This window comes from Vreelandella sp. DA03-1M (genome assembly GCF_055725665.1).
On the sequence record NZ_CM146798.1, the window covers coordinates 1,659,628 to 1,772,946 of the forward strand.

At 54.7% G+C, this 113,319-nt stretch carries 107 protein-coding genes, 4 tRNA genes and 2 pseudogenes (2 of these 113 cut by a window edge); 60 read left to right on the top strand and 53 right to left on the bottom strand.

Going from position 1 to position 113,319, the window contains the following annotated elements; translation table 11 throughout:
* From ACXUPB_RS07590 to prpD, 6 genes are all read left to right on the top strand, one after another.
* A protein-coding gene (locus tag ACXUPB_RS07590) for a GntR family transcriptional regulator (RefSeq protein WP_472956085.1) crosses the window boundary here: on the top strand, positions 1–83 show its end. The gene continues 658 nt to the left of window position 1, outside the view; only the last 83 of its 741 coding nucleotides appear in the window; the start codon falls outside the window, past its left edge; the stop codon is at positions 81–83.
* Positions 84–124: 41 nt separating this feature from the next.
* Complete coding sequence (prpB, locus tag ACXUPB_RS07595) at positions 125–1,015, top strand: methylisocitrate lyase (RefSeq protein WP_472956088.1); 891 nt, start codon at positions 125–127, stop codon at positions 1,013–1,015.
* Between the two features lie 75 nt (positions 1,016–1,090).
* Entirely contained in the window at positions 1,091–2,218 is a 1,128-nt protein-coding gene (gene prpC, locus ACXUPB_RS07600) for a bifunctional 2-methylcitrate synthase/citrate synthase (protein ID WP_472956091.1), read from the top strand.
* 66 nt (positions 2,219–2,284) lie between these two features.
* On the top strand, positions 2,285–4,894 hold the full coding sequence (gene acnD, locus ACXUPB_RS07605) for a Fe/S-dependent 2-methylisocitrate dehydratase AcnD (protein WP_472956094.1): 2,610 nt from the start codon (positions 2,285–2,287) through the stop codon (positions 4,892–4,894).
* A gap of 98 nt (positions 4,895–4,992) precedes the next feature.
* Entirely contained in the window at positions 4,993–6,192 is a 1,200-nt protein-coding gene (gene prpF, locus ACXUPB_RS07610; protein WP_472956096.1) for a 2-methylaconitate cis-trans isomerase PrpF, read from the top strand.
* Positions 6,193–6,249: 57 nt separating this feature from the next.
* Positions 6,250–7,746 carry a 2-methylcitrate dehydratase gene (gene prpD, locus ACXUPB_RS07615; protein WP_472956098.1) on the top strand — a complete coding sequence of 499 codons (1,497 nt, stop codon included), beginning with the start codon at positions 6,250–6,252 and terminating at the stop codon, positions 7,744–7,746.
* A gap of 81 nt (positions 7,747–7,827) precedes the next feature.
* On the opposite strand, the gene ACXUPB_RS07620 is transcribed toward prpD, so the two are convergent.
* The gene (locus tag ACXUPB_RS07620; protein WP_472956100.1) at positions 7,828–8,112 is read right to left on the bottom strand and encodes a ComEA family DNA-binding protein; all 285 of its coding nucleotides are present in this window, start codon (positions 8,110–8,112) and stop codon (positions 7,828–7,830) included.
* A 270-nt stretch (positions 8,113–8,382) separates the two neighbouring features.
* Between ACXUPB_RS07620 and pyrF the strand changes: the two genes are divergently transcribed.
* On the top strand, positions 8,383–9,084 hold the full coding sequence (gene pyrF / locus ACXUPB_RS07625) for an orotidine-5'-phosphate decarboxylase (RefSeq protein WP_472956102.1): 702 nt from the start codon (positions 8,383–8,385) through the stop codon (positions 9,082–9,084).
* 21 nt (positions 9,085–9,105) lie between these two features.
* On the opposite strand, the gene lapB is transcribed toward pyrF, so the two are convergent.
* The 3 genes from lapB to ACXUPB_RS07640 all read right to left on the bottom strand — a co-directional run bounded on the left by lapB (position 9,106) and on the right by ACXUPB_RS07640 (position 11,012).
* Entirely contained in the window at positions 9,106–10,311 is a 1,206-nt protein-coding gene (gene lapB / locus ACXUPB_RS07630; RefSeq protein WP_472956104.1) for a lipopolysaccharide assembly protein LapB, read from the bottom strand.
* Positions 10,312–10,617 (bottom strand): LapA family protein, encoded by a 306-nt coding sequence (locus tag ACXUPB_RS07635; RefSeq protein WP_339883030.1) that lies wholly within the window; start codon positions 10,615–10,617, stop codon positions 10,312–10,314.
* Positions 10,618–10,715: 98 nt separating this feature from the next.
* Entirely contained in the window at positions 10,716–11,012 is a 297-nt protein-coding gene (locus tag ACXUPB_RS07640; protein WP_008959540.1) for an integration host factor subunit beta, read from the bottom strand.
* 206 nt (positions 11,013–11,218) lie between these two features.
* Between ACXUPB_RS07640 and ACXUPB_RS07645 the strand changes: the two genes are divergently transcribed.
* Both ACXUPB_RS07645 and ACXUPB_RS07650 read left to right on the top strand, forming a co-directional pair.
* Positions 11,219–11,512, top strand: a complete 294-nt coding sequence (locus ACXUPB_RS07645) for an FAD assembly factor SdhE (RefSeq protein ID WP_472956106.1) — start codon at positions 11,219–11,221, stop codon at positions 11,510–11,512.
* The gene (locus tag ACXUPB_RS07650) at positions 11,472–11,900 is read left to right on the top strand and encodes a hypothetical protein (protein WP_235272394.1); all 429 of its coding nucleotides are present in this window, start codon (positions 11,472–11,474) and stop codon (positions 11,898–11,900) included. Before ACXUPB_RS07645 ends, ACXUPB_RS07650 begins: the two co-directional genes overlap by 41 nt.
* Here the strand turns inward: ACXUPB_RS07650 and nadB are convergent.
* The 7 genes from nadB to uvrY form a co-directional block, all read right to left on the bottom strand.
* The gene (gene nadB / locus ACXUPB_RS07655; protein ID WP_035566623.1) at positions 11,897–13,504 is read right to left on the bottom strand and encodes an L-aspartate oxidase; all 1,608 of its coding nucleotides are present in this window, start codon (positions 13,502–13,504) and stop codon (positions 11,897–11,899) included. The genes ACXUPB_RS07650 and nadB overlap by 4 nt on opposite strands.
* Positions 13,505–13,777: 273 nt before the next feature.
* A tRNA-Leu gene (locus ACXUPB_RS07660) sits at positions 13,778–13,864 on the bottom strand.
* Between the two features lie 58 nt (positions 13,865–13,922).
* Positions 13,923–13,996 (bottom strand) — tRNA-Cys (locus ACXUPB_RS07665).
* Between the two features lie 87 nt (positions 13,997–14,083).
* Positions 14,084–14,158 (bottom strand) — tRNA-Gly (locus ACXUPB_RS07670).
* A gap of 84 nt (positions 14,159–14,242) precedes the next feature.
* Positions 14,243–14,791: a CDP-diacylglycerol--glycerol-3-phosphate 3-phosphatidyltransferase gene (gene pgsA / locus ACXUPB_RS07675; protein ID WP_035566621.1), complete on the bottom strand. Its 549-nt coding sequence runs from the start codon at positions 14,789–14,791 to the stop codon at positions 14,243–14,245.
* 96 nt (positions 14,792–14,887) lie between these two features.
* Positions 14,888–16,702 carry an excinuclease ABC subunit UvrC gene (gene uvrC, locus ACXUPB_RS07680; RefSeq protein WP_035566619.1) on the bottom strand — a complete coding sequence of 605 codons (1,815 nt, stop codon included), beginning with the start codon at positions 16,700–16,702 and terminating at the stop codon, positions 14,888–14,890.
* Positions 16,703–16,742: 40 nt separating this feature from the next.
* Entirely contained in the window at positions 16,743–17,393 is a 651-nt protein-coding gene (gene uvrY / locus ACXUPB_RS07685) for a UvrY/SirA/GacA family response regulator transcription factor (RefSeq protein ID WP_035566617.1), read from the bottom strand.
* Positions 17,394–17,598: 205 nt separating this feature from the next.
* Between uvrY and ACXUPB_RS07690 the strand changes: the two genes are divergently transcribed.
* Positions 17,599–17,674, top strand: a tRNA-Ala gene (locus tag ACXUPB_RS07690).
* A 56-nt stretch (positions 17,675–17,730) separates the two neighbouring features.
* On the opposite strand, the gene argF is transcribed toward ACXUPB_RS07690, so the two are convergent.
* Positions 17,731–18,651: an ornithine carbamoyltransferase gene (gene argF / locus ACXUPB_RS07695; RefSeq protein ID WP_472956111.1), complete on the bottom strand. Its 921-nt coding sequence runs from the start codon at positions 18,649–18,651 to the stop codon at positions 17,731–17,733.
* Between the two features lie 260 nt (positions 18,652–18,911).
* Between argF and grxD the strand changes: the two genes are divergently transcribed.
* The 8 genes from grxD (at position 18,912) to ACXUPB_RS07735 (ending at position 24,925) form a co-directional block, all read left to right on the top strand.
* On the top strand, positions 18,912–19,262 hold the full coding sequence (grxD, locus tag ACXUPB_RS07700; protein WP_035566613.1) for a Grx4 family monothiol glutaredoxin: 351 nt from the start codon (positions 18,912–18,914) through the stop codon (positions 19,260–19,262).
* A gap of 140 nt (positions 19,263–19,402) precedes the next feature.
* A complete protein-coding gene (gene dnaX / locus ACXUPB_RS07705) occupies positions 19,403–21,358 on the top strand; it encodes a DNA polymerase III subunit gamma/tau (RefSeq protein ID WP_472956113.1) in 1,956 nt (651 codons plus the stop codon).
* 59 nt (positions 21,359–21,417) lie between these two features.
* A complete protein-coding gene (locus ACXUPB_RS07710) occupies positions 21,418–21,744 on the top strand; it encodes a YbaB/EbfC family nucleoid-associated protein (protein ID WP_035566609.1) in 327 nt (108 codons plus the stop codon).
* 3 nt (positions 21,745–21,747) lie between these two features.
* Complete coding sequence (gene recR, locus ACXUPB_RS07715; protein ID WP_008959529.1) at positions 21,748–22,353, top strand: recombination mediator RecR; 606 nt, start codon at positions 21,748–21,750, stop codon at positions 22,351–22,353.
* Positions 22,354–22,399: 46 nt separating this feature from the next.
* Positions 22,400–23,533 (top strand): ribonuclease D, encoded by a 1,134-nt coding sequence (rnd, locus tag ACXUPB_RS07720; protein ID WP_472956116.1) that lies wholly within the window; start codon positions 22,400–22,402, stop codon positions 23,531–23,533.
* Positions 23,533–23,847 carry a YcgL domain-containing protein gene (locus ACXUPB_RS07725; protein WP_035566605.1) on the top strand — a complete coding sequence of 105 codons (315 nt, stop codon included), beginning with the start codon at positions 23,533–23,535 and terminating at the stop codon, positions 23,845–23,847. The genes rnd and ACXUPB_RS07725 overlap by 1 nt, the downstream gene beginning before the upstream one ends.
* 12 nt (positions 23,848–23,859) lie before the next feature.
* Positions 23,860–24,435, top strand: coding sequence for an acyl carrier protein phosphodiesterase (locus tag ACXUPB_RS07730; RefSeq protein WP_035566602.1), 576 nt, complete (start codon positions 23,860–23,862; stop codon positions 24,433–24,435).
* A gap of 34 nt (positions 24,436–24,469) precedes the next feature.
* The gene (locus ACXUPB_RS07735) at positions 24,470–24,925 is read left to right on the top strand and encodes a YcgN family cysteine cluster protein (protein WP_035566600.1); all 456 of its coding nucleotides are present in this window, start codon (positions 24,470–24,472) and stop codon (positions 24,923–24,925) included.
* An 11-nt stretch (positions 24,926–24,936) separates the two neighbouring features.
* On the opposite strand, the gene ACXUPB_RS07740 is transcribed toward ACXUPB_RS07735, so the two are convergent.
* The 3 genes from ACXUPB_RS07740 to ACXUPB_RS07750 form a co-directional block, all read right to left on the bottom strand.
* Complete coding sequence (locus tag ACXUPB_RS07740; RefSeq protein ID WP_179915420.1) at positions 24,937–25,092, bottom strand: hypothetical protein; 156 nt, start codon at positions 25,090–25,092, stop codon at positions 24,937–24,939.
* 916 nt (positions 25,093–26,008) lie between these two features.
* Positions 26,009–26,236: a DUF1264 domain-containing protein gene (locus ACXUPB_RS07745; protein WP_472956120.1), complete on the bottom strand. Its 228-nt coding sequence runs from the start codon at positions 26,234–26,236 to the stop codon at positions 26,009–26,011.
* A complete protein-coding gene (locus ACXUPB_RS07750) occupies positions 26,233–27,225 on the bottom strand; it encodes an IS30 family transposase (RefSeq protein ID WP_350359360.1) in 993 nt (330 codons plus the stop codon). Before ACXUPB_RS07750 ends, ACXUPB_RS07745 begins: the two co-directional genes overlap by 4 nt.
* A gap of 636 nt (positions 27,226–27,861) precedes the next feature.
* Between ACXUPB_RS07750 and ACXUPB_RS07755 the strand changes: the two genes are divergently transcribed.
* From ACXUPB_RS07755 to ACXUPB_RS07770, 4 genes are all read left to right on the top strand, one after another.
* Positions 27,862–28,617 (top strand): GntR family transcriptional regulator, encoded by a 756-nt coding sequence (locus ACXUPB_RS07755; RefSeq protein WP_472956122.1) that lies wholly within the window; start codon positions 27,862–27,864, stop codon positions 28,615–28,617.
* Positions 28,614–29,825: a D-mannonate dehydratase ManD gene (manD, locus tag ACXUPB_RS07760; protein WP_472956123.1), complete on the top strand. Its 1,212-nt coding sequence runs from the start codon at positions 28,614–28,616 to the stop codon at positions 29,823–29,825. Before ACXUPB_RS07755 ends, manD begins: the two co-directional genes overlap by 4 nt.
* Positions 29,826–29,838: 13 nt before the next feature.
* Positions 29,839–30,861, top strand: a complete 1,023-nt coding sequence (locus tag ACXUPB_RS07765) for a Zn-dependent oxidoreductase (protein WP_339933836.1) — start codon at positions 29,839–29,841, stop codon at positions 30,859–30,861.
* A 100-nt stretch (positions 30,862–30,961) separates the two neighbouring features.
* Positions 30,962–31,126, top strand: coding sequence for a hypothetical protein (locus ACXUPB_RS07770; protein WP_472956125.1), 165 nt, complete (start codon positions 30,962–30,964; stop codon positions 31,124–31,126).
* A gap of 35 nt (positions 31,127–31,161) precedes the next feature.
* Here the strand turns inward: ACXUPB_RS07770 and ACXUPB_RS07775 are convergent, their stop codons facing one another.
* The 3 genes from ACXUPB_RS07775 to ACXUPB_RS07785 are packed head-to-tail and all read right to left on the bottom strand — an operon-like array spanning position 31,162 to position 33,885.
* Positions 31,162–32,451 carry an ISL3-like element ISPpu12 family transposase gene (locus ACXUPB_RS07775; RefSeq protein ID WP_004574636.1) on the bottom strand — a complete coding sequence of 430 codons (1,290 nt, stop codon included), beginning with the start codon at positions 32,449–32,451 and terminating at the stop codon, positions 31,162–31,164.
* A 21-nt stretch (positions 32,452–32,472) separates the two neighbouring features.
* Positions 32,473–32,985: a signal peptidase II gene (gene lspA, locus ACXUPB_RS07780; protein WP_004863699.1), complete on the bottom strand. Its 513-nt coding sequence runs from the start codon at positions 32,983–32,985 to the stop codon at positions 32,473–32,475.
* Between the two features lie 3 nt (positions 32,986–32,988).
* Complete coding sequence (locus ACXUPB_RS07785; RefSeq protein WP_044630762.1) at positions 32,989–33,885, bottom strand: cation efflux transmembrane domain-containing protein; 897 nt, start codon at positions 33,883–33,885, stop codon at positions 32,989–32,991.
* A 95-nt stretch (positions 33,886–33,980) separates the two neighbouring features.
* On the opposite strand from ACXUPB_RS07785, the gene cadR reads away from it, so the two are divergent.
* From cadR to ACXUPB_RS07820, 7 genes and pseudogenes are all read left to right on the top strand, one after another.
* Complete coding sequence (cadR, locus tag ACXUPB_RS07790; protein ID WP_004364961.1) at positions 33,981–34,388, top strand: Cd(II)/Pb(II)-responsive transcriptional regulator; 408 nt, start codon at positions 33,981–33,983, stop codon at positions 34,386–34,388.
* A 79-nt stretch (positions 34,389–34,467) separates the two neighbouring features.
* Positions 34,468–35,310 (top strand): annotated as a pseudogene (locus ACXUPB_RS07795) (TRAP transporter substrate-binding protein); the annotation flags it as partial.
* Positions 35,311–35,412: 102 nt separating this feature from the next.
* Entirely contained in the window at positions 35,413–35,991 is a 579-nt protein-coding gene (locus ACXUPB_RS07800; RefSeq protein ID WP_472956129.1) for a TRAP transporter small permease, read from the top strand.
* Between the two features lie 2 nt (positions 35,992–35,993).
* On the top strand, positions 35,994–37,274 hold the full coding sequence (locus ACXUPB_RS07805) for a TRAP transporter large permease (RefSeq protein ID WP_035566589.1): 1,281 nt from the start codon (positions 35,994–35,996) through the stop codon (positions 37,272–37,274).
* Between the two features lie 3 nt (positions 37,275–37,277).
* Positions 37,278–38,750: a mannitol dehydrogenase family protein gene (locus ACXUPB_RS07810; protein ID WP_472956131.1), complete on the top strand. Its 1,473-nt coding sequence runs from the start codon at positions 37,278–37,280 to the stop codon at positions 38,748–38,750.
* A gap of 15 nt (positions 38,751–38,765) precedes the next feature.
* A complete protein-coding gene (uxuA, locus tag ACXUPB_RS07815; protein ID WP_035566585.1) occupies positions 38,766–39,944 on the top strand; it encodes a mannonate dehydratase in 1,179 nt (392 codons plus the stop codon).
* A 24-nt stretch (positions 39,945–39,968) separates the two neighbouring features.
* Positions 39,969–40,769, top strand: a pseudogene (locus tag ACXUPB_RS07820) (alanine racemase).
* A 20-nt stretch (positions 40,770–40,789) separates the two neighbouring features.
* Here the strand turns inward: ACXUPB_RS07820 and ACXUPB_RS07825 are convergent.
* The 4 genes from ACXUPB_RS07825 to ACXUPB_RS07840 form a co-directional block, all read right to left on the bottom strand.
* Positions 40,790–41,479, bottom strand: a complete 690-nt coding sequence (locus tag ACXUPB_RS07825; protein ID WP_472956134.1) for an HAD family hydrolase — start codon at positions 41,477–41,479, stop codon at positions 40,790–40,792.
* Positions 41,476–42,450 carry a 2-hydroxyacid dehydrogenase gene (locus tag ACXUPB_RS07830; RefSeq protein ID WP_472956137.1) on the bottom strand — a complete coding sequence of 325 codons (975 nt, stop codon included), beginning with the start codon at positions 42,448–42,450 and terminating at the stop codon, positions 41,476–41,478. Before ACXUPB_RS07830 ends, ACXUPB_RS07825 begins: the two co-directional genes overlap by 4 nt.
* Positions 42,451–42,497: 47 nt before the next feature.
* The gene (locus tag ACXUPB_RS07835; RefSeq protein ID WP_035566577.1) at positions 42,498–43,481 is read right to left on the bottom strand and encodes a sugar kinase; all 984 of its coding nucleotides are present in this window, start codon (positions 43,479–43,481) and stop codon (positions 42,498–42,500) included.
* Positions 43,482–43,571: 90 nt separating this feature from the next.
* The gene (locus ACXUPB_RS07840; RefSeq protein WP_472956140.1) at positions 43,572–44,582 is read right to left on the bottom strand and encodes a LacI family DNA-binding transcriptional regulator; all 1,011 of its coding nucleotides are present in this window, start codon (positions 44,580–44,582) and stop codon (positions 43,572–43,574) included.
* Positions 44,583–44,855: 273 nt separating this feature from the next.
* Between ACXUPB_RS07840 and ACXUPB_RS07845 the strand changes: the two genes are divergently transcribed.
* Together ACXUPB_RS07845 and ACXUPB_RS07850 are read left to right on the top strand one after the other, a co-directional pair.
* Positions 44,856–45,680: a methyltransferase domain-containing protein gene (locus tag ACXUPB_RS07845; protein WP_335596850.1), complete on the top strand. Its 825-nt coding sequence runs from the start codon at positions 44,856–44,858 to the stop codon at positions 45,678–45,680.
* Positions 45,677–46,681 (top strand): methyltransferase, encoded by a 1,005-nt coding sequence (locus tag ACXUPB_RS07850; RefSeq protein WP_472956142.1) that lies wholly within the window; start codon positions 45,677–45,679, stop codon positions 46,679–46,681. The genes ACXUPB_RS07845 and ACXUPB_RS07850 overlap by 4 nt, the downstream gene beginning before the upstream one ends.
* Before the next feature lie 21 nt (positions 46,682–46,702).
* Here the strand turns inward: ACXUPB_RS07850 and ACXUPB_RS07855 are convergent, their stop codons facing one another.
* A complete protein-coding gene (locus ACXUPB_RS07855) occupies positions 46,703–47,458 on the bottom strand; it encodes a FadR/GntR family transcriptional regulator (RefSeq protein WP_179915418.1) in 756 nt (251 codons plus the stop codon).
* 261 nt (positions 47,459–47,719) lie between these two features.
* Between ACXUPB_RS07855 and ACXUPB_RS07860 the strand changes: the two genes are divergently transcribed.
* From ACXUPB_RS07860 to ACXUPB_RS07905, 10 genes are all read left to right on the top strand, one after another.
* Positions 47,720–48,460 carry an SDR family oxidoreductase gene (locus ACXUPB_RS07860; RefSeq protein WP_179915417.1) on the top strand — a complete coding sequence of 247 codons (741 nt, stop codon included), beginning with the start codon at positions 47,720–47,722 and terminating at the stop codon, positions 48,458–48,460.
* Between the two features lie 22 nt (positions 48,461–48,482).
* Entirely contained in the window at positions 48,483–49,325 is an 843-nt protein-coding gene (locus tag ACXUPB_RS07865; RefSeq protein ID WP_035566564.1) for a fumarylacetoacetate hydrolase family protein, read from the top strand.
* A 202-nt stretch (positions 49,326–49,527) separates the two neighbouring features.
* A complete protein-coding gene (locus ACXUPB_RS07870; protein ID WP_035566562.1) occupies positions 49,528–50,565 on the top strand; it encodes a zinc-binding alcohol dehydrogenase family protein in 1,038 nt (345 codons plus the stop codon).
* Positions 50,562–52,199 carry a UxaA family hydrolase gene (locus ACXUPB_RS07875; RefSeq protein WP_179915415.1) on the top strand — a complete coding sequence of 546 codons (1,638 nt, stop codon included), beginning with the start codon at positions 50,562–50,564 and terminating at the stop codon, positions 52,197–52,199. The genes ACXUPB_RS07870 and ACXUPB_RS07875 overlap by 4 nt, the downstream gene beginning before the upstream one ends.
* Positions 52,196–53,311: a mannitol dehydrogenase family protein gene (locus ACXUPB_RS07880; RefSeq protein WP_035566557.1), complete on the top strand. Its 1,116-nt coding sequence runs from the start codon at positions 52,196–52,198 to the stop codon at positions 53,309–53,311. The genes ACXUPB_RS07875 and ACXUPB_RS07880 overlap by 4 nt, the downstream gene beginning before the upstream one ends.
* A 167-nt stretch (positions 53,312–53,478) precedes the next feature.
* Complete coding sequence (locus ACXUPB_RS07885) at positions 53,479–54,465, top strand: C4-dicarboxylate TRAP transporter substrate-binding protein (RefSeq protein ID WP_179915414.1); 987 nt, start codon at positions 53,479–53,481, stop codon at positions 54,463–54,465.
* 60 nt (positions 54,466–54,525) lie between these two features.
* A complete protein-coding gene (locus tag ACXUPB_RS07890) occupies positions 54,526–54,717 on the top strand; it encodes a TRAP transporter small permease (protein ID WP_246361744.1) in 192 nt (63 codons plus the stop codon).
* Between the two features lie 7 nt (positions 54,718–54,724).
* On the top strand, positions 54,725–55,000 hold the full coding sequence (locus ACXUPB_RS07895; RefSeq protein WP_281662198.1) for a TRAP transporter small permease: 276 nt from the start codon (positions 54,725–54,727) through the stop codon (positions 54,998–55,000).
* 11 nt (positions 55,001–55,011) lie between these two features.
* Entirely contained in the window at positions 55,012–56,295 is a 1,284-nt protein-coding gene (locus tag ACXUPB_RS07900; protein ID WP_035566551.1) for a TRAP transporter large permease, read from the top strand.
* A 149-nt stretch (positions 56,296–56,444) separates the two neighbouring features.
* On the top strand, positions 56,445–57,173 hold the full coding sequence (locus ACXUPB_RS07905) for an SIMPL domain-containing protein (RefSeq protein ID WP_179915413.1): 729 nt from the start codon (positions 56,445–56,447) through the stop codon (positions 57,171–57,173).
* A gap of 31 nt (positions 57,174–57,204) precedes the next feature.
* Here ACXUPB_RS07905 and greB read toward each other — a convergent pair whose 3' ends face one another.
* Positions 57,205–57,735 (bottom strand): transcription elongation factor GreB, encoded by a 531-nt coding sequence (gene greB, locus ACXUPB_RS07910; protein WP_008957606.1) that lies wholly within the window; start codon positions 57,733–57,735, stop codon positions 57,205–57,207.
* A gap of 160 nt (positions 57,736–57,895) precedes the next feature.
* Between greB and ACXUPB_RS07915 the strand changes: the two genes are divergently transcribed.
* From ACXUPB_RS07915 to cysN, 6 genes are all read left to right on the top strand, one after another.
* Positions 57,896–58,555, top strand: a complete 660-nt coding sequence (locus tag ACXUPB_RS07915) for a tetratricopeptide-like helical (RefSeq protein ID WP_035566547.1) — start codon at positions 57,896–57,898, stop codon at positions 58,553–58,555.
* 72 nt (positions 58,556–58,627) lie between these two features.
* The gene (locus tag ACXUPB_RS07920) at positions 58,628–59,347 is read left to right on the top strand and encodes an NUDIX domain-containing protein (RefSeq protein WP_035566545.1); all 720 of its coding nucleotides are present in this window, start codon (positions 58,628–58,630) and stop codon (positions 59,345–59,347) included.
* A gap of 2 nt (positions 59,348–59,349) precedes the next feature.
* Positions 59,350–59,796 carry a DUF1249 domain-containing protein gene (locus ACXUPB_RS07925; RefSeq protein ID WP_035566543.1) on the top strand — a complete coding sequence of 149 codons (447 nt, stop codon included), beginning with the start codon at positions 59,350–59,352 and terminating at the stop codon, positions 59,794–59,796.
* The gene (locus ACXUPB_RS07930) at positions 59,796–60,542 is read left to right on the top strand and encodes a phosphodiesterase (RefSeq protein ID WP_472956150.1); all 747 of its coding nucleotides are present in this window, start codon (positions 59,796–59,798) and stop codon (positions 60,540–60,542) included. Before ACXUPB_RS07925 ends, ACXUPB_RS07930 begins: the two co-directional genes overlap by 1 nt.
* A gap of 177 nt (positions 60,543–60,719) precedes the next feature.
* Entirely contained in the window at positions 60,720–61,718 is a 999-nt protein-coding gene (cysD, locus tag ACXUPB_RS07935; protein ID WP_472956151.1) for a sulfate adenylyltransferase subunit CysD, read from the top strand.
* The gene (cysN, locus tag ACXUPB_RS07940) at positions 61,718–63,160 is read left to right on the top strand and encodes a sulfate adenylyltransferase subunit CysN (protein WP_472956153.1); all 1,443 of its coding nucleotides are present in this window, start codon (positions 61,718–61,720) and stop codon (positions 63,158–63,160) included. The genes cysD and cysN overlap by 1 nt, the downstream gene beginning before the upstream one ends.
* 81 nt (positions 63,161–63,241) lie before the next feature.
* Here cysN and ACXUPB_RS07945 read toward each other — a convergent pair whose 3' ends face one another.
* The 3 genes from ACXUPB_RS07945 to ACXUPB_RS07955 are packed head-to-tail and all read right to left on the bottom strand — an operon-like array spanning position 63,242 to position 65,538.
* Positions 63,242–64,051, bottom strand: coding sequence for an ABC transporter substrate-binding protein (locus ACXUPB_RS07945; protein WP_472956155.1), 810 nt, complete (start codon positions 64,049–64,051; stop codon positions 63,242–63,244).
* A gap of 54 nt (positions 64,052–64,105) precedes the next feature.
* Positions 64,106–64,837, bottom strand: coding sequence for an ATP-binding cassette domain-containing protein (locus tag ACXUPB_RS07950; RefSeq protein WP_035566532.1), 732 nt, complete (start codon positions 64,835–64,837; stop codon positions 64,106–64,108).
* Positions 64,834–65,538, bottom strand: coding sequence for an ABC transporter permease (locus ACXUPB_RS07955; RefSeq protein ID WP_035566530.1), 705 nt, complete (start codon positions 65,536–65,538; stop codon positions 64,834–64,836). The genes ACXUPB_RS07950 and ACXUPB_RS07955 overlap by 4 nt, the downstream gene beginning before the upstream one ends.
* Before the next feature lie 171 nt (positions 65,539–65,709).
* On the opposite strand from ACXUPB_RS07955, the gene ACXUPB_RS07960 reads away from it, so the two are divergent.
* The 4 genes from ACXUPB_RS07960 (at position 65,710) to ACXUPB_RS07975 (ending at position 69,229) form a co-directional block, all read left to right on the top strand.
* On the top strand, positions 65,710–66,597 hold the full coding sequence (locus tag ACXUPB_RS07960; protein ID WP_035566528.1) for a helix-turn-helix transcriptional regulator: 888 nt from the start codon (positions 65,710–65,712) through the stop codon (positions 66,595–66,597).
* A gap of 107 nt (positions 66,598–66,704) precedes the next feature.
* The gene (locus ACXUPB_RS07965; RefSeq protein WP_339933851.1) at positions 66,705–67,268 is read left to right on the top strand and encodes a type 1 glutamine amidotransferase domain-containing protein; all 564 of its coding nucleotides are present in this window, start codon (positions 66,705–66,707) and stop codon (positions 67,266–67,268) included.
* Positions 67,268–68,386 (top strand): App1 family protein, encoded by a 1,119-nt coding sequence (locus ACXUPB_RS07970; RefSeq protein WP_472956158.1) that lies wholly within the window; start codon positions 67,268–67,270, stop codon positions 68,384–68,386. Before ACXUPB_RS07965 ends, ACXUPB_RS07970 begins: the two co-directional genes overlap by 1 nt.
* 168 nt (positions 68,387–68,554) lie before the next feature.
* The gene (locus ACXUPB_RS07975) at positions 68,555–69,229 is read left to right on the top strand and encodes a zinc metallopeptidase (RefSeq protein ID WP_335596802.1); all 675 of its coding nucleotides are present in this window, start codon (positions 68,555–68,557) and stop codon (positions 69,227–69,229) included.
* 35 nt (positions 69,230–69,264) lie between these two features.
* On the opposite strand, the gene ACXUPB_RS07980 is transcribed toward ACXUPB_RS07975, so the two are convergent.
* The 3 genes from ACXUPB_RS07980 to cmoA all read right to left on the bottom strand — a co-directional run bounded on the left by ACXUPB_RS07980 (position 69,265) and on the right by cmoA (position 71,812).
* Positions 69,265–69,894, bottom strand: a complete 630-nt coding sequence (locus tag ACXUPB_RS07980) for a cyclodeaminase/cyclohydrolase family protein (protein WP_472956159.1) — start codon at positions 69,892–69,894, stop codon at positions 69,265–69,267.
* Between the two features lie 165 nt (positions 69,895–70,059).
* Positions 70,060–71,067 carry a tRNA 5-methoxyuridine(34)/uridine 5-oxyacetic acid(34) synthase CmoB gene (gene cmoB / locus ACXUPB_RS07985; RefSeq protein WP_472956162.1) on the bottom strand — a complete coding sequence of 336 codons (1,008 nt, stop codon included), beginning with the start codon at positions 71,065–71,067 and terminating at the stop codon, positions 70,060–70,062.
* Position 71,068: 1 nt separating this feature from the next.
* Complete coding sequence (gene cmoA, locus ACXUPB_RS07990; RefSeq protein ID WP_339933854.1) at positions 71,069–71,812, bottom strand: carboxy-S-adenosyl-L-methionine synthase CmoA; 744 nt, start codon at positions 71,810–71,812, stop codon at positions 71,069–71,071.
* A gap of 144 nt (positions 71,813–71,956) precedes the next feature.
* Between cmoA and pgi the strand changes: the two genes are divergently transcribed.
* From pgi to serB, 4 genes are all read left to right on the top strand, one after another.
* Positions 71,957–73,639 carry a glucose-6-phosphate isomerase gene (pgi, locus tag ACXUPB_RS07995; RefSeq protein WP_008958589.1) on the top strand — a complete coding sequence of 561 codons (1,683 nt, stop codon included), beginning with the start codon at positions 71,957–71,959 and terminating at the stop codon, positions 73,637–73,639.
* A 193-nt stretch (positions 73,640–73,832) separates the two neighbouring features.
* Positions 73,833–75,728, top strand: a complete 1,896-nt coding sequence (gene parE / locus ACXUPB_RS08000; protein ID WP_035566500.1) for a DNA topoisomerase IV subunit B — start codon at positions 73,833–73,835, stop codon at positions 75,726–75,728.
* Between the two features lie 6 nt (positions 75,729–75,734).
* A complete protein-coding gene (parC, locus tag ACXUPB_RS08005; RefSeq protein WP_179914771.1) occupies positions 75,735–77,987 on the top strand; it encodes a DNA topoisomerase IV subunit A in 2,253 nt (750 codons plus the stop codon).
* A gap of 3 nt (positions 77,988–77,990) precedes the next feature.
* Complete coding sequence (gene serB / locus ACXUPB_RS08010) at positions 77,991–78,917, top strand: phosphoserine phosphatase SerB (RefSeq protein WP_179914772.1); 927 nt, start codon at positions 77,991–77,993, stop codon at positions 78,915–78,917.
* Between the two features lie 88 nt (positions 78,918–79,005).
* Here serB and ACXUPB_RS08015 read toward each other — a convergent pair whose 3' ends face one another.
* The 6 genes from ACXUPB_RS08015 to ACXUPB_RS08040 are packed head-to-tail and all read right to left on the bottom strand — an operon-like array spanning position 79,006 to position 84,876.
* Positions 79,006–79,392: a Na+/H+ antiporter subunit G gene (locus tag ACXUPB_RS08015; RefSeq protein ID WP_035566491.1), complete on the bottom strand. Its 387-nt coding sequence runs from the start codon at positions 79,390–79,392 to the stop codon at positions 79,006–79,008.
* A 43-nt stretch (positions 79,393–79,435) separates the two neighbouring features.
* Positions 79,436–79,705 carry a K+/H+ antiporter subunit F gene (locus ACXUPB_RS08020; protein ID WP_008958594.1) on the bottom strand — a complete coding sequence of 90 codons (270 nt, stop codon included), beginning with the start codon at positions 79,703–79,705 and terminating at the stop codon, positions 79,436–79,438.
* Complete coding sequence (locus tag ACXUPB_RS08025; RefSeq protein ID WP_179914773.1) at positions 79,699–80,196, bottom strand: Na+/H+ antiporter subunit E; 498 nt, start codon at positions 80,194–80,196, stop codon at positions 79,699–79,701. Before ACXUPB_RS08025 ends, ACXUPB_RS08020 begins: the two co-directional genes overlap by 7 nt.
* Entirely contained in the window at positions 80,193–81,707 is a 1,515-nt protein-coding gene (locus tag ACXUPB_RS08030; RefSeq protein WP_035566488.1) for a monovalent cation/H+ antiporter subunit D, read from the bottom strand. Before ACXUPB_RS08030 ends, ACXUPB_RS08025 begins: the two co-directional genes overlap by 4 nt.
* A complete protein-coding gene (locus ACXUPB_RS08035) occupies positions 81,704–82,036 on the bottom strand; it encodes a Na+/H+ antiporter subunit C (RefSeq protein WP_008958597.1) in 333 nt (110 codons plus the stop codon). The genes ACXUPB_RS08030 and ACXUPB_RS08035 overlap by 4 nt, the downstream gene beginning before the upstream one ends.
* Positions 82,036–84,876, bottom strand: coding sequence for a monovalent cation/H+ antiporter subunit A (locus ACXUPB_RS08040; RefSeq protein ID WP_472956168.1), 2,841 nt, complete (start codon positions 84,874–84,876; stop codon positions 82,036–82,038). Before ACXUPB_RS08040 ends, ACXUPB_RS08035 begins: the two co-directional genes overlap by 1 nt.
* Before the next feature lie 175 nt (positions 84,877–85,051).
* Here ACXUPB_RS08040 and ACXUPB_RS08045 point away from each other — a divergent pair, with 175 nt between their 5' ends.
* The 3 genes from ACXUPB_RS08045 to ACXUPB_RS08055 are packed head-to-tail and all read left to right on the top strand — an operon-like array spanning position 85,052 to position 88,821.
* Positions 85,052–85,942, top strand: coding sequence for an ion transporter (locus ACXUPB_RS08045; RefSeq protein ID WP_035566484.1), 891 nt, complete (start codon positions 85,052–85,054; stop codon positions 85,940–85,942).
* A gap of 16 nt (positions 85,943–85,958) precedes the next feature.
* Positions 85,959–87,665: a 2-isopropylmalate synthase gene (gene leuA / locus ACXUPB_RS08050; RefSeq protein WP_035566482.1), complete on the top strand. Its 1,707-nt coding sequence runs from the start codon at positions 85,959–85,961 to the stop codon at positions 87,663–87,665.
* A 34-nt stretch (positions 87,666–87,699) separates the two neighbouring features.
* A complete protein-coding gene (locus tag ACXUPB_RS08055; protein WP_179914776.1) occupies positions 87,700–88,821 on the top strand; it encodes a hypothetical protein in 1,122 nt (373 codons plus the stop codon).
* 91 nt (positions 88,822–88,912) lie between these two features.
* Here the strand turns inward: ACXUPB_RS08055 and ACXUPB_RS08060 are convergent, their stop codons facing one another.
* The 3 genes from ACXUPB_RS08060 to ACXUPB_RS08070 all read right to left on the bottom strand — a co-directional run bounded on the left by ACXUPB_RS08060 (position 88,913) and on the right by ACXUPB_RS08070 (position 92,514).
* Positions 88,913–90,949, bottom strand: coding sequence for a pyrroloquinoline quinone-dependent dehydrogenase (locus tag ACXUPB_RS08060; RefSeq protein ID WP_339933858.1), 2,037 nt, complete (start codon positions 90,947–90,949; stop codon positions 88,913–88,915).
* Positions 90,950–90,959: 10 nt separating this feature from the next.
* Complete coding sequence (locus ACXUPB_RS08065) at positions 90,960–91,325, bottom strand: hypothetical protein (protein ID WP_035566476.1); 366 nt, start codon at positions 91,323–91,325, stop codon at positions 90,960–90,962.
* A gap of 142 nt (positions 91,326–91,467) precedes the next feature.
* Positions 91,468–92,514, bottom strand: a complete 1,047-nt coding sequence (locus ACXUPB_RS08070; RefSeq protein ID WP_035566474.1) for a helix-turn-helix domain-containing protein — start codon at positions 92,512–92,514, stop codon at positions 91,468–91,470.
* Between the two features lie 202 nt (positions 92,515–92,716).
* Between ACXUPB_RS08070 and ACXUPB_RS08075 the strand changes: the two genes are divergently transcribed.
* Both ACXUPB_RS08075 and ACXUPB_RS08080 read left to right on the top strand, forming a co-directional pair.
* A complete protein-coding gene (locus ACXUPB_RS08075; RefSeq protein WP_179914778.1) occupies positions 92,717–94,876 on the top strand; it encodes a TonB-dependent siderophore receptor in 2,160 nt (719 codons plus the stop codon).
* A complete protein-coding gene (locus ACXUPB_RS08080; protein WP_052703769.1) occupies positions 94,866–95,837 on the top strand; it encodes an alpha/beta hydrolase in 972 nt (323 codons plus the stop codon). Before ACXUPB_RS08075 ends, ACXUPB_RS08080 begins: the two co-directional genes overlap by 11 nt.
* A gap of 3 nt (positions 95,838–95,840) precedes the next feature.
* Here the strand turns inward: ACXUPB_RS08080 and atzF are convergent, their stop codons facing one another.
* The 14 genes from atzF to ACXUPB_RS08150 form a co-directional block, all read right to left on the bottom strand.
* Positions 95,841–97,661, bottom strand: a complete 1,821-nt coding sequence (gene atzF, locus ACXUPB_RS08085; protein ID WP_179914779.1) for an allophanate hydrolase — start codon at positions 97,659–97,661, stop codon at positions 95,841–95,843.
* Positions 97,662–97,704: 43 nt separating this feature from the next.
* Entirely contained in the window at positions 97,705–98,388 is a 684-nt protein-coding gene (locus tag ACXUPB_RS08090; RefSeq protein ID WP_179914780.1) for a GntR family transcriptional regulator, read from the bottom strand.
* Entirely contained in the window at positions 98,385–100,067 is a 1,683-nt protein-coding gene (locus ACXUPB_RS08095; RefSeq protein WP_179914781.1) for a dipeptide ABC transporter ATP-binding protein, read from the bottom strand. The genes ACXUPB_RS08090 and ACXUPB_RS08095 overlap by 4 nt, the downstream gene beginning before the upstream one ends.
* A gap of 10 nt (positions 100,068–100,077) precedes the next feature.
* A complete protein-coding gene (locus tag ACXUPB_RS08100; protein WP_179914782.1) occupies positions 100,078–100,965 on the bottom strand; it encodes an ABC transporter permease in 888 nt (295 codons plus the stop codon).
* A 4-nt stretch (positions 100,966–100,969) separates the two neighbouring features.
* Positions 100,970–101,998 carry an ABC transporter permease gene (locus ACXUPB_RS08105; protein ID WP_179914783.1) on the bottom strand — a complete coding sequence of 343 codons (1,029 nt, stop codon included), beginning with the start codon at positions 101,996–101,998 and terminating at the stop codon, positions 100,970–100,972.
* A 9-nt stretch (positions 101,999–102,007) separates the two neighbouring features.
* On the bottom strand, positions 102,008–103,621 hold the full coding sequence (locus ACXUPB_RS08110) for an ABC transporter substrate-binding protein (protein WP_179914784.1): 1,614 nt from the start codon (positions 103,619–103,621) through the stop codon (positions 102,008–102,010).
* 195 nt (positions 103,622–103,816) lie between these two features.
* Complete coding sequence (locus tag ACXUPB_RS08115) at positions 103,817–104,494, bottom strand: hypothetical protein (RefSeq protein ID WP_179914785.1); 678 nt, start codon at positions 104,492–104,494, stop codon at positions 103,817–103,819.
* Positions 104,491–105,555, bottom strand: coding sequence for an isopenicillin N synthase family dioxygenase (locus ACXUPB_RS08120; RefSeq protein ID WP_179914786.1), 1,065 nt, complete (start codon positions 105,553–105,555; stop codon positions 104,491–104,493). Before ACXUPB_RS08120 ends, ACXUPB_RS08115 begins: the two co-directional genes overlap by 4 nt.
* Positions 105,552–109,181, bottom strand: a complete 3,630-nt coding sequence (gene uca / locus ACXUPB_RS08125; RefSeq protein ID WP_179914787.1) for an urea carboxylase — start codon at positions 109,179–109,181, stop codon at positions 105,552–105,554. The genes ACXUPB_RS08120 and uca overlap by 4 nt, the downstream gene beginning before the upstream one ends.
* Before the next feature lie 75 nt (positions 109,182–109,256).
* Entirely contained in the window at positions 109,257–109,895 is a 639-nt protein-coding gene (locus ACXUPB_RS08130) for an urea amidolyase associated protein UAAP2 (protein WP_179914788.1), read from the bottom strand.
* Between the two features lie 12 nt (positions 109,896–109,907).
* Positions 109,908–110,630: an urea amidolyase associated protein UAAP1 gene (locus ACXUPB_RS08135; protein WP_179914789.1), complete on the bottom strand. Its 723-nt coding sequence runs from the start codon at positions 110,628–110,630 to the stop codon at positions 109,908–109,910.
* Positions 110,627–111,421, bottom strand: a complete 795-nt coding sequence (locus ACXUPB_RS08140; protein ID WP_179914790.1) for an ABC transporter ATP-binding protein — start codon at positions 111,419–111,421, stop codon at positions 110,627–110,629. The genes ACXUPB_RS08135 and ACXUPB_RS08140 overlap by 4 nt, the downstream gene beginning before the upstream one ends.
* Positions 111,418–112,245 carry an ABC transporter permease gene (locus ACXUPB_RS08145; protein ID WP_179914791.1) on the bottom strand — a complete coding sequence of 276 codons (828 nt, stop codon included), beginning with the start codon at positions 112,243–112,245 and terminating at the stop codon, positions 111,418–111,420. Before ACXUPB_RS08145 ends, ACXUPB_RS08140 begins: the two co-directional genes overlap by 4 nt.
* Positions 112,246–112,320: 75 nt before the next feature.
* A protein-coding gene (locus ACXUPB_RS08150; protein ID WP_179914792.1) for a putative urea ABC transporter substrate-binding protein crosses the window boundary here: on the bottom strand, positions 112,321–113,319 show its 3' portion. Its footprint extends 93 nt past the window's final position; only the last 999 of its 1,092 coding nucleotides appear in the window; its start codon lies beyond the right edge, outside the window; it ends in the stop codon at positions 112,321–112,323.

Below are 113,319 nucleotides of genomic sequence, written 5' to 3' on the forward strand. Positions count from 1 at the left end.
GCCACGTCAGCGCCTCCCGCGCCAATGTGGCGGATCGCTATGCAGCGACCCTAGAACAGTCAGCGTCCCAATCACAAAGCTAAACCATAACAACATATCAACATTACAGCAGGAGAAACGTCCCATGTCCCAGATGACTCCCGGCGCCCGGTTTCGGGCCGCGCTAGAAGCGAATCGTCCGCTGCCGATACTCGGCACCATCAATGCCTATACAGCGCTGATGGCAGAAAAAGTCAGCCATCAGGCTATTTACCTTTCCGGTGGCGGTGTTGCCAACGCCTCCTTCGGCTTGCCGGATCTGGGCATGACGACCATGAATGATGTGGTGGAAGATGCCCACCGTATCTGCGGCGCTACCGAGCTGCCGCTGCTGGTGGATATCGATACCGGTTGGGGTGGTGCCTTCAATATCGCACGTACCGTGAAAGAGATGCAGCGCGCTGGCGTCGCCGCGGTGCATATGGAAGATCAGGTCGCGCAAAAGCGCTGTGGTCACCGCCCCAATAAAGCGATTGTTTCTCAGCAGGAGATGGTCGACCGTATCAAAGCTGCCGCCGATGCCAAGATCGATCCCGACTTCTATTTAATTGCCCGCACCGATGCGTTTCAAAAAGAGGGCCTCGATGCGGCCATTGAGCGCGCCAACGCCTGCGTGGAAGCCGGGGCAGATGCCATCTTCGCCGAAGCGGTTCACACCCTGGATGATTACAAGGCCTTCTGCGAAAGGGTCAACGCGCCCATTTTGGCTAACATCACCGAGTTCGGCGCTACTCCGCTGTTTACCCAATCCGAGTTGGGCGATGTCGGCTGCCGCATGGTGCTTTACCCGCTTTCCGCGTTCCGCGCTATGAACGCCGCGGCACTGCAGGTCTATCAAAGCATTCTCGATAACGGCCACCAAAAAGACGTGGTGCCTATCATGCAGACCCGCGACGAACTCTACGATTTTCTGAACTACCACGACTTCGAGCAAAAGCTGGACGCGCTGTTTGCCGAGAAAGGCGATGACCAGTAAACCAAGCGCCAGCTTAACGAACGACCATATTTGAAAAACACAACTTAAAATAAAAGCAGAGTTAGGAGACACACCATGGCTGATAAACCCGTAACAGGTGCAGGACTACGTGGCCAGAGCGCCGGTTCCACCGCGCTGTGTACGGTAGGCAAAACAGGTTCAGGCCTGACCTACCGTGGCTTCGATATCAAAGAGCTTGCTGAAAAAGCCAAATTTGAAGAGGTCGCTTACCTGCTGTTAAAAGGCAAGTTGCCTAATCAGGGTGAGTTAGATCACTACACCAGCAAGCTCAAAAGCCTGCGCGGCTTGCCCGATGCATTGAAAACGGTGCTTGAGCAGATCCCCAAAGACGCCCATCCGATGGATGTCATGCGCACCGGCACCTCAATGCTGGGCAATCTGGAAACCGAGGAAAATTTTGATCAACAACAAGACGTTGCTGATCGGCTGCTGGCGGTGCTGCCGTCGATTATTTGCTACTGGTACCGCTTCTCCCACGACGGCGTACGCATCGACACCGAAACGGATGATGACTCAGTAGGCGGGCATTTCCTTAATATGCTGCGCGGCGAGCCCGCCTCTGAACTGCATGCGCGGGTGATGAACGTATCGCTGATTCTTTACGCCGAGCATGAGTTCAACGCCTCTACCTTTACCGCAAGGGTGTGTGCCTCCACGCTTTCCGATATGCACTCCTGCGTGACCGGTGCGATTGGGTCGCTGCGCGGCCCCCTGCATGGCGGTGCCAACGAAGCGGCCATGGCGATGATCGAGGATTGGCAGTCGCCGGAAGAAGCAGAAAGCAAAATCCTGGGCATGCTGGCGCGTAAGGATAAAATCATGGGCTTTGGGCATGCGATTTATCGCGAGTCCGACCCGCGCAACGCGATTATCAAGCATTGGTCCAAGAAGCTCTCTGACGATGTGGGCGATAAGGTGCTTTACCCGGTTTCTGAACGGGTCGAAGCGGTTATGTGGCGTGAGAAGAAGCTGTTTTGTAACGCAGACTTTTTCCACGCCAGCGCTTATCACTTTATGGATATACCCACCAAGCTGTTTACGCCGATTTTTGTGATGTCACGGCTGACCGGCTGGGCGGCGCACGTATTTGAGCAGCGCGCCAATAACCGCATTATTCGCCCTAGCGCCGATTACACTGGCCCTGAGAAGAGCGAGTGGGTGCCGATAGAAGCGCGAGACTGAACCGCTTGCTGCCCGGTGACTTGGACACCGGGCTTTTTTCAGCCCCTTCTTGTGAGTCTGTCTGCTATGAATACCCAATACCGTAAACCCCTGCCTGGCACAGCGCTTGAGTTTTTTGATGCTCGCGAGGCGGTGGAAGATATCCAGCCCGGTGCCTACGCACAGCTGCCTTACACCTCTCGCGTGCTGGCGGAACAGCTGGTGCGCCGCTGTGATCCTGAACTGCTCACTGATGCGCTAAAACAGCTGATCGAGCGCAAGAGCGATCTGGATTTTCCTTGGTACCCGGCGCGCGTCGTTTGCCACGATATCCTTGGCCAGACCGCGCTGGTCGACTTGGCGGGGCTGCGTGACGCTATTGCCGAGAAGGGCGGCGACCCCGCCAAGGTTAATCCTGTAGTGCCCACCCAACTGATCGTTGACCACTCGCTGGCGGTGGAGCACGCAGGGTCGGAAGAGGGCGCCTTCGAGAAAAACCGCGCCATTGAAGATCGCCGCAATGATGACCGTTTCCACTTTATCAACTGGACCAAGACGGCGTTTGAGAACGTCGATGTGATTCCTCCCGGCAACGGCATCATGCACCAGATCAATCTGGAGAAGATGTCGCCGGTGGTGCAGAATCGCGACGGCATTGCCTACCCGGATACCTGTGTGGGCACCGATAGCCATACCCCCATGGTCGATGCCCTGGGCGTTATCTCCGTAGGCGTGGGTGGTCTGGAGGCCGAAAGCGTCATGCTGGGCCGTGCCTCCATGATGCGCCTGCCGGATATCGTCGGCGTGGAGCTGACCGGCAAGCTGCAGCCTGGGATTACCGGCACCGACATGGTGCTGGCGATTACCGAGTTCCTGCGTAAAGAGCGGGTAGTGGGCGCTTACCTGGAGTTTTATGGCGAAGGTGCCGATGCCCTAACGGTCGGCGATCGCGCCACTATTTCCAATATGACCCCCGAGTACGGCGCGACCGCGGCGATGTTCTACATCGATGGCCAAACTATCGATTACCTGAAAATTACCGGCCGTGAAGATGAGCAGGTGGCGCTGGTGGAAACCTACGCCAAGCACACCGGCCTCTGGGCGGATAGCTTGACCGAGGTTAAGTACGAGCGGGTGCTGACCTTTAACCTCTCATCGGTAACCCGCACCCTGGCGGGGCCCTCCAATCCTCACGCCCATTTGCCCACATCAGAGCTTGCCCAACGCGGCATTGCCGTCGGGCTTGAGGCGGCACAAGCGGAAGAGAAAGCGGGTAAAATGCCCGATGGCGCGGTTATCATCGCCGCCATTACCAGCTGCACCAATACCTCCAACCCGCGCAATATGGTCGCGGCAGGGCTAATCGCCCGTAACGCCAACCGGCTGGGTCTGCTGCGTAAGCCATGGGTGAAGTCGTCGCTGGCGCCGGGCTCGAAAACCGTCAAGATGTACCTGGAAGAAGCTGGATTAATGAGCGAGCTTGAAAATCTCGGCTTCGGTGTGGTCGCCTACGCCTGTACCACCTGTAACGGTATGTCCGGGGCGCTGGATCCAAAAATCCAGCAGGAGATTATTGAGCGTGATCTCTATGCGACCGCCGTGCTTTCCGGTAACCGTAACTTCGATGGCCGTATCCATCCCCATGCCCAGCAGGCTTTTCTGGCGTCACCGCCCCTGGTGGTCGCCTACGCCATTGCGGGTACGATTCGCTTTGATATCGAAAAAGACGCCCTGGGTGTGGATCAGGCAGGCAACCCCGTCACGTTGAAGGATATCTGGCCAGCGGATGAAGAGATCGACGCGATTGTTAAATCGTCGGTGAAGCCGGAGCAGTTCCGTCAGACCTATATCCCCATGTTCGATCTGGACAAGAGCGCCCGCGCCCAGGTCAGCCCGCTGTATGACTGGCGGCCCCAGAGTACCTATATCCGCCGTCCGCCTTACTGGGAGGGCAATATGGCCAAGGTGCGCACGCTTAAAGGCATGCGGCCGCTGGCAATTTTGCCGGACAATATCACCACTGATCATCTGTCGCCCTCTAACGCTATTCAGTTGAACAGTGCGGCGGGGGAGTACCTGGCCAAAATGGGCCTGCCGGAGGAGGACTTCAACTCCTACGCCACCCACCGCGGTGACCACCTAACTGCTCAGCGGGCCACCTTCGCCAACCCGAAGTTGTTTAACGAAATGGTGCGCGACGCCGACGGCAAGGTAAAACAGGGCTCGCTGGCGCGGGTAGAGCCGGAAGGCGAAGTGACACGCATGTGGGAAGCCATTGAAACCTATATGGCGCGTAAGCAGCCGCTGATCATTATTGCCGGTGCGGATTACGGCCAGGGCTCCTCACGGGACTGGGCAGCCAAAGGGGTGGCACTGGCAGGCGTTGAAGCGATTGCCGCCGAAGGCTTTGAGCGTATTCACCGCACCAACCTGATCGGGATGGGGGTGATGCCGCTGGAGTTTGAATCCGGCACCACGCGAATGACACTGGGTCTGGATGGCACCGAAACCTTCGATGTGGAAGGCGCCGTTTCGCCGGGGGCGATGCTCACCCTGGTAATCCACCGCCACAACGGTGACAGCGAGCAGGTTGCGGTGAAGTGCCGTTTGGATACCGCCGAGGAAGTATCAATTTACACCGCTGGTGGCGTACTGCAGCGCTTCGCCCAGGACTTCCTCGAATCGTCGGCGGCTTAAACAGTTAGCTGGCCAAAAGAACCCGGTGTCTTTAGCTTTTCGAATCAGGCTTTTCGAATCAGGCTTAGAGCACCGGGTTATTTTTAGGAGTGGTAATAATGAGCGAGTCAGTACAAAAAAAACATGAGCCGCAGATAAAGATCCCGGCCACCTATATGCGCGGCGGCACCAGTAAGGGCGTATTTTTTAAGCTCAACGATCTACCCGAAGCGGCCCAGCGGCCGGGCGTGGCGCGGGATCAGTTGCTGCTGCGGGTAATCGGCAGCCCCGATCCCTACGAAAAGCAGATTGATGGTATGGGAGGAGCCACTTCAAGCACTAGCAAGACGGTGATCCTGTCGAAAAGTGAGTCAGCCGATCACGATGTGGATTACCTGTTTGGCCAGGTCTCTATCGACAAGCCCTATGTGGATTGGAGCGGTAATTGCGGCAACCTTTCTGCAGCGGTCGGCCCCTTTGCGATTGCCAATGGTCTGGTTGATGCATCACGTATTCCGGAAAATGGTGTCGTCGAGGTAAGAATCTGGCAGGTCAATATTCAGAAAACTATCGTCTCCCAGGTGCCTGTCGTGAATGGTCAAGTGCAGGAGACTGGCGGTTTTGAGCTGGATGGAGTGACATTTCCCGCGGCTGAGATTCCAGTAGCCTTTAAGGATCCGGCGGACGGCGAGGGAGCAATCTTCCCCACTGGCAACCTAATCGATGAACTGGACGTCCCGGGTGTAGGAGTGTTGAAAGCCACCCTGATCAATGCCGGGATACCCACGATCTTCATTAATGCCGACGATATTGGCTACGTGGGTACCGAGCTTCAGGATGTCATCAATGGCGACGGTAAAGCGCTTGCGATGTTTGAAGCCATTCGTGCCCATGGCGCATTACGAATGGGGCTGATAAGCGACATCAGTGAGGCCGCTAACCGTCAGCACACACCCAAAGTGGCGTTTGTGGGCCCGCCAGTGGATTACCTCTCTTCGAGCGGTAAGAGTGTGAATGCTAGTGATATCGATCTGGTGGTGCGAGCGCTCTCGATGGGCAAGTTGCATCACGCCATGATGGGCACGGCCGCCGTCGCCATTGCCGCCGCAGCTGCCATTGAAGGCACGCTGGTGAATCTGGCAGCAGGAGGTGGCGGTCAACGTAACGCGGTCACTTTTGGACACCCTTCTGGCAGCCTGCGGGTTGGCGCAGAAGCAAGCTTGAACGAGGGGCGGTGGCATATCGAGCAGGCGGTGATGAGCCGTAGTGCCCGGGTATTGATGGAAGGAGTGGTGAGAATTCCTGGGGACAGCTTTTAGGGCGCGTTCCTTGAGCCATACTGAGGAGTAGGTGATTCAACAGTAGGAGAGAGCGCTATGTCTACCAGACCATCTGCCACATCCGAAGCCAATGAGCGGCCCGATTACGATCCCGAGCTGCAGGCCATTGCCGATTATGTCCTGAACTATCAGGTGTGTTCCCAAGAGGCGCTGGAGACTGCGCGTTACTGCCTGATGGATACGCTTGGCTGTGGGCTCTTGGCACTACGCTTTCCGGAGTGTACCAAGCACCTTGGGCCGATAGTTGAAGGCACGGTGGTGCCGTTTGGAGCGCGAGTCCCAGGCACAACGCTGCGTCTTGATCCAGTCAAAGCGGCATGGGATATCGGCTGTATCATCCGCTGGCTGGACTATAACGATACCTGGCTTGCCGCCGAGTGGGGCCACCCCTCCGATAATCTTGGGGCCATTCTGGCGGTAGCCGATCACCTCTCTCAGCGGCGAGTTGCTCAAGGTGAAGCACCGCTTGTGATGCGTGATGTGCTTGAAGCAATGGTTATGGCCCATGAAATACAGGGTGTACTGGCGCTGGAAAACAGCTTTAATCGGGTTGGACTCGATCACGTGGTACTAGTAAAGGTGGCGTCTACTGCGGTGGCTGCCAAGTTGCTGGGCGCCAATCGTGAGCAGGTGCTGTCGGCGCTTTCCCATGCATGGGTCGATGGTCAGAGCCTGCGAACTTATCGTCATGCGCCCAACGCAGGTTCGCGGAAAAGCTGGGCCGCGGGGGACGCCACTTCACGGGGTGTGCGCTTGGCGGATATCGCCCTGCGCGGTGAAATGGGTATTCCCAGCGCGCTGTCGGCGCCCCAATGGGGCTTCTACGATGTGCTGTTTAGCCACGCCAATAAAGATTTGAGCCTGAAGCCAGAAGCGGAGCGTCGGCTGCGTTTCCAGCGCGAGTTTGGCAGTTATGTGATGGAGAATATCCTTTTCAAGATCGCTTTCCCTGCTGAGTTTCATGCTCAAACGGCTTGTGAAGCTGCGGTAGTCCTTCATCCGCAGGTGAAAGATCGCTTGGCTGATATCGATAAGGTCGTGTTGACCACTCATGATTCGGCTATCCGTATCATTTCCAAAACCGGGGCGCTCGCTAACCCAGCGGACCGCGACCACTGCTTGCAGTACATGACCGCGGTGCCGCTTATCTTTGGCGAGCTGACCGCTGATCATTATGAAGATAGCTTTCACGCGGCTCATCCGCTGATTGATGAGCTGCGGGGCAAGATGGTGGTAGAGGAAAACGCCGAGTATTCGGCGGATTATCACGACCCTGAGAAGCGCTCTATCGCTAACGCAGTGCAGGTTTTTTTTAAGGATAGTAGTGCGACAGATAAAGCCGTGGTGGAGTATCCGTTAGGCCACCGGCGCCGGCGTGAAGAAGGTATGCCATTGTTAGTTGATAAGTTTAAGCGACATTTGGCGATGCGATTTCCAGCAAGTCGTTGCCAAAAAATTGTTGATCTATGCAGCCATCAGCCAACGCTTGAAGCGTTACCTGTACACAAATTTATGGATGAGTGGATGATTTAGCCCTTGGTGCTCAATACATTTCACTAAAAATACCCGGCAGCGCTTAAGCGCTACCGGGTTATGGTAGTTTGCACCGTTAAACTACTCTTCAAACGTTACTTGATCGCGCATGCGGTCGACGGTGGCAGGCCCAATGCCACTGATACGTTCAAGGTCTTCAGCGCTTTCAAAGGCCCCGTTGGTTTCGCGCTCTTCAATGATTGCTTCTGCTCGGCTTGGGCCAATGCCCGGTAATTCGGCCAGCAGCTCAGCATCGGCGGTATTGACGTTGATGGGCGCCACCTCTTGTGCCAGCGCGCCACTGGAAAGCCCCAAGCTAATGCTAAGTAAAAGTGCGGCTAAAGTTCCTTTAAGAGTCATGTTCATCCTCGATAATCCTTTTAATAACGTTTGATGTCATTGATGTAGTGCGCGAAGTTCAGAGAAGATGATGTTATACGCTTGAATTGTCTTTTAGCGTTATGAACGCCGCTGCACTATCAACTTAGCTTTTTTTAATAAGTGAATATGTCAGCGATGTACGACAGCGATTGTAAGTTTTTAGCTATAGCCCTATGGCAAATAGCTTACATCGTGAGGGGGCGAGGAGGGGGGAGAGACTGATATAATGGCAAAAACTACATTCGGAGCAACGATATGGCTACTGATTCCCCGATCATTATTGCGCTTGACTACCCTTCGCTAGATGCGGCGCTGTGCATGGCTGATCAGCTTGACCCTGCCCGCTGCCGCGTTAAAGTGGGTAAAGAGTTATTTACTCGCAGTGGCCCCGCCGTGCTTGAAGCGTTACATGGACGTGGTTTTGAGGTGTTTTTAGACCTTAAATTTCATGATATACCCAACACGGTTGCCAGCGCCGTACAGGCAGCGGCGGAGCAGGGTGTTTGGATGGTCAATGTCCATGCCAGCGGGGGGCAACGGATGATGGAGGCGGCCACGCAGCGCCTGGAGCAACACGGATTGGCCACCCATTTAATTGCGGTTACCGTATTGACCAGCATGCAGGCCGAGGACTTAGCTGATATTGGTATTAATGCACCGCTGGCTGAGCATGTAGAGCGCTTAGCGCTGCTGGCGAAGCAGAGCGGCTTACGCGGTGTCGTCTGTTCGGCTCAAGAGTCTGCTCGAATTAAAACACTTTGTGGTGATTCGTTCTTAAAAGTAACTCCTGGAATTCGCCCTAGTTTTGCAGCGACTAATGACCAGCAGCGGATTATGACACCTAGCCAAGCCATACAGGCGGGAAGCACGCATTTAGTCATAGGCCGACCCGTTACTCAGGCCGAAGACCCTATGGCAGCCCTTGAGGCGATTGAGGCCGAACTAGCAGTTGCATAAACCGCGCTGTTTATACTGTCGCTATTCACCTTCTACGCCGATAACTGGCTTGATAGTCCCCCAGTAGCGGCAACTGGGGCATTGCCACTGGAGCGCATCACTGGCAAATCCACAGTGTCGGCAGCGGTGGCGGGTACGATTAAGCAAAAGCGCATCGGTGTGGTGCTTTAGCAGCAATAAGCGCGTGTCAGGAGAGGATTTTCCGTTTAGCCGCTGGCTCTCAATATACAGGTCAATCAAATAATCCAGCCCGCCCAAGCTTGGCACTGCGCGCAACCGTTCGCCGACCAGCTCAATGGCTTTGTCTACGCCGTCTCGCTGGTGCACGAGCTGTCCTAGCGAAATAATAATGCTGGTATAGGGCGCTTGTTCAAGCAGGCGGTAAAGGTGCGCCTCAAACCCCGCTTCATCGTTACGACGCAAATAGGCATTTTTGAGGGCAGGCAGCATAGTAGGGATATGGGCTATTTCCTGGCGCGGGATATTATCTAATCGCTCAATAGCGCGCCCATAGTGGCCGTTATCCATCTCCAATTCAGCCAAGAGCAGGGTGGCGCGAACGCAACTTTCATCTAGCTGTAGGGCTTTTTTCAGGTGCTTTTTAGCAAGCGCTCGACTGGCTTCGCTGATCTCCTCAATGGCCAGCTCGCACAGCCAATGCGCGGCAGGGCGCCGCAGCTTTGGGTGCTGTTTAAACAGCGGTTGAATTACTTCTAATGCTTGGTGCCAAGCCTTTTCACGCTCTAATAAATCGACCAGTAGCTGTTTGGCAGCATAGCGGAGTTCATCGTTGCTGCTGTTTTCCAGCAGTGTGTTAAGAAGACGCTGCGCGCGATCGTGTACCCCCAGCGCCATGAAATCCCGGGCAAGCTCCAGCTGGATCTGTTCATTGGTATGCTGCGACAGCGCAGGACGCGCTAAGAGGTTTTGGTGAATACTGACCGCTTTATCCGCCTCGCCACGGGCGCGAAAAAGTTTGCCAAGAGCAATGTGAGTATACACCGTATCGCTGTTAACGGCTAGCACGTTGATGAACGTGTTGATCGCTTCGTCGGGCTGCTCGTTAAGGAGATAGTTTAGCCCGACAAAGTAATCTCTCGACAGTGCCTGTGAGGGCGCTGAGGGCGGTTGAGAGCGATGTCGACGGCGTCCAGCTTGGTGGTAGCCCAAGCCATAACCGATGGCGATAGCGACCAACAATACGCTTAGCAGCGCGACATCCAGCATTTATGCTAGTTCCTTGAACTCCTGGGTTCGCAAGCTATCAAGCTCTTTGCGTTGCTGCTTGTTATGGCGCTGGCTACGGGCCAATGTTGCTTTTAGACGGACATATACACCTAGCATGGCCAGCATGCCCAGTACGACGCCAAACACCAGTGTCGCCAATAACCAAACAGAGAGCGATACGGCTGGCAGTTCCAGCCAAATAAGGTTCAAAGCAATCGTTTGCTGATTGTTAACGGCAAACAAAATACCTACGAGCACTACTATCAGCAAAATAATGGCCAGAATAAGCCCTTTGATCCAACGCATGTGAGTTTCCTAGTCTGTGACGTTCACGGTAGCGCTATTGTGTACGACTCAAGCGACGGCGTCATCCCGCAGAAGGTCGGATAACGCAATAGCCGCCCTTAATAGCCGAGTGCGCGACTAGCGTCTACCTGTTCACGTAGCTCTTTCCCAGGCTTGAAGTGCGGCACATATTTGCCTTCAAGATCAACCGCATCGCCTGTTTTTGGGTTACGCCCTACGCGCGGTTCCCGGTAGTGCAAAGAAAAGCTACCGAAGCCACGGATCTCAACGCGACCACCACTGGCGAGAGAATCCGTCATGTCGTCCAGGATAATACGCACCGCTGTTTCAACATCTTTGGCGGACAATTCCGGCTGACGCATCGCAATTTGTTCGATTAATTCAGATTTAGTCATCGGTTAGCTCCCTGCGAACATTGAAGGCCTTGATGCGCTCTCGGCCTCACTCACATCAAATTCAGCATACTGCTCAATTCAGTATAAAACAATTCAGATAAAACAAGGTTCTAGACTGATTAATAGCATAGGCGAAGGAGGGCGCTGGCGCGACCCCACAGCTTAGGTATACTGGTGCTTCATTTATTTGATCGGAGCGGCTGACGTTGAACGACGACAATTCCCCTACAGCCATTTTGCGCAAACGGCTTTATTGGCACTCGCGTCGCGGTATGTGGGAGCTAGACCTTCTGCTAATTCCGTTTCTTGAACAGCGTTTTGATCATATTAGCGAAGCGGATCAACTGGCTTATCAGCAGCTAATTGAAGGTGAAGACCAGGATCTGTTTGTTTGGCTAATGCATCGAGAGTGGCCTGAAGAACCCAGCCAGCGGCGTATCGTACAAATGATAGTGGAACATGCTGAAACCACCGATAATTCTGCCTATCGTACCCTCTAGATTTTGGCTGCTAGCCCAATGTGGGTTGTTTGTCGGGGTAGTGGCGCTAAGCTATTGGGTCGTGGGGACACCCGCAACTGTTGCGATAGTTGTGTTAGGCGGTGGCGTTGTTTGGCGCGGCTATCTTCATCAACCCAAAGGCGTGCTCTCGCTGACCTCGACGGCGTCACAAGTTCAAGGCCGTTGGTTGCGCGAACCACAGTCAACAGAGGCCGCACTCATGCAAGGCGAAGTGCTTGGCGAAGCACATCAGGTGCGCTGTGATTATTTAGGGCCCTGGTTAGTAGGGCTTTATGTGGGTAAGCAGCGGGTTTGGCTCTGCCCTGATAGTGCGCCCCAAGAAAGTCTGCGTGAAGTAAGGCAGTTGTTCCATCGTCCGGGCCACTAACGGTTTTTTTCTAACGCGTCTGTTAAATCGTTTATCGATAGCGCAGAGGCAATGGCTTGAGGTCGTTGGTGGGGCCAGTCGGTGGAGTAATGTAGCCCGCGTGACTCATGGCGCTGCTGAGCGGCGATAACGGTCAATAGTGCTAACTGTAAGGTCTGGTGTAAGCGCTTCCCTTCCGGGGCTTTTAGAGCGCCCTGAATCTCTTCCACGCTATTTAGCAGTGTCTTCAAGTGCTCCAGAGCAGTGCTTAGCCCGGTGGTGCTGCGCACAATGGAGACATGCTGACTCATAGTGGTGCGCATCTGTTGGCGTATATCGCTAAGTACTGCTTTAGGGAAGGTGGCGGCTGCAGCTGGGGTCGGAGGCTGAAATTCGCTACTGCTGGTCGTTAGGCCGTTTTGTTCCGCATCGGCTAACAGCGCCTGTGCACAGCTGCGGGCAAATACCAAACACTCTAATAGCGAGTTGCTGGCCATACGGTTGGCGCCATGCAGGCCCGTGCAGGCCGTTTCGCCAATGGCATATAGGTTGGCAACGTTGGTGGCGCCTTGCAGGTTGGTGGCGACACCGCCGCAGCTATAGTGGGCGGCAGGCACTACGGGAATAGCCTGCTGAGTGATATCAATACCCCGGGAGGCGCAGTGCGCCTGAATAGTGGGGAAGTGATGGTGAATTGCCTTTTCACCTAAATGACGAATATCCAACCATACGTGGCCCAGAGAGCTGCGCTGTATTTCAGCATCAATGGCGCGGGCGACGACATCTCTCGGGGCTAGCTCGGCGCGCTTATCTAGCGCCAGCATAAAACGCTCTCCCGCCTCATTGAGCAAATGTCCGCCTTCACCACGAACCGCCTCACTGATCAAAAACGCCGGGCCTTCAGGGTCAAATAGGCAGGTGGGGTGAAACTGTTGAAACTCTAGATTCATTAACCGAGCACCCAGCTCTGCGGCCATCATCATGCCTTCGCCGCTGCTAGGGGCAGGCGTGGTGGTGTGACGGTAAAGGCCGCTTGCGCCGCCAGTGGCCAATACGGTATGGCGCGCAGTAAGGGAGTGCCACTGTTGGTTAGTATCGTTGCCATAGGCGCCGTGGCAGGTACCGTGGACATCCTGTAGCAAGCCAACCACGGTTAGATCGTTGCGCTGGGTGATGTTGGGGTGCTGGGCAACGCTGTCTAATAGTGTGTCCACTACAGCACGACCGGTGGCGTCATCCGCGTGGATAATTCGCCGTGCGTTATGGCCGCCTTCACGGGTGAGGTGATACGGATAGCGTGCGGCAGGGTCGGTTTCTGGCGTAAAGGGGACGCCCTGATCAATTAACCACTGAATAGCCGCTGGACCGTGGGTGACAGTAAAGCGTACTGCCTCGACATCACAGAGTCCGTCGCCAGCTATCAGGGTATCGTTAATATGGGCTTCTAGGTCGTCGTCGGGCGAAAGAACGGCGGCAATGCCCCCTTGCGCCCATCGGCTGGCGCCTTGGTCGTCTTGCGCAGGACGAACCAGCGTCACTGACCGCTGATCAGCCACTTCCAAGGCAAGGGTTAGCCCAGCGACGCCGCCGCCAATGATAAGTACATCGGATGTTGGCGTGCTCATAGCGCCCGCTCCCCCTTGATACTGACCGAAATATTACCAACCCTAAACGTCGCTAGCTTCGCCGAGCGCAAAAAAGTTAGAAGGCAGGCATCATAGCGTGGCACTTGGCGTTTAGCGATGTTTTGAGGTAAGAAATGAGTGGTGTGCGGGCTGTCAATGCGCAATGTTCGGGCACGCAAAAGAGCACAGCAAAGGGCAGCGTAAAGATAACTAATCTAGGAAGTTAAGCGTTTAAAGGGGATGAGGCTGGAGAGGTAGAGAAGCAATAGGTAATGGTGCCCGGAGCCGGACTTGAACCGGCACGGGGTTGCCCCCGAGAGATTTTAAGTCTCTTGCGTCTACCGATTTCGCCATCCGGGCAAAACATCGTAATGCTGTTTTAAGAAGAGATCTTTAAAACATCACTACTACACAAAGATGGAGGCTGGAGTCGGAATCGAACCGGCGTACACGGAGTTGCAGTCCGCTGCATAACCACTCTGCCATCCAGCCTCAAGAGTCGTTGGAGCGGGAAAGGAGATCCGACCGGGCTGGCGTTCCAGCTCACGACCTTTTCATGCTTTACCACGCTATCCAAGTTGGAGCGGGAAAGGAGATTCGAACTCCCGACCCTCGCCTTGGCAAGGCGATGCTCTACCACTGAGCTATTCCCGCTCGACTCGAGGGCGAATTATACGGATCACCGTCAGCTTGTCAATCAATGAATTGGCGCGTGTTCCTTATTTACTTATCAGCAGCTTACATTGAGCGGCTAAGATGTGGCCAGGCGGCTTTCAAGTACTGGATCATAGACCATAACGTGAGAATAGCAGCGGCATAGAGCACCATAATCCCTAACAGCGCAAATTCGTGCGCTGGTGGAAGCGCCAGCAAGATTAGCAGTGACACCATTTGTAGTGTTGTTTTCAATTTGCCTACCCAAGACACGGCCACCATGCCACGCTTGCCCATTTCGGCCATCCATTCACGCAGCGCCGAAATGACAATTTCACGACCAATAATCACCAGTGCAGGGAGCGTGAGTACCAGAGTGTCATAGCGCTCTATTAATAGCGCCAGGGCCACGACGACCATAAGTTTGTCGGCCACCGGATCTAGAAAAGCGCCAAATGGCGTTGACTGATTCCAGCGCCGCGCTAAATAGCCGTCCAGCCAGTCGGTGACGGAGGCTAACGCAAATAGGCCAGCCGCTATAGGCATGCTCCAACTGAAGGGCAGATAAAACAGCACCACTAGCAGCGGAATAAAGGCGATTCTCGCCAGTGTCAGTATGTTGGGTATATTCATCGCAGGGTGCGATCCTTGCCGGAAAATCAGAGGATTCGAAGTGTCTGGCGCTTATTCTATCCCCCTTGGCCGATAGCATCTATGCCAAGAGGCGGTTTATCCATTGAGCGCGCGGTAAATGCACTCAGCTAGCGAGGCATTAATACCTGGAACGCGGGCGAGTTCATCGCGGCTAGCCTTTTGTACACCCTGCAGACCGCCAAAGAAGCGCAGCAGCTCACGCCTGCGCTTGGGGCCGATGCCAGGAATATCCTGAAGTGTCGAGGTGCGTCTCGCTTTATCGCGTTGGGCGCGGTGGCCAGCAATGGCAAAACGGTGTGACTCATCGCGAATGTGTTGGATTAAATGCAGGGCTGGTGAGGCCGGATCCAAATCAAGCGGATTGTCTGCTGTTTCCAAAAACAGGCTTTCAAGCCCCGCTTTACGCGTGGTGCCTTTGGCGACGCCCAAGAGAATAATATTGGTGATCTCAAGCGCTTTAAACACCTCACGTGCCATGTTGAGCTGCCCTTTGCCACCGTCAACGATCAATATGTCGGGGGCCACCGCTTCGCCACTTTTCACCCGCTTAAGGCGCCGTGTGAGCGCTTGCTGCATGGCGGCGTAGTCATCACCTGCGGCCACCCCTTCAATGCGGAAATGGCGGTAGTCGCTTTTACGTGGGCCTTGATGATCAAACACCACGCAAGAAGCAACCGTCGCTTCCCCATGACTGTGACTAATATCAAAACACTCTAGGCGTTGAGGCGTTTCTTCCAAGCCAAGTGCTTTCTGTAGTGCGGTAAAGCGCTGAGTCAGCTGCGTTTGATTGGCAAGCTGCGACGCCAATTGCTGTTCCGCGTTGGTAATCGCAAGCTGTTGCCACTGGGCGCGGTGGCCGCGGACTTGGCTGGTGACGCGGATGCGCTTACCCGCCTGCTGCGTCAACGCTTCGGCAATCAGCTCACTATCGTCGAGTGGGTGGCTGGTAATGACTTCGCTAGGAACGTTATGCGGTTGACCAAAATAATATTGGCTGACGACTTCAGTGAGCAGCGTTTCTAGTGGCAGATCCAGATCGTTTTTTGGCGTGTGATGTCGTGCCCCCAGGAGGCGTCCGTCGCGAACGCTGAGAACAGAAACGCCAAGCGCGCCGGGTCGCTGTGCCAGGGCGAAAATATCGGCATCACCCCCGCCTGTATCGACAAACTGACGCTGTTGAAGCTGGCGTAGCTGCTGAACCTGATCGCGAAGACGAGCGGCTTCCTCAAAGTTAAGCGCTTGGCTGGCCCTCTCCATTGCCTCCATCAATTCTTGGGTGACATTTTCACTTTTGCCTTCCAAGCACATCACCGCATGTTCAACATCGCGCTGGTAATCCTCGGCGGAAATATAGTCGACGCAAGGAGCACTACAGCGCTGAATTTGATACTGCAAGCAGGGGCGCGAACGGTGCGCAAACACGCTGTCTTCGCAGTTTCGGATATGAAATATTTTTTGCATCAACGCTAGGCTTTCTCGTACAGCACCACTGCTGGGGTAAGGGCCTAAATAGCGACCGTCGTCGCTACGTTGACGAGCGCGTTTATACTCAAGTGCCGGGTAAGGGTGGCGGTCGGTGACAAAGACAAAGGGGTAGGACTTATCATCGCGCAACAAAATGTTGTAGGGCGGACGCAATTGCTTGATCAGCGTCTGTTCGAGCAACAGGGCTTCAGTTTCAGTTCGCGTCACGGTGACCTGGACGTCGGCGATACGTCCGACCATGGCCTGGGTTTTAGTATTCAGCTGGCCACGAAAATAGCTGGCAAGGCGCGCTTTTAAGCGCTTGGCTTTGCCCACATAGAGCGTGTTGCTTTGTTCATCAAGCATGCGATAAACACCAGGAGAGGTACTTACCGAGCTTAAGAACTGTTTTGCATCAAAGGTCATATCAGCCTGTCGGTACCCGATAACAGCAGAGGAAATTGAGTTATATCTGGGCGACGTCAAACCCCTCGACTAACCCGTGGCGGAGCGCTAAATGAGTGAGCTCAACGTCAGTAGCAATCTTTAGTTTATCAAACAGTCGATAGCGATAGGTATTTACTGTTTTAGGGCTTAAGTGCAGGCGATCTGAGATGTCTTGCACGCGTTGGCAGTTAACAATCATTAGGGCAATCTGTAGCTCACGGTGGGAGAGGTGGCTAAACGGATTATCCTCATTGGTAAAGTGTGAAAGGGCTAGGCGTTGCGCAATTTCCTGGCTGACATAACGCCTACCATGAAATACTTGGCGTATGGCGTCGGTCATCTCTATTGTGTCCGCGCCTTTGCTTAAAAATCCTGAGGCACCGGCTTCCAGCATGCGACGCAGTACGCTGTCTTCCATGTGCGCGGTCAGGATCAATACCTTGACGTCCTTCATCGAGCGGTGAATGCGGCGCGTGGCTTCCAGCCCGCCGATGCCCGGCATGCGGATATCCATTAGCACAATGTCGGGCTTCAAATGGCGACACTGTGTCACTGCACTTTCACCGTCGTCGACCTCGCCCACAATTTTCATGTCACACTCTTCGTTTAGCAGGTGCGCAATGCTGGTTCTTACTAAATGATGATCATCGGCGATAAGTACACTGATCAATGGACAGGCTCCTGCATGGAAACATCGTGGGCTCAGGCGTTGGTCTTGTACACTATTTTATATTGCTGACTGCATATCTTGCTAACTACATGTAGAGTGCCACAGCTGGCGACAAAGGAGAATTAGACAACGCTGATGGTTCAAAACTTGACCGAGGTAAATGTTCATCGTAGTATCCGCCTCGCTATCGAAAAGAGCAGCATGTGGGGCCTTAGCTCAGCTGGGAGAGCGCAACACTGGCAGTGTTGAGGTCAGCGGTTCGATCCCGCTAGGCTCCACCAAGATTATAGAAAAAGCCTCGTTGATTAAACGAGGCTTTTTTCGTCTTCCGTAAAGATTACTCAGCAACCTTGCCCAGTAGCAAAAATTCGATCAGCGCTTTTTGTGCATGTAGACGGTTACCGGCTTCCTGCCAAACAACGGCGCGGCGGTCATCAAGCAGCGTCTGGCTGATTTCTTCGCCGCGATGTGCTGGTAGGCAGTGCAGGAACAGTACCTCTTGATTCGCCTGATCAAGCATCGCTTCGGTTACCTGGAAACCAGCGAAATCCGCCTCTCGTTTGGCCTGTTCTTCTTCCTGGCCCATGGAGGCCCAGACATCGGTGGTGATCAGGTCGGCATCTTTGACCGCTGCCTGCGGGTCATGCAGCAATGTTAGCTGGTCACCAGCGGCCGCCATGATGTCGGCGCGTGGCTCGTAGCCTTTCGGGCAGCATATGCGCAAATGAAAACCGAACTGACGGGCCGCATTGATCCAGGAGTGGCACATGTTATTGCCATCACCAATCCATACTGCCGTGTGGCCCTTTACGCTGCCGCGTAGCTCGGTCCAGGTCATTATGTCGGCGAGCAACTGGCAGGGGTGATAGTCATCACTCAGGGCGTTAATAACCGGCACGCTGCTGGCGTTGGCGTAGGTCTCCAGGCCTGCGTGGGAAAAGGTGCGGATCATTACCGCATCGACCATTTCCGACAGTACGCGAGCGGTATCTTCAATCGGCTCGCCGCGGCCTAGTTGGGTGTCGCGAGGGGAGAGAAATAGCGCGTGACCACCAAACTGTGCCATACCCGTTTCGAATGAAACTCGCGTACGTGTTGACGATTTTTCAAAGATCATCGCCAGGGTGCGGTTGGGTAAGGGTGTATAAACAGGGCCTTGGGCTTTAAGGTTGGTCTTGATGGTAATGGCGCGCTGGATCAAATAATCCAGCTCATCCGGGGTCAAATCCAACAACGTCAGGAAATGGCGTGTCGCCATAAGAGCTTCTCTCCGCGCAAAAACACTATCCTAGCTATGCAGCAGGGGATGCGCAACGCGAACGGCATGCGTAGAATGCCAATGACATGTTAAAGCTGAGCGCTCTACTCAGGTACTATTCTTAAGCACTAGTCTCAAGTACTAATTACCAGGGCTGGTACAAGGGCTAGGTTCAAGAACTAGGTTCTAGGGTCTGGTTCGAGGGTTAAGCCAAGTAGATGAGTGAGAGGGCATCAGTCATCAATAAGCGAGGAAATAGTATGAGCACTACTGCCGAAAACATTCAGCGTCAAATTAGCGAAAACCCGATTCTGATTTACATGAAAGGATCGCCCCAGTTGCCCCAGTGCGGCTTTTCCGCCCAGACCGTTCAAGCGTTGATGAGCTGCGGTGAGCGCTTTGCGTTCGTTAATATCCTGGATAATCCGGATATTCGCGCTGAACTGCCCAAAATTGCTAACTGGCCGACATTCCCTCAAGTATGGGTGGAAGGCGAACTAGTGGGTGGCTGTGACATCGTGATTGAGATGCATCAGAACGGCGAACTGGAAAAACTAGTAAAAGCAGCTGCCGAGCGCGCTGGCGCTGCTGAGGGTGGTGACAACGCTTAAGTGTTGTTGAGCACTCCGCCCTAAGCGGTTGGCGGGCTATGGTGCAACCGCTAGAATGACACATTGTTATGCACCGTGGCACTTACCTTGCGCTGTCTTCAGCGCGAGGTAAGTTAGCCCGCTGAAGGAAGTACAGCTTCATGAGCTATCAGGTTCTGGCCCGCAAGTGGCGACCCCGCACATTCCACGAACTCGTTGGTCAGGCCCATGTTCAACGCGCCTTGGTAAATGCCCTTGACCAGGGGCGTTTGCATCATGCGTATCTCTTTACAGGTACCCGTGGGGTGGGTAAAACCACCTTGGCGCGCATACTCGCTAAATGTTTGAATTGCACGGCCAACGGGCGCGGCGATGAGGGCATTACCTCTACCCCCTGTGGGCAGTGCGATACCTGCCAAGCCATTGATGAAGGACGCTTTGTTGATCTGATTGAGGTCGATGCAGCTTCTAGAACCAAGGTGGAAGATACCCGCGAGCTACTCGATAACGTTCAGTACGCGCCGACCCAAGGGCGCTACAAGGTGTACCTGATTGATGAGGTGCACATGCTCTCCACCAGCAGCTTTAATGCGCTGCTGAAAACGCTGGAAGAGCCGCCTCCTCACGTTAAATTCCTACTAGCGACCACCGATCCGCAAAAGTTGCCGCCGACGGTGCTTTCGCGCTGCCTGCAATTTACCCTCAAGCATATGCCGCCTGAGCGCGTCGTAGAGCATCTCACTTACGTACTAGGGGAAGAGGGTGTTGCATTTGATGAGAGCGCGTTGTGGCTGCTGGGTAAAGCGGCCGAAGGTTCAATGCGCGATGCCATGAGCCTGACCGACCAAGCTATCGCGTTTGGTCAGGGGGCGGTTCGCCATGCGGATGTGGCTGCCATGCTGGGCACCTTGGATCATCGTCATATTCTTGGCCTGGCAGAAGCCCTGGCCGATGTGGATGTGCAGCGCTTACTGGCCGAAGTGGCTGAGTTGGCAGAACAAGGCCCCGACTTTGCTGCGGTGCTGGATGAACTTTCCAGCTTTCTGCACCGCTTAGCGGTGGCGCAAATGGTGCCGGACGCTGTCGATAACAGCCACGGTGACCGCGATGTTATCCTGCAGCTAGCGAGCCGCTTTACCGCTGAGGACATTCAGCTCTATTACCAAATCGGTATTCAGGGCCGTGGGGATATGGTGCACGCGCCGGATCTGCGCAGCGCCTTGGAGATGACGCTGCTGCGCATGCTGGCGTTTCGTCCTCAAGGCGTGCCTAAACCGCCACGTACGCCGCTGCCCCTGCGCCGCGAGCCTACAGGTAAGGCAGCGTCAGAAATGAATGCTCACGTTCCCGCGCCGGCCACGGTTTCATCAGCGCCGGCGCCCACCCCAGAAACGACAACAACGCCTGACGTTCAGTCCATTTCAGAAGAGCAGCCCACGCCAGAAGCGCAGTCAGAACCCCAAGCCGAGCCCCAGACCCCACCTGCCGCTAAAGAGGGGGCGCCGTTGCAAGAGCTCCCTCCTTGGGTTGTCGAGAATGAAACACCATCGTTAGAGGTTAGCGCGCCTCAGCAAGGCCCAGAGCCAGCGGCTATGGTTGAGCCAGTGCCTGTCGCGGAATCAACAGCAGCGCCGGAACCGGTTTCGTCGCCAGCGCCTGAGTTGGCAACTGATCCTGCTCCTGCGCAGGAGGAACCTGCTTCGGTAGCCCCGACTGGTAGGCTGGACAACGCAAAATGGTTGCAATGCTTTGATGCACTCGGGCTGGGTGGTTTGACGCGTAACCTGGCAGGCAACTGTCTAGTGGAGAGTGATGATGGCACGCTGCTGACCCTTCGCCTGGACCCCAGCCAGGAGGCCATGCAGGCGGAGGTGCACCAAACACGTATTGAGCGGGCGCTGAAAGAGCAGGGCATGTCGCGGCGAATAGCGTTTTACGTGGCTGAGTTGTCTAATAGCCTGGAAACACCCCGGCAGCGCGAAGAGCGGCTTAATCAAGAGCGCCATGCCCAGGCGGTTGATCTACTCAATCACGACCCCCATGTACAGAAATTACAGCAGGCGTTTGGGGCAAAGCTGATAGAATCCAGCGTTAAGCCAGCCGATGAAATGCGCTAAGCTGTCTCACATATCATCGCAATACCGACCTATCTTTTAACCACGTTGGAGACTAGACCATGCTTAAAGGTGGAATGGGCAACTTGATGAAACAAGCCCAAGAGATGCAAGAAAAAATGCAGCAAGCCCAGGAAGAAGTCGCCAAAGCCGAAGTGCAGGGCGAGGCGGGTGCCGGTATGGTCAAGGTCACGATGAATGGTCGGCACGACGTGTCAAACGTGACCATTGACCCCAGCGTTATGGAAGAAGACAAAGAGCTTTTGGAAGATTTGTTAGCCGCGGCAGTCAACGATGCGGTGCGTAAATTGGAAGTTAGCTCTAAACAGAAAATGGAAGAAGCGACCGCTGGCTTGAGCCTTCCGCCCGGCTTTAAGATGCCGTTCTAAGCAATGCGTTTTTCTCCTCTCGTTGAGCAGTTGATGGATGCTTTTCGCGTACTGCCAGGCGTTGGGCCTAAAACGGCTCAACGCATGGCGATGCACCTGCTTGAGCGTGAACGCCCAGGGGGGCAGCGGCTCGCTGCAGTTATTCAACAAGCCATTGAAGAAGTGGGCTATTGTCAACGTTGCCGCACGCTCACTGAAGCCGACATCTGCATGCTGTGCGAAAGCCTACGCCGCGATGATGCGTTGCTGTGTGTGGTGGAGTCACCTGCCGATCAATTAGCGATTGAAGAGGCCGGAGGCTTTAAAGGCCGCTACTTTGTACTGCACGGTCACCTTTCGCCGTTAGATGGCATTGGCCCAGAATCGATTGGTTTGGATTTGTTAGAAGCACGTGTCGCCGAAGGGCTCGTCGAAGAAGTGGTGTTGGCGACGAACCCTACTATCGAGGGGGAGGCGACAGCTCACTATATTGCCTCACAGTTAGCAGAATATGGCGTCAAACTCTCGCGGCTTGCCTATGGCGTCCCGATGGGCGGTGAGCTGGAGTATGTTGATGGCGGCACCTTGAGTCGCGCGTTTAATGGTCGCCTGCCTTTTGCCAGCGAATAAGCCTATCTAAACGCAAGCGCTTCAGCGCTTGCGCCAACTTGGAAGAATGCTTTTGTCCTCTCTTACTCCCTCTTTTCAATGGCTTGATACTCCAGAGGCGCTTGATGCTGCGTGCGATCAAGTAGCCGATGCTTCTGTGATTGCTCTGGATACCGAGTTTTTCCGAGAGAATACGTTCTTTCCAGTGCCTGCGTTGATTCAGTTCACCGCGGGTGAAGAGGCTTATCTGATTGATCCGGTGGCTGTCCCGTGTACTGATAAATTCCGTGCTCTACTGCAAAACAAGGCGATTAAGTTACTCCACTCCTGTAGCGAGGACCTAGAAGTTTTTCAGCACTGGGCAGGGGTGTTACCGGTACCTTTAATTGATACTCAGGTAGTACAAGGTTTTTTGGGTGAAAATCCAGGAATGGGGTATCAAAAACTGGTCGAATTTTGGGTCGGTGAAACGCTGCCTAAAGAGGAAACACGCTCAAACTGGTTAGTGCGCCCGCTTTCGCCTGCGCAGTGCCATTACGCCGCGCTGGATGTTATCTATTTATTAAAAGTCTGGACGCTACAGGCTGAAAAGCTCACTACGCTAGGTCGTCGCGACTGGGTGGATGCTGAGTGCGCTAGCTTGATTGAGCAGGCCGGCCGTAGCGTTGATAACGATCAACAGTGGTATACCCGTCAACGCCAATTATGGCGCTTACTGCCCCGTCAAATGGAAGCGTATCGGCTGATGACTACGTGGCGCGAAGGCGAAACACGCCGCCGCGATTTGCCGCGCAATTGGCTCATTAGCGATAAGTTACTGTTCGCCATCGCTGAAAAGATGCCCAGCAACCGCTTCGAGCTGGCTGAAGTGGAAGGTGTTAAGCCGGTGCTAATTAAAAAAGTGGGCGACGCACTGCTGGCAATGGTCAAACAGGCCCAGCACTGTGATGAAGAGGCGCTGCCCAAGCGTTGGCCAGACCCCATGCACCCGACGTTCAAATCACGCTTTAAAGCACTCAAGAGAGCGGTAGCCGCTAAAGCTAATGACTTGGGTGTGGCACCGGAAATGCTCATGCGCCGCCGCGATATTGAAACACTGGTGATGCAGGACTTGGCAGGAGAACCTCTCACTTGGCCGACCGGTTGGCGTGGCGAGTGTTTGAATGGCGCGTTGGCCCAGGCCCTTGAGGAGCGAGCATAATGAGCGACAAGCTGATTTGCGAGGTTTTTAAAAGCTCGCGTAAAGATGAAATGTATTTGTATGTTGATAAACGTCAAGGGTTTGCAGACATCCCTACGCAATTACTTGAAACCTTCGGCAAGCCTGTACCGGTATTTACCATGCTGTTGACCGCTGATAAAAAATTGTCACGGGTTAATGCGGCAGACGTGGTGGAAGGGATTAAAGACAAAGGGTTCTACCTGCAAATGCCGCCGCCGAAAGAGGCCTATTTGCTCGACGTGCATCGTGCCCATGTGGCCTCGCATTCTAATGCGCGTTCTGAAGATGAGTAGCGTCAGTTTTACATGAACTTTCTTGCCCATGCTTGGCTCGTCAGGGCGGGTAGCGATGATTTTCTCTACGGCAATTTAATTGCCGATGGGGTTAAGGGGCGCAACTTAAGTGATTGGCCCGCGGCCACGGCGCTAGGCATTCGTCATCACCGCCGTGTGGATGCCTGGGTGGATAGTCATCCGAACGTGGTGAATGCGCGGCGACGCGCCCCGCCTGCTCACCGCCGCTATGCGGGCATTGCACTCGACATGGTATGGGACCATTTTCTAGCCCGGGATACGGCGGGACAGGCTGACCAGGAAATAATTGTAAAACGCTGCTATCGACTGCTCTTAGCGCGCTCTGCGCCGAACCGGCTGGCGGATATGGTGCCATCACTTGTCGCGCACGACTGGTTAAGAGGCTACGCTGATTTCGCGTTTACCTGCCGCGCTGTTGCGGGAATCGGCCAGCGATTGTCTGGCCCGAATCAGCTTGCCGCTCTGGTGCCCTGGCTGCACGACGATTACCAAGCGCTAGAGGACGACTTTCAAGCTTTATGGCCAGCGCTGTTGGCAGAATTAAGCCACACTGATACACCACCATAGGACGTGTTTCTGTGTGGTAGTGAAGGAGAAAACGATGGAAACCGCGATGCGCGAGCGTTTTTGGGAGCGCTACACCCTAGAAGAGTTGACGCCCCAGGAGTGGGAAGCGCTATGCGACGGCTGTGGGCAGTGCTGCCTGCTAAAGTTGCACGACGAGGATACCCAGGAACTCGCAGTGCTGAACGTGGCTTGCCGCCTGCTGGATATCCATAGCTGCCAGTGCAGCGATTATGCGAACCGTTTTAAAACGGTTCCCGACTGCACCCAGCTTACTCCTGCCTTAGTAAAAGAATTCACCTGGTTACCACAAAGCTGTGGTTACCGGCGAGTGGCAGAGGGGCGTAAGCTGGCGGGCTGGCATCCGCTGTTAAGCAATGACGCCGAACGGGTACACCGTAAAGGGATCAGTGTGCGTAGTTTTGCTGTTTCTCAAGATGAGGTACCTGAGCAGCAGCTGGAGTCACACATCATTGCCGTGTTACCGATGTAATTCCTGACGCTTTAAGCGCTGGGCTGGCGTTTTGGAGTATCCCAAATAGATAAAAACGCTTCTTTAACCGGTGAAAGTACTTTTTTAGCTGGTGCTTGGTTAGCGGGTTTAACGCTAGTTTTATGAGGAGCGTCCCAAATTGTCGGGAAGTGATCTTGGTATTTCATGGCTTCTATTGCCTCCTAAAGAGCTGTCATAAGCATTGGGCTTATAAAACGAGCTTATAGATCGAGATTAGACGTTAGTGTATGCGACTAAGGTGTAGTATGACGCAGAAGCGTGGACGAGTGAATAGTTTGTGGAAAATATTTTCATAAATAGTCGACCTACGTTCGATACGTTTGGGTACCGCATTGAGGTGTATCAATCGCTGCGCCGGTATTATTGATTCATATACCTTCAGTCAATTTTAGCTCAGGCGAGGTTGCACTAAGGCTGGTGGCGTTCAAAGCAGAATCATGCTCAATGGCCTGTGCATGATTTTTAACCGAATGGCTCTCTGTGCGTACTATATTCAAGTTATTAATAACGACAGAAGGCAGAGTGGGAAGGTTAGGACACTTGAGAAGATCAGCAACCAAAAAACAGCCAACGTTTACGCCCACCACGAATGGCCGGATAGCGTACTCTGCTCCAGTGGGGCAGCTCATCGTCCAGGAGCCGGGTTAGGCGTAACCTCTGGTTATCCAGAAAGTGTAAGGTTTTATCTAGCGCGCCTGTGGACTGCACTTTCTGGGCCTCGACGCACTTACCGCTAGGTATGGACCCCGCAGATCAACGGGCCCCGTCCGGCGCGGCTGGCTGCATAGCCGAACAAATATGACTTGTTAACCGGCGCTGCTGTAACTACGTGTACGAGGTCGCACTGGCATAGTGGTCGGCTTCTTGGTTGACTTGGATCGTCGTCTCATTAGGTTTTAGAAACTATTGTTTTTTATAATTTTGGAAACCAGGGAGTCGACTGAAGGGGCTAAGGGCTGTTGACATTTTATAGCAGGGATATTGGTATGATAAAAGAGCAAGCCCACAGAGTAGAAGTTCCGAAGCCATCATCCTGCTAGTCTGTAATGCCCCGAGAGATACTCATACTGGTAAATTAGGGGCAACCAGCTGGACGGAAAGAATTTCACCGTTATGCGGATGCCAGTATTGTTTCTCTTCTTCGGGGAGTTGCTCAAAGAGTTTTTCAGAGATGATGTATTCAATACCGTTTAGCTTCGCATCATCAGTATTGCCGTCGTAAAGAGCGCACTGCAAGAAGTCTTCGTTGACCTGATCACAGAAGTGATGGGCCTCAAACCCTGAATTCAACTAATAAGTGCAGCACCTGCGGTTTCTAGCGCTCCTGAGTATTCACCTAAGAACACCTGGGCTGGGGTTCGGTATCCCAGCCGCTTTCTTGGTCTATCGTTTAGCTTATTGACGACTCTTCGTAGCTCGGCATTGGTCACTTTGCGGAAGTCAGTACCTTTAGGAAAATACTGCCTAATCAGACCATTGGTGTTTTCATTAGTACCACGCTGGCATGAGCGGTACGGGTCGCAAAAATAGATCTTGGCCGAGACGGACTTGGCAACCTTCCGATGCTCGGCGAATTCCGACCCATTATCCAAAGTGATGGTGTGCACTGCCCCTCGGCGTGGTGCCAATAACCGCGTCATCGCCTGTGCCGTTCTAGTGGCGGTGATTGTTGGCAGCCGCGCTGCCAAGAGGTAGCCACTGCGTCTTTCGACCAGGGTCACCAGCCCGGATTCTTTGTGGCCCTTAAGCACCGTGTCGCCTTCCCAATGTCCGATATGGCGCCGTTCTTCCACCTTGGCAGGGCGCTGCTCGATGCCTACTCGGTGCGGGATTTTGCCTAACCCCGCCCGCTTAGCCAATTGGCGCTGATAGCGCCGCTGGCGTGGCAGCCGGAGCCGTTTCCATAAGGTTCCACCGTGCTTCTTGTCGTCCCAGATTAACGCATAGATCCACTGATGGCTTACGCAGACTCCGTTGGCATTGGCCATAAAACCACTGATTTGTTGAGGGCTCCATTCGTCCATCAATTGGCCAGTGACCCAGCGAACCAGGCTGGGTAGTCGTTTAGTCACTTTCCAGGCGGTGCGTCGGCGCTGATCACTTACCAATTGGGCCTGTTCAGGCGCATAACCACGGGTCAGACCGTTACGTTTTATCTCGCGGCTAATGGTGCTGCTGTGGACACCAATGGCCTGGGCGATCTGTCGCTGGCTGATGCCGGTCTCAAGATAGGCAAAAATTTGGTATCGTTGGATTTGGGTCAGTTGTCGGTATCCCATGCTCTGCTTCACTTTGGTAGGTAAGGCAGAGAGGGTACCGGCGCTGGCCCTCCTGCCTCTACCTTGTGATCCAAAGTGCTGCGCTTATTCTATGAATCCAGGACTGATGCAGTGGCTCTTTTTTGAGCGGATGAAAACCGACGAGGTAAACATTAAGACGCGATGGGGGAGCGTCTGTTTGCATCATGCTTGCTCCTGCTTCTAATAGCTGAGATTTTGCACTCTCAGCTCTACCAGAAACCTCGGTGGTCGAGTGCGTCTCACCCATGCCGGTGCAACCAGCCAGAGTAAAGATCGATGCGACAAACGTACCGTAATGAAAACCATTAATGTTGAGAATAAAAATACCTACTATTTGGCTATAAGCATATTTCTTTTTTTATGTTAGCCCGTTATCGGTGGTTTTCAATTTAGTGTTCCATGTTTGACCTTTGATAAATGGCGCCAACCGCCGCGTGTCTGCTGCATTGCAGGGGAGGGGCCACGGGAGATCATTATTTTTTATGAATTGGAAGAGCAGGGGGCGACTAAAGGCTAATAATTTTAGTCTTTTTTTATTTTAATTTAACTACCATACTAGTCATATCAGCTTTGGCCGCTATGCTTCATAGGCTTTCATATTCGGATTTAGGTGTTATGCACACGACCCTACAAACGCTATGGCAGGAAACGCACGAGGGAGAATCGGTTCGCCAACGGCTATTTCACGTACTGAGGCAATCAATTATCCAGATGGTATTGGCGCCGGGGCAGGCGTTATCAGAAAAAGAGATTGCTAACACTTTTTCGGTTAGTCGCCAGCCGGTGCGAGAAGCTTTCATCAGGCTCTCCGAGGCGGGGTTGGTAGAAGTGAAGCCTCAACGCGGCACTTATGTGGTCAAAATATCCCAACAGGCGGTGCTCGAGGCGCGTTTTGTACGTGAAGCGGTTGAGGTCGCCATTGTAAGGCTGGCAGCCGAACAAGGCCTTGAGCCTACAGTGTTAACAGATTTACACGATCTGTTGGCGCGGCAGCATCGCTGTATTGAACCTAATGATAACGATCGGTTTTATCGTCTTGATGAAGCGTTCCATCGCACGCTTTCACTGGGGGTAAAACAGCACGCTGCCTGGAAAGTCATCGAAGAAGTCCGTGCTCAGCTTGACCGGGTACGCTACCTCAGTGTGCCCCATAGCACTCCGCTGGAACGGCTTGTGCAACAGCATGCCAGCATCGTTGCTGCCATTGAGGCACGAGATATTCAGCAAGCTGAAGAAGCGATGTCACTGCATTTGCGTGAAATTTTAGTCTCAATGCCCGATCTGGTTCGTCGTTTCCCCGCCATGTTTGAAGGGCAACTAGCATTTGAAGAACAAGAAAATTCAGCGCTGAAGCAGGAGGCGACTCAATGAAAATCGAGCAGGCATATACCATCGTGACCTCGCCGGGCCGAAATTTTGTGACGTTAAAGATTGTCACCGATCAGGGCGAGTACGGTATTGGTGATGCAACGCTCAATGGCCGAGAAATGGCCGTTGTGGCTTACCTGGAGGAGCACGTGATTCCGATGTTAATCGGCCGTGACCCACAGCGCATCGAAGATATTTGGCACTACCTTTACCGTGGCGCCTACTGGCGGCGCGGTCCCGTTACGATGAGTGCGATTGCTGCTGTCGATATGGCCCTTTGGGACATTAAAGCGAAGCTTGCGGGCATGCCACTTTATCAACTGTTAGGTGGTAAGAGCCGTGACCGAGTGATGGTGTATGGCCATGCAACGGGGCGTGATATTGATGCGTGCTTAGAAGAGGTCGCACGACATGTAGATGAGGGCTATAAAGCGGTGCGCGTTCAGGCGGGTGTGCCAGGTATTGCCACTATTTATGGCGTTGCCAAAAAAGATGGCGAGCCGTATGAGCCTGCCGATGCTGATTTGCCCGCCGAGCACGTCTGGAGTACCAGCAAATACTTAAATCATGTCCCCAAACTGTTTGCCGCCGTGCGTGAACGCTTTGGTGATGATTTGCACGTGCTACACGATGTTCATCATCGCCTGACGCCCATTGAGGCTGCTCGCTTAGGTAAAGAAGTGGAGCCCTACCATCTCTTTTGGCTTGAAGACTGCGCCCCGGCAGAAAACCAGGAAGCGTTTGGTCTTATCCGCCAGCACACCACAACGCCCCTTGCCGTAGGTGAAGTTTTTAACAGTCTGTATGACGCCAAAGCGCTGATTGAAAATCAGTGGATCGACTATATTCGCGCCACTCTGACGCATGCTGGCGGCATTACCCATATGCGCCGCATTGCTGATTTAGCGGGCCTTTATCATGTGCGCACTGGCTTCCATGGTCCGACAGACCTTTCGCCGGTTTGCCTGGGCGCGGCAATTCACTTTGATACCTGGGTGCCCAACTTCGGTATCCAGGAGTATATGCCGCATACCAGCGCCACTGATGAGGTCTTCCCCCACGACTATCGCTTTGAGGATGGGCATTTCATCGTTGGTGAAAAGCCCGGGCATGGTGTGGATATCGATGAGCAGTTAGCCAAGCAGTACCCCTATAAGCGCGCCAGCCTGCCGGTGAACCGGTTAGAAGACGGCACCTTGTGGCACTGGTAAGGAGTTCATCTAAATGAAAGCATTTCAGGTAAAGGCGCCCCATGACTACCAGGTCGTGGAAGTTGAGCCGCCCAAAGCGGCCGCAGGTGAAGCGCTGGTACGCGTAGCATTTGCCGGTATCTGCGGCTCGGATATGCACATTATCCATGGCGACAACGCCTTTGTGCGTTTTCCGCGCATCACCGGCCATGAGTTCGCCGGGGTAGTGGAAGCGGTAGGAGAGGGCGTGACGGATGTAGCCGTCGGAGCTCGTGTGTGTATTGATCCGGTTATTAGCTGCGGCAACTGCTATCCCTGCCGCATTGGCCGCCCCAATGTGTGTAGTTCACTTGAAGTGATCGGCGTGCATCGCAATGGCGGTTTTGAAGAGTTTGTGGTCGTTCCCGCGGATAACGTACACCACCTTCCCGAGCATATCGGACTAGATGCTGCTGCCTTAGTTGAGCCTTACACCATTGCTGCCAATGTACTTGATCGCATGCAGCCTCACCCGGGTGATCGACTAATGATTCTGGGCGCCGGTGTTATTGGTCTTACGATCCTGCAGATGGCCCTGGCCAAGGGTATCGAAGAGGTTATCGTCACTGACGTTATTAATGAGCGATTAGCGGCTGCAAAACAGCTTGGGGCAACGCAGGTATTGAATAGTCGCGAGCAGGATGTGGAAAAAGAGGTGCTTACCTTCACCCAGGGCGAAGGTGTGCCACTGATTGCCGATGCGGCCTGCGTACCCGCGCTGCTACCGCAAATGCTGCGTTTAGCGTCGCCAGCAGGGCGCATTGGTCTACTGGGTTTTAGCGCCCAGCCCAGCGAGCTAGTGCAGTTAGAGGTGATTAAGAAAGAACTGACCTTGGTAGGTTCACGACTTAACAACCGTAAGTTTCCGGAGGTGCTAAAGCTAATGGCAAGTGGGCAGTTGGATCCGTTGGCCTTAGTCAGCCATCGGTTGCCGCTAAACGACATGCCCAGCGCCATCGACATGCTTGATCACCGACCAGAAGAGGCCCGCAAGGTGCTGATTAAAATCAGTACTTGAGGGAGGCTACTCCAACCCACGCCAACCCCCACGCAATTAACAGCTATTAATTAGCAACTGCAGTCCACAATTAACAACACTCTTATGCAGGAGAAATACAATGATTAAGCAACTTATCACCAGCGCTGTTCTTGGCGCTGCCTTAGTCGGCAGCCACTCCCTAATGGCGGCCGACTTTACCCTGCGTTTTGGCCATTTAGCCAATGAGCAAAATATTTGGCACCAGGCCGCCGAAAAATTTAGGGTATACGGATTTAATGGTTGATGGGGCACCTTCACCCCATCAATCTGATACCACCCTCAGATGGTTGATAGATCGACTCCGTAGTTGAGTTCCTCTGCGAAGTCCGGCAGTCCGTAACCGATGGTTTTCTTGTAGAAAGGAGAGACCTTCGCAGTCGGTGCCTTCTTCTTGTGCTTCGTGGTGTAGAGCATTCGTGCCCGCATCACCTCGAAGGAGTAACCGCGCCCTTCACGGTTCTTGTCCTTGGCCAGTCGGTTGATGGACTCCGTGTAAGCGTTGGTGACGGGCATGTCCGTCTCGAAGTAGGTCATGGTCTCTTCGCGCCAGTTTCCCACTGCCCTGACCAGATCGCTCCAGACTTCCTTTTGGCCCTTCGGGATGGTGGCTATCCACTCGTCCAGGGCGGCTTCTGCCTGGAGCCGTGTGGTGGCGTCCCAGATGCCGTAGAAGCGCTCCTTGTGCTCGTAGGCGGCCAGCAGTTGCGGGAACGCGCCTGTCCAGGTCTCCATGATGAGGCGCTCCCGGTCTGAGACTTCGTGAGCGCGTTTCAGCAGGATTTTCCGGTCTCCCTTGAGAGTCCGGCTCTGGGACGGTTTCAGCTCCTTTCTGAGGCCCTTGCGCACTCTCTCTAGGGCATCGTTGGCCATGCGCACCACATGGAACTTATCGACCACGATACGGGCCTGGGGCAGCACAGCCTTGACCGCTGCCCGGTAGGGGTTCCACATGTCCATGCTGACGATCTCGACCTTCTGCCGGTCTTTCAGCTTCATCAGGTAGTTGGTCACCACGTCCTGGCGGCGGGTGGCCAGCAGGTCGAGCAGGGTTCGCTCCTCAATGTTGGTCAGAATGCAGCGGTAGCGCTTGTTCAGGTATAGCTCGTCAATGCCCAGGATGCGGGGCGTCTCGAAGCGGTGCCAGCGCCCCAGGAACTCGGCGCGGGCGTTGAAGATGTCGCGCACCGTCTTCTCGTCCAGGCCGGTCTGTGCCGCCACAAAGGTGTAGGGGTGGTTGAAGGATTCCTTCTCCACGTACTCATGCAGCCGCAGTGTCATACGGAATCCGTCCACCATCTCCGGTAGCTGGGGCCTGAATGTTGTCTTGCAGGCCCGGCAGGTGTATCGGCGGCGGACCACCCAGAGAGTGACCCGCTTGCCGTGGATGGGCAGATCACGATAGGGAACGTCACGCTTGCCGAACCGTACGAACTCACCCTGCACGCCGCATTCCTCGCAGGCGATGGGATCGGGCACGTCCACCTGGAAGTGCATTTCGTCGTCGGTTGATTTGCAGCCCAGTACTTGGTATTGCGGCAGGTGAAGGATGTTGTCGGGAAGTTCGGTCATGGTGTTGTATAGGCGTAGGTGTCAGTCAGATCCATCCGGCTCGGCATTGGTGTTTGCTTTTTTACCCAACAAGCTGCTGGAAACGAAAAGTAAGGCACCGAGGACAATTGCAATATCAGCCAGGTTGAAGGCCGGCCAATGCCAGTCTCGCCAATAGAAATCAAAGGAATCCACAACATAGCCGCGAAAGACCCGGTCAATCAGGTTGCCCATGGCGCCACCGAGGATAAGACTGTAAGCGATGGCTTCTCCTTTATGACGATTTTCAAGGATCAGCTTGATCAGAAAAATCGAGACCACTACCGCGATTCCGATAAAAAAGTAGCGCTGCCAGCCTCCACCATTCGCAAAAAGACTGAATGCGGCACCGGTGTTCCATAGGTGCACCCAGTTAAAGAACGGGGTCACCGAAACATACTCGCCATAGGCCATTGATTGCTGCACCAGCCACTTTACAGCCTGATCAGACGCTGCCAGCAGGCCCGATATGGACAATAGGGCATACGGCGAGAGCTTTTTGCCAATAATGAGCATTATTTAACCCTTCAACGCCAGAATGCGTCTGGCACCGTTAAGTACAATGACCCCCGCGATGGTGCCGATAATCAGATCCGGATAATTGGAACCGGTCCACACGACCAGGGCGCCGGCGGTGATGACCCCCAGGTTGATCACCACGTCGTTGGCCGAGAATATCCAGCTTGCCTTCATGTGCGCCCCGCCCTCCCGATGTTTGGATATGAGCAGCAGACAACTGGTATTGGCAATCAATGCGACGAATGCGATAGCCATCATCACCAGCGATTCAGGCTCACTACCGAATACAAAGCGCCTCACGACCTCTATGAGTACGCCCACAGCCAAGATCAGTTGCAGTACACCAGCAACATGCGCGGCACGTAGCTGCCTTTTCACGCTATGCCCAACCGCATAAAGAGCGAGTCCGTACACTGCCGCATCAGCAAAATTGTCCAGGGACTCTGCAATGAGGCCAGTTGACTGAGCCATCAGACCGGCAGTCATTTCCACCACGAACAGAAGTGCATTGATGCCGAGCAACCAGCGCAGGGTCCCGGATTCTTGCTTAGCAGAAGCTGCCGAAAACTCGGCGGCCTTGATGGTCTCCGGATTTGCAGCGACGGTTTCCTGAAGCGAGGCGCCTAGCCCCAAGGTCTTCAGTTTCGAGGTGACGGGCTCGACCTCGCCGTCATGCACGACCTTCAGCCGGCGGTTCGACAAGTCGAAGGACAGCGCCCGAATCTCCTCAAAGCCGTTCAGGGCTAGGCGAATCATTCGTTCTTCTGATGGACAGTCCATCTTCGGCACGGCATAAACACTGACCCATCTCCCTGGCGCCTCGGAGGAGGCCTGTATATCGGTATCCGCTGCGGACGTTGCATCACCGCCACAGGCGCCACCACAGGATTTGCTCATGATACGACTCCACTTGAACAATGTTGTGGTACCATTTAAAACTATAAAGCTACTATAAGGTCAATAGAGTAAAGAATCCGTTGGGGAGGAGGCTGATGCGCATTGGTCAGTTGGCGCAGTTGGTAGGGGTCGAAACACAGACGATCCGCTTCTATGAACAGCAGGGCTTGTTGCCGCCGCCTGATCGGCAGGACAACGGTTACCGTGTCTATACCGAGAAGCATGGTGAGGGGCTGGCCTTCATCCGTCGCTGCAGAATCCTGGGCCTGTCACTGGCTGAGATTCACGAACTACAGAGCTATCAGGACGACCCTCATCAGCCTTGTACCGCCGTCAACGCCTTGCTCGATGATCACATCTCTCATGTGCGGTCGCAGATAACCGCTCTGCAAGCGCTTGAGAAACAACTCGTTTCACTGAGAGCGAGTTGCAACGATGACCGGGAAGTTGAGGCGTGTGGGGTTCTTGCTGGAATTAGCGAAGGAAACATGCACCAGCAGTAGGTGAAGCATCAACCAGATAATCCGATGAGATGCCGGTCTGTCTCACTCTCATGCAAAGGTAAGATCAACCATTTAATCCGCTTACCCAAAATTTAAAGAAGAGGTCGAAGCAAACTCCGACGGGCAGATTGAGGTACGCCTCTACCCCAGCGAGCAGCTGGGTAACGAGATGGATGTGATCAACAGTATCCAGCTAGGCACGGCGGATATGACCATTACCGGTGAAAGCCTACAGAATTGGGCGCCTAAAGCCGCGATGATGGCCGTACCTTACGCTTTTCGTGATTCCGAACATCTCCACGCGGCGGTAAATGGTGACATTGGCGATGAGATCGAGGCGCAAATCACCGAGCGAACTAACTTGGTTCCCTTGGCGTGGTTTGAGCGCGGCCCTCGCGAACTTACTTCCAATCGTCCCATCCGTACGCCTGATGAGCTGGATGGTCTACGGCTTCGCGTCCCGAATGTGCCGTTATTCGTCGATACATGGCAGGCAATGGGGGCGCGTCCAACCCCAATGGCATTTAGTGAAGTGTTCACTGCGCTCCAGCAAAACACCCTGGAAGGGCAAGAAAACCCACTTAGTCTGATTGAGAGCGCCAGCTTCAATGAGGTACAGGACTACGTCAACATGACTGGACATGTGCGCAGCTGGATCTATGTCGTGATTGGGCGTAACCAGCTGGAAAATATGCCTGCAGAGCTTCAGCAGGTGGTTCGTGATGCTGCGCAAACGATGCAAGCGTATCAGGCCGAGCTTTTCGTTGATGACCAGGAGCGTCTTGAGCAGGCATTACAGGAGCGTGGCATGGAATTTGTGGAAGTTGATGTCGATGCGTTCGCAGAAAAAGCTCGCCCCGCCGTGCTTGAGGCTTTAACAGATGAGCAGCGTGAGCTCTTTGATGCTATCCAAGACTTGTAAGTTCTTGGAAGCGAATTTTGAGTGAATGGCGGATGAGATTGGGCTGGCGAAATGCTAGCCCAATCTCAGCTGCAATAGCGGCTTGCTCATGAGGATACGGTTATGAACTCGGATCATAAAGCGCTCGAGCAGGAAGCGCTAGAGAGTCTGGAACCAATGGCAGCGGTACCTAAGCTAGCAGGCCCGATAGGCCGCGTGATTGGCTGGGTAGATACGTGCTTTCTGACCTTGGCCGTCGTGGCGCTGGTTGCGATTGCTGTCACGGTGCTGCTGCAAATTTGTTCGCGGTTATTTTTGCCGTTTTCGATAGCCTGGACTGAAGAGCTCTCGCGCTATCTGTTTATTTATATGGTGGCGCTATCTGTTGGTGTTGTTCTACGCCAGCACCGAAACATCAGCGTTGAGCTTTTTCATCACCTGTTGGGCGCGCGCATGCAGGCGGCTTTTCAAGTGCTCATTTGCGCACTGATTGGCCTGTTTGCCTTTCTGGTGCTGCCTTACGCTTGGCAGTATGCGCAAAACGGCGCTTGGCAAACCTCGCCAACGCTGCATGTTCCCATGCTGTATATCTTTTTCTCTACAGTAGTCACCTTTGCGCTCCTTCTGGTCTACAGCTTACTAGGGTGTCTTGAGGGAATTATCGCAATGTGTCGCTCCTCTGCCTCCCTCCAGGAGTTGTAAGCATGGAAGTCATTATCCTGTTTAGCGTTTTTTTAATACTGCTCACGGTGGGTATGCCCATTGCGTTTGCATTGGGGTTAGCCTCGCTCTCTTATCTTCTGCTTGAAGGCATTTCATTAACCATCGTGCCGCAACGGATGTACGCCGGTATCGACACTTTTGTACTGCTGTGTATTCCCGGCTTTGTGCTGGCCGGCAATTTAATGAACGTCGGCAATATCACTGAGCATATTGTACGTTTCGCCAATGCTTTGTTAGGCCATATCCGAGGCGGACTTGGCTTGGCTAACGTGGCGGGTTCGATGATCTTTGGTGGTATCTCCGGCACGGCCGTTGCTGATTCAGCCAGCATCGGTTCGGTGATGATTCCCGGTATGGCGCGCTCGGGTTATGACAAACCGTTTGCCGCGGCCGTTACCGCTGCCTCGTCAACCGTTGGGCCGATTATACCGCCTAGTGTGCCGATGATTATTGCCGGCTCACTTAGCGGTATTTCGGTCGGGCGTATGTTTCTGGCAGGTGCGATTCCTGGCCTGTTGATGGGGCTCGCCATGATGGTCACGGTGTATATCCTGGCCGTTCGGCGTGGTTATCCCAAAGAGAAGCGGGTCCCTTTTTTGCAGTTGCTGCGTGAAGCGAAAACGGCCTTCTGGGCACTGCTGATGACCGTGATTATCCTTTACGGCATTATTGGCGGCTTCTTTACCCCCACCGAAGCCTCTATTGTGGCTTGCCTCTATGCCTTGGTGGTTGGCATGTATGTCTATAAAGGGCTGTCTTGGAAAAAGCTCCCAGCGATTTTGTCAGACACCGTTTTAACCTCCTCGGCTCTGCTGCTGATGGTGGGGTTAGCCAACCTGTTCGGCTGGATCCTTACCAGCGAACAGATCCCCCAGATGATCGCCGCGCTTATTCTCTCGATTAGCGATAACCCGCTCATTGTTCTGCTTATACTTAATCTAATCCTGCTATTTGTCGGCGCGTTTATGGAGACCATTGCCGCGCTGATTATTCTTTTCCCAGCCTTGGTGGGCGTAGCCACTGGCGTGGGTGTCGATCCGGTTCACTTTGCGGTGATCGCCGTGTTGAACCTGATGATTGGGCTGACAACGCCGCCGGTAGGTGTGTGTCTATTTGTGGTAGCAGGGATTGGCAAGCTGCCGATGTTGACAGTAGCGAGAGCCATCGTGCCATTTTTATTGTGCAACTTGGCGGTGCTGCTGTTGGTGACTTATGTCCCCGCGATTTCGCTTTGGTTACCTAACTTGCTGATGGGAGAGTAACTAATGAGGGCTCCTCAGCGTATTGAAACAACGCCAACAAGCGGCCATATCGGGATTGTTCATCTTGGTTTAGGCGCTTTCCATCGTGCCCACCAGGCGGTCTATTTAGAGCGTTATCGCCAACGCAGTGGCGATGGTGAGTGGGGCGTCTGCAGCGCGAATTTACGCTCTAGTGTTGGTTTAGTCGACGGCTTACGTGCGGCAGGGCAGCGCTATCATGTAGCGGAGTACGCTGATAGTGACAGCATCACGCTGCGTGAAATAGGTGTGATTGAAGAGACGCTATTCTCTGGTTGTGACAGTGCCGGAAGCTGGGGTCGCGATCGGGAGACGCTGCTGGCCCGGATGGCTTCTGCAGACACCCGTATCGTTACCTTAACGGTGACCGAGAAGGGCTATTTTCTGAATCCCGCCAGCGGTGAGTTGAGAGTCGACGACCCGATGATCATCGGTGATATTGCCTCGCCCCAACAGCCGCGCACTGCGCCAGGCTTACTGGTGGAGGCGTTATCACGGCGGCGTGAGGCAGGCATTGCCCCCTTTACCGTGCTCTCTTGCGACAACATGCCGGATAACGGAAAGCGAACACGCCAAGCGGTGGTGCAACTGGCCGAGCATCGAGACGCAGCATTGGCCAGTTGGATTGCCAATGAAGTGTCGTTTCCTTGCAGCATGGTGGATCGCATCGTCCCTGCGATGACCGACGTCGACTTTGAGCGTTTAGCGGCACTGGGCGTTACCGATCCAAGCGCCGTGGTATGCGAGGCTTTTACTCAGTGGGTGGTCGAAGATGATTTTCCCCAGGGGCGACCCGACTGGGAAGCCGAGGGTGTTGAGATGGTGGCGGATGTGGCGCCGTTTGAAACCATGAAACTGCGCATGCTCAACGGTAGTCACTCCTTGCTTGCCTATCTTGGCGCGCTTGCAGGTATCGAAACGGTTTTTGAAGGCGTCAATCATACAAAGCTTCGCGCTTTATTACGCCGCTATATGCTTGAAGAGGCGGCTCCGACATTAGATATGCCCGAAGGAATCGATTTAGACGCATATGCTGATTCGCTGCTGGCACGCTTCGCCAATGACAGCTTGCGCCATCGCCTGCAGCAAATCGCAATGGATGGCAGCCAAAAACTCCCTCAGCGCTGGCTCTCTGGCGCGCTGAAGCGCAGCGCTACGAGGCAAGCATCGCCTTGTGTGGCGCTGGGGATGGCGGCCTGGATTCGCTACACCGCAGGCGATGATTTATTGGGGAATCGCTACACCGTCGATGACCCGCTAGCCAAGCGCTTTGCAGAACTACACCAGGCGCATGGTAGCGATACCAGCGCTCTGGTAGCGGCCTATTTAGCCATGGACGATGTGGTGCCTAACGCATTGGCAGCGGATAAGGCGTTTGCACAGGCCGTACTAACGGCGTATCAAACGCTTACCCAAGATGGATTGAATGGGGCGCTCGCGGCGCTTGAGCGCAACTAATAAAAGGAGATGACCATGGAGCATACTTGGCGCTGGTTTGGCCCTAATGATGCTATTCGGCTGGAAGAGATTCGCCAGACAGGCGCCACCGGTATCGTCACGGCACTGCACGAGGTGCCTAATGATCAGGTTTGGTCGGTTGAGGCGATCCGTGAGCGTCGGCAGATGATCGAAGCGGCAGGCCTCACATGGTCGGTGGTGGAGAGCGTACCGGTACATGAGTCGATCAAAAAAGGCTTTCCCGAACGGGATGCGTTGATTGGCACCTACTGTCAGACGCTGCGCAATCTGGCGGCCTGCGGTATCGACACCGTTTGCTATAACTTTATGCCAGTGCTTGATTGGACGCGTACGGACCTGATATACGCGCTGCCCGACGGCGCCTTGGCGCTGCGCTTTGATCAGGTGGCGTTTGCCGCCTTTGATCTTTATCTGCTTCAGCGACCAGAGGCTGAGCAAGAGTACAGCGATGAAGAGAAGGCTCAAGCGCGCCGCCACCTAGAGGGGTTAGATAGCGCTGGCCGTGACAAACTAGTCAATACGCTGATTGCGGGGCTGCCGGGGGCCGAAGAGCACTACACCCTTGAGCAGTTTCGCACGGTGTTGGAAGAGTACGCGGACATTGACGCCGCTAAATTGCAGGAAAATCTAGGCTACTTTCTGCAGGCCGTTATTCCGGTAGCAGAAGAGGTAGGTATTCGTATGGCGATCCACCCGGATGATCCGCCTCGGCCGCTACTGGGCCTGCCTCGAGTGGTGTCGACTCGCGAGGATGCCCAGTGGATTATTGATCGCGTGCCCAGCCCCGCCAATGGTTTGACGCTTTGCACTGGCTCTTACGGCGTTCGACAAGACAATGATTTGGTGGCCATGGCCCGCCATTTTGCCCCGCATATTCACTTTATCCATCTTCGCGCTACCCAGCGCGAAGCGGATACGCTCTCTTTCCATGAGGCGCCGCACCTAGTCGGTGATGTGGATATGGTAGGGGTGATACATGCCTTGGTGGAGGAAGAGCGCCGCCGAGAAAGAGAGGGTGGGGCGCGGTTGCCGCTACGGCCTGATCACGGCCACCAGCTTCTTGATGATCAACAGCGCAATACGGCACCGGGTTATCCCCTTTACGGGCGCATGCGCGGTCTAGCTGAGCTACGGGGTGTAGAGCTGGCGGTGCGGCAGTTAACACTCAGATAAGCGGCTACGTTCTAAAGGAGACGTATGCGTTCACATGAATTAGCGATAGATAAAGGCAGAGTGGAACTCGGCCCTAATTTATTGTCCGGTGTCAGCCTGTCCGCAGCGGTGGTGCATGAGGCTCCTCTAGCGCACAACCTGATGTGGATGCAGCGATTTGCAGAAGCCCACGGGGCCCAATTGGCGCCCCACGGCAAGACCACCATGACGCCTGCGCTTTTCCATCGACAGCTCCAGGCAGGTGCGTGGGGTATCACACTTGCCACTGCACCCCAGTGTCGTGCTGCCTTCGCCAATGGCATCACCCGAATATTGATGGCGAACCAATTGGTGGGCCAGGCCAATATGGCCATCATTGCGAGTCTGATTGAGCAGGGGCTACGTTTTACTGTGTGGTCGATAGCCATGAGAACGTACGCCAGCTTGAAAATTCTTCACTGAACGGGGCTTGACGTTATCGGTTCTTATTGAGGTAGGCGTAGCAGGTGGTCGCTGTGGCTGCCGCAATCAGCAGCAAATTCTCTCGCTTGCCGAAGCCATCGATAATGAGCCCGCGCTCTACTTGGCAGGTTTAGAAGGCTATGAAGGCGTTGTCCATGGGGATGATCCCTCGCAGCCATTATCGGTGACTGGTTGGGAAGTGACGAAAATTATGGATGAGCACACGTTCGTGCGGCTACCTGACGATGCCCAGGATGTTCAGATCGGTGACATCGTTGCGTGTTTGGTGCCTCCCATCCATGCCTGACGTTTGATAAATGGCGCCAACTGCTGCTTGTCGATGACGCCTTGAACGTGAAAGAACACCTGGCGACCTGCTTTTAAAAGCCTCCTCGCTCCTGCCGCTAAGCGATAGCGGCGGTCGATAAGCGTGAAATTGCCGCTGGCAGTTCGCTTGCGTGATGAATCCCCAGGGCGCCCTCGGGGGTACTTTCCTCGTTCGGGAAATGGTTGAGATGAATAACGTGCATATCTGCCGCTAGACCGGCTTCCACTCCCACGGCCGCATCGTCAATCACAATACAGCGTTGGGGGGCAAAGCCCATGGCGGCCGCCGCTTTAAGGTAAAGCTCAGGGTCGGGTTTCCAGACATTGAGGGTATAAGCGCTAAATAAATTACCTGCAAAGTGATGACCCAGCTGGGTGCTTTCCAGGGCGCAGCGAATTTTGCGTTCTGGGCCATTAGAGACCACGGCTTTAGGGTGGCTGCTTAACTGTTCTAACGCGGCGGGCATACCAGATATCGCGATAAGTTCAGCGCGCATGCGCGCTTCCATACGTGTTCGCATACCCGCCTCAAGCTGGGAAAAAGTGTCTTCTTCTAACACCTGAAAACGGTTTTCCAGCGTTTGGACAATCGTCTGGAAACGTATCCCTCTAAATTCGTCCATATATTGCTGTGCTGAGAAGGGTAAACCGAATTCGGGAAGGAGCGCGCCCATCACCTCGGCAAGCAGTATTTCGCTATCCACCAGGGTGCCGTCGCAGTCGAAGAGTAAGCAGAAAGGCGAGGAGGGGGACTTATCAGTACTCATCGGCAGGCTTCCTCATTCACTAGGCTAATTGGGCGTTCGCCCTGCAGCGCTAGGCGAATATTGTCCACCGCGCGCTGGGCCATGGCGTCGCGGGTTTCATGGGTGGCTGAGCCTATATGAGGCAGAGCGACCACATTCGACATCTTCAGCAGTGGCGAAGAGGCGGAGAGCGGCTCTTTTTCAAATACATCCAATCCAGCGGCTTGGATAACGCCGTTTTCAAGGGCGTGAATCAAAGCGCTCTCATCGACCACTTTACCGCGGGCAATATTGATGAATATGCCTGAAGGCTTCATCTGTGCGAACTCCTGGGCACCGACCAATCGTTCGGTTTCAGCCGTGAGAGGCACTGTCACACAGACAAAATCGGCCTCGGCTAGCAGCTCATTGAGTTCGCGACGCTGCGCGCCTAATTCGCTTTCTAATTCAGGCTTGGGAGAGGCGTTGGAGTAAATCACATGCATACCAAACCCTAGGGCACCACGCCGGGCGACTGCCTGACCAATGCGCCCAAATCCGACCATGCCCAAGGTTTTACCATGTACATCACTGCCAAACAGTGCCGGGCCAATACTCGCTTGCCACTTGTCGGCTTTGACCCACTCGGCTAATTCAACTACCCGGCGAGCCGTGGCCATGATCAGGGTAAAGCCGGTATCGGCGGTGGTTTCAGTGAGCACATCCGGTGTGTTGCAGAGCATGATGCCGCGCTTGGTCAGTTCATCAACAGGGATGTTGTCGTAGCCAACAGAGATAGTCGCGATGACTTCCAATTTAGGCGCTGCGTCTAACAGCTGGGGGGTAATCGCTAAGCCGGAACCGATAATGCCATGAACGTTAGCCAGTAGAGCGTGATTAGCAGGATCATTCAGTGCGGTCGTTTTCGGCAGCACCTCCACCTCAAACAAGCCGCTAAGCTCGGCTAACTGAGCATCACTGAGTCGTCCTTGAACCACTAGTTGTTTTTTCATTGTTGTCTCCTGATTATAAAGCGCTTAATAAAGCATAACGGGGCGAATTAAGCAGTGGGTTGATCGGTTTCAAGCGCTTGAAGTTGCTGGCGGTTAGGTAGGCCTTCCATATCGCCAACCACCTGAATGGCTTGAGCACCAATGAGGTTGCCCCGTTGGGCTGCTTGACGTGCCGAGCAGCCGTCAAGCAGGCCGCTGATCACGCCGACAGCGAAACCATCGCCAGCACCTACGGTATCCACAACGTCTGCTACGTGGCAACCGTCTACCGTAAAGCTCTCTTCCTGCCCACCTAGGTTGCCGCGATAATAACTACCTTCCGGCCCCAGTTTGATGATCACCGCCGAGGCGCCTTGATCCAGATAGTAGCCTGCTACGTCGTAAGGCGTCTTCTGCCCAGTGAGAAGTTGGCCCTCTGAAAGCCCAGGTAATACCCAGTCGGAGAACATGGCAAGGGCATTGAGCGTCTTGCGCATGTCGGCTTCACTGGCCCATAGGCTGGGACGTAAATTGGGGTCAAAAGAAATACTCGCACCATTAGCTCGGGCTTCTTTAAGCGTATGGTAAGCGAGTTCACGCGCAGAGGCGGAGAGGGCGGGGGGAATGCCCGTTGCATGTACATGGCGCAGAGCGCCGAAGTCAATATCGCTAGCGTCTTGTGGGGATAGGTGGCTGGCCGCGCTGCCGCGACGAAAATACTCTACTTTTGGGTCTGCGCCGCCAAGTGCGCGCTCTTTAAACAGTAACCCAGTAGGGTGCTGGGTATCTGTATGAAGGTGACGGCAATCCAGCCCTTCGTTTTCTAACGTATTGCGAATAAAGTCGCCAAAGCTGTCACTGCCCACACGGCTTAACCAGCCGACATGAAACCCTAAACGCGACAGACCAATCGCCACATTGGTATCTGCGCCTGCAATGCGGCGCTGAAAATGCTCAACGTCGGAAAGCTTGCCGGGGGAGTCTGCCACGAACATGGTCATGGCTTCGCCAAAAGTGAGGACTTCTGGAGGGTTAGTAAAGGAGTGGGACATGGTTAGTCATCTCTTGATGTGGTTGGTCGTCGGTTAATGGGAACGATACCATTTATGTTGCTTTTATAAAGCTTGGGCGATCATAAAATGCTAACGCCGGGTGGAGCCTCTTGCGATTAGGGTAGGTGCAAAACTCAATGTTGTCGGCGGCGGCGTTGTTTGAGGTGTAATTCTATGCCTCAAGCAGTGAAGCGCCGTTTTCCCGATAGCATCGGTTGGCTGGGCAAGCGTGGTAATACCAGGAGGCACGAGATCGCACCAGTCGAGTTCATCAATGCCCATTAAGCCGAATTGACCAAGCGGTAGGCCTAGCTGCTGGAAAAGGCGCGTTATCGTCAAGGTCACATTGCCGTTGCCACACAGTACGGCGCAGGCGTGTTGAGGATGGGCGGCTAAAAAATGGCTTAGCGCCTGGCGCGTGTTGGTGTCACTTGATAACAGTAGCGTTGCATGGCTTAACGCACGCTGTTGGGCTCGCTGGTTAAAGCAGGCCAGCCGTCGTTGCCGTGTGCTTGACTGCTCAGGGGCTTCGCTGACATACAACACGGCTTGGTAACCCTGGGCAGAAAGGTGATCAAGTGCGCTATCAATCGCTAGCTGGTTATCAAGCCCTACTACTTCTGCATCCACATTGCTGACTTCGCGGTCTAGCAGCACGACTGGCGTTCCATGGTTGATGAAAGCCTGTAGTTGGGTTTCGGGGCTGCCGGTGGCATTAACCACCAAGCCTGCCACCTGATACGCACCCAGAAGGTCTAAATGCTGGCGCTCCTGCTCAGAATCGTTGTCGGTATTGCATACCAATAATGAGTAGCCGTACTGGCGGCATGCTTGTTCGACACCGTGGGTAATTGCCACGGAAAAAGGGTTGCGGATATCCGCTACCAGCATCCCGATGAGCTTGGAGCGCCCACCCTTGAGTCCACGCGCCATTTGGTTGGGCTGGTAATCTAGAGTGCTTGCTGCCTGGGCAATGCGGTCCTGAAGAGTGGGCGATAGACGTTCCCGTTCATCGCCAAAATAACGCGAAACGCTAGTTTTTGAAATACCGGCTAAACGGGCGACTTCAAGAATGGTAGAACGTCGTACTGCAGATGACATAATGGTCTTCGCGGAATGGGAACGGTTCCATTTTGTATATGCTTGACATCAAAAGCAACGGTACACAGTTAATTAGATGTGGTTAACCATATAAATATTGTAATCGGAGGGGGTTACCGCCCGGCTATTTGTAAATCTATTCATGTTTTTTGTTATAAGGGGTGGTTTTTTTGATAGCTTTTCGCTATGAGCAGCGTTGAGGAGTATGCCATTCGGCTGAGCAGGATGAATCAGGTAAACTGCGCGTTTCCTCGCAAAAGCGATGCCCGCGGTATGCACCCAAACGATTTACCAAAAAGCTATGACTTAACAGAGGCTGGAGATCGCTATTTCGATGGCTTGGTCGATAAGTTCTCCCGTTCACTCTATCAGGCACCCCGTGGCGAGTTGCGCTTAGTGATGCTCGACTATTTATTACCGCAAATGTTGCTTTTAAACGAGCAGAACGTCCTTGACGTGGGCGGCGGTCTGGGCCAACAAACGGCGTGGTTTGCCAAGCGTGGGCATAAGGTGACCATGGTGGAGCCTTCGAAAGACATGCTCAGTTATGCCCAACAGTGGCATCACGATGATCCGACGCTACCTCACTCCTCCATTATTTACCGGCAAGCGTCCTTGCAGGACCTGCCCCCGCAGGCACCGGGGCCATGGTCGCTGATTACTTGCCATGCAGTGTTGGAGTGGCTGGGTGACCCGCAAGCAGCCCTGACTAACCTAAGTGATCTGCTGGCGCCTGGTGGCCAGCTTAGCTTGATGGTGTTTAATCGCGATGCGCTGCGTTTCTCTAATGTGGTTAAAGGCAATCTTGAGAAGGCATTGAGTGGCCGATTGGAGGGGAAGGGAAAACGGCAACGTTTAACGCCCATTTCGCCGATAACGCACGCCGACATTGCCCAGTGGAGCGCAGCAAACGGACTGAAAATAGATGCCGTAGCTGGCATCCGAGTATTTCAAGATTACTTACGCCATCCCCCCGCAACGCCTGCAGAAAAAGAAACGCTACTGGCGCTGGAAAAACAGTACTGTCGCCAAGACCCGCACTGGCGATTGGGTCGTTACCTACTGTACACATTAACGAAACCGGAGAGCTCTGAATGAGTGCCCAAGCCCCTGCGTGTCAGTTATTAGAGCGCCAAAGAGATAAGTACGCAGCGCTATGGGTCGTAAGCCCGCCTGTGGATAGCTGGCTTATTGACCAGTCAGCGGGAGTGTTGAGCGGTGATTTTGCGGTGCTAAACGAATGGAAGGCAAAGGGCAAGCAAGCCCGGACACCTTTTGACTTGGCCGCGGGTGAGCCATTAGGAAAAGAAGTGGTGCTGTTTTGGCCAAAAGCCCATCAGTTAGGTATCTGGTGGCTGAAGTGGTTATGTGAACAGCTACCTAGCGGCACGCCGTTAGAGATTGTTGGCGAGCATCAAGGGGGGATCAAGCGTGTGCCCAAGATGCTGGATGAGCTGGGAATGAGGTGGGACAAGCGCGATAACGCGCGTCGCTGTTCACTCTTTGCCACCCATACCATTGCGTTAGATTCAGCTAGCGATAGCGCTTGGCAAAACATTGAAGCGCTGGGTTTAACGCTAGCCAGCCATCCCGGTGTCTTTGGTCATGGCAAAGTCGATGAAGGCACGTTATTAATGCTGGAAAGCATTGAGGATAGCTTGCCGAAAAAACCGCTCAAAGTACTGGATATGGGCTGTGGCGACGGTATTGTCAGCGCTTGGTTGGCCCAGCGTGGCCATCTTGTGACCGCCGTGGATATTAGTGCCTTTGCGATAGAAGCCTGTAAACGCACGTTAGCCGAGAATGGGCTCGAAGGGCGAGTACTCTGTAGCGATGTCTTTAGCGCGCTTGAGGAGGAGCAGTTTGACTGGATTATCAGCAATCCACCCTTCCATAAAGAGCGCGATATCAGCTATGGCCCAAGCCAGCGCTTGATTAGCCAAGCACCTGAACACTTAACCACTGGTGGACGCTTGGTGATTGTTGCTAACGGCTTTCTGCCTTATCCCGATCACTTGCAGCGTGCGTTCCAAGATTTTTATACGCTGGCCGACAATCGTCGTTTTAAGGTGTACGGTGCGATTAAACCAAGTCGTTAAACGCTAGAGGTGAGAGGCGGTTTATTCAGCAAAGAAAACATTTAAAACATGGTCTAAATGGACTTCCATGGCATGTCGAGCAGCGATAGGGTCACGCGATTCGATTGCGTTCACAATGCGTTCGTGGTCGTCTTGGGAGCGCTGGGGCATGTCTGTTTCCGTGAATAGCTCTTGGAGTCGGCGGAACATGGCACCGTATTGATGACCAAGCAGATGCTTGATGACAAGCGCATAGGCGGCATTGCCGGAGGCCTCGGCAATGCGGATATGCAGCAACCGGTCTCCGGCGCAGTTGCGTCCGCCATTAGCGTTGTCAGATACATTGCGTTCGAAGGCCAGGCGAATTGCTTTCAGGTCGTCATCGGTGGCATTCATGGCAGCCAAGGCGGTAATTTCTGGCTCCATATAACGCCGCGTTTGGAGCAGTGAGAAGGGTGGGATTTCTTCATCCAGGTTGAGCTCGATCTCGCTTTCGAACTCTGGGTCAAGTGCCCAAGCCTCGGTGCGTGCTGCGGCACGCATCACAGGCTCAAGGGGCGTCGCTCTAGACTCAAGTACCACCACGCCGTGCCCAACACGCACGGCTACTTGCCCAACCACTTCAAGTGCAATTAAGGCTTCTCTAACAGAGGCGCGGCTTACACCAAGCGATTGGGCCAGTTCCCGCTCAGGTGGCAGCAGCGCCCCTGGGGGGAACTCGCCATCGTTGATCAGTTGCTGCAATTGATCTGCAATCTGGCGATAAAGGCGCTGCGAGCGGATGGTTTGAATCGGCATTCGTGGTGTTTCCTATCCGTTTCATCGAAGGCATTCGACTAAGGTTTGCAAGACTAAGGTTTATAGCGACTAAAGTTGATCCTCTAAAGCTAATATTTAGCTTTTTGAGGCTTGCCAGGGCCAAAGTTGTTCTAGCATACTCGACTCATTGGTCAGGCCATTAGATATCTGGATGTTTTGGCCTGATGTATGTTCCCACTCTTTGCTAGGACGTGCCACCGCTTTTAGGGACGTCCTATAGCCGTTAGGGATAGCCATACCATGAGACTCAAAAACAAGACTGCTCTCATCACTGCCGCCGCGAATGGTATTGGTCGCGCCAGCGCCGAACGCTTTGTTGCCGAGGGCGCGCGGGTATTTGCCACAGATATTGATATTGCCACGCTAGAAGGGGTAAAAGGCGTTGAAGCGTATCGCTTGGATGTCACGGATAGCAAAGCGATTCACGAGCTAGCCAGTTCTCTACCCAATATCGACATACTCTTCAACTGTGCGGGAATGGTGGCGGGGGGATCTGTACTGGAGTGTGATGAAGCCACTTGGCAGCGTTCCCTGGATATTAATGTCACCTCTATGTTTCATACCTTGCAGGCTTTTTTACCGGGCATGCTAGTAAATGGGGGCGGCAGTATTATCAATATGGCTTCCCTGGCATCCAGCGTTAAAGGGGTGGCGAATCGCTGTGCTTATGGCGCTTCCAAAGCGGCGGTGATCGGTCTCACCAAATCAGTGGCTGCCGACTTTATGACACAAGGCATTCGTTGCAATGCTATCTGCCCAGGCACTGTTGAGTCGCCTTCATTAAAGCAGCGCATCGCTGAGCAGGCCCAGAAAGAGGGACGCAGTGAAGCGGATGTACTGGCGTCTTTTATTGCCCGCCAGCCAATGGGCCGGCTGGGAAGAGTTGAAGAGGTCGCGGCGTTGGCAACATTTCTAGCCAGTGATGAGTCTGAGTTTATTACGGGTACTACACAGTTGATTGATGGCGGCTGGGCAAACTGATTACTTTAGAAGGGATAACAATATGAAGCTTGTACGTTTTGGCTCTCCGGGCCAGGAAAAACCGGGCATCTTAGACAGTCAGGGGAAGGTGCGTGATCTTTCTTCTATCGTGGGTGATATTGCTGGCGATGTTTTAAGCGATGAAGCATTAACAAAATTGCGCGATATCGAGGTAACAGCACTGCCTGAAGTCTCGGCTGATACTCGTTTGGGGCCATGTGTAGGGCGTGTGGGTAAATTTATCTGTATTGGCCTCAACTATTCAGACCATGCGGCTGAAACCGGCGCCGAGGTTCCCGCTGAACCTGTCATTTTCAATAAGTGGACCAGCGCCATTTGCGGCCCTAATGACGATGTTGAAATCCCCCGCGGTTCCAAGAAGACCGACTGGGAAGTGGAGCTTGGGGTCATTATCGGCAAAGGTGGCCGTTATATTGATGAAACTGATGCGATGTCCCATGTGGCTGGCTTCTGTGTCGTCAACGACGTATCCGAACGCGAGTTTCAGCTAGAGCGCAGTGGTACCTGGGATAAAGGCAAAGGCTGCGATACGTTCGGCCCATTAGGCCCCTGGCTGGTAACTCGAGATGAAGTCGCGGACCCCCACCAGCTGAGTATGTGGTTAGAGGTGGACGGCCACCGCTATCAGGATGGCAATACCCGCACCATGGTCTATCAAGTGCCTTTTTTGATTAGCTACTTGAGTCGCTTTATGAGTCTGCAGCCCGGTGATGTGATTTCAACCGGAACGCCGCCAGGAGTTGGCATGGGGCAGAAGCCTCCTGTTTACCTTCGCAATGGACAGCAAATGCGCTTAGGGATTGAAGGCCTTGGTGAGCAGCTACAGCGCGTCATACAGGCGTAGTAAATAAAGTCTCTGGAATTATAACTATCAGCGGGTGATGCCCGTTGATAGTAGCAACACGATAAGTGTCAGGCCCAAGGCTAAAATATGGGTAATTTTTTTACCCAGAAAGGCCTGACCACTGGATCAATGTACCCATCGCTCTGCTTGGTTAGCCTTAGTGGCTTGGTGAGTTATTGGCGTGGTGAAAAGGAGCGCACTCATGCAAGTGCTTGTTTGTACAAAACCGCACCATCTGGAGCTAGCTAACGCCGATCGACCCGAGTGTTCGCCTGGGCAAGCGTTATTGCGTATTCGCCGTATCGGTATCTGTGGAACGGATATTCATGCTTATGGCGGCAACCAGCCCTATTTTGCATACCCTCGCGTGCTGGGCCACGAGCTAGCTGGTGAGGTAGTCGAGGTCGCTGACAACCAAGCCCAGCATTTACTAGGGAAGCAGGTTTACGTTATCCCTTACCTGCATTGTGGTGAGTGCCGCGCCTGTCTGCAGCATAAAACCAACTGCTGCCAGAACATGCAGGTGATTGGCGTCCATCAAGATGGCGGTATGGCGGAGTATTTGTCCGTTCCTACTACCCATTTGGTGGTATCGGAAACACTGAGTATCGATCAGCTCGCCCTGGTGGAGTGCATGGCGATTGGCGCTCACGCGGTTAGGCGCAGCGCGCTACAAGCGGATGAGCTTGCCATCATCGTTGGCGCTGGCCCGATTGGTATGGGCGTGCTGCAGGTGGCTAAAAGCCAAGGTGCACGCACACTGATGGTCGATACCAACGCTTCCCGGTTGGCTTTTTGCCGCGATGTATTGGGCGCTGATGCGGTGGCGAATCCTCAGGACGCCGATGTGGCTGAGCTAATAAGTCAATTGAATGGCGGCGCATTAGCGGATGTGGTGTTCGATGCCACCGGCAGCCCGCGTGCCATGCAGGCGGGGTTCGATCTGGCAGGCCACGGTGGGCGCTATGTGCTGGTCAGCGTGGTCAAAGCCGATATTACCTTTAACGACCCTGATTTCCACAAGAAAGAGCTGACCCTCATGGGGAGCCGAAACGCCACCCGAGAAGACTTCGATAACGTGGTGGCCCTGATGGAGAGCGGTGACATTAACGCCGAAGCCATGATTACTCATCGGGCACCGCTCGCCGACGTACCCACCCAAATGTCCCAGTGGTGTGACCCTGCCAATCAGGTTATCAAAGCCATGATTTCCATTGACGCTGAGGAAGTACGCCCGTGAGTGACCTGATCGCGAGCCAAACGCCCCATCTCACGCTGCGTGTCCATGCGGTGGATAATGTTCGCGTCGCGTTGACCGATCTACCCGCCGGCACGGTGATCGAGGATCAAGGCGTCAGTATTACGCTGCCTGGGCCTGTTCGTCATAAGCACAAGTTCGCCCTCAGCGATATGGCCGTGGGCGATATGGTCATTATGTACGGCGTTCGGGTTGGTAAAGTGACTCAGTCAATTGCTGCTGGTGGGGCGATTACCACTGAGAACTTGGTGCACTCAACGGAGGATTTAACCGGCAATATGCACCAGCAGGCGTGGCAGCCCCCGTCTGTGACCGCGTTTGAACAGACAACGTTTGATGGTTATCACCGCCCGGATGGGCGAGTTGGAACGGCGAATGTGTGGTTGGTAGTGCCTTTGGTGTTTTGTGAGAACCGCAATATTGAGGTGCTGCGCCAGTGCGTTGCCGATGCATTGGGGGACGACCCCTTTTATGACTACAAGCGTATGGCGAGGCAGTTGTTACATGGCGAAAATGCCGCTGAGTCGGTACTGCCTGCGGGTGAGCGGCTATTCCCCAATGTGGATGGCGTGCGTTTTCTGGTACACCAACAAGGGTGCGGCGGCACGGATGGCGATGCTGGAGCACTCTGCGAGTTACTCGCAGGCTACATTTGCCACCCTAACGTGGCTGGGGCCACGGTGCTTAGCCTGGGTTGTCAGAAAGCGCAGATCAGTATGCTACAGCAGGCGATCACGGCGCGTGATCCGAAAGGTCATAAGTCCGTAAGTTACTTCGAGCAGCAGGCATCCAACAGTGAAGAAGAGCTTATCCGCGATGCGCTGACAGCCATTTTTGATGGGCTGAAGAAAGCTAATCAATTGACACGACAACCGGCAGCGCTCTCTGAGCTCACCCTGGGCGTCGAGTGCGGTGGCTCGGATGGCTTTTCTGGGCTTTCTGCCAATCCTGTTGTCGGGGCTGTGGTAGATAGGATTGTGGCGCTGGGAGGGAGTGGTATTTTAAGTGAGTTCCCTGAGTTGTGCGGCGTTGAGCATGAGTTGCTCGCCCGCTGTGGTGATCCCCAAGTGGCCGAGCGGTTTACGTCGTTAATGACAGCTTATCAACGTCACGCCCACGCAGTGGGAGCTGATTTTTCCATGAATCCTTCACCGGGCAACGTTCGTGACGGCTTGATCACCGATGCGATGAAATCGGCGGGGGCTGCTAAAAAAGGCGGGGATAGTCCAGTGGTGGATGTGCTCGACTATACCGAGCCCATGACCCGCAAGGGCCTTAATCTGCTATGTACGCCTGGCAATGACGTTGAGTCTACAACAGGACTAGTGGGATCTGGTGCCAACTTGGTGCTGTTTACTACTGGTTTGGGTACCCCCACTGGTAATCCTGTGGCACCAGTGATCAAAATTTCCAGTAACAGCGAGATGGCAAGACGGATGAGCGATGTCATCGATTTCGACGCTGGTCCGGTTATTCGTGGTGAAGCAGGCATTGCAGAGCTCGCGGATGAGTTGCTGCAACTGTGTATCGATACCGCGTCGGGTCGTTATACCACCAAGGCAGAGCGCCTTTCACAGTTGGATTTTATTCCTTGGAAACGAGGAGTGTCATTGTGAAACTGCCGCTCTCTCAGGCGAGTATTGTTCAGTTTGGTACCAGCCGTTTTTTGCTGGGTCATGTGGCTGCTTTTGCTGCACAGGCGATTGAAAACGGTAACAGCCAGGAAGCCATTCTTGTCGTACAAACTTCTTCACGGCCCGAGGGGAAAGCCAAGGCAGTCGCGCTGGCACAGCAAGCAAGCTACCCGCTACATATTAGGGGATTGCGCAATGGCCAGCCCGTCGATGAGCAGCTCTCAATTGGTAGCGTTGCAGGCTGCCTGGTGGCTCAAGAGCAGTGGCAGGCGTTAGAGCACCACTTTATCTACATGGCACGCTGGGTGATCTCCAACACAGGGGACAGTGGCTACCAAGTGGCAGATGACACTAGTCTCGCTGATGTGCCCTCAAGCTTTCCCGGTAAGCTCACCAAGCTACTCTATGCACGTTTTAGTGCAGGGCAGCCAGGCTTGACACTGCTGCCTTGTGAATTGATCGGCAGCAATGGTCACGTATTGAAGGAAATAGTGCTTCAACTGGCGCGTCGGGATTATCACGATACACCCTTTGAAGAGTGGTTAGCGGCCCATTGTTGCTGGGTCAATACGCTTGTGGATCGCATCGTTTCGGCCCCTTTGGAGCCCGTCGGCGCAGTTGCCGAGCCTTATGCGCTTTGGGCAATACAACAAACACCAGGTCTGGTAATGCCCTTTGAGCACCCTGCCGTTGAGATGGCAAGTTCACTTCAGCCGTTTGAATTACGCAAACTGCACATTCTCAATTTAGCGCATACCTATCTTGTCGATCAGTGGCGCCAGAATGGGTTAACAGAGTCCGTTACCTACGTAAGAGAGGCTATGCAGGAGCCATGGCTACGTAATGGCCTCAGCGAAGTCATGATGCAAGAGGTATTGCCCGTGTTGGCCCGTGAACTGCCGGATATGGATTTAAACGCCTATTGGCATAACACCTTGGAGCGGTTCGACAACCCCTACCTGGATCATCGGCTTGAGGATATTGCAAATTATCATGGCGATAAGCTGACACGGCGATTGGAACCTGTGGTGGAACTAGGAATTAAATATGAGATCGCCACTCCACGGCTTTGTGCAGCGCTTGGCAGGAAGTAGAAGGCAGTAAGCCCCTTATAAGGAGGTGCTATGTAAATCACATGGCAGAGATAATAGCGCTCTATTACTGCAGTATTATCTTATGTAGATAAATTGTATATAAAACAACACTGCCTTCAGGGTAGGAACAATAACCGTCGTTACACACAAAAAAAATGGAGTACATCATGCGTCTAAATAAACTCTCTATCGCGATTACGCTTGCTACGGTCACCAGCATTGGCTTTGTCAGTGCTGCCCAAGCAAACACTGTGATTCGTGTGGCTTATGGCAACCAGCCCGGTGAACCGGTAGATGTCGCTGTAAATCAATGGGCCGAATGGGTCAATGAAGCAAGTAATGGTGAAATAGAGCTTAAAGCTTTTCCAGCAAGCCAATTAGGCTCTGAAACCGAGGTGATGGAACAGGCTCGTTTCGGTTCCGCCATCATTTCGATTACGGCTTACAGCAACTTTCTAGACTCGGTTCCCGACCTCGCCGTACTGGATGCCCCCTATTTGAGCGAAGACTTTGAGACCAAACTCAAGGTATTTGACTCTGAATGGTTTGCTGACCAAATGACGCAGGTAGCATCCTCCGGGTATCACATTGTAATTCCTAACGCCGTATACGGTGTTCGCCATTTGTTAACACGTGAGCCGGTGAATAGCCCTGATGACCTCGACGGTGTGGGCGTACGTGTCCAGAACTCGCAGATGTATGTCGAAGCCATTCGTGCCATGGGCGCGACACCAACACCTATGTCACTGGGGGATGTCTATCCCGCTTTGGCTCAGGGAATGGTAGATGGTGTCGAGAACCCTGCTGCCGTGCTCTTTGGCGGAAAGTTTCACGAGGTGGTCAAGCATCTTAGCCTGACGGCGCATATGCATACCGTGGCACCTTTCGTTACGGGACAGGCATTTTGGGATCAGCTGGATGAAGAGCAGCAGCAGATTCTGACTGATACCGGCCAGCAAATGGCTGAATATCTTGCTGAGCTTGTCGCAGAAGATAGTGAACAGGCGCTGGAGAAACTGCGCAGCGAAGGCGTAGAGATTCACGAGGTTGATACCACCCCCTTCCGTGAGCGAGCTGCAGAACAGATTCCCACCGCGTTCCCTCAGTGGAGTGATGGTCTCTATGACGATGTCTACGAGATCATCAACGGCTGATTAGCGTGTGATTTTATGGTACCCCAGCGCCTGCTGGGGTATCTGGTCAAGGAGTCTGGTATGAAGCGTATTTTTACGTGGCTAGATCGAGTGATGCGGCTGGATGAGGTTATCGCGACGGCAGCTGTTTTCGCGCTCTTTTTAGTAGCTATCAGTAATGTTTTTATGCGTTATCTGTTTAATTTCCCTTTGGCTTGGACAGAAGAGGTACTTCAGTTACTGCTGGTCTGGGCCACTTTTCTGGGGGGCTAGTGCGTTGGTGCGCCGCCGCGAGCATGTATTCATCAGCTTCGTTACCGATAAGCTTCCACCCCGCTTAGCGCATTGGAATGAGCAGCTATTCAGCGTGGGCATCATTTTAATGAGTGCTCTGGCCATGCTGTATTGGGGCACCCAATTACTCAGTATTTCAGCATTTCGCAGTACGCCGATGCTGCAAATTCCCTATTACTGGATTCATGTGGCGATTCCCGTTAGCGCAGTGGTAATGATATATCACTGCGTGGTGCGGTTGTTTCAGCGACATAAACCATAGGAGACAACCACATGGCTGTCACGACTGCTCTTGGCGCACTGTTTGTGTTGTTTTTATTAGGTACGCCTGTCGCCTTTGCACTGTTTTTCTCGACGTTTCTATACTTCATCGTGGGTGCCGATCAACCGATGATGCTGCTGATCCAACGCCTGGCCGGAGGACTGGAGTCGGTTTCGCTGTTGGCGATCCCGTTTTTCATTATGGCTGGCGTCTTCATGAACTATTCGGGTATCACTGACCGTTTACTCAGGCTGGCTGAGCTGCTGACGCGACGCATGCATGGCGGATTGGCGCAGGCCAACGTGCTGTTGAGTACTTTTATGGGCGGGCTTTCCGGTTCCAACATTGCCGATGCCGCCATGAACGCAAAACTGCTAGTGCCCAGCATGACTGAGAAGGGCTATCCCAAGTCTTTTTCCAGTGCGGTTACGGCGGCGTCGTCATTGATTACCTCGACAATTCCACCTGGTATTGCTTTGATCGTGTATGGCTACGTCAATAACGTTTCAATTGGGCGGCTATTTCTAGCGGGAGTAGTACCGGGTGTGTTGATGGCCATCAGTTTGATGGTGCTGGTTTCATATTTATGTCGTCGGCATCATTATCAGCCACCTGAGCGCAAGAAGGTGACACGTCATGAGTGGGTGAGTGTTACCCGTGCAGGTGTTATCGCCTTGATGCTGCCATTGGTGGTGATTGGCGGTATTCGGATTGGTGTCTTCACGCCGACAGAAGCCGGTGCTATTGCGGTGCTTTATGCGCTAATTGTTGGCGTTTTTGTCTATAAGCAGATGACGCCAAAAAGCATCGCCATGGCAACCAATGAGTCACTTCTTGCCTCTGTCAATGTGCTCTTTATTATTGCCGTGGCATCAGGGTTTGCTCGCTTCCTTACTTGGGAACAGATACCGCAAGAGATCGCTATGCTGCTCTCATCCCAAGTAGGTAGCGCGATTGTCTTCCTGCTATTAGCTAATTTGCTACTGTTGGTGTTAGGGATGTTTCTGGAAGGCAATGCCATCCTGATTGTGCTTTCACCCCTCCTGGCTCCAGTCGCGGCTCAGTTCGGTATTGATCCGGTTCATTTCGGCATTATTTTCATCATTAATGCCACCATTGGCACGATTACCCCGCCGCTGGGAACGGTGATGTTCACGACCTGCAGTATTACGGGGGTTAGCGTTGCTTCTTTTATTCGCGCCGTCATGCCGTTCTGGCTAGTTATGGTATGCATCCTGCTACTGACCACCTTCGTTCCCGCAATCTCTCTCGCGTTGCCCGCGCTCGTTTTCTAAATAAATCGTTTTAATGCCGGCCCTCTGCTTAAATGCAGGGGGGCATTTCCTCACACTTGCCACAATCAGCCGCCCACGAATTGACCTTTAAGGTCTATGATGCAAATAAGTAGTCGTTAATTTAACGGCAGTTTGTGGGAGTGGTTGAAATGGCGGGCAGTATTCGAAATACGGCGGTACTGGCAAGTGCCGTTTTGCTTGGCGGGTTGCTGGCAATAGGGCTGGTTGTCGGCGGCAGCTATATCAAGAGAGCTGCTGAAGTGTGGCAGCAGTCGTCCCGCAGCGTGACAGTGCGCGGCTTATCAGAGCGGGAAGTGCCAGCAGATTTAGTGCTTTGGCCGTTCAACTACAGTGTCAGCGCCAATAGCTTGGGCGACCTTGAGCAGCAGTTGTCCAGGGATGAGCAGGCGATTCGCGATTTTCTTAAGGCCCAGGGCTTTGCCCCAGAGCATGTTAGTTCGACAGCGCCACGAATTACCGATCAATTTAGCAACCAATACGGCGGTCAGCGCCCGGATGAACGCTACCGTGCCGAAGCGACGCTGCTACTGCGCTCCCCCAATGTTGAGGGCGTGATTGAGGCGATCCCTAGCGCTACTTCGCTGGTGCGTGAAGGCGTGCTGCTTTCACCCAGCTATGAATACCGCACGGAATTTTTATTCACCGGGCTTGATGACATCAAGCCCGAAATGATTGCAGCGGCAACGGCGGATGCGCGCAACGCCGCACAGCAGTTTGCTGAAGATTCCGGTAGCCAAGTGGGGCAGATTCGTCAGGCCACGCAAGGCTACTTTTCCATTGAAGATCTGGATAGCTACACGCCACAAACCAAACGCGTCCGCGTCGTCACCACGGTGGACTATTCTTTACAGGACTAGGCTTAATAGGAACGCGCCAAGGGAAGGGCGCTCAGCCCGTGTAGTCTAGGGCGGTGATGGTATAAAACATCTCACCATTGGGGGTGAGCACCTTCGCCTCATCGCCTATCTGCTTGCTCAGCAGGGCCTTGGCCATGGGGGCATCGATACTGATCCAGCGTTTTTTAGTGTCGATTTCATCGTGGCCAACAATCCTGAGATGTACCTGCTCGCCGTTTTCATCTTCCAGGCTCACATAGGCGCCGAAAAACACCTTGCTAGTATCGGCAGGCAGCCGATCGACAATTTGCAGTTCGTCTAAACGTTTTGTCAGGTAGGTAATCCGGGCAATAACCCGATTTAGCTCTTTCTTATTATAAGTGTAATCTGCGTTTTCACTGCGATCGCCCTGAGCGGCGGCTTCGCCGACTTTCTCTGAAAGGGCCGGGCGTTTAACCCGTGAAAGATGATCCAGTATAGCGCGCAGACGTGACGCCCCTTCCGGGGTGATCAGATTGCTCTTAGGGGCTTGACGCGGATCTTTGGCTGGATCGCGCCAGCGGGTCATGTTGCGGCCTTTCATTACCTGTTCCCCTTCGTGTTTCGAGCTACCTACTTTACGTTAATTGCGCGAAGCATACCAAGCAACATGCCACTGGCGAATCATTCAAACGTTCGTTACATTATGTGAGAGGCCCGCCATTGGTGAGTCTACGCTGGACAATAATAATTCAGGAGCATGTATGCGAACTCTCTATTTTTTACCCATGTCTTTACCACGTTCCCTGATCGCCGCCGCGATGAGTACCGCGCTGGTGCTGTCACCGTTGACCGCGACCGCCTTCGAAGGCGAGCTGTTTTCGTTGAAAAACCGCTGGGAGCACACCGTGACGGAGATGCCTGCCAATGAGCGAGAAAGTACGTTGAAAGCGTTGGCCGGCGAAGTGGAACAATTGGCTGAACAGCACGAAGATGAAGCTGACATACTTGTCTGGCAGGGCATTATTTTGGCCTCCTATGCCCGGGAAAGGGGTGGCTTGGGCGCCTTGGGAACCGCAGGTGATGCGCGCGATGCGCTGGAGCAAGCGATTGAAATCGATCCGCAAGGGCTGAATGGTTCGGCCTACGTCACGCTAGGCGCGCTTTACGACCGCGCGCCGGGTCGACCACTCGGCTTCGGCAATAGCGAGACGGCTGAACGCATGTTCCAGCGTGCTCTGGAGATCCGCCCGGACGGTATCGATGTTAACTACTACTATGCCGCTTTCTTGAAAGAAGAGGGCAATGAGCAGGCAGCGCGTGAGCATGCCGAGCGGGCGGTTAACGGCACCGCTCGCGAGAACCGGCAAGTCTCAGATGAAGCGCTGCGTCGCGATGCCGAGACGCTGCTCAATCAGCTTTAATCCGCTAACTGGATTGGCATTCCCGGTGGCAAGCATTGATAATAGATCGATTATCACCACCGGGAGTGCTCCATGGCGTCTAGCCCTAAAAACGCTGAGTTTGGAAATTCTCCATCTCAAGAGGCCCCTTTTCGAAGCTCAGCGCTTAGCGTTCCGCAGTTAAAGCGCGGTGACGTTGAGCTGCTCAAGCGTGAGGCGTTGCATCAAGGGTTTTTCCGCCTGGAAGGCCTGGAACTTCGTCACCGCCTATTCGAAGGTGGCTGGAGCGAACCTATAAGCCGAGAAGTACACAGCCGTTTTGACGCGGTAGGTGTGCTGCTTTACGACCCTGCCCGCGATTTAGTGGTATTGATTGAGCAGTTTCGCGCAGGCGCCATTGATGATGCCGTGTCTCCCTGGAAGCTCGAGCTGGTGGCGGGTCTGGTGGAAGATGGCGAGTCACTGGAAGACGTGGCCCGCCGTGAAGCGTGGGAAGAAGCGGGTTGTAAAGTGGCCGCACTGACCAAATTACACACTTATTATCCAAGCCCCGGCGCCTGCAACGAGGAAGTGACCCTATTTTGTGGTTTGGTGGATTGCCAAGGGCTAGGTGGGATTCATGGCTTAGACGAAGAGCATGAGGACATTCGGGTACATGTCATGCCGTTTGCCAATGCCTGGGAGCTCTTGACGCAGGGACGACTCGACAACGCCATGTGTCTGATTGGACTACATTGGCTTAATAGCCAACGAGCCTCACTTCGCGCCGCTTCACAGCAGGCGCTGACACAAAGCGAAACCGACGAGGAGTGAACATGGCGAGAACGGCCTATGTCACCGATTTAAAATCGCTCCAAGGGGAGTGCAGCGCCAACTATTTACGTTTGGTGCGACTGGTGGGCGATATGGAGGCCGGACAGCGTCGTGATATTGCCCTGCGCGGCGATAAACAGCATTTCGGCGATCTGCATCTGTATATTCAAGAGCAGGCGCCTTACACCACCATGGTGAATGTTTCTCAAACTGGCCCGTTAGATACCGTCATGGAAGGGCCGCGTATGCGCGTACACCTCTATCACGATGTGCGCATGGCGGAAGTGACCGACTTTCAGCGCGAGCGTCACTTTAGTGGCCGCTACCGTTATCCTAACGCCCGTATGCATCAGCCGGATGAGAAGCTTCAACTCAACCGCTTCCTGGGCGAGTGGCTGGCTCACGGCCTTGCCCACGGCCACAGTGTTGACGTGCCGGAGACTCCCTAATGCGTGTGGTTCAGATTACCGACGCCCATCTCTATGCGGATACCGCAGCGCGTTCCCGCGCGGGAATACCCTGGCGACAGTTTCAGCAGGTGTTGAGTGCCGTTGTCACTGAAAAGCCCGATATCGTGCTGTTTACCGGTGACGTGAGCCAGGACGAGTCAGCTGCTTCCTACGCTTTGGCGGTGGAGGCGCTGGAGCAGTTGCCTTGCCCCTGGTACTGGCTGCCGGGTAATCACGATCAGCCCGAGTTCATGGCTGCCGAGCGTCCGATGGTCGATCAAGTGGACTTGGATTTGTGGCGCATACTGATGCTCAATACCCAGGTGGAGGGCAAGCCCCACGGCGAACTGGGAAGCGAGCGCCAAGATCAGCTCGCTGAACAGTTAAAGAGCGACGATCGCCCCACGCTGATTGCCATGCACCATCCGCCGGTTAACGTGGGTGCGATGTGGATGGATGCCATTGGCCTACAAGATCGCGACGCGTTTTGGGAACTGCTAAGCCAACACCCTCACGTCAAGATCATCTTGTTTGGACACGTGCACCAAGCTTACGCCGAGCATCGCCGAATAGGCGAAGCGACGATTGATGTTTATGGCTGTCCTGCGATGGCCGATCAGTTTATGCCTGGTGCAGAGCAGTTCGCCATCGATGAAGCTTCCCGCCCTGGCTATCGCATTATCGATTTGGCGAGGAGCGATACCCAGGAAAGCGAGTGGCAGAGCTGGATTGAGCGCATTGATTAGACGGTTTATTGCTCCCTTATTTTTAGATAGGTTTTTTAGGAATAAAAAGATAGTTATTAATTCTTTTGGGTTATTACTGGCTCGGCGTTACCCTACCCACATTCGAACGTACATTTATTGATAACGTACGCTGATTTTAGCTTGTGTGACGAGCTTGTTCTTGTGAGGTAAGGGGCCATGACCCAATTGTCTACATTGTCGTCAAAAGAGCGGTCTTCAGAGACGCGTTCTTCATCTTCAGCGACGCAGGAGGAGGCTTTTAATGCACCCGATGCCGCGCGCTTGACCCACCTTAAGCAGTTAGAAGCTGAGTCCATTCATATTATTCGTGAAGTCGCCGCCGAGTTTGCCAACCCGGTAATGATGTACTCCATTGGCAAAGACTCGTCGGTCATGCTGCACCTGGCGCGTAAAGCATTTTACCCGGGTACACCGCCATTCCCGCTGATGCATGTAGATACAACGTGGAAGTTTCGCGAAATGATCGAGTTTCGTAACCGCATGGCAGAAGAAGCGGGTATGGAGCTGATTGTGCATACCAACGAAGAGGGGCGGGCGGCCAATATCAACCCCTTCGACCACGGCAGTGCCAAATACACCGATATCATGAAAACCCAGGCGCTCAAGCAGGCGTTGGATAAATACGGTTTTGATGCAGCCTTCGGTGGCGCCCGCCGCGATGAAGAAGCCTCACGTGCCAAAGAGCGCGTTTATTCGTTTCGCGATAAGTACCACCGCTGGGATCCCAAGAATCAGCGCCCAGAGCTGTGGAACGTGTATAACGCCAAGGTCAATAAAGGCGAATCAATCCGCGTATTCCCGCTCTCTAACTGGACCGAGCTGGATATCTGGCAGTACATCTACTTAGAGTCGATTCCTATCGTGCCGCTCTACTACTCGGCCAAGCGCCCAGTGATCGAGCGTGACGGTATGCAAATTATGGTGGATGACGACCGCATGCCGTTAGCGCCTGGCGAGGTGCCGGAAGAGAAATCGGTGCGGTTTAGAACCCTAGGCTGCTACCCGCTGACCGGTGCGGTGGAATCCGAAGCCTCAACGCTTCCGGAAATTATTCAAGAGATGCTGCTGACCCGAACCAGTGAACGCAGTGGCCGCGCCATCGATCGCGATCAGGTAGGTTCGATGGAGAAGAAAAAGCGCGAGGGATACTTCTAATGTCTCACCAATCTAATTTAATCGCCGACAATATTGAGCAGTATCTGCACGAGCATGAAAACAAAGACCTGCTACGTTTTATTACCTGCGGCAGCGTCGACGACGGTAAATCGACGCTGATTGGCCGTCTGCTTCACGACTCGAAAATGATCTTTGAAGATCAACTGGCAGCGATCACTCAGGCTTCTAAAACCAGTGGTACGACCGGTGATACCGTTGATCTGGCGTTGTTGGTGGATGGCCTGCAGTCAGAGCGTGAGCAGGGCATTACCATTGATGTCGCGTACCGCTTTTTCTCTACCGATAAGCGCAAGTTTATTATCGCCGATACGCCTGGGCATGAGCAGTACACCCGCAACATGGCCACAGGCGCTTCAACCGCCAGCCTGGCGATTATCCTGATCGATGCCCGCTACGGCGTGCAGACCCAGACTCGCCGCCATAGCTTTATTGCCGACCTGCTGGGTATCCAACACCTGGTGATTGCAGTCAATAAGATGGATCTGGTGGACTTCTCCGAGCAGCGCTTTAACGAGATAGTCGATGAGTACCGCGCCTTTGCCACTAATCTGCAGGCGCCGGACATTCGCTTTGTGCCGATGTCGGCGCTGAATGGCGACAACGTGGTCAATCGCAGCGAACACACGCCCTGGTATTTTAACGACAGTTACCAGGGGCAAACGCTGATTGAACTGTTGGAAAGTGTCGAGATTACACGCGATCAGAACCTCAGCGATCTGCGCTTGCCGGTGCAGTACGTCAACCGCCCGAACCTTGATTTTCGCGGTTATTGCGGCACCTTAGCCGCGGGTGTGTTGCGCCCAGGGCAAGCCGTTAAGGCACTCCCCTCGGGTAAAACGTCGCGGGTTGCACGGGTTGTTACTTATGATGGTGACCTTGACGCGGCCTATCCAGGCCAGGCGATCACGGTGACCCTGGAAGATGAGATCGATATCTCCCGTGGCGACTGGCTGGTGGCAGCAGATAGCGAACTACCGCTCGCCAACACCTTTAAAGCCGATATTGTCTGGATGCAGGAAGAGGCGTTAACGCCGGGTAAGCTCTACGATTTCAAACTGGCAACCCGCGATCTTTCCGGTCAGGTCAGTGCGATTGATTACCAGATAGACGTCAATACCCTCGAGAAACATGCCACTCACTCGCTGAGTCTAAATGCGATTGCCCGCTGCGACGTAGAGCTAACCGCCGCTATTCCGGTGGATAATTACCGCACTAGCCCTGGCACCGGCAGCTTTATCATCATTGATCGGTTGACCAACGTGACCGTAGGCGCCGGTATGATCCGCGGCACGGTAAGCGCTCCAGGCAGTGTTTCAAGTACCACCGATTGGGCGGCCTTTGAGCGTGACTTGAATTCCCTGGTGCGTAAGCATTTCCCTCACTGGGAAGCGAAAGATATCAGCGGTTTATTCAACCGCTAAAAAGCTTGGACGCACGCACCGCAGCATAAAGCACAACGGCACGCCTTGAAGGCGTGCCGTTTTTTTGGATGAGTTGAAACATTACTCAGCGTTAGGGAAAAACAGCTGCTGACCATCTACCTCAAAATCCGCAATCGCTTGCTGGCCTTTATCGGAAACCAGCCACTCGTGCCACTGGGCGGCGAGGTCGTGCTTCAAGTGCGGGTGACGCTCTGCCGAGAGCAATAGGCTGCCATACTGATTAAACAGTGCTTCATCGCCTTCAAACAGCAGGGTTAAGTCTTGCGGATTGTCAAAGGCGACCCAGGTGGCGCGATCGGTAAACGTATAGGCGTCCATGCCCGCGGCGGTATTCAACGTAGGGCCCATGCCGCTGCCCAGCTCGCGGTACCACTCACCCTGTGGCGTGACCCCAGCATCTTCCCACAAACGGAGTTCAGCGCGGTTGGTGCCACTGTCATCGCCGCGCGAAGCAAAGGGGGACTCGCTTTCCGCTATACGCTGCATGGCGTCGATTACGTTTTCGCTGTCACTGATACCCGCCGGGTCATCACTCGGCCCAACAATAACGAAATCGTTATACATCACATTGAGGCGTTCAGTAGCATAGCCCTCCGCTACAAACTTCTCTTCACCGGCAGTGTCATGCACTAAAAGGCTATCGGCATCACCACGGCGACCTATTTCAAACGCTTGGCCGGTACCGACAGCCACCACGCGAACCTCAATGCCCGTCTCTTCGGTGAAGGTGGGGATGATCGTGTCGAACAAGCCTGAATTTTCAGTCGAGGTGGTGGACGCCAGGGTAATGTAATCATCCGCCGCCATCAGTATGCCGCTAAAGGTCACACCCAGGGCGCCTGCCGTTATCAATGCGGTGGCTTGCTTCATTTTATTGCTCCTTGCTCATTTTTTGATTAGTCACAGAGTTCACGCCTTTCGGAGTTACCAAACCAGCTCGCCCCGAATAAATGCCCCTGCCTCAGATGAAGAGGGGGCAGTAAAAAAATCATTGGCTGGGGTATGTTCGAGTAATTCGCCGTTATGCAAAAACAGCACGTCGTTGGCTAAGCGACGCGCTTGATGAAGATCATGGGTAGTCATCACGATACGGGTGCCGCTGTGATGGAACTCAAGAACCGCATCTTCAACTGCTTTGATAGCCGCCGGGTCGAGTGCCGAGGTGGGTTCGTCTAAAAAAAGCACTTGCGGATTGAGCAGCCATGCTCTCGCCAGCGCTAAGCGCTGCTGCTCACCGCCGGAAAGCACTCGCGCAGGCCGTTTGGCGAGGTGCGCTAAACCAAACTTTTCAAGGGCACTCATCGCCTGAGCTTTTCGAGGTAATGCTTTCAGTTCTGGTCGTGCCGCTTTGTTGATCGCTAACACATAGGTCAGGTTATCCAGCGCTGAGCGACGCAGTAACACGGGACGCTGGAAAACCATGGCTTGTGCAGGCTGTGCGCCTTGCCAGCGAACGGTGCCGCTAGTAGGCGTTAACAGGCCGTGGGCTAAGCGCATGAGCAGACTTTTGCCCGCACCGTTAGGGCCCATAATTAGCGTACGCTGGCAGCCTACTAGGCGCAGCGACGTCGGCTTAAGCAGCGTATGGCCACGATGGATAAAGCCCACGCTGTCGAGCTCGAGAGTGGCGACGGGGGGCATATGATGTGCGTTCATCCCAACCGCCTTTTCGCCGTTTCGCCGATCATATGGGCAATCGCGTTAATCATGGTGACCAGGGCGAGCAGAATGATCCCTAAACCTAGCGCCATGGGGAGGTTGCCCTTGCTGGTTTCCAGCACAATGCTGGTGGTCATCACGCGGGTCACACCATCGATATTGCCACCCACAATCATTACCGCGCCCACCTCGGCGCTGGCGCGGCCAAAGCCCGCCAGTATCACTGTTAACAGTCCAAAACGCGCATCCCACAGCAGAGTGGGGATCATACGGAGGCGCGTTAGCCCTAGTGAGTTCAACTGCTCTGCATACTCGCCGTGAAGCGCTTCCACCTGCTGGCGGGTAAGGGCGGCGATGATCGGTAGTACCAAAATCACTTGAGCGATCACCATGGCCGTAGGGGTGAACAGCAGCCCCCATTCACCTAGGGGGCCTGCGCGTGAAAGCAGTAGGTAAACGCAAAGCCCTGCGACCACTGGCGGCAAGCCCATGAGCGCATTAAGGGCGACAATGACGACGTTACGTCCGGGAAAACGCCATAGCGCCAGCGCAGCGCCTAATGGTAGGGCTATCAGGCTGGCAATCATCACCGCCATAAGCGACACCTGCAGCGAAAGCATCACGATGTCGATTAATGCGCTATCCATGCTCAGGATCAGGGTAAGGGCGGTACTAAAGGCGTTGTCACTGGTCAGCATTGAGCGTTGGTATCATTTTGTATGTGAACTGTGGTGAGAAAACGACTGTACGAGAATTGGCATGATGTATCTAAAAGTGACTTAATGCACTCTGTGCTGGAATAGATGCAGTTCTATGCAGTTAAACTACGAAAATTGCCGTTTGTATTTGTGCAGTGAGGTTTCCTTTCTATGTCTGAACGACATGCTTACCTGACCACGGCAGAGGTCGCCGACTACTTGCGCCTAAAAGAGCGCAAGGTGTATGACTTGGTGCGCCAAGGCCAGATCCCGTGTAGTCGGGTCACGGGAAAGCTGCTGTTTCCCCGTCAGCAAATTGACCTATGGGTGTTGAACCATTTGGAAGGGGATCAGGCGCAGCGTTTATCAGTACCGCTAGTGGTCGCGGGTAGTCAGGATCCACTGCTTGAGTGGGCTATTCGAGAAAGCGGCTCTGATTTGGCAATGCTCTGCCAAGGCAGTGGTGACGGTGTGCGGCGGTTGCTCGATGGCAAGGCGATGCTGGCGGGTATTCATCTGCTGGATGCGACCACTCAGCGCTACAACGAACCCGGCGCACTCGGTTTAAGCGGTATGCGTGATCTGTTGATAGTGCACTGGGCTAAGCGCCGCCAGGGGCTGCTATTGCCAGCCGACAACCCGCTGAAGATTGCCGGGCTGGGTGATTTAAAACGAACCGATGTCCGCGTAGCGCATCGCCAACCCGACGCGGGAGCAGCAAGACTGCTGAGCTGTTTGCTACAGCAAGCGGGAGTAGAGAGCTCGACGCTTAACTGGGCGCCACACGCTTCCTTAAGTGAAGATGACTTGGCACTCAGCATTGGTCAGGGCGAAGCGGATGTAGGCTTGGGCGTGGAAGCCGCCGCCCATCGCCAGCAACTGGGCTTTATTCCACTTTGCGAGGAGCCGTTTGATTTAATTATGCAGCGGCGCAGCTATTTCGAACCTGCCGTACAGCAGCTGATGGCGTTTGCTCAACAAGCCCGTTTCGCAGAGCGTTCAATACAGTTGGGTGGTTATACTATTGCTGAGACAGGCAAGATTGTACATAACGCCTAGCGTCCCCGATAGCCTTGATTGATTAGCAGGGTAGCTTGACGCTGTTACTATATGCGCCACAATAGTGAGGCGTTACTGACGCAAATCATCACGAAAAGGAGAGCATGATGAAACAAGCACTGAATGGTAAACGAGTAGCTATTTTAGCCGCCGCTGGTTTTGAAGAGTCTGAGTTGAGCGTGCCGCGTGCCGCCTTACAGAAAGAGGGCGTAGAGGTTCACATTGTAACGCCTGATGGTAAGGGCATTCGTGCTTGGGCGGAAACTGAGTGGGGCGATACCTACGAGGCAGATAAAGCCCTTGCCGATGTCAATGAATCTGACTACCACGCATTGGTTCTGCCCGGTGGCTTATTCAATCCCGACGAACTGCGCACTAACGATGAAGCGTTGAGCTTCGTAAAAGGGTTTTTCCAGGCAGGCAAGCCTGTCGCCGCTATTTGCCATGCTCCATGGATTTTAATTAACGCAGGCGTAGTTGAAGGGCGTCGTATGACTTCTGTTCCTAGCGTTGCACAAGACCTTCTTAATGCTGGCGCTGAATGGGTGGATGAGCCCGTCGTTGTCGACAGTGGCCTTGTAACCAGCCGTACGCCAAAAGACTTGGATGCCTTTAATGCCAAGTTACTCGAAGAATTGCAGGAAGGTCGTCACTCCGGTCAGCACGCTTGATGGGGCTATTGCGTCAGTGGGCAAGCTTTGCCAAAAGGCTTGTCCACGTTATTTCCAAACCCATTAAAGGAGACAGTAGCCGTGGGGGGATGGTAGTCCATCCTTACCGCGGCTATGGTTCCCAGAATGAAATATTTGTCATGGGCAGGGTTTTTCGTCAAGCCGCGCTGGGTCGCGCGATTCCCCGCCATGGCATGTTGCGCGATACGGCTGACGTCGCGCGGCGCATTTTTCGCCGCGGGCTTGCCGATGCGCAGGTAGAGGTTCGAATTGGTGATAATCAGCTCTGTGTCAGCACCGATCGCGATGGCTATTTCGATGTCCATTTGCCGATCAGTCATACCTTGCCGATAGATGTCTCCTGGCACCGCGCTGATATTTTGGTACACCGTGCGGACCAAACGACGGTGCGTACTCATGTAGAAGTCTACGTGCCACCACCAGAAGCGGATTTGCTGGTGATTAGCGATATCGATGACACCGTTATGTTTACCGGTGTGGCAGAGAAGCTCAAAATGCTTTATCGCCTATTTGTCAAAAAACCCCACCGCCGCACCGCTTTCCCTGGCGTCGCATCGCTTTATCAAGCGTTGCACCGAGGCGTTAGTGAGCGTGCAGAACGGCCTATTTTATATGTCTCGCGTGGGCCGTGGGCGATTTACGAAATGCTCGAAACGTTTTTTCAGATCAATCGTATTCCTGTTGGACCAATACTCTTCTTGCGCGAATGGGGGATCTCCTGGCGTCGCCCCTGGCCACGGCGTGCTGAAGAGCATAAGCGTGATTTGATCGACCGTATGCTGACCCTCTACCACGATATGCCGTGTATACTCATTGGCGATAGCGGCCAGCACGATCCAGAAGTGTATATCGAAATCGTCAAAGCCTACCCAAATCGCATTAAAGCTATCTATATTCGGCGAGTGGATAAAAATTCTAAAAGGGAAGCGGCTATTCAACGACTGCGCGATAAGTTGGCTGGCACCCAGTGTGATCTGGTGCTTGCGGCCGATAGCGTGCTGATTGCCGAGCATGCCCATGCCCAGGGTGATATCTCCGCGCACGGTTTGCAGGCAGTCAAGCGCGACGTAGAAGAGCATCGCGACAATCCAGACTAACCGCCATTCCGCCTAATGCTGTTGTCACGTCAGCCCCCATGGTAAAAGCTAAGCTGAAAAGAGCATTGATGACCGTCGATGATTTTCAGCCGTTTTTTAGACGGTTCTATGTAGGCGGTTCTATTTAGACAATTCTGTGTAGACACTTCTTTGTAGATAGGGGCTGCCATGGTTGTTCTGCTGATTATCTTTGCACTGGCTGTTTTTGTGCTCCCCAATGTCTGGGCCAAGTGGGTACTCAAGCGCCACACGAAAGGGCGTAACGATTACCCTGGCACCGGTGCAGAACTTGCCGATCATCTGCTGCGCCGTCTTGGGGTTGAAGGCGCCAGCGTGGAGCGCACCGAATTTGGCGATCATTACGACCCTGAAACACGCTGCGTACGGCTTTCCCCGGATAATTACGATGGCCGCTCGCTGACCGCCGTCACCGTGGCCGCCCATGAAGTGGGGCACGCTATCCAGCACTATCAGGGCTATGCGCCACTGCTGGCACGTAGCCGATTGGTTGGGGTTGCCCAAAAAGCCGAAAAACTCGGCGCTCTATTGATGATGGCCGCGCCATTTCTGTTTTTGTTGACGCGTTTACCGGGCGGTTTGGCAATAGTCATTGCCATGGCGGTGATCAGCTTTGGCACCGCAGCAGTTGTGCATCTCGTGACCTTGCCGGTGGAGTTTGATGCCAGCTTTAACCGCGCACTGCCGCTGTTGAAAGAGTACGTGCCACCTGCCGACATGGCTGGCGCAAGACACGTACTCACCGCCTGCGCGTTTACCTATGTGGCCGCCTCACTCGCTAGCGTAATGAACCTGGGCCGTTGGCTGGTGATTTTGCGAAGGTAGGTAACGATAGTCCTCATTATTCCTGTAACGCTGATTCAGACTCCTGACCCAGGACCGCGTCCGGCGGCACTGTCGGTAATGGCCGTCAGTAGCGTATCGGCGCACTGCGCAAGGCCATTGCGGGAAAGCCTCGCCCGGTCGCGGGCAGCATCACTGCCGAGCTGTCCGGCATTAGCATCCACGTTGAGCAGCACGTTGTGCAGTGAGGCGTGAATCAACCGGGCCCCGGCGTGCGCATCACTAACAAACTGCTGCTCGATATGTTCCCCCGCCTGCTGCGTCAGTTCCAGCGCCGCCTCACACAGCTGCGCTGTTTTAAGCGGCACTTCGACGGCAGTTTGGGCCGCCGCATGAATAGCGTCATGTCGCCCTTCATCCTCCTTATCGCGGCCGACGGCTGCCATAAACGCCTCAAAGGCAGCCACATCTTCCTGTGCCAGCGGCGCCAGGTGCTGCTTAAGTGACGCGCCTTTATCGATCAACGCTTGGCGCGGCGCCGTAGCATCATGATGCTGGCTCAGATGCAGCCCCTTGAGCACGAGTGCCAAGCCCAGGTCGGCACTGACCACGGCCACGGCTCCGCAGCCGGGCATCGGCTCGCGGGCGACGGTGTCACGAAAATCGCTCAGGCTTAGCTCCCAGAGTGGCGCTGCGTTATCCGACATGGCGTCCTTTCCTCTTGGATGGTGGTGGCGTGTGCTGCACGCCTGATCCTACACAGCATAGTGAACGGCGCACTCACGCCGCATTGGCAATACATGGCGTCTCTCGCAACGTACGGCGAGGGCCCAGGATCAGCCCTCCGAGCAATAGCCCCGCCAGCATGTTGATCAGCCCGGCTTATTGGCCAAAATCACCGCGCGACGTGGTGCAGGGTAGCCTTCAATGGTGCGCGTACGGTCGTTAGGGTCAAGGAAATCCGCCAGCGATTGGTAGGTCATCCATGCCGTTGAGCGCTGTTCATCAAGCGTGGTGACCGCTTCATCCACCACGCGTACATTGATAAAACCGCAGCGTTCCAGCCAGTGGCAGAGCGCTTGGGAAGAGGGCAGAAAGTAGACGTTGGGCATGGCGGCGTAACGCTCGCCTGGCACGAATACCGTCTGCTCATCTCCCTCGACCACCAGGGTCTCCAGCACCAGCTCGCCGCCCGGCGCCAGCGCCGCTTTTAACTGCTGAAGATGCTCCAGGGGCGCAGGGCGATGATAGAGCACGCCCATGGAAAACACTGTATCGAAAAAACCGAGGTTCTCCGGTACGTCTTCAATGCCCACCGGCAAAAACTGGGTTCTCCCGCCGTCAGCATCGCCAACGAAGTGGCGTACCGCCTGAAACTGCCAGTAGAAGCGCGGTGAGGGGTCGATCACCAACACAAAAGCAGCCTCAGCCCCCGTCATCCGCCAGGCGTGGTAACCGCTGCCACCACCGACATCGAGCACCTTACGATATTTTAGCGGTGCCAAGTGCGGGGCCACTCGTTGCCATTTCCAGTCCGATCGCCATTCGGTGTCTATATAAATGCCGCCCAGTTGAAAAGGGCCTTTCCGCCAGGGGGCGAGCTTTCGAAGCAGGTTAAAGCACTGCCGCTGCTGGCTATCGCTAAGGTCGAGATCAACGGTAATAGTGTCGCTGTTTAAGTCCACTTTTCGCTCAGCGGGTAGCTTGGGCAGTTTAGCGACGGCTTTTTCCCAGGCGGACAGATCGCCGTGGCGATTGCGGTCAAGCCCATGGGCTAACTGCTCGGGAAGTCTGGCGAGCCAAACGGTGAGCGATGGGTTAAGAACGGCTTGATCCAGAAACGCTTGATAGAGGGCGCGTTGGTCGTCGGGTAGCGGCACCTCACCCCTCCTTAAAGGCAATGATGGAAGCGAAATTCAAGTATTGGAACCACGTCATCGAGCGGGGAAACCCCGCCTGTTTCAAACGAACGTGGAGTGCGTCCAAGGTGTCTGGCACTAGCACATTCTCAAGAGCGGTGCGCTTCTGGCTGATTTCCAGGTCGCTGTAGCCATTGGCGCGTTTGAAATCGTGGTAGCGCTCAACCCGCCAAGCGTTGTCGCGCTCATCCGCATCCACGGTTTTTTCAGAGAGAATCAGTACGCCTCCGGGCTCCAGCGCTGCATAGAGCCGCGACAATAGGGCGTCGCGGTCCGAGGCGGGTAGAAACTGCAGCGTAAAATTGAGAATGATCATGCCCGAAGGTGCATACTCCAGAGTACGGATATCGGCTTCTTCTACCTGCATAGCGTACGCTGGGCATTCGTCAGTAAAGGTCTGTCGTGCCTGGGTGACCATGGCCGGGGAGAGATCAACGCCCGTATAGCGAAAGGCATCCGATGCTAACGCCCCTGCAAGCGCAAGGCCTGAAGCGCCCAGCGAGCAGCCCAAATCATACACATGGGCGCCGTGGCGCAAATGGCGCTGGGCAATGAGACTCAGCATGCCCAGAATTTGTCCGTAACCAGGCACCGAGCGGCGAATCATATCAGGGAAGCACGCAACCACTTTTTCATCGAAAGAGAAGCGCGCTACCCGGTCAAGGGGTGTCGAAAAGATAGCGTCACGGTAAGATGCATCACTCATGGGCAAGCCGGAATCATGGGAAAGGCGTATTAGTTTACGCGCCCTGAATTAACGAGAACAGGCCTGGTTAGAATAGTCTTGGTTAGGATAGGCCTGGTTAGAATAGATTCCTGCTGCAAGGATCGACGCCACTGGAGATGCCATATGGCCTCAGCATCAAGCGCTACCCCCGATACATTACCCGCATGGCAGACGTTGAAGCATCACGCTGAAACGCTGCAGCACGTTCACTTGAAAACGCTGTTTGGCACCGAGCCTTCCCGTTGGGAAAGCTTTACTCGCCAGGTGGCAGGCTTAACGCTGGATCTCTCCAAGCAGCGCTGGGATGACGACACGCTCGAGCATCTGTTTACCCTGGCCAGCGAAGCGGGCGTTCCCTCTGCCATTGAGGCACTGCTGAGCGGTAAGCGGGTGAACGTCAGCGAAAACCGCCCAGCGCTACACACCGCTTTGCGTTTACCCGCCGATGCGACGCTTGACGTTGAGGGAGAAGATATCGTCGCCGCCGTGCACGAAAGCCTTGCTCAAATGGAGTGCTTGGTGAGCCGTTTGCACGCCGGGCAGTGGCGCGGGGCCACCGGCAAGCCAATTCGTCATGTGGTTAACCTAGGTGTCGGCGGCTCTGACCTTGGGCCGTTAATGGTTACCCATGCGTTAACCGATTTTCGACCCAAAGATATTCATCCAGTCGAAGTGCACTTTGCCTCGACCATGGATGGCTCGCAGTTAGCGGATTATTTGAGCCGGTTAAACCCTGAAACGACCATCTTTGTACTGTCGTCTAAATCGTTTACGACTATCGATACGCTCTCCAACGCCAACACGGCTCGCGAGTGGCTGGTGAGCCGTTTAACCCAACATGGCGCGACGCCGATTAGCGCTGAATTAGTGGTTCGTCAGCATTTCATTGGTGTTTCGGCTAGTCCGGACAAAATGACGGAGTGGGGCATCACTCCCGATCACCAGTTAACCTTCTGGGAGTGGGTGGGCGGTCGCTACTCGCTTTGGGGCACGATTGGTTTACCGATTGCGTTAGTGGTGGGGATGAAAAATTTCCGCGAATTCCTGGCGGGCGCCCACGCCATGGATCGGCACTTTTCTGAAGCGCCCATGGAAGATAATTTGCCTGTTCTGCTTGGTTTGGCAGGTATCTGGAACGTCAATTTTCTGGATATCCGCGCGCACTCTATTCTGCCCTACGATGGGCGTTTGGAGTATTTTGCCGCTTACCTTGAACAACTGGAGATGGAGTCCAACGGCAAGTCAGTGACTCGCCAAGGTCAACCCGTTAACTACTCTACCTGCCCGGTGCTTTGGGGGCAGCTGGGGCCCAATGCGCAGCATGCGTTTTATCAATTACTGCATCAGGGCACTCAATCGGTCGTGTGCGATTTTATAGCGCCGCTGAAGCGCTATGACGAAGTAGAAGATGCGGATACCCGTCACCACCTTAAAGCCCAGCACCGCTTGTCGCTGGCGAACTGCTTTGCCCAGTCCCGCGTTCTTATGCTTGGCGACGATGCCTTGGAAGATGACGGCCCGCGGCCCGAGCATAAGCGCTACCGTGGCAACCAGCCTTCAACCACGGTGCTGCTTGACCAATTGACGCCCGCTACCCTGGGTTCGCTTATCGCGCTATATGAGCACAAAGTGTTTGTTCAGGCGGTGATTTGGGATATCAACCCGTTTGATCAGTGGGGCGTTGAGCTAGGTAAGCAGATCGCCACGGACACCCAAAAGATTATCGACCATCAGGGCGATCTATCGCGGATGGATGCCTCCAGCCGTGGATTGATAGAAGCATTTTGGGCCGCTGAGCAAGAGTGATAAAGAGTCGTCATTAGAGGGGGCCATACCCAGGCCCCTGATAATAAGCATGGCTAGATATACAGCTTTTTGCTTTTCCGCTATCCTGTGGCTCTTTGTAAACTGCTGAACTCTATTTTTAACGTCTGCTTTTAACCACTGACTTAACGCCCAGCGAGGCTGCCAGCACTATTTTTTCAGGAATCGACGTTACATGACCCAGTTTGATGCCTCTCAGTACGGCGCGAGTTCCATCGAAGTCCTGTCCGGGCTTGAGCCGGTACGTAAGCGTCCCGGTATGTATACCGACACCACACGCCCCAATCACTTAGCCCAGGAAGTCATCGATAACAGCGTCGATGAAGCGCTGGCGGGGCACGCCACCGAGATCCACGTCGTGCTGCATAGCGATGGCGGGATCGAAGTGCAGGACAACGGCCGGGGGATGCCGATCGACCTGCACCCAGAACACGGCGTCTCAGGCGTTGAACTGATATTTACCAAGCTACACTCGGGTGGCAAGTTCTCCTCCACGAGCTACCGCTTCTCGGGCGGCCTGCATGGGGTAGGTGTGTCGGTGGTTAACGCGCTGTCGCGTCGGTTAGATGTCGAAGTCACCCGCGATGGCGCACGCCATGCCATGGCCTTCGAATTCGGCGAGAAAGTCGAAGAGCTGCATGAGATTGGCAAAGCCCCCAAGCGAGCGAGCGGTACTCTGGTGCGCTTCTGGCCAGATGAGAGCTACTTCGATAGTCCCAAGCTCGCGCTAACCCGGCTCAAACACCTGCTACGTGCGAAAGCGGTACTCTGCCCCGGCTTGAAAGTCACGCTGGTAGAACCTGACGGTACCTCGACCGAATGGGAGTTCGCCGATGGTTTGCGCGACTATCTGGTCGAAGCTACCGACGGCTACGAAGTGCTGCCGGCGGAGCCGTTTGTCGGCCACTTCAATGACGACGAGCACGGCGTAGACTGGGCGATTCAGTGGCTACCCGAAGGCGGAGAAGCGCTGCTGGAGAGCTACGTTAACCTGATTCCCACGCCGCAGGGCGGCACTCACGTGAACGGCTTTCGTTCCGGATTGCTGGACGCGCTGCGCGAGTTCTGCGAATACCGCAACCTGTTGCCCCGGGGCATTAAACTCACCGCCGATGACCTCTGGGAGCGCACCTCCTTTGTGCTCTCGGTCAAAATGCTCGACCCACAGTTTGCCGGGCAAACCAAAGAGCGGCTCTCGTCTCGAACCATTGCCGGTTTTGTTTCCGGCGTTGTTAAGGACGCTTTCTCGCTGTGGCTGAACCACCACGTGGATCAGGCCGAAGCGATTGCCGAGCTGGTGATCAGCGCGGCGCAAAACCGCCAGAAAAAAGCCAAAAAAGTCGCCCGTAAAAAGGTGACTTCCGGCCCGGCACTGCCTGGTAAGCTGGCGGACTGCTCCGGCCAAGACCCTGCCCAGAGCGAGCTGTTTTTGGTCGAGGGGGACTCGGCAGGCGGCAGTGCCAAGCAGGCGCGTAACCGCGAGACCCAGGCGATATTGCCGCTGCGCGGTAAGATTCTAAATACCTGGGAAGTGGAAACCCACGATATCTACGGCTCCCAGGAGGTGCACGATATCGCCGTTGCCATTGGCGCCGATCCTGGCAGCGCCGATTTAGAAAAACTGCGTTACCACAAGATATGTATTCTCGCCGATGCCGACTCCGACGGTCTGCACATCGCTACGCTGCTGTGCGCGCTGTTTGTACGCCATTTTCCGAGCTTGGTCGACGCAGGGCATGTCTATGTCGCGATGCCACCGCTTTACCGCATCGATCTTGGCAAAGAAGTGCACTACGCCCTGGATGAGAGCGAAAAAGCCGCCATTCTCAAGCAACTGGCCAACAAACGCGGCACGCCTAACGTTCAGCGCTTTAAAGGCCTGGGTGAAATGAGCCCGCTACAACTGCGTGAAACCACCATGTCGACGGAAACCCGGCGCCTGGTGCAGCTCACCCTGACGGAGGGCGACGGCACCATGGAAATGATGGATATGCTGCTGGCTAAAAAACGCGCCGGTGACCGCAAAAAGTGGCTGGAAGATTACGGCAACCTCGCAGACATTGAGGTATAACCCCCGATGACCATGGATATTCAAGTAGCGGAGGGTGACGTCGAACGTCTCTCCCTGCGCGACTACACCGAAAAAGCGTACCTCGACTACTCGATGTACGTCATTCTCGACCGCGCCTTACCCAATATCGGCGACGGTATGAAACCCGTGCAGCGGCGGATTATTTACGCCATGCGCGAGCTGGCGCTGCATGCCAACGCCAAGTATAAAAAGTCGGCGCGTACCGTCGGTGACGTACTGGGTAAATTTCACCCCCATGGCGATAGCGCCTGCTACGAAGCCATGGTGCTGATGGCGCAGCCGTTTAGCTACCGCTACCCTCTAGTGGATGGTCAAGGCAACTGGGGTAGCCCCGACGATCCCAAATCCTTCGCCGCCATGCGCTACACCGAGGCCAAGCTTTCCAAGTTTGCCGAAGTGCTACTGGGTGAACTCGGCCAAGGCACCGTCGATTGGGCGCCCAACTTCGATGGCACCATGCAGGAGCCGCTGGTACTGCCTGCAAAGTTACCCCATGTGCTGCTCAATGGCGGTACCGGGATTGCCGTCGGCATGGCCACCGATATTCCGCCGCACAATGTGTCGGAAGTCGTCGAAGCCACCTGCCACCTGTTGCGCAACCCCAAGGCGACCACTGCCGATTTAATGGAATTCGTGCCTGCACCGGATTTCCCTACCGATGCGGAAATTATTACCCCGCCTGCGGATCTGCGTAAGCTCTATGAATCAGGCCGCGGCTCGGTAAAGCTACGCGCGCGCTACATCCGCGAAGAAGCCAATATCGTTATTACCTCGGTGCCCTATCAAGTTAGTGGCGCCAAGGTGCTGGAGCAGATCGCTGCGCAAATGCAGGCCAAAAAGCTGCCCATGGTGGCCGACCTGCGCGATGAGTCGACTCATGAAGAACCGACGCGCCTGGTGATTGAGCCGCGCTCGAACCGTATCGACGTTGAGTCGTTGATGGCGCACCTGTTCGCCACCACCGATCTGGAAAAGAACGTGCGGGTGAATATGAACGTGATCGGCCTGGACGGCCGACCACGGGTCATGCCGCTGCCGGAAATGCTGGGTGAATGGCTGCAGTTTCGGCGTAGCACGGTGCGCCGTCGTTTAGAGCACCGCCTGGGCAAGGTTGAAGATCGCCTGCATATCCTGGAAGGCCTGCTGATCGCCTACCTCGACCTGGACGAAGTGATCCGTATTATCCGTGAGGAAGACGATCCAAAAGCCTCGCTGATGGCGACTTTCAGACTCTCCGAACGTCAAGCGGAAGCTATTTTAGAGCTGCGTCTGCGTCATCTTGCCAAACTCGAAGAGATGAAAATTCGCGGTGAGCAGGATGAGCTGGAAAAAGAGCGCAAATATTTAGAAGGTTTGTTAGGCAGCGAAGCCAAGCTCACTACGCTGATTGAAAAGGAGATTCGCGCCGCGGGCAAAGAACATGGTGACGAGCGCCGCTCGCCGCTGGTCGAGCGCGAAGAGTCCAAGGCGCTGACAGAAGTCGAGCTGCTGGGCGCTGACCCGATTACCGTGGTGCTTTCCGATAAAGGCTGGATTCGTGCGGCCAAGGGGCACGATATCGACCCCGAGGGGCTCTCCTATAAAGCCGGGGATAGCTTCCAACTGGCGGCGAAAGGTAAAACCAATCAGCCGCTGGTGCTGCTGGATGACACCGGTCGCGCCTATACGCTGTCTGCACATAACCTGCCCAGTGCCCGGGGCCAGGGTGAGCCGGTTACCGGGCGTGCTAACGTGGCCGCCGGAGCAAAAATGGCGGGGCTAATGTTTGCGCCACCGGAGCGGCGCTTCGTACTTGCCACTGACGGTGGCTATGGCTTTGTGGCGCGGCTCGATACGCTCACCGGTAAAAACAAAGCCGGTAAAGCGGTTCTTAGCCTACCCAAGGGCTGCAATGTCATGGCGCCAGTGGAAGTGCCTGAGGGCGAGGAGCTGTGGGTGGCTTCGGTGTCAAATGAGGGCCGACTGCTGCTGTTCCCCTTGGATCAGTTGCCCGAGATGTCTAAAGGCAAGGGCAATAAAATGCTCGATATCCCAGGCCCACGAGCCGCCCGCCGGGAGGAGTTTGTTACCGGCATTGTGGTGCTAGCCGCCAGTGATGCGCTGTTAATCCATGCAGGCAAGCGCAAGCTGACGCTAAAAGCCGACGACTTGGCATATTATCGCGGTGAGCGCGGTCGTCGTGGTAGCAAGCTGCCCCGCGGCTTCCAGAAAGTAGATCGACTAGAGGCAGGGGAATAAGTAATGGCACGCGGTGATTTGATCCTAACCGTACTAGCGTCGGATTTAACCGCCGACATTCAAGCTCAGGTAGATGCTCTCATTACGCAGTTTAATCTGAACGTGAAGAGTACCCAGCGGCTTGCCGATGTCTCATTTCAGCCAGGTGACGGCATCGACTGTGTTGAGTACTGTTTGTCTGGCGACGCAGATAGCAAAGCAGTGCGCGACGCCGCGCTTTTGCTGAGTGAAACGCTGGGTATTGATATCGTTGCCCAACCAGATACTCGCGATCACGTTCAGCCCCGTTTGGTCTGTTTCGATATGGACTCCACGTTGATTAAAGCTGAGGTGATTGATGAGCTGGCTCGCCGCCATGGCGTGGGGGAAGAGGTCGCCGAAGTCACCGAGCGTGCCATGCGCGGGGAGCTGGATTTCAAGGCGAGCTTTCGCGAGCGTATGAGCAAACTGGTCGGTTTGGATGAGTCGGTGCTGGCGGAAATTGCGGAGGAGCTGCCGCTGATGGAGGGCGTTGAGCGCCTGATGGTCAATCTAAAGCGGTTGGGCTATCGCACGGCCATACTCTCCGGCGGCTTTACCTACTTTGCTCTCCACTTACAAAAGAAGCTTGGCTTTGACGAGATCCATGCCAATGAGCTGATCATCGAGAATGGCAAAGTGACCGGCGAAGTAAGCGAGCCAATCGTGGATGCTGAGCGCAAAGCCGAACTGCTCGAAGTCATTGCACTACGGCAGGGCTTTAGCCTCGACCAGACGATAGCCGTGGGTGATGGTGCCAACGACCTTAAGATGCTTGCCAAAGCGGGGATGGGTATTGCGTTTCGGGCCAAGCCGTTGGTGCGTGCCCAAGCGTGTCAATCGATCTCGACATCGGGTCTTGACGGTGTGCTCTACCTGCTCGGCTATCAGCAGCAGGATTTAACACCGTAGAGCAGTATAAAAGTAGGAAGTATAAGAGTGGGCAGTAAAAAAGCGGGTGGTGCTTTCCAGCACCACCCGCTTTTTATTTTATGCCGATTCAGCCATGGCCCTTATCGGGGTGCGGTACGGGTTTGTCGCCGACTTCTTCAGCCCTTAGCTCAACCGGATGCCCCTGGGTTTTGACCGTATGCTTCAAGCGCAGGTGTAAGCCAGATTTGGCCAGCAGGTGGGCGCTGACGGGGGCGGTGATAAACAGGAAAAGCGTAATCAGCAGTTCTTGGATATCCGGTTTGCCGTCCACGCTCCAGAAATACAGCATCGAAGCAATGAGCATACAGCCGATGCCCAAGGTGGTGGCCTTGGTCGGGCCATGCAGGCGCATATAGAAATCGCGCAGGTGCGCCATCCCCAGCGAACCGATAAAAACAAAGATCCCGCCAGCGATTAGCAGCAGTGAAATAAGCGCTTCAACGATTACTGACATAGATCCCCCTGGCTTTTGTTCATCGTTCGATAGCTCATGTTAATCATTCGATAATGTCTCCGCGCAAAATATATTTGCACACCGCCACGGTGCTGATAAAACCTAGCATTGCGATCAACAGAGCTGACTCGAAATAGGTTTTGCTGTTCAGCCACAGTCCCAGCAGTACGATAAGCGCAATGGAGTTAACGTACATGGTGTCTAACGCGAGTACGCGATCAGGCAAGCTGGGCCCAATAGTCAAGCGGTAGAGGTTCATCAACAGCGCCATCACGACCAGAGCTAAGGTGATATAGAGTGCAATGCTTAACATTCGTAGATCTCCTTAAGCGGGCGTTCATAGCGCTCGCGAATCTGATTAATCAGCGCTTCCTCATCGTCCACGTTCAAGGCGTGAATCAGCAGTGATTTACCATCCATACGCAGATTGGCCGACACGGTGCCCGGTGTCAGGCTGATCGTGCTGGCGAGCAGCGTGATGGTGAACCGCTCCTCTAGCATTAACGGGTATTCAATAAAGTGTGGTTTAAGCTTGCGCCAGGGATTGGCGATTAAATAAGCCACTTCAAAGTTGGCAGTGATGATGTCGCCCAGCACACGGAAGAAAAAACGCAGCAGGGCGATTGGCTTAGCAATGCGAGGCCGTGCATCCCAAAAACGATGGGTCAGTAGGGGAATCAAAATAGCTAACGAGCCGCCTAACACGAAATGACCAAACGCGTAGCTGCGTACTAACAACAGCCACACGACGAGTAGAAGTATTGATAGCACAGGCGTGGGTAGCCAGGAACGCGGGGCGATCATTGGGCATCTCCAGCAGCATTGGGTATTAGCGTGCGAATCAGCACCTGAGGGTTGGCTAATTGGTCAGCCGTCGCTTGAGTGTAGCTGCTCACGGGCCCTGCCAGTGCAACCAACAGCGGCGCTGCGCTAAGCAGCCAGATAACGCCAAACCACTGGCGACGGGGTAACGGTGTACCGCTAATGTTGCCACGATGGCTACGCCAAAACAGCGTAGAACCTGCACGGGAAAGTGCAATCAGCGAGGCTAGGCTGGTCAGCAGCAGTAACGGCCAAAGCCATAGGCGCTGCGTACCTTCGGCGGCATTAAGCATTAATGCCTTGCCGATAGCGCCTGAAAATGGCGGAACGCCAGCAACGGCGATGGCGCCAACAAAAAATAGCATGGCGAGCCCTGCGCCCTGTGCCATCGGGCGACCCTTCACCAGGCGCGTACCTGCTTTACCACGCTGCAGGCCGATCATTTCCGCTAGCAGGAATAAACCACCGGTAACCAGCGTGGTGTGGATCAGGTAATAGAGCAGGGCTGAGACAGCCTGAGGTGAGCGCATTCCGATACCCGCCAGCAGCGTGCCTACGGATACCAACACCAAATAAGCCACCAGCAAGCGCAAATCGCGTGCGGCCATTACGCCGACACCCGCGGCCGCCAAAGTAGCAAGCGATAGCCACCAAACCCAAGGTTGTTCCAGTGCTTCCAGCCCACCAGCGCTATCGCCAAACAGTAGGGAATAGACACGCAAAATAGCGTAGATACCTACCTTGGTCATGATGGCAAACAGCGCTGCTACCGGCGCAGGCGCGGATGCGTAGGCTTTGGGTAGCCAGAAGTAGAGTGGCAGGATGGCGGCTTTTAACCCAAACACCACCAGTAGCATTAATGCGCCGGCGGTGACTAGGCCTTCACGCTCTGCGGGCAGTTCAGCCACGCGGATCGCCATATCGGCCATATTGAGCGTGCCCGTGGCGCCATACAGAATCCCCACCGCTATCAGAAACAGCGACGAGCCTGCCAGGTTGAGAACCACGTAGTGGACGCTGGCTTGAATGCGCGCTTTTCCTCCGCCGTGCAACAGCAGCGCGTAAGAGGCCAGTAGCAGTACTTCAAAAAAGACGAACAGGTTAAACAAATCACCGGTTAAAAAGGCGCCGTTGATGCCCAACAGCTGCCACTGAAAAAGGCCATGAAAGTTACTGCCTTTTTCATCATCCCCCGCGCAGGCAAACACAACGGCGCCGACCGCCAAAACAGCAGTGACCAGCAGCATCAGTGCCGAGAGGCGATCCAGTACTAGCACAATGCCGAACGGTGCTTGCCAATCGCCCAGGGCATAATAAGTGACCTGATCACTGGCGGCTTGGCGCAAAAGGCCGATTGCTACCAGCAGTAATAGCACGGTGGCGGCAACGCTGACTGCACGCTTATAGCGCACTAAGCCTTGCCGTTGATAGAGCAGTAATATACCCGCCACTAGCGGTAAAACGACAGGAAAAACAATCAAATGCTGCATCATTCTCGGTCTTCCTTTTTACCGTCGACGTGGTCGTTACCCACTTCACTGCGCGCCCGCATGGCTAGAATCACCACGAATGCGGTCATCGCAAACCCGATCACAATGGCCGTGAGCACTAGCGCCTGGGGGAGTGGGTCGGCATAGTTCGTTCCTTCGGACACAATGGCCGGCCCATCAGTGGTAAGCCCCCCCATTGAAAACAGAAATAAATTCACTGCATAAGAGAGCAGCGTTAGGCCGACCACCACGGGAAAGGTACGGCCTCGCAAGGTTAGGTAGAGACCACAGGCGGTCAAGACGCCGGTGGTCATTGCATAGAGCAGTTCCATTAACGAGGCTCCTTAGCAGAAGAGGTTGCAGCAGCGGCATCGGTGTCTTTTTCCGAGGCTTCAGTAACCGGGCGATGGGCGGTGGTGACCTTACCAAGGTTGGCAAGAATCATTAGTGTGGCGCCCACCACCGCTAAGTAGACACCCAGATCAAAGAGCAGCGCGGTGGCCAATTCAAAGGTGCCGATCAGCGGTAGGCTGAAGTAGTCAAAGGCAGAGGTGAGGAACGGATGACCCAACAGCCAGCTACCCAGCCCCGTGAGCGTAGCAACGGCGACCCCGATAACGGCTACCGGTTGGAAGGGGAAATCCAGACGCTCTTGCGCCCACTCCACGCCACGCGCCATATACAACAGAATGAGGGCGACTGCGGTAATCAGGCCGGCAATAAATCCACCGCCCGGCTGATTGTGGCCACGCAGGAAGATAAATGCAGAGACCAGGAGCGCCAGCGGCAGCAGTGTCATTGAAATCGACGTTAGCACCGCCGGGTAGCGGTCGGGTGACCATACCCGTCCCTCACCGTCACTGTGTGGCATAAACAGGCGTAATCGGTTGAGCAGCTTAAAGATCGCCAGACCCGCGATGGCCAATACGGTGATTTCCCCTAAGGTATCGAAACCACGGAAGTCGACCAGAATGACGTTGACGACGTTGTAGCCACCACCACCGGGTTTGCTGTTTTCCACAAAGAAGCTGGAAATCGACAGCGTATCGCGCGTCATGACGGCGTAGTTAAGGCTGGCGATCACCAGGCCAAGCGAACCTGCTAGTAACATATCGCGAACGTTGCGTAGTGGGCTGGATTCGCGCGGCGTTTTTTGTGGTAAGAAAAATAGTGCCAGCATCAGCAGAATCATGGTCACAACTTCCACAGAAAGCTGTGTCAGCGCTAGATCGGGTGCCGAGAAACGGGCAAAGGTCAGTGCAACGAACAGCCCAACTACCGACAGCATTAACAAAGAGATCAATCGGTAGCGATGGGTGGCGGCGGTCGCCACACCACCAAACATCAGCATCACGGCACCTAGAATAAGGATGCCGTCCAGCGGCTGATTTCCTGCCGCGCCGGTCAAGTTGGTGATTTGAACAAGGCCAATACCCCCCATTATCAGCGCTGCTAGCCATAGCCAGCCCACATAGCGTTGAAGCGAATTGCCTTCCAGAGCCGCAATCAGTTGCTCAGCACGGTAGCCGATTGAGATAAGAATGCGTTCAAAAACGCGTCGGGCGTCAATGCCTACAAATTGTTGCGTAAATCGGCGCACATCACCATGGCGCCAATACAGCGCAATCCCGACGACAAAGGCCAGCAAGCTCATGATTAGCGGTAGATTAACGCCGTGCCAGATAGCCAGATGAAAATCGAGCGGGCTTCCAATCACCGCTTCGCTGGCAAGTTCTAATAACCCTGTGGCCATAAAAGCCGGGAAAAGTCCGACCACCACACAAAGCACCACTAATATTTCTACCGGCAGGCGCATCAAATGCGGCGGTTCATGGGGCGTTTTGGGCGGTTCTTCACGGGCAGGTTTGAAAAAGACGGCGTGTACTAAACGCAGCGAATAAGCGACCGAGAGAATGCCGCCGAGGGCCGCTAGCGCGGGTAATAGCCAGCTCACCCCACCCAAAACGGGGGTTGCTAACGACTCGGTAAAGAACATCTCTTTGGATAAAAAGCCATTAAATAGCGGCACGCCCGCCATGGCGGCAGCCGCCAGCGTGGTCAAGAGCGCCGTGACAGGCATGGCTTTTTTCAGGCCACCCAGCTGCTTTAGCTCCCGGGTGCCGGTCTCATGATCGATAATGCCTGCACTCATAAACAGAGCGGCTTTGAAAGTAGCGTGATTGAGGATATGGAAAAGCGCAGCCAGGATCGCCATGGGACTGCCAATGCCTAACAGTACCGTGATTAAACCTAAATGACTGACCGTGGAGAACGCTAAAATGCCCTTCAGATCGGTTTTCATCAGAGCAAACCAAGCGCCGTACAGCATGGTGACGATGCCGACGAGTGAAACGACCACGCTCCACAGCTCACTGCCAGCGATGGCAGGGTGCAACCGCGCCATCAGGAAAATGCCCGCTTTCACCATCGTCGCCGAGTGGAGATATGCCGATACTGGCGTGGGCGCCGCCATCGCATGAGGTAACCAAAAATGGAAAGGAAACTGTGCGGATTTGGTAAAGGCCCCCAGCAGTACCAAACCGAGCATGAGGGGGTAGCGCGGGTCGGCAAGAATGACGTCTCCGCTGGCTAACACATCGCCCATATTGAAGCTGCCCGCCATATCGCCTAGCAGCAGCAAACCTGCCAGTAGCGCAAGGCCACCCGCGCCGGTGACCGTTAACGCCATACGGGCGCCTTTGCGCGCATCACTGCGGTAGGACCAGTAACCGATCAGTAAAAACGAGGAAAGGCTGGTTAACTCCCAGAATAGCCATAGCAGAATCAGGTTATCCGACATTGAAATACCGACCATTGACGCCATAAAAAGCATCAGGAAGGCGTAGAATCGGCCAAAGGGTTCATCTTTTGCTAAGTAGTAGTGGGCATACAGAATAATCAGTAAGCCAATGCCCAGTATCAACAGATTAAACAGCAGCGATAGCCCATCGAGGCGGAATGCTAAGTCCAGCGCTAGCTCAGGCATCCAGGTGGCCGAAAAACGTAGTTGCTCACCGTCTAGCAGGGCTGGCACGTTGAGTAGCGTCATTACTAAGGCGGTCGCTGGCAGCACTGCCGTCGCAAGTGAACAGAAACTGCGACCACGCTGTGCGGTAAGTGCCGGCACCAGTACGCCTAGCAGAGGCAATAAGGCTATCCAAAGCAGTGTCATGGGGGATCATCCAGCGGCTAAAGTTAAAAAATTCAAAAGAGTACCAACAGGGCGCTTTGAGGGCGTTCTGATGGCGTAGGATACATCAAGTGAAACAACAGGATATCACTTGTGTAGAAGGTGTGTAGTTTTAGTATAAAGTGTGCCGGTCAACCGTTGAGAGATTTTACGTTCCATGAGTGAACCCTTTAATACCTGGCAAGCCCGTTTTGAAAGGCTGCGTAGTAATAAGATTTTTGAAGCGGTCGTGATTGCCATTATCGTCATTTCTGCCCTGGTGATAGGGGCAAAAACCTATGAAGAAACCACTCAAGTGGAGCAGTGGCTGCTCTATCTTGATATGGCGGTCACCATATTTTTCCTGATTGAGATTTTAATCAGGATAGCCGCTGAACGCACGCTACTGAGTTTCTTCAAGAAAGGGTGGAACGTCTTTGACTTCCTCATCGTGACCGCCAGCCTGATTCCCATGGATGACTCTGAAATGGTGCTGCTGGCTAGGCTACTGCGTATTTTCCGGGTGCTGCGCTTGGTCTCGATGATTCCCGAGCTACAAATGCTGTTAAGCGCCTTGGTCAAGTCGGTGCCACGGATGGGGTATGTCGTCCTGTTGATGTTTATCATCTTCTACATATACGCCGCCATTGGGAGCTTCCTTTTCCACAATGTGGACGAGGGACTATGGGGCAATATTTCCCTGGCCATGTTGACGCTATTTCAAGTGGCGACCTTCGAGAGCTGGGCCACGGCGGTGCTTTATCCGACCATGGAGGTTTATCCTTACGCCTGGATCTATTTTTTAACCTTCATCTTTTTGAATGCCTTTATTTTTCTCAATATGATGATCGGTATTGTGCTGGATGTGATGCAGAAAGAGAGCGCGCAAATGGCGCTGGACAACGGCGAAGGTGAAGAAGCCGAGCTGCAGTCGCTGCGCAATGATGTTCGCGGGCTGAAAGCGCAGCTTGACCGTATGGAGTCAGCACTCTCTCAAGCATACTCGCCAGCCCCAACACACCAGAATGATGCGGGCGGTAAGCACAGCGACAAGCCCACCACTGACTGATTTTAGGAGAGCCGCCATGATGTTGTCTGACCCCGCCAAAAAGTACCGCCCCTTTGTAGCCGTTGATCTACCTGACCGCCAGTGGCCGAGCCAGCGCATTGAAGCAGCGCCTGTCTGGTGCAGTGTGGATCTGCGCGACGGTAATCAATCGCTGATTGATCCGATGGACCAGGAGCGTAAGCAGCGCTTGTTCGACATGCTGTTGAATGTTGGCTTTAAGCAGATTGAAGTCGGCTTTCCTTCGGCCTCGCAAACCGATTTTGATTTCGTACGCTCGCTGATCGAGCACGATAAGATCCCTGAGGATGTGACCATTCAAGTGCTGACCCAGGCGCGCCCGCACTTGATTGAACGCACCTTTGAGGCACTTCAGGGTGCTAAAAACGCTATCGTCCACGTCTATAACGCCACTGACCCAATGTTCCGCCGGGTAGTGTTTAACGTTGATAAAGCGGAGTGTGTGCAGATTGCTGTAGAGGCTACTCAACAGATTCGCGCGCAGATGGAAGCTGTGCCAGAAACTAACTGGACCTTTCAGTACTCGCCGGAGCTGTTCACCACCACCGAGATGGATTTTGCCGTTGAGATCGTCGAAGCGGTCATGGAAGCCTATGGCGCGAGCACTGATAAACCGATGATCGTAAACCTGCCCGCAACGGTAGAAGTCGCCACGCCCAATAACTATGCCGACCAAATTGAGTGGTTCTGTCGCAACGTCAAAAATCGGGATTATCTGATTGTTAGCGTTCACCCGCATAACGACCGCGGTACCGGCGTGGCGGCAGCAGAATTGACGCTAATGGCGGGAGCTGACCGCGTTGAGGGCACGCTGTTTGGTAATGGCGAGCGTACCGGTAACGTCGATATTGTTACATTGGCGATGAACATGTACACCCAGGGCGTTCACCCGCAGCTCGATTTCTCCAATATCACTCCGATCATGCGCGAGGTGGAGTACTGCAATCAGCTGCCAGTGCATCCTCGCCACCCCTACGTGGGCGATTTGGTATTCACCGCGTTCTCTGGCTCTCATCAGGATGCGATCAAAAAAGGCATGGCGGATCGCCGTGCGAATCCAGAGGCTGTGTGGGATGTGCCCTATCTTCCTATTGACCCGCTGGACGTGGGGCGCAGCTACGAAGCTGTTATCCGGGTTAATAGCCAATCGGGTAAAGGCGGCGTTTCTTACCTGCTCGAGCAGGAGCACGGCATTGAGTTGCCGCGTCGCCTTTCGATTGAGTTCAGCCAGGTGGTGCAGGAAGTCGCTGAGCGGACCGGGCGCGAGATCACGTCGCAGATGATCTACCAAGCATTCTCTGATGAGTATCTGGAGCAGCGAGCACCCTTTGGGTTGGTGAGTCACCGGCTCTCTTCTGAACCTGGCAGCCCCAAAGTGACGCTGGACGCCGTGATTGAGGAGAACGGCACACGGCAAACGTTAAAGGGCGAGGGCAACGGCCCGTTAGCCGCCTTTATTAAAGCATTGGCAGCGGCTGGGCACGATGTAGAGATTATCGACTACCACGAGCACTCCCGTGGCCAAGGCGCTGATGCTGAAGCGATTGCCTATGTAGAAGTGCGTATCGACGGTAAAGCGGTGTTCGGTGTAGGTAACGATGAAAGTATTACCAGCGCGTCGATGAAGGGGGTGCTGAGCGCCATCAACCGCCACCATTCGCCCCAGCCTGCGGCGGCCAACGTGACGGCGGAGACGTTGGGATAATCCTGCAGTTACCGACCGAGTGAGGTGGATTACGATGCGCCCCTGGCAAATAATAGTAGTAACCGCAATAGTAGTTGCCGGGCTAGCATCAACATTGGCCTCTCATGAGCCGTTTGAGTCCAAACTGGTTCGGTTGGAAGCTCAGCGGGCATTGCCCTCGCTAGAGGCGTCGCTTCAGCAGGAAACACCGGAGCTCAATGCGCTGTTTCTCAGCTATGCTGACGATCAGGCGCTGTGGATGAGCGCCTCTTTGGCGATTTTGCGCCACGGTGATAGGGCCCGCGATGTATTAGTGGAGTACGGCTTACTGCCCGATTTTCAGCGAGTACTGGTGCGCTATGGGGCCGACGCCATAATGCCCATCAGCTACTTTCGTAGCCACGATGTGGCTACGCTAAGGGCGCAACACTGGGTCGGCGAGCGCTATCAGCAGGTTAGTCGTTGGTGGAGCGACGAAGAGGGAGAAGCGGATTCAGCGTTTACTCCTTATCGTCGCGGGCAGATGGGCATTGCGCTGCTGGATGCCAATGGCCACGCGCTGCTTAACCAGTTTGTGGTCAGTGAACAAGGCGAAGTGGAGTGGCTACAAGGTGAGCGTCTGGTGGCGGGCCTGGGCGATTTCTTCACCAGTGGGCTACGCGATTTGGAAAGCCAGTGGCGGCGGGGTGACGACATCGGCGCTGCCGATCTAGGCTGGGCCGGTGTCGATCTACTCGTGATGGCCAGCACCGTGAAGGTGCTGCGAGCAGGCAGGGCGGCTCGTGCTGCTCGAGTGGGCAGCGTGGAAGCGCAGGGTGCTCGGACGGGATTGCGCCAAGGCGCGTTAATGAGTGGCAGCGGGCGTTTTGCGGCGTTGCCACGTATGGCCAAAGTTGCCGCTGTGGCGGGTACTGCCTATGTAGTGGTTCGCCATCCAAGCCTTGTGAGCGCACTTGGCGCTAACCTCTCTGGCTGGCTTGGCTGGCCAGTTTGGTTTGGCCAGTTTCTTATCTGGCTCGTCGTGCTACTGCCAGTACTCTTCATTGCTCGCTTTATCTACCGTTGGTTACTCACGCCGATACTGTGGCTGCTGGTGCCACTGATGCGGGTATGCTTTAGGACGGCAAATAATCAGTTGGCCAGGCGTACCAAGCCTCAGACCCGTGACCTTGGTTGACGCGTGGAGAGAAAGTAGCTGTTAACGTAAACGGGGCGGCCTCAGAGGCCGCCCCGTTTATCATTTTATCTACATTTACCTACGCTAAGGGTTATTCTGGCAGCGCGTAAACCGCGACCTGATCCCCTACCTGATCTTTGAGGATAGTATTGCCGCCGCCAATAAAGGCGACGTATTGGCGTCCCTCATACTCATAAACCGCAGGGTTGGAGACAGAAGGTGCTTCGACCTGATCCGTCCAGAGTTCCTCACCGGTTTCAAGCGAGTAGGCACGGACCTTGGCATCCATGGATGCGCCGATAAAGACGATATTGCCCGCCGTTACCGCCGGACCACCAATGGTGGGTGAGCCCCAGCTATCGGGCATAAAGAACCCATGCTGCTGTGATGCACCCATTGGACGGCGCCATTTTACATCGCCAGTGGTCATATCCAGGGCCACCAGCTCGCCAAAGGGAGGCTCCCAGCAGGGCATTCCAAGCCAGTTCTGAGCGATTTCAAGCAGGATCCCGTAGGGAGCCCCTTCTTGAGAGGCAAAGCCACTCTCATTCCCTGACGCTCTGTTGGCTGATTCATAGGCTTCGCGATCATAGAGCTTCAGGGTTTGTACAATGTGCGAGGTATTAACGATGGCGGTTTGGCTTGCGGGATCAAACGCCACGCCACCCCACTGCACACCACCGGCTGTGATGGGGTAACCCATAGTCCCTGCGCCTTCAGTGGTGGGCGGGGTGTATAGGCCCTCATACCAGAGATCGTCCCACAGGGCGGAGCACTCCCCGAAACTTACGGCATCAGCCAACGCCCAGACCTCGGGCTTCTCGGACTGATCCAGCAGCGGCGCTGGTTTCGTCGGGAAGGGCTGGGTAGGCGCATAAACTTCACCTTCTACATTACCGTCGCCGCCGGGTACTGGGCGCTCTTCAATCGGCCATACGTCTTCGCCGGTTTCACGATTGACGACAAACAAAAAACCCATTTTAGTCGCCTGGATGAGCGCCGGTATCTCCTCGCCATCCACGGTAATGTCCATGAGTGTTGGGGCGGCGTTAATATCGTAATCCCAGATATCGTGATGCACCCACTGACGTGACCAGGCTACTTCACCGGTCTCGATATCCAAGGCGGTGGTCGAAGTCGCTAATGGTACGTCGTCGGTACGATTGCCACCCCAGAAGTTGGGCGACGGAGAAGACACGGGTAAATAGACTAAACCGAGCTCCTCGTCGGCGGACATGTGCGTCCACACATTGGCGGTACCGCTCTGCTCGCGTACCTCATCTGACAATGCCTGGAACGTCCATTCTCGTTCGCCGGTACGCGCATTGATCGCAAATACAGTGCCGGGCGGCGCTTGTTCATAGGCCCAGTCCATCCCCGCCCAACCAAGGATTAGGCGATCACCAACCACGGTGGGTGGCTGCAACAGCGACAGCGGCCACTTGTCGTTGGTGTCGTTCCACTGGTTGACGTCGAGCACGCCATTATTGGCAAAGCTTTCACACAGTTCGCCGCTATCAGCATCCAGAGCGAAAAGCTGGGCGTCCATGGTGCCCATATAAATAATTTTTTGGCAGGACTCGCCCTCCACAGGATCGTCGGCTTGCCAATAGGCAACGCCCCGATTCTTCAAAACAGGCTGGGTCAACGCTTCTAGAGAGGATTGTGTATCAAAACTCCACTTCTCTTCACCCGTGGCCGGATTGAGCGCCAGCACCCGATAAAAAGGGGTGCCGATATAGAGTGTGTCATTGGCAAATACCGGTGTGGCAGACCAAACGGTGGCTGGTAGTTCGCCCGAGCCATCGGCAACATCGCCCGTATGGATTTCCCACACTTTCTCCAGCTCACCTACATTGTCGGCATTGATTTGATTCAGAGGACTATATTTTTGCGCATTGAGCTGGCCATGGAAGCTATCCCAAGTGGGTTCATCGGGCACCAGCGGAATGGGCGTAGCGCTAATTTCTTCCTGTTGGGCACTGCTTTCCTGCTCCTCAGACTGCTCTTGAGCCGTGGGTTGCTCTTGCTCCCCAGGCTGCTCTTGAGCCAAAAGGGGCAAAGGGCTAAGGCAAATTCCCAGTGCAGTAGCCGTACAGCGTTGTTTAGTGGTGATCAAAGTCAGCATGGTAGGCTCCTTAGGCATGGGTGGCTCGGGCGTGATGCGACGGGCGAACCATATCGAGGATCAGCCCGATTAGGCCGATCACCATAGCTACGCAGACCCACCACTGGTGTAGCAGCATTGCAGCGAAAAAAGTGCCAGCAAGGCCTATCAGGGTAAGTACCCTTAGCGCGATGGATGCACCACGCCCTTTGACTACGGCAAGGAGAAGTGCCAACACCGCAAGAACGAGGCAGGCGACAATAGCGATTAACGCGCCAAGTGTTCCTGTCACCCCGGTTAACGGTGTGAAATAGGCATAAAGCGCAATAGCAAGCCCAGCAAGTGAGACTATCAAAACAATGATAGCGCCTACCCTGGAAGAGTTGGATGGCAACATAACGGTAAGGCCTCTGTGTGAGTGAGGTGCCTGACATTAAAGCTAAGTTAACGTCAGAAATCGTTAGCCCTATAAATTTAGCAGAGAACTAATATTTTTGGCTCTGTAAAGAGTTTTGAGTGCTCACAGGAAATAAGTAGCGCTACTTTTTTAACCAATGTTTATTTCTAATCGTTGGCACGCGCTGAGATGAGCGTGACGTTTGCCGGAAGTGGCTGGGTGTAGTGCTGAATTCGCGCTTGAAGGCAGTCGCAAAATTGGCGGCGCTCGCGTAGCCAGCAAGCGAGGCTGCTGTTTCTATGCTTACCCCTTGCGCTATAGCGTGCCGGGCCAGCGAAAGATGATAATGGCGTAAAAAACTGCCTAACGATTCCCCATACTGGCGATAAAAACGACGCTGAAGATTGCTTAAGCTCATGCCTAAATAGCTAGCCAAATCTGCTTGAGTCATTCGTTTCGCCTCACCGTTATCGATGAGGCTCATAAGAGTGGCTAAACGACGGTCTGACTTCTCCTGATGGGGAGGGGTAGGCGAATGGCTATTTTCAGTTGAGGACAGTTGCGCGCTGGCTAGTGCCTCGCCGGCCAAGGTCATTGCAAAGCCCAGGAGTTGAAGTCGGTGAGCAACGTTCTCTTTTGCTAACTGCTGCGGCGTGAAAAGCTGAGATGCTAAAGCGATCAAACCAGGCGAGGGCGCCCAGTAGTGAAGGTGGGGCAAACCATTGGGCGCTGCCATTAAATCGCTATGGCCATAGCGTGCTAACCAGTGTGGCGTAAGGCTAAGGGTCAGCGTGCGCTCAAACGCACCTGCTTGGCCAAGGCGCATAAAACTGGTCGCTGAAGGCAGGGCCACTAAAAGACCGGTATGAGGCGTTTGTGTGCCTAGTGTTTGAGGCCCTAATTGTACCTCAAAAGCGCCATAGCGCACCTGTACGGTTCCCTCAATTACCAAGGCGATCTTTATCCCTGCAGGCAATATTGCTTGGCTTTTCAAGCCAAATCGATCTTGGATGTCGGCCAGGCGTAGTTGCAACCCCGGCTCAAGTTCGCTGACCCACATACGTCCCGCTAAGGGTGCTGAGCGTTGGTCCCAGCAAGGTGCTTCCAGCCGCTGACGTTTGACCAGTGTTGCCGAGAGCTGCTGCAAATCGGCGGCGCTAATTTCTTGCTCGGTTGTCAGTTCGCCCACGCATGTCCTTTATGAAAGTGGTTCGCTTAAATCCTCGCTAGCTATCTGTTATAGCATTTTGCTGTGTTTGCAAAGCAAACCGCTATTTTCGCAAAGGCGAGGCGGGTTAAGTGATGCCATAATGCGCTGCCATAAGCTCTATTGCAATGAATTCTCATTCGCAAGTTGGTCAATGGTATCAGGGCACATAAGGGGACGCAGCATGGCATCTAAAGAAAAACTCATCCGACGTTCAGCGGTGATGATGGGCGGTTCGGCCGTTTTGTTAAGTTTCGCTCCCAGCGTTTTGGCTCAAGCGATTGAAGACGTGACACGGCTGGAACCTGTGACGGTGGAGGGTAACCGGCTTTATGAAATGTTGTCCTCTGAAGCCACCGGCGGTTATAGCGTCGACGCCGCCACTGTCGGCACTAAAACGCCTGCGTCGCTGCGAGATATACCGCAATCGGTTAGCGTCGTCACGCACGAGGCCATTGAAGATCAAAACTTTACCACGTTAGATGAGCTGGGGCGCCGGACGCCTGGGATGCGTGTGCTCACAAATGACAATGGCCGTTCATCCATTTACGCGCGTGGCTACGAGTACGATGAGTACAGCATTGACGGCCTGCCTGCTCCAATGACCAGCATTACCGGCTCCGTCCCCACGCTGGCAGCTTTTGATCGTGTAGAAATCATGCGTGGTCCTTCGGGCCTTTTTGATAGCACCAGTGAGATGGGTGGCATTGTAAATCTGGTGCGTAAACGCCCTACTGAAGATTTTCAGGGCCATGTAAACGGTAGCCTGGGAAGCGATCATCAGCGCTCTGCTCAAGTAGATTTATCTGGCCCCATTGCTACGAAAGGTCGGGTTCGTGGGCGATTAGTGATTGACCATACTGAACACAACCAGTTTGTCGACCACAATGAAAATGACCAAAATGATATTTATGCAGCGCTCGATATCGATTTGGATGAAGCAACAACGTTAGGTCTTGGCTATATCCATAATACTAAAGATATAGCGGTGAACAACGGCCATCCGGTCGGTAGTGATGGTGAACTGCTTTATGGGTCGCGCGCTGATTTCTACGGCGCTGATTGGAACGATTTTAATAGCCAATCCAATGATTGGATTGCTGAATTAACCCATCGGTTTGATACCGGCGGCTATGGCCGCTTGGCGGCGCGTTATTCGGATCGTAATGCTGACTATAATTACGCCTTCGGTGGAAGTGCACTGGATGCCGACGATACCCTCACGGTGGCGGGTACCGCTAGCGTTATTGATCAGCAGGCGCTGGCGGTGGATGCAAGCTACAGCCAGCCGTTTTCAGCGTTTGGTAACGTTAGCGAATTCGTCGTGGGTAGTGATTACAAACGCTTTGATACCGAAACGGAGTCAGGCAGCTCGCGTAGCGTGGCGGGTGGGCGTGTGACCCTAGAGGAACTGAACAATTTAGCATACGTCAACATTCTTGATGCAGCGCGTACCAGTGGGTCAGGCTACACCGATACAGCGACTAATCTTGAAGAGACGGGCCTTTACGCAAAACTGACGCTGCGCCCAGTGCAGCCGTTAGCGTTAATCGCCGGTGGGCGGGTAAGCCATTACGAGCTTGAATACCAGAACCGCTATGCAGTTACGGAACAGAACCGTAGTGACACGGAAATCACCCCCTATGCGGGGCTGGTGTTCGATATTGATAACGACCACTCCGTGTATGCCAGCTACTCACAGGTATTTAAGCCCCAAACGGAAAGCGATGTGAATGGGGACTTGTTAGCGCCGCGGGAAGGGGAACAGTATGAACTAGGCGTTAAGGGCAGTTACATGGGCGGCGATTTAAACGCCCGCGTCAGCGCCTTCCGCTTGTATGACGAAAACCGTGCCGCTGCGCCTGCAGATACGTCTGCCAGCTATTCAGAGTCAGTGGGTAAAATGCGGATTCAGGGAGCAGAGTTTGAAGTTACCGGAAGCCTAACCGACCAATGGGAGGTTATTGCCGGCTATACCTATCTGGATACCGAAGTAAAACGCAGTTCTTCAGCACGTGCAGACGGTATTTTTCTACTGATGCCTCATAACATCGTGAACGTATGGACGCAGTACGACTTCGCTGGCGATACCCTGGGCGGCTTGCGTATCGGCGGCGGCGTGACCGCCATGAGTGGTTTTGAGTCCAGCAGCGGGATCGAGGCGCCAGGCTATGCAGTGGTCGACGCCATGATCGCCTATGACTTCACCTCGCAGCTCAGTGGTCAGCTCAACATCAACAACCTGCTGGATCGCGATTACTATAACCGGGTAGGCGGCGTGAACACCTTCAACATGCCGGGGGCCCCGGCCAACATGGTGGCATCGCTACGCTATGACTTTTAATGGTGTGATCAAGCGCCACGGGAAACCGTGGCGCGCTTTTCGTTTTCAAACGGCTTATCGGCAACTGCGCCATTGGGCTTTTTTACTACTGTGCTGGATTCCGGCCATGGCTTATTGTTCGCTACCCGGTGAAGTAATACTGCCGGGCACCTCGGAATTTACGCTGGTATCACCCGAAACAGGACATGCTTACTTAATTCAGTTATCAGTGCCCGATGCACCACCCCCAGAAACCGGCTATTCCGTACTGTACTTACTGGACGGTAACGCTCGCCTTCCGCTGTTACAAGCCGCACGCGATACACTAACGCGCAGAGGGCCGGAAGGCGCGGGCAGCCCGCTACTGATTGTGGCGATTGGCTACCCTGAAACAAGCCGTTTTAATATGGACCGACGCAGTGAAGACTTTACGCCTTCCGTACCCCATGGCCACGATACCGTTAGCCAAAACCAGCAGAGACCACAGGCCGGTGCGGAACGCTTTCTTGCGTTTATCGAAGAACACCTAAAGCCTGAAATCAATCGGCGCTTTGCTTTAGATAGCGATCAAGAAGCGATATTGGGTCATTCATTAGGTGGACTCTTTGTACTTCATGTGCTTCTCAACCAACCAGCAAGTTTTGATAATTACATAGCGATTAGCCCATCGCTTTGGTGGTATGGCGAAAAGCCGCTTGATAGGCTATTTAATCAAGACTCAGCGTTAGCGGGTATACCTAATGGCACTCGTCTTATGATTGGCGTGGGCGAACAGGAGCAGCCTGCCTTTGATCACCATAACGAATCCGAGCGCGCCAGACGGCAGCGCGCTCGGGGAATGGTCGATAATGCTCAAGGCTTTGCCAAATGGCTCTCTAACCAGCGAAGCATGGAAGTACGCTTTACGCTCTATCCGGGAGAGAACCATGGCAGCGTCATGTGGCCCGCCACACGACAAGCGCTTGAGTTTTTGGATAAATAAACGTTATTTAGCAGCGAGTTTTTTGAGCCACCCCCGCCAGCCACCAAACTCGGTAATATCTTCTGCCTCGCCCCCTTCATTGAGTGCGCCTGCAGTGCAAATAAAGCCGCACTTCCAACTGCCGTCGGCGAGCTCCACCTGGCCTAAACCGAGCGGTGCGGGTATGCCAGCTAAAAAACTGCCGAGGGTTTCAATAGGCAGGCGCCATACTTCCACTTCAATCGCTTGGCCTTTGTCGTCCCGCAGCATCGCCGGGCGCTTGGGTGGCCCGCCCGCCAGCGCAAACAGCTTATAGCGCGGTGCGCTTTGGGTGATGCTAACCAATACGCCACCCCGCTGGGTGAGCTGATGATTAAGCGGCAGCCCTTTTAGGTGCGCACCGCACACTACTAATTCCATACTGCCATCTTGGGCAGAAACGGGGAGTTCCGCTAAGGGCAAGTGGGGAATACCGGTTGCGCCTAAGGGCAGCATCAGGCGCGCTTCCAGGGCGCGAGCAAGTGACAGTAACGTTAGATCAGCGAATACCGGCCCAAAGAGCGTGATGCCTACCGGTAAGTCCTGTTCGCTAAAGCCTACCGGCACGGCCAGGGCGCTGTAGTCGAGTAGGTTCATAAAGTTGGTCCAAGTGCCCAGGCGGGAGTTAACACCGATAGGGTCTGCCGCCACCTCATCCTTGCTGGGGTGGGTAACCGTGGTAGGCGTGAGCATCACATCTACCTGTCCGATCAGCGCGTCGGCCTGGCGCTTGTACTCAGCGAGCTTATAGCGCGCATCAAAGGCGTCTACCGCTAGCGGCGTGGCGCCCCCCTGGGTGATTTGGAAAGTCACCGGGTGCACTGCATCCGGGTTGCTCTCCATCAGTTCACGGATCACATGGTAGCGTTCGGCCACCCAAGGCCCTTCGTAAAGCAAGCGTGCTGCCGCCAGTAACGGCGAACAATCCAGCTCAACTTTTTCACCGCCAAGAGCTTCAAGCTCAGCAATCGCCTGATGCATGCCTTGGGTATAGGCCATATCGGTTTGCCACTGGGATTCCAGCGGAACCCCAAAGTGAAACGCGGCGGGCGCTTTTCCGTAGCGTCTACCGAGTACGGCAAAGTTATGCTGGCGGGACCAGGCGCACTGGTCATCATAGACAGCGGTAATCTCCAGCAGCTTGACGCTGTCGTCAGCGGTGAGCGCAAACAGGCTAATGGTATCCAGTGTGGCGCAGGCGGGTACCACACCGCGGGTGCTAAGCAGCCCCAGGCTGGGTTTAACGCCATATAAGTTATGGAAACAGGCGGGCACACGGCCGGAACCGGCGGTATCGGTGCCCAACGCAAAGCTCACCATGCCAGCCGCCGTTACCACTGCCGAACCGCTGCTAGAACCGCCGGGCACCAGCGTTGAGTCAAACGCATTGGCAGGCGTGCCGTATACTTCTAGCGCGCGCTCGCCTACTAAGCCCGTTGCAAACTGATCCAGATTGGTTTTACCCATGGGAATCGCGCCCGCATCAATTAACTGTTGCACTACAAAGGCGTTTTCTGTGGGCGTATAGGCATACGCCGGGCTGCCTGCTGTGGTTGGGATCCCTGCTAGGTCAATATTGTCCTTCAGCGCAAAGGGAATGCCGTAAAGCGGCAGGGTTTCTGGCGACTCGCCTTTCAGGCGCTGCAAGTAGGGTTCCAGCTGTTCTCGCGTCAGGCGAGTAATCCAGGCGGGGTCTTGGCCGTTGCTTTCGGCTTGTGTGAGTAGCTCGTCGATTAATGCGGCAGGTGTGAGTTCACCCTGCTGGTAGGCGGCGTGCAGTGATTCGATGGTAAGTGAGTAGCGCATCGTGTCTTCCTTGCTCAGAGTCTGTTTTCATCAATGCTGTTTTTTAAATTCTGTGCTCTTCAATGTAATGCTGGGTGCTAATACTGACCTGCATAACATGCGAGCGTGTGGCGCGGGCGGCAGCTTCGCCATCGCCTTCTAGAATGGCGGTGACAATGGCGTCGTGCTCTTGCCAGGAGAGGCTGGGACGTTGTGGCATACGAAACTGCGCTTTACGGAAAGGCTTTAATCGGCTTCTTGTCGCTAGGGCCAAATCGCGCAGGTAAGGGCTATGGCTGCCTTCATAGAGATGCGTATGAAACTCATGGTTAAAGGCTTCGTAGTCACTGGTGGTGCCGTCGCGCACTATGCGTAAGGCATCTTTATGAAGGCGTTGAAGGGTTTTGCGCTCCTCAAGCGTCATTCGCAGTGCGCAGAGGCGGGCGCAGGCGGCCTCCAGTTCTGACATGGCTTCGTACATCGCCAGTAGCAATTCATCGGTGATGTTGGCGACCGTTACGCCACGGTTGGGACGCTTTTCGACCAGCCCCATAGCCGCCAGATGGCCAAACATCTCGCGTACCGGTGTGCGTGATACGGCAAAGCGCTCTGCAATTACCCGTGCATCCAACTTGGTACCCGGCGCGATGTCACCGCTGATAATCTCATCGGCAAGGATGCTAAGCATGTCGTCGACCGTAGTGCCTTCGCGTAACTTGGCTGGGCTTATGGCAGAAAGATTTTTCATAAAGCGGTCACTGGTGGGTGGGCAGAACTGGAGTGGATAGAGCTTGCTTGAGCCGGTGGGTGAGGAATCGCGTTAAGTAGCGCTCGCGTATAGGCGTGACTAGGCTCGCTCAGCAGTTTCTCAGTAGGGCCTTCCTCAACGATTTTACCTGCTTGCATCACCATCACACGGTCACATAACAATCGAACGACATTGAGATCGTGACTAATAAAGAGATAGCTCATATTGAGCTGCTCGCGCAGGCTCGCCAATAAGTTCAGCACGACTGCCTGAACAGAGACATCCAGCGCAGCGGTGGGCTCATCAAGAATCAGCAGCTTGGGTTCCAGGGCGATTGCTCGGGCAATACCAACTCGCGCCTTTTGCCCTCCAGAAAGTTGATGGGGAAAGCGGTCTAAAAGGTGGGCAGGCAAACCAACACGCTCAGCAAGCACGGATACCCGAGTGTTAAGTTCCTGGCGGTTGAGCTGGTCAAGCCTGCGCATAGGATCCTCTATTGAACGTCGGGCGCTCCAGCGTGGGTTAAGGCTATCCGTCGGGTCTTGAAACACCATTTGCAGTTTGCTGCGCAAGGGGTGATGAGCAAACTGCTTCGCGCTGATAACGGCAATATCGCTACCGGCGAACGTTAGCGCACCGCTAGTCGGATCCAGCAGGCGCATAATCATCGCTGAGGTGGTTGACTTGCCGCAGCCGCTCTCACCGACGAGTCCAAGGCTTTCGCCCTCGTGCAGGGTAAAGCTTAGATTATCCACTGCCCGCACTTCGTTAGCGGCCGAGCCAAAGGCTTTAACCAGGGAATCTACTTCAAGCAGCGGTGGGCCAATGGGCTGGCGCTTGGTGCTGGCACGGCGCTCATCATCGGCGGGTAGAAGATCGGCTACCTGGGAGTCAAGCCTGGGCGTGGCGCGCATTAAGCGCTGGGTATAAGGGTGCTGCGGGGATGCAAAGAGCGTTTCGACCGCAGCGGACTCTACGATTTCGCCTTTCTCCATCACCACAATCCTATCGCAGTAGCAGGCGGCTAAGCCCAAATCATGGGTAATCAGCAGCGTGGCCATCTGCCGCTCGGCGGCCAACTCGACGATCAAATCCATCACCGCTTTTTGCGTCGTCACATCAAGCCCCGTGGTGGGCTCGTCAGCAATAAGTAGTTGGGGGCGGCAGGCCAGAGCAATGGCAATCACAATGCGCTGGCACATGCCGCCAGAGAGCTCAAATGGGTAGGCGTGGTAGCGCTGTTCAGGATCACGAATGCGCACGGCTTGCAGCATCTTGATGGCTTTGCCGCGGGCATTCCCCCGTGTGGCCAGGCCGTGTTGAATCATCACATCTTCAATCTGTCGGCCAACGGCACGAATTGGGTTAAGGGCCGCGCGAGGGTTCTGAAAGATCATCGACATTTCACGCCCGCGCAGCTCACTCATGGTGCGTTCATCTGCGCCACCCACATCAACGCCACCAAATACAATACTGCCGTCGGCAATGCGCCCTGCACGATCAAGAATGCGCAGCAGGGCATAGGAGGTCACGGATTTGCCGGAGCCCGATTCACCCACAATGCCTAACGTCTCGCCTTTATTAATACTGATGTCGACTTTTTTAACCGCCGTGACGGTGCCATTACGGGTGGCGAATTCAACCGTTAAATCACGAATATCGAGCAGCGGGATAGCCATAGTAAACTCCTCAGGTACGCCGTAGCGGATCAACCAGATCGCGCAGCCCGTCGCCTAGCAAGTTAAAGGTGAACACTGCCAGCATGAGGGCCAGCCCTGGGAAGACGGCAAGCCACCACTGGCCCGAGACAATGTAATTGGCACCTTCAGCGACCATGATGCCCCACTCAGGGGTGGGTGGGCTGACGCCTAGACCTATAAACGAAAGCCCGGCAGCGTTTAGAATAGCCCAACCCATGTTGAGCGAAATTTGCACCATCATGGGGGGAAGTGAGTTGGGGAATATTTGAAATGCCAAAATACGCCAGTCCCGATTGCCGGATAATCGGGCGGCCTGTACGTAACCGGCCTGACGACGCACAGCGACTTCGGTACGCGCCATGCGGGCATAAAAAGGCAGGTTAATAATCGCCGTGGCATAGATGATGTTTTCAATGGTGTTGCCCGCTGCCGCGACAATCCCCATGGCCAGCACAAACAGCGGGAAGGCCATTATAGTGTCCATTAAGCGACCAGTAATTCGATCCGTCCAGCCGCCATAAAAACCGGCAATAGCGCCTAAGGTTGAGCCCACCACAAAGGCGATCGCTACGGCGGTCACCGCTATCATTAGATCGAGGCGAGTAGCGACCACCACACGTGAGAACACATCGCGCCCCAGGTGGTCAGTGCCAAACCAGTGCTGCCAAGAGGGCGCTTGTAGCGTACTGCTCGAATCAGTGGCTAATGGGTTATAGGGCACCAGCCAGGGGCCGAATAGCGCAGCGATCACTATCAGCACAAACAGCGCAAAAGCGACCGCTGTGACAGGGTTGTCGGTCATTACGTAGAGCAGGTGGCGTACGAAACGGCGTAGTGCGCCCTCTTTTGTGGTGCTCGCGGAGGTTAATGTGGTCATGGCGCTACTCCTGCGTATTTAGACGCGGATCCACCAGGGTGTAGATCACATCTATCAACAAGTTAAGGGCGACAAACAGCAGTGCCATAGTGAGTACAAACCCTTGTACTGAGGCGTAGTCCGATACCACCAAGGCTTCGACTGCGTAAGAGCCTATGCCAGGCCACGAAAACACTTGCTCTACCAATACGTTGGCCCCCAGCGCGAAGGAGAACACCATGCCTAGCGTGGTAATCACCGGCAGAATGGCATTGCGCAGGGCGTAGGTGAAAAGCACTTTTCGGCGCGGTAAACCGGCGGCACGGGCAGTGCGGATAAATTCGCTTTCCAGGGTTTGTAGCATGGCGGCGCGGGTCATACGTGCGATAGGCGCAAGGGTGAATAGCCCTAGCGTGATTGCGGGGAGCAGTAACTGCGATAGCGCTCCCCAAGCGGTTTCCAGGTCGCGATCAATCAGTGCATCAATGACGTAAAATCCGGTCACCTTGGGTGGCGAAAGATACAAAAAATCCAACCGGCCCATCGGTGAAGGAGCCCAACCGAGCAAATAGTAAAAGACGTAAATAAGCGCCAAGCCGGTGAAAAACGTGGGCAGTGATACGCCGGCGGTCACTACGGCACGGCATAGGTGGTCTACCCAGGTGTTAGGGCGCGTGGCGGCCAGAATACCCAGCGGTAAGGCAATAATCATTGAAAAGAGCAGCGCAAAACCGGTGAGCTCCAATGAGGCAGGCAAGCGGGTGGTGAGCTCGTGTATCACCGGCTGCCCAGTAGAGATTGCGGTACCCAAGTCGCCCCGGAACAGGTCTTGGACATAGCTGATAAACTGCAGTGGTAGAGGGCGATCTAGCCCCATGCTGACACGTATCTGCTGGATCGATTCGGCATTAGCGGCTGGCCCGGCAAAGTACGCGGCGGGATCCCCGGGCAGCGCCCGGGTAAGTAAGAACGAAACAATCACAATACCAATCAACACCGGTACCGCTTGAACGACTCGCCAGGCAATTAGGCGCGTTCGGGACATAGTGGCCATGCTGACTCCTTAACTGACACGCAGCGGGCGGTTATCGAGCTGGCGGTGATACCAGAACTCATAGCCCGAAATGTTGGGCTGCATCGCCACGTTGAGCGTCGGTTGGTAAAGCGGAATACGCGGCACATCTGCAAAGGCGATCTCGATCATGCGGCGAATTTTGGGCGCGTACTCAGGGTCATCCATAGCCATAAAGAGTGTTTCATCGACGAGTTGGGCGATCTCGTCGTTGTGGTAATTGGACGAGTTAAATAAATTGCCTTCGATATAGGCCCAGAAGAAGTAGTAGCAAGGCGTGTTGAGCCAGCCACCAAAGTTCTCCAAGTGTAAGGGCAACTGCTTATCTACCAGCGCGCGGGTGCGCCAGTTGGCACCGGGTATACGATCCAAGTTGACGGTAATGCCAATTTGGCCCAAGGCCTCTTGAATCAGTAGCGCGGTGGGTTCTGCCCAATCGGCTTGGCCTAAATCAAAGGAGAGAGGGACTTCAAAGCCCTCGGGGTAATCCGATTCCGCCATTAACTCGCGCGCACGTTCAAGATTGTTGCTGTAAGGAAAGGGTTGCGGCCAGGCAATATCAGCAGGCGACTCGCTATTACCTCCCCACATGGGAACGCCGCGACCATAGGCGGCATTTTGCATAATGGCTTCGTAGGGAATTGCCCAAGCAATGGCTTGGCGCACGCGTACATCCTGGAAGGGCTCGAACGTTAAGTTTGGGCAAAGCACATGCAGACAGTTCTCAATCGGCGTGCTGACCACTTTTACGTTGGATTGAGCGTCAAGCTCCATGGCATCACGGGGAGGCACGTCTTGTGACAAATGAGCATCGCCGCGTTCAAGCAATGCACGTCGGGTTGACGTGGAGGGTACTTCTCGCAAAATGACGCGTTCTGCCCCCGGCAGCTCACCGCTGGCCCAGTCCGGGTTGCGGCGATAAACCAACTGCTGGCCAGGCTCCCAGCGCTCGATTTGGAAAGCACCCGAGCCTGCCGGGGTGCGGTGCAGATATTCGGTCGCCCAAGGATCGTCATCAGTAGCGTGCTCTAACGCTAACTCGGAATTAATGACGATGGCGATCGGCGTCGTGAGGTTTGGCAGGGTAAGCTTGGAGGCATGAGGCAAATGAATGCGGAAGGTGCGCTCGTCGACGGCTTCAAATTGATCAGGGCTTGTCATCGAGCCAGCTGCCATCTGTGTGGTCGGAAAGCCGCCCAAGGTGACAGAGCGGTCAAATGACCACTTAACGTCCTGGGCGGTGACGGCACGGCCATCCCAGAAAGTGGCTTCACGCAAATAGAGAGTTATTGTGCGTCCATCTTCAGAGACTTCCCAGCTCTCCGCCAACTCGCCTTTTAGATTGTCGTAGTCATAGCTTAACGATCCATCTTCAAGCGTTTTGGTGCCAAACGTCATCAGGCGGTCATAGCAATTAACCGCGACTTGATAGCTGGGGCGATTGGTTCCGCTGCGGTGGATGTCGAGGCTGTTAATCGTACTGCCCATCACCACCACCAGCGTTTCATTAGCGCTGGCCATGGCGGGAAGTACTTTTAGAAAGGGGAGAGCGGCAGCACCTAGGGTTAAGGCGGAAGTGCTTTTTAGGAAGTCGCGACGGTTCATGGCAGATCCTCACAAGGGCATCGATAGTTGCCAATGTGTATGCACTTTGAGGGCCATGATATTGCAGATATGGGTGTTTATTTTTATAAAACAAATACTTGTTAATTTTAAAAAGATATTCAAAAGCAATTTTTAAACTGCTGATGCGATAAAACAGCGCAAAGTGCATACACTTTGCGCTGTTTTGGATCGCCCCTACCTTCTTACTTGCTGGCCCTTTCGCCAGGGCTGGGTAGATAGCACTACTTGCCAACGGTCTTGGCTGCGCTGTAAGTAGTCAAAGCATAGGCTGGCGCGCCAGCGCAGGGTGTCATCGTTGGCGGTGCTTAGGGTGGAGAATAGATTGGAAACGTTGGCTGCTGGGCGAGGTGTAATCGCTATGGCGTGGTCGCCGATTTGCAGCCAACGCAGTTGGCCTTGCTGATCTGTTTGAATCACTTCTTCAGCGGCATCACTGGAAAGTTGCTGCCAGTGCTCAACGTATTGATCGTGCGGGTGTCTCTCTTCTAAAGTGTTGCCGTCAATCCAGCGTAGTAAACCAACATCTCGTTCCAAACTGGGGCATAGATCCTGATAGCGATGCCAGGTGCATACCCCTAGCTCACTATCGATTTGGGTAATACCTGCAAAAGCAGTGAGCCCCGCCAGCCATTCAAGCTGGCGGCGGTTGCAGTCGTCTAAACCGGTGATGCCTGCAAAGTCAGGCGAGTCTGTAGGCAGGCGCAGGTCGGCATGCCAGTGTTTGCCCTGAATCCAATAAACCTGAGTAGTGGTGTCGGCCTGTTGGTAGGGCTCTTTAGCGGGTTCGGCGTAGAGCGTGCGCTGCCATACGCCGCGAAATGCTTGAGGTGTGGCAGGTAAGTCGACATTCATAAGGGGTTGTCCTTATGTTTGCCGTGCTGGCCCAGGCTACCTACTTCGCGGGCACCTTCGGGTAGCGTAATGTCGCCCTTTGCCAAACGCTCACGCAGATAGCGGAAGGTTTGAATGGTTTGGGCATAAAGATGATCGCCCGCTGTGAGCGGTGCGTAATGGGCTTTACCGTGTCGCTCGACTAATTCGGGCAGCGGCGCGACTTCGGTATGGTAATCGCAGGCGAAAAACAGCGGAAAGGAGTAGCGCTCCTGTTTCACTTTGCGCACCCGGTGGGAGGTCGCTACAAACTCCCCGTTGCTCCAAATTTCCAGCATATCGCCAATATTGACGACTAATGCATCCTCTTGATACGGCACGTCAATCCATTCGCCCGCACCGTTCATGACTTCAAGCCCTGGCGCGGTGGGTAGCAGCAAGGTAAAACACTCATAGTCGGTGTGGGCGCCAATGCCTTGGGCGTCTTCAGCATCAGGATTGTAAGGGTAGTGAATAAGGCGCAGTTGGCTGGGTGGTTTATTGACGTGACGCAGTAGCTGCTGTTCTTCAAGCCCTAAGGCCAATGCAAAGCCCCCCATCAGTGCACGGCCTACTTGATAAGCCGCCTCATAATAAGCGGCGACAGGCTTGCGGAAGCCGTCAAGGTCTGGCCAGGGGTTTGGCCCGAGCAATGGCGTTCCGGCTAACACCTCTGGGTCGCTTTCGGGGAGTTCAAAGGCGAGATCAAACGCCTCTTTCATATCAGGCTTTGCGGGGTCCGGCGACTCTTCTCCGGGCGGTACATAGCCACGGTGATGATGGTAGCGGCCAATATAGCGCTGCATCTTTGTGTCGGACGATTGTGCAAAGAAGCGCTTGGCTTGGCGAATCAACCCTTCGCGTAATGACTGATCAATTCCGTGCCCGACCATTTGAAAAAAGCCCACTTCCCGTGCGGCGCGGCCAAGGGCGTCGGCGACGGTTTGGCGCGCGGCGGTATCGCCATGGAGTAGGTCGTGAATGTCGATGACCGGAATGGCTTGGAAGTCAGCCAAGCGCTGATCGGCAGTATGTTGACTCATGATTCAGCCTCCTCTTCACTGGTGAGCACCACCAGCGGTTGCCCAGGCCCAATAGATGCCCCTTCGCTAATAGGTAGCCGGGCAACACGACCAGCGCTGTGAGCGGCGACCTCTACTTCCATTTTCATGGACTCCACTAGGGCGACTGCCTGACCAGCGCTGACCTGTTCGCCCTCTTTGACCAGCAGTTTCCACAGGCTGCCCGTGACCGGGCTTTCTATGCCGATTTCGTCATCGTCTAAGATTTCGATTTCAGCGCTTTCAGGTGCTTGATCTTCAAAGGTGAATTGGCCGTTGGCGCGCCAAGCGGCCATCTCTGCCTGGAAAGCGGCTTCACGCTTGGTGCGGAAAGCGTCAATGGCGGCGGCGTTCTTATCAATCTCGGCTTGATAGTCCGCCAAGCGAAAGCGAGCGGTTTCGATGGGTAAGTCATATCGACCGTGTGGGAAGTCGCGGCGAATTTGCTCGAGTTCTGCATGGCTGACGTTATGAAAGCGCAGCTGATCAAAAAAGCGCAGCAGCCAGGGGTTTTCAAAGTGCGCAGTGGTGCGGTAGCGGTTCCACATTTGTAGGGTGCGGCCGACAAACTGGTAGCCGCCGGGGCCTTCCATGCCGTAAACACATAGGTAAGCACCGCCAATGCCCACGGAGTTTTCCGCTGTCCAGGTGCGGGCGGGATTGTATTTGGTGGTGACCAAGCGCTGACGCGGGTCCAGCGGGGTGGCAACCGGTGCACCCAGGTAGACATCCCCTAATCCCATGACGAGATAGCGGGCATTGAAAACGATATCCCGCACCTCCTGTTCGCTCTCCAGGGCATTAATGCGGCGGATAAAGTCGAGGTTGCTGGGGCACCAGGGGGCATCGGGGCGCACGCTGCGCTGGTATTTATCAATCGCTTCCTGACAGGCGGGGTCATCCCAGGAGAGCGGTAGATGCACCACCCGCGATTCTACTTCCAGTGATTCCACATCAATCAGCGCCTGCTCGGCTTTTTGCAGATGCGCCAGAAGCACATCGAGACTCAGTTCCAGCGGCTCGTAGTGAATTTGCAGCGAACGAATACCTGGGGTTAGTTCCCGCAGTCCGGGCAGCGAGTGTTGCTGTAACCACAGCATCCAGGCGTGTACCCGAAAGCGCAGCGCGATATCCAGCTCCATGGCGCCAAATTCGATCAGCAGAAAATCGTCCCCGGCGCGGCGGTAAACGGTGCGCTCACCGGCCTGCTCGGCGGGTACATCGCGCAGGATCGGGGTGTCGCGTTCTGGCTGAATAGCTTCAACGGGGTTCGCGGTGAGGGTCTCCAACTGGTCGATCTGACGCGCTTCCAGGGCGCGGGCGGTGGCCAGACTGACCGGGACAAAGCGTAGCTTATCGCCAGCGGCGAGCTGCCCCAGCTTCCAGCGCTCGGCGCGGACCACGGTCGCCGGGCAGACAAAACCACCCAGCGAAGGGCCGTCGGGGCCAAGGATCACAGGCATATCGCCGGTAAAATCGATGGTGCCAAACGCGTAGGCATTGTCGTGGATATTGGAGGGGTGCAGGCCCGCTTCGCCGCCGTCGGCCCTTGCCCACTCGGGGCGGGGGCCAATCAAGCGCACGCCCGTACGGCTGGAGTTGTAGTGGACTTCCCACTCGTGGTCAAAAAAGCGCTGGATATCGTCATCGGTGAAAAAGTCTGGCGCGCCGTGGGGGCCGTAAAGCACGGCCACTTGCCAGGTTTTTCCGCCGTCTTGATGACCAAAGGTAGGTATTAACGCCTCCTCCAACTGTGCCTTGGAGGTGGCGGCAAGCGCGGGTAAATCGAGCATGTCGCCGCTACGCAGCGCACGGCCGCCGTGGCCGCCAAACTGGCCTAGCGTGAAGGTGCTGCGGGAGCCTAAATAGTGCGGGCACTCAATGCCGCCGCGCACTAATAGATAAGCGCGAGCACCCGCAGCGGCCTTGCCCAGGCTAAGGGTAGCGCCCGCAGGAATATCAATGACCTGCCAAAAAGCCACCGCTTCGCCATGCAGCGTTGCTGGGAGCCCGGCACCCGTCAGCACGATCTGGGTGGCGCGGTGAAAACGCAGCGTTGGGCCGGTCAGGGTGATTTCAAGCCCGGCGGCATCGGCGGGGTTATTCAGTAAGCGATTGCCGAGGCGAAACGACCAGTCATCAAAGGGCCCCGAAGGTGGCACGCCCACATCCCAGTGGCCTTGGCGGCCGGGGTAGTCTTGAATCGTTGTCATTGTGCCGGGGGCGACCACCTCAATGGCCGGTGGCGCCCACTCCAGGGTGGTTAGCCAGTGGGTGTCCAGGTCGGCGTCACGAAAACGCTCTGCCCGCAGCGCATGGGCAAGCCAGGTGCGGTTGGTGGTAATGCCGTAAACGCTGGCGTTATCTAGCGTGTCTGCTAGCTGTTCAATAGCTGTGCCACGGCTGTCGGCGTGAACAATCACCTTGGCTAGCATGGGGTCAAACAGCGCCGATATTTCCAGCCCGGCTTCAATGGCATGATCAATGCGCAGGCCATCAGCCTTCGGGAAATCGACTTCTGTCAGCAAGCCTGCGCTGGGGCGAAAGTCGTGGGCGGGGTCTTCGGCATACAGGCGTGCCTGCACGGCGTGGCCAGTGGGCGTAAGTGATTGTGCCAATGTTTCCAGATTGGATAATTCTCCGGCGCCCAGCTTAATCATCCACTCAACAATATCGACCCCATACACCATCTCAGTGACGCCGTGCTCGACCTGGAGGCGGGTATTGACCTCTAAAAAGTAGAACGCTTTTCGCTCGGCATCGTAGATAAACTCGACGGTCCCAGCGCTGCGATAGTTGACTGCTTTGCCCAGTTGAACCGCGGTTTCGTGGAGTGCCTGGCGGACGTGTTCCGGCAGGTTGGGGGCCGGGCACTCTTCGAGCACTTTTTGGTGGCGGCGCTGGGTGGAGCAGTCACGCTCACCGAGCGCCACCACGTTGCCCTGGCCGTCGCCAAATAGCTGGACTTCCAGGTGGCGGGCGCGGGCGATGTAGGCTTCCAGAAACACGCCGCCGTCGCCGAAGTTGCGCTCACCTAAGCCTTTCACCGAGTCAAAGGCGCGCGCCAGCTCGGCGGGGTTTTGGCACACCTGCATACCGATACCGCCACCCCCGGCGGTGGATTTGAGCATTACCGGGTAACCAATCTGCTCGGCGCTGGTGAGGGCTTCATTAACGCTTTCGAGAAGTTTGGAGCCGGGCACCAGTGGGACACCGGCTTGTTCGGCTAGGATGCGAGCCTGATGTTTTAAACCAAACTGTTCAATCTGTTCGGCGGTGGGGCCTAAAAAGGTGAGCCCGGCTGCGTCGCAGGCTTCGATAAAGCGGGTATTCTCTGACAGAAAGCCGTAGCCAGGGTGCACGGCTTGGGCACCGCTTTGCTTACAAATGGCTATCAGCTTGTCGATATTAAGATAGGTAGCGCTGGCCGAGCCTTCGCCCAGGGAAAAGGCTTCATCTGCCTGGTGAACGTAGGGCGCGTCGCGGTCGGCATCGGCGTAGACCACCACGCTGTCGATATTGAGTGCTTTTAGAGTACGTAAAATACGCGCTGCGATGGCACCGCGATTGGCAATTAGAACTTTGCTAAACGTCTTATTGATGGACATGGCACTGCCTGCAAACAAAGGCGGGTCGTCCCGCAGGTTGCTTGGCCTTCTAGGGTCGTCCCTAGGGCGAATCACTTATTCCCAAACCAGCAGCTCAATAGGCGTTGGGTTGTAGCCATTGCAGGGGTTATTGAGCTGAGGGCAGTTGGAGACCAGCACGATCACATCCATCTCAGCGACCATCTCCACGTATTTCCCCGGAGCGGAAATACCGTCCTCAAACGTCAGTCCGCCATCAGCGGTGACCGGAACATTCATAAAAAAGTTGATGTTGTGAGTAATGTCGCGCTTGGTAAGCCCAAACTCGGGGTAGTTGGCGATGGCCTGCATCCAGTTGTCCCGGCAGGAGTGCATATGGCGTTTTTCCAAATCGTAGCGCACGGTGTTGCTCTCGCTGGCGCAGGCGCCGCCCAGGGTGTCGTGGCGGCCGCAGGTGTCAGCGGTAATGGTCAGCATAGTGCGCCCTTCGCTGGAAATCAGCGGGGAGCCTGCAGTAAGGTAAACCCCGCCTTGCTCCCGCACGGTATCCATGGCGCTGTAGCGCTCGCTGGTATCATCGGCGCTAAAAAAAAGCGTGTCGGCGGCCTGGTTACCCTCTAAATCGAGAATGCGCAGGGTTTGACCGTGCTTGACGGTACCAATGTAGTGATCGCCTGCGTTAACCGTGGTGCGGCTCAAGGCATTTTCAGGGCGTAGGGTGCTTTCAATAATCATGCGGCGTCTCCCTTATAAGCCGAGGTGGTAAAGGCGATTGTTAGCAAAGCCACGGGCGTTTTCGGGCCGTGAACGGTAGCAGGGGTCGTCTTCCGTGGGCGGCTCTGTGGTGCCGAGGGCGATGTCGACACCGCGACGGGGGTAGTCGGCGCTGGGGTCGAGGGGGTGGGGGCAAGTGTGAAGCAACACTAGGGTATCCATCTCAAAGCGCAGCGTGACGCTTTGGCCGGGCTGGCAGTGGCCCGAGACATAACTCAGCTTGCCGTAGTCGTCGCTTTCTACCCGGGAAAACAGGTTGAGATTGGCCGCCATATCTCGGCGGCCCATGCCGTATTTGGCAAGCTCCACCAAAAAGGCATCGAAGCCGGTACGGGTCCAGTCGTTATAGGCCTGCTGATAGTTGACCGGCTGCCAGCCTTTTTTGAGCAAGTGGTAGGGCATCAAGTTGCCGCCAACGCTGTCGTGCCAGCCCAGGTCATCATGGGTAATCGAGGCAAAAATACGCCCCATATCCGAATAAAGGCAGTGGCCATGGGTGAGCTTAAAGGTGTGCTGGCACTTCAGGGTGTCAGGTAGATTTAAGCGTTCCAGCAGGTTTTCGGGGTTGTAGCACAAAAGCCCCACGTTGCTGTCGGCCTGCTGGGCGGTCAGGGTGAGCGTGGTGCCCCGGCGCAGGCGCAGCGACCAGTGGTGCCCGCCGGGTAAATGGGTGGTGTAAGCGGGTTCGCTGTTCATAAAAGCGTCTCCTGAGAATGAGTTTTCATGCCGCCCTGGTTGAGCGCCTCTTTTAATTCGGCAGAGGGACGGTCTCTCGAAATAGGTAGGTCATAAGTAATCGTCGCGCCATACGCTTCGGGGGCCTGCGGGTCGTGGCGAGTTTTATCGAAGACCCACAGCCGTGTGCCCAACTCAAAGGCTTCTTTTAAGTCATGGGTGATCATAAAGATCGTCAGTTGCTGCTCTTGCCACAGGCGATTGATCAGCACGTGCATGTCCTGGCGAATGCCTGGGTCTAGCGCGCCGAAAGGCTCATCAAGCAGCAGGATGCGTGGCCGCATCATTAGCGCCTGAGCAATGGCCAGGCGCTGCTGCATGCCGCCGGACAGCTCGTGGGGGTATTTACTAAGTGCGTGATCAAGGCCAACTTCGTCGATGCGAGAGCGGGCTTTTTCCACAGCACGTCGCTTGGCGGCACCGAAGCTCTTAGCCAGCAGTTTGGCGCTGTGTAACTCATCGGCGATCATCACGTTGCCGAGCACGGTTAAGTGGGGGAATACGGAGTACTTCTGGAACACCACGCCGCGATCAGGCCCCGGCTCATTGGGAATGGGCTGATCATCCAGCGTGAGGCTGCCCCGGGAGGTCGCTTCGGTGCCCAGCAGCATTTTAAGGAAGGTAGTTTTACCGCAGCCTGAAGCACCCACCAAGGTGACGAACTCGCCGGGCTCAACGCTGAAATTAAGGTTTTCGAGTACTACATGGTTGCCGTAATGCTTCTCTAATCGTTTGGCGGCCAGCAGGCTCATGACTTATCTCCTTCGCCTGAGTGGTACCAAGGGAATGCCAGCCGCGATACCCAGGCCAACAGTTGATCAAGCAGAAAGGCTAAGAGAGTAATCCAGGCCACATAGGGCAGAATTACGTCCATGGAGAGGTAGCGACGCACCAGAAAAATGCGGTAGCCAAGTCCTTCTTGAGCGGCAATGGCTTCGGCGGCGATCAAAAATAGCCACGCAGTGCCCAGCGCTAAACGGGTGGCATTTAATAGCCGCGGGGTAAGCTGCGGCAGCAGAACTCTTAACAAAACCTGCCATGAGCTGGCACCTAGGGTTTGCGCTTTGATCAACTGTTCGTCGGGCAGTCGCAGGGCGTGGCCTTGTAAGTCACGAATAAGAAAGGGCGTAACGCCAATCACAATCAGCGCAATCTTGGCGGCCTCGCCGGTTCCAAAAGCAATAAACAGAATCGGCAGTATCGCCATCGGCGGTATTAGCGAGGCCACCGTCACCAGGGGGGAAAGCTTGGCGCGGATAATTGGAATGCCACCATTTAAGATACCGACCATCAGGCCGATCAAGGCACTAATACCTACCCCGATCACAATGCGTTCTAGGCTGGCGAAGGTGTCTGTCCACAGCACAACCTCCCCCGTGCGCACGTTCTCGGCGGTGGCCAAGTGGTAAAAGGAGCTTGCCATGGTCGAGGGCGTGGGCAGCAATCGGTCGTTGGGGTTTTCCGCCAGTCTTGTATTGGAGAGGCTCAAATAGAGCATCGCCAGCAGCAAAAAAGGCAGCAAACCCAGCAGCCAGCGGCCGCCTCGAGAGGGTGCTAAGTTAATTAATCGCTTCATGACGAAGTCCACGGAAGATGAGAGCAGAGGGAGTGGCAATAGCCACTCCCGTAGCGCTAAAGTAGGAGCAACTCGTTACTGAGCGTCGAGGTAAGCCTGGGTAAAACTAGGATCGAAGCGCAGCTGTACATTGCCCTCATCGCCAAATACACCGCTGGGGGTTTCGATGCCGACGCCGCCAGCATTGGGTGCCATATCACCCAGAAGCCCGTGCTCAAAGCTGAACTCGGCGACCCGCTCCATTGTTTCGAGCAGCTCGCGGCTTTCCATTAACTCGATTGCTTCCGCTGGGTCGGTATACAGGTAGGTGGCGTCTAACTGATTCTTGTAGCCTTCCAGATCCGTGCCTGCGGCATCGGCCATAATAGTCAGCGCGTTTTCGTCATCTGCTTCAATTAGCCCCATCACCTCGTACCAAGCGCCCACTAAGGCATGACCAAGCTCGGGGTTATCCGCTAGTGTTTGTGTATTAACGACCATCATGTCGAGAATTTCGCCGGGAATTTCCGCTGAGGTATACACCACGTTACTGTCTGGCATATCTGCGATGGCGCTTAGCTGTGGGTTCCATGCGGCGACGGCCTCGGTGGTATCGCTAGAGAAAAGACCCACAATATCCGCATCGGAAGTATTGACCGTTTCAATATCGCGTTCAGTAAGGCCGACGCTTTCGAGGGCGCGTGCCAGAAAGTAGTGGGAGACACTGAACTGAACAAGGTTGACCTCACGGCCTTCAATGTCGGCAAGATCGTCGCTGCCCTTGAGCACAATGCCGTCGTTACCATCAGAGTAGTCGTTGATAATCAGCGCGGTAGAGTCGACGCCACTGGCGGCGGGGATCGTCAGCGCATCCATATTGGTCATGGCGCAGCCGTCAACGTTGCCTGAGGTGAACTGATTGATTGACTCGACGTAGTCGTTCACTTGCACCACATCAATACTGATACCGTACTCGTCGGCCCATTTATCGACCACGCCTTCAACATCAGCATAGGCCCAGGGCATCCAGCCGGCATAAATCGACCAGCAGACGCTAAACTCATCCTGCTCTTGTGCCTGGGCAGGCGCAGCGGC

Excerpts from the sequence above, each read along its gene's own strand:
- ACXUPB_RS07900 (WP_035566551.1), top strand. The coding sequence starts at position 55,012 with ATGGCTGTCACGACTGCTCTTGGCGCACTGTTTGTGTTGTTTTTATTA.
- ACXUPB_RS07860 (WP_179915417.1), top strand. The coding sequence starts at position 47,720 with ATGAGACTCAAAAACAAGACTGCTCTCATCACTGCCGCCGCGAATGGT.
- serB (WP_179914772.1), top strand. The coding sequence starts at position 77,991 with ATGGCACGCGGTGATTTGATCCTAACCGTACTAGCGTCGGATTTAACC.
- ACXUPB_RS07755 (WP_472956122.1), top strand. The coding sequence starts at position 27,862 with ATGCACACGACCCTACAAACGCTATGGCAGGAAACGCACGAGGGAGAA.
- ACXUPB_RS08105 (WP_179914783.1), bottom strand. The coding sequence starts at position 101,998 with ATGGCCACTATGTCCCGAACGCGCCTAATTGCCTGGCGAGTCGTTCAA.
- ACXUPB_RS07885 (WP_179915414.1), top strand. The coding sequence starts at position 53,479 with ATGCGTCTAAATAAACTCTCTATCGCGATTACGCTTGCTACGGTCACC.
- dnaX (WP_472956113.1), top strand. The coding sequence starts at position 19,403 with ATGAGCTATCAGGTTCTGGCCCGCAAGTGGCGACCCCGCACATTCCAC.
- recR (WP_008959529.1), top strand. The coding sequence starts at position 21,748 with ATGCGTTTTTCTCCTCTCGTTGAGCAGTTGATGGATGCTTTTCGCGTA.
- uvrC (WP_035566619.1), bottom strand. The coding sequence starts at position 16,702 with ATGACCTTTGATGCAAAACAGTTCTTAAGCTCGGTAAGTACCTCTCCT.
- ACXUPB_RS07835 (WP_035566577.1), bottom strand. The coding sequence starts at position 43,481 with ATGTCCCACTCCTTTACTAACCCTCCAGAAGTCCTCACTTTTGGCGAA.
- ACXUPB_RS08015 (WP_035566491.1), bottom strand. The coding sequence starts at position 79,392 with ATGTCAGTAATCGTTGAAGCGCTTATTTCACTGCTGCTAATCGCTGGC.
- argF (WP_472956111.1), bottom strand. The coding sequence starts at position 18,651 with ATGGCGACACGCCATTTCCTGACGTTGTTGGATTTGACCCCGGATGAG.
- prpF (WP_472956096.1), top strand. The coding sequence starts at position 4,993 with ATGAGCGAGTCAGTACAAAAAAAACATGAGCCGCAGATAAAGATCCCG.
- manD (WP_472956123.1), top strand. The coding sequence starts at position 28,614 with ATGAAAATCGAGCAGGCATATACCATCGTGACCTCGCCGGGCCGAAAT.
- cysD (WP_472956151.1), top strand. The coding sequence starts at position 60,720 with ATGACCCAATTGTCTACATTGTCGTCAAAAGAGCGGTCTTCAGAGACG.
- pgi (WP_008958589.1), top strand. The coding sequence starts at position 71,957 with ATGGCCTCAGCATCAAGCGCTACCCCCGATACATTACCCGCATGGCAG.
- ACXUPB_RS07890 (WP_246361744.1), top strand. The coding sequence starts at position 54,526 with ATGAAGCGTATTTTTACGTGGCTAGATCGAGTGATGCGGCTGGATGAG.
- lapB (WP_472956104.1), bottom strand. The coding sequence starts at position 10,311 with ATGCTGGATGTCGCGCTGCTAAGCGTATTGTTGGTCGCTATCGCCATC.
- ACXUPB_RS08095 (WP_179914781.1), bottom strand. The coding sequence starts at position 100,067 with ATGGCTATCCCGCTGCTCGATATTCGTGATTTAACGGTTGAATTCGCC.
- ACXUPB_RS07925 (WP_035566543.1), top strand. The coding sequence starts at position 59,350 with ATGGCGAGAACGGCCTATGTCACCGATTTAAAATCGCTCCAAGGGGAG.
- ACXUPB_RS07845 (WP_335596850.1), top strand. The coding sequence starts at position 44,856 with ATGCACCCAAACGATTTACCAAAAAGCTATGACTTAACAGAGGCTGGA.
- ACXUPB_RS07635 (WP_339883030.1), bottom strand. The coding sequence starts at position 10,617 with ATGCGTTGGATCAAAGGGCTTATTCTGGCCATTATTTTGCTGATAGTA.
- ACXUPB_RS07640 (WP_008959540.1), bottom strand. The coding sequence starts at position 11,012 with ATGACTAAATCTGAATTAATCGAACAAATTGCGATGCGTCAGCCGGAA.
- rnd (WP_472956116.1), top strand. The coding sequence starts at position 22,400 with ATGCTTTTGTCCTCTCTTACTCCCTCTTTTCAATGGCTTGATACTCCA.
- ACXUPB_RS07770 (WP_472956125.1), top strand. The coding sequence starts at position 30,962 with ATGATTAAGCAACTTATCACCAGCGCTGTTCTTGGCGCTGCCTTAGTC.
- parE (WP_035566500.1), top strand. The coding sequence starts at position 73,833 with ATGACCCAGTTTGATGCCTCTCAGTACGGCGCGAGTTCCATCGAAGTC.
- uxuA (WP_035566585.1), top strand. The coding sequence starts at position 38,766 with ATGGAGCATACTTGGCGCTGGTTTGGCCCTAATGATGCTATTCGGCTG.
- ACXUPB_RS07965 (WP_339933851.1), top strand. The coding sequence starts at position 66,705 with ATGAAACAAGCACTGAATGGTAAACGAGTAGCTATTTTAGCCGCCGCT.
- ACXUPB_RS07850 (WP_472956142.1), top strand. The coding sequence starts at position 45,677 with ATGAGTGCCCAAGCCCCTGCGTGTCAGTTATTAGAGCGCCAAAGAGAT.
- ACXUPB_RS07710 (WP_035566609.1), top strand. The coding sequence starts at position 21,418 with ATGCTTAAAGGTGGAATGGGCAACTTGATGAAACAAGCCCAAGAGATG.
- ACXUPB_RS08130 (WP_179914788.1), bottom strand. The coding sequence starts at position 109,895 with ATGATTATTGAAAGCACCCTACGCCCTGAAAATGCCTTGAGCCGCACC.
- ACXUPB_RS08035 (WP_008958597.1), bottom strand. The coding sequence starts at position 82,036 with ATGGAACTGCTCTATGCAATGACCACCGGCGTCTTGACCGCCTGTGGT.
- uca (WP_179914787.1), bottom strand. The coding sequence starts at position 109,181 with ATGTCCATCAATAAGACGTTTAGCAAAGTTCTAATTGCCAATCGCGGT.
- ACXUPB_RS08080 (WP_052703769.1), top strand. The coding sequence starts at position 94,866 with ATGACTTTTAATGGTGTGATCAAGCGCCACGGGAAACCGTGGCGCGCT.
- prpD (WP_472956098.1), top strand. The coding sequence starts at position 6,250 with ATGTCTACCAGACCATCTGCCACATCCGAAGCCAATGAGCGGCCCGAT.
- ACXUPB_RS07930 (WP_472956150.1), top strand. The coding sequence starts at position 59,796 with ATGCGTGTGGTTCAGATTACCGACGCCCATCTCTATGCGGATACCGCA.
- ACXUPB_RS08025 (WP_179914773.1), bottom strand. The coding sequence starts at position 80,196 with ATGATCGCCCCGCGTTCCTGGCTACCCACGCCTGTGCTATCAATACTT.
- nadB (WP_035566623.1), bottom strand. The coding sequence starts at position 13,504 with ATGAGCACGCCAACATCCGATGTACTTATCATTGGCGGCGGCGTCGCT.
- greB (WP_008957606.1), bottom strand. The coding sequence starts at position 57,735 with ATGAAAGGCCGCAACATGACCCGCTGGCGCGATCCAGCCAAAGATCCG.
- ACXUPB_RS07765 (WP_339933836.1), top strand. The coding sequence starts at position 29,839 with ATGAAAGCATTTCAGGTAAAGGCGCCCCATGACTACCAGGTCGTGGAA.
- ACXUPB_RS07620 (WP_472956100.1), bottom strand. The coding sequence starts at position 8,112 with ATGAACATGACTCTTAAAGGAACTTTAGCCGCACTTTTACTTAGCATT.
- cadR (WP_004364961.1), top strand. The coding sequence starts at position 33,981 with ATGCGCATTGGTCAGTTGGCGCAGTTGGTAGGGGTCGAAACACAGACG.
- ACXUPB_RS08135 (WP_179914789.1), bottom strand. The coding sequence starts at position 110,630 with ATGAACAGCGAACCCGCTTACACCACCCATTTACCCGGCGGGCACCAC.
- cmoA (WP_339933854.1), bottom strand. The coding sequence starts at position 71,812 with ATGAGTGATGCATCTTACCGTGACGCTATCTTTTCGACACCCCTTGAC.
- ACXUPB_RS08055 (WP_179914776.1), top strand. The coding sequence starts at position 87,700 with ATGCGCCCCTGGCAAATAATAGTAGTAACCGCAATAGTAGTTGCCGGG.
- ACXUPB_RS08045 (WP_035566484.1), top strand. The coding sequence starts at position 85,052 with ATGAGTGAACCCTTTAATACCTGGCAAGCCCGTTTTGAAAGGCTGCGT.
- cysN (WP_472956153.1), top strand. The coding sequence starts at position 61,718 with ATGTCTCACCAATCTAATTTAATCGCCGACAATATTGAGCAGTATCTG.
- ACXUPB_RS07950 (WP_035566532.1), bottom strand. The coding sequence starts at position 64,837 with ATGAACGCACATCATATGCCCCCCGTCGCCACTCTCGAGCTCGACAGC.
- ACXUPB_RS07735 (WP_035566600.1), top strand. The coding sequence starts at position 24,470 with ATGGAAACCGCGATGCGCGAGCGTTTTTGGGAGCGCTACACCCTAGAA.
- ACXUPB_RS08020 (WP_008958594.1), bottom strand. The coding sequence starts at position 79,705 with ATGTTAAGCATTGCACTCTATATCACCTTAGCTCTGGTCGTGATGGCG.
- ACXUPB_RS07870 (WP_035566562.1), top strand. The coding sequence starts at position 49,528 with ATGCAAGTGCTTGTTTGTACAAAACCGCACCATCTGGAGCTAGCTAAC.
- ACXUPB_RS07740 (WP_179915420.1), bottom strand. The coding sequence starts at position 25,092 with ATGAAATACCAAGATCACTTCCCGACAATTTGGGACGCTCCTCATAAA.
- ACXUPB_RS07805 (WP_035566589.1), top strand. The coding sequence starts at position 35,994 with ATGGAAGTCATTATCCTGTTTAGCGTTTTTTTAATACTGCTCACGGTG.
- ACXUPB_RS07960 (WP_035566528.1), top strand. The coding sequence starts at position 65,710 with ATGTCTGAACGACATGCTTACCTGACCACGGCAGAGGTCGCCGACTAC.
- ACXUPB_RS08065 (WP_035566476.1), bottom strand. The coding sequence starts at position 91,325 with ATGTTGCCATCCAACTCTTCCAGGGTAGGCGCTATCATTGTTTTGATA.
- prpC (WP_472956091.1), top strand. The coding sequence starts at position 1,091 with ATGGCTGATAAACCCGTAACAGGTGCAGGACTACGTGGCCAGAGCGCC.
- ACXUPB_RS07970 (WP_472956158.1), top strand. The coding sequence starts at position 67,268 with ATGGGGCTATTGCGTCAGTGGGCAAGCTTTGCCAAAAGGCTTGTCCAC.
- ACXUPB_RS07650 (WP_235272394.1), top strand. The coding sequence starts at position 11,472 with ATGCTGAAACCACCGATAATTCTGCCTATCGTACCCTCTAGATTTTGG.
- ACXUPB_RS07975 (WP_335596802.1), top strand. The coding sequence starts at position 68,555 with ATGGTTGTTCTGCTGATTATCTTTGCACTGGCTGTTTTTGTGCTCCCC.
- parC (WP_179914771.1), top strand. The coding sequence starts at position 75,735 with ATGACCATGGATATTCAAGTAGCGGAGGGTGACGTCGAACGTCTCTCC.
- ACXUPB_RS07750 (WP_350359360.1), bottom strand. The coding sequence starts at position 27,225 with ATGGGATACCGACAACTGACCCAAATCCAACGATACCAAATTTTTGCC.
- pgsA (WP_035566621.1), bottom strand. The coding sequence starts at position 14,791 with ATGAATATACCCAACATACTGACACTGGCGAGAATCGCCTTTATTCCG.
- atzF (WP_179914779.1), bottom strand. The coding sequence starts at position 97,661 with ATGCGCTACTCACTTACCATCGAATCACTGCACGCCGCCTACCAGCAG.
- ACXUPB_RS08100 (WP_179914782.1), bottom strand. The coding sequence starts at position 100,965 with ATGACCACATTAACCTCCGCGAGCACCACAAAAGAGGGCGCACTACGC.
- ACXUPB_RS08075 (WP_179914778.1), top strand. The coding sequence starts at position 92,717 with ATGGCATCTAAAGAAAAACTCATCCGACGTTCAGCGGTGATGATGGGC.
- ACXUPB_RS07830 (WP_472956137.1), bottom strand. The coding sequence starts at position 42,450 with ATGAAAAAACAACTAGTGGTTCAAGGACGACTCAGTGATGCTCAGTTA.
- ACXUPB_RS07810 (WP_472956131.1), top strand. The coding sequence starts at position 37,278 with ATGAGGGCTCCTCAGCGTATTGAAACAACGCCAACAAGCGGCCATATC.
- leuA (WP_035566482.1), top strand. The coding sequence starts at position 85,959 with ATGATGTTGTCTGACCCCGCCAAAAAGTACCGCCCCTTTGTAGCCGTT.
- ACXUPB_RS08115 (WP_179914785.1), bottom strand. The coding sequence starts at position 104,494 with ATGAATGTCGACTTACCTGCCACACCTCAAGCATTTCGCGGCGTATGG.
- ACXUPB_RS08140 (WP_179914790.1), bottom strand. The coding sequence starts at position 111,421 with ATGAGCCTGCTGGCCGCCAAACGATTAGAGAAGCATTACGGCAACCAT.
- ACXUPB_RS08090 (WP_179914780.1), bottom strand. The coding sequence starts at position 98,388 with ATGAAAAATCTTTCTGCCATAAGCCCAGCCAAGTTACGCGAAGGCACT.
- ACXUPB_RS07955 (WP_035566530.1), bottom strand. The coding sequence starts at position 65,538 with ATGCTGACCAGTGACAACGCCTTTAGTACCGCCCTTACCCTGATCCTG.
- ACXUPB_RS08110 (WP_179914784.1), bottom strand. The coding sequence starts at position 103,621 with ATGAACCGTCGCGACTTCCTAAAAAGCACTTCCGCCTTAACCCTAGGT.
- ACXUPB_RS07785 (WP_044630762.1), bottom strand. The coding sequence starts at position 33,885 with ATGAGCAAATCCTGTGGTGGCGCCTGTGGCGGTGATGCAACGTCCGCA.
- ACXUPB_RS07855 (WP_179915418.1), bottom strand. The coding sequence starts at position 47,458 with ATGCCGATTCAAACCATCCGCTCGCAGCGCCTTTATCGCCAGATTGCA.
- acnD (WP_472956094.1), top strand. The coding sequence starts at position 2,285 with ATGAATACCCAATACCGTAAACCCCTGCCTGGCACAGCGCTTGAGTTT.
- ACXUPB_RS07905 (WP_179915413.1), top strand. The coding sequence starts at position 56,445 with ATGGCGGGCAGTATTCGAAATACGGCGGTACTGGCAAGTGCCGTTTTG.
- ACXUPB_RS07775 (WP_004574636.1), bottom strand. The coding sequence starts at position 32,451 with ATGACCGAACTTCCCGACAACATCCTTCACCTGCCGCAATACCAAGTA.
- ACXUPB_RS07800 (WP_472956129.1), top strand. The coding sequence starts at position 35,413 with ATGAACTCGGATCATAAAGCGCTCGAGCAGGAAGCGCTAGAGAGTCTG.
- grxD (WP_035566613.1), top strand. The coding sequence starts at position 18,912 with ATGAGCACTACTGCCGAAAACATTCAGCGTCAAATTAGCGAAAACCCG.
- ACXUPB_RS07915 (WP_035566547.1), top strand. The coding sequence starts at position 57,896 with ATGCGAACTCTCTATTTTTTACCCATGTCTTTACCACGTTCCCTGATC.
- ACXUPB_RS08120 (WP_179914786.1), bottom strand. The coding sequence starts at position 105,555 with ATGAGTCAACATACTGCCGATCAGCGCTTGGCTGACTTCCAAGCCATT.
- lspA (WP_004863699.1), bottom strand. The coding sequence starts at position 32,985 with ATGCTCATTATTGGCAAAAAGCTCTCGCCGTATGCCCTATTGTCCATA.
- ACXUPB_RS07865 (WP_035566564.1), top strand. The coding sequence starts at position 48,483 with ATGAAGCTTGTACGTTTTGGCTCTCCGGGCCAGGAAAAACCGGGCATC.
- prpB (WP_472956088.1), top strand. The coding sequence starts at position 125 with ATGTCCCAGATGACTCCCGGCGCCCGGTTTCGGGCCGCGCTAGAAGCG.
- ACXUPB_RS08040 (WP_472956168.1), bottom strand. The coding sequence starts at position 84,876 with ATGACACTGCTTTGGATAGCCTTATTGCCTCTGCTAGGCGTACTGGTG.
- ACXUPB_RS07825 (WP_472956134.1), bottom strand. The coding sequence starts at position 41,479 with ATGAGTACTGATAAGTCCCCCTCCTCGCCTTTCTGCTTACTCTTCGAC.
- pyrF (WP_472956102.1), top strand. The coding sequence starts at position 8,383 with ATGGCTACTGATTCCCCGATCATTATTGCGCTTGACTACCCTTCGCTA.
- ACXUPB_RS08030 (WP_035566488.1), bottom strand. The coding sequence starts at position 81,707 with ATGATGCAGCATTTGATTGTTTTTCCTGTCGTTTTACCGCTAGTGGCG.
- ACXUPB_RS08060 (WP_339933858.1), bottom strand. The coding sequence starts at position 90,949 with ATGCTGACTTTGATCACCACTAAACAACGCTGTACGGCTACTGCACTG.
- ACXUPB_RS08145 (WP_179914791.1), bottom strand. The coding sequence starts at position 112,245 with ATGAAGCGATTAATTAACTTAGCACCCTCTCGAGGCGGCCGCTGGCTG.
- ACXUPB_RS07725 (WP_035566605.1), top strand. The coding sequence starts at position 23,533 with ATGAGCGACAAGCTGATTTGCGAGGTTTTTAAAAGCTCGCGTAAAGAT.
- ACXUPB_RS07945 (WP_472956155.1), bottom strand. The coding sequence starts at position 64,051 with ATGAAGCAAGCCACCGCATTGATAACGGCAGGCGCCCTGGGTGTGACC.
- ACXUPB_RS07920 (WP_035566545.1), top strand. The coding sequence starts at position 58,628 with ATGGCGTCTAGCCCTAAAAACGCTGAGTTTGGAAATTCTCCATCTCAA.
- ACXUPB_RS07730 (WP_035566602.1), top strand. The coding sequence starts at position 23,860 with ATGAACTTTCTTGCCCATGCTTGGCTCGTCAGGGCGGGTAGCGATGAT.
- ACXUPB_RS07840 (WP_472956140.1), bottom strand. The coding sequence starts at position 44,582 with ATGTCATCTGCAGTACGACGTTCTACCATTCTTGAAGTCGCCCGTTTA.
- ACXUPB_RS07980 (WP_472956159.1), bottom strand. The coding sequence starts at position 69,894 with ATGTCGGATAACGCAGCGCCACTCTGGGAGCTAAGCCTGAGCGATTTT.